Origin of the sequence: Clostridium sp. UBA1056, from assembly GCA_002316385.1 — a bacterium.
Classification (GTDB): Bacteria; Bacillota; Clostridia; order Clostridiales; family Clostridiaceae; genus Clostridium_J.
This window is the reverse complement of sequence record DCDL01000050.1, coordinates 1-87,673: the sequence shown is the minus strand read 5'-3', so window position 1 is coordinate 87,673 and position 87,673 is coordinate 1. Positions and strand designations below refer to the sequence as shown.

Here is an 87,673-nt window from a genome sequence, read left to right as displayed (position 1 = left end):
ATAAGTGCTTCATACCATGAAAAAATTATATTTCATGGTATGAAGCACTTATTTTTTTATTAGGAAATAAAAAAATAAAAATATTATAGTAATAATTATCTCTTAAAGGTAATAACAATTAAGTAAGAAAGGGTGAGTTTCATGATTACTAAAGATGTTTTGGATATATTATCTCCTTCAATTAGAGAAGAAGTTATAAACTATGATGACGGTGGAAAACTACAAGAAATTAGATTAAAGGTGAATAAACCTCTTATATTTATAAGCAATAATAAGGAGATTAAAACAAGGTATATGACAAAACTAGAGGACATAAAGATAATAATTCAGAAAATAAGTAGCTACTCCATATATGCCTTTGAGGAAGAAATTAAACAGGGATATATAACTATTCAAGGTGGTCATAGGGTTGGAATTTGTGGGACTTGTGTTTTAGAAGGAAGTTCACTTAAGACCATAAAACACATATCTTCTATTAATATACGTATTGCTAGAGAAGTAAAAGGATGTAGCCAAGGTGTTCTTCCTTTTATCATCAAAGATAATAGCATATTAAATACTATAATAATATCTCCACCTAAATGTGGTAAAACAACCATACTAAGAGATTTATCAAGAGAGATATCTAATGGAGTATCTATGTATGGATTGAATGGAAAAAATGTAGCTATCATTGATGAAAGAAGTGAAATTGGGGCCTGCTACAGGGGTGTTCCTCAAATGGATGTAGGAATTAGAACAGATATACTAGATAATTGTCCTAAAAGCCAAGGTATAATAATGGCTATTAGAAGCATGGCACCTCATCTTATAGTGTGTGACGAGATAGGAACCTATAAAGATATGGAGAGTATTGTGGCAGCATTAAATTCAGGAGTAAATGTAATAACAACCATCCATGGGTTTAATGAAGAAGATCTCTATAATAGACCAGTATTTAAAGATATTTTAGAAAATAAGGTTTTTCAAAGAGCTGTAATTTTAAGTAATAAGCAAGGAATTGCAACCATAGAATATATATACGATTTTACAAAGGGTGAGAAAGTAAGGGGGTGGTAATTAATGATAAAAGTAATAGGTTTTATTCTCATAGTAGCTTCATCTACTATTTTAGGATTTTCCTATGGCGAAAAATTCAAAAAGCGGGTTAGAGAGTTAAAAGAATTTCAACGAGGATTGTATGTATTAAAGAATGAAATAAACTTTACTCATGCATTACTTCCAGAGGCTCTTAATAAAGTTTATGAGAAGTGTGAAGAGCCAATAGCTGGGATTTTTAAAGACGCATCAGAATTGCTTCTTAATAATGAAGAATATGATGTAAATAGTTGCTTTATTAAAAGTATAGATAAAAGAGTGGACAAATTATCCTTAAATAGAGATGACATAAGTATATTTTTAGATTTCACTAAAAGTTTAGGAGAAATGGATATAGAAGGGCATAATGATATGTTTGCGCTAACTCTAGAAAATTTGGACAAAGCAATTAATAATGCTGAATATAATATTGATAAAAATGTGAAAATGTATAGGTATTTAGGGTTTTCATTTGGTGCTATGATAGGAATTATTTTAATCTAAGGAGGGGTATGGATTTTGTTAGACATAAGTATAATAGTGAAAATAGGTATAGTTGGAATAGTAATGATAATTTTAGATAAGGTTCTAGACAGCGGTGGTAAAAAGGAATATGCAGTTATTAGTAATTTAGCAGGGATATTAATAATACTTATATTAGTAATTAGTTTAGTTTCAAAGTTACTTAATGCTATACAAACTTTATTTTACTTTTAGGAGGAAGCCATGGATATTATAAAAATAGTATCCTTTGCACTAATAACTCTTCTTATTGTGATAATGGTAAAAAAGGAAAGACCAGATATTGCACTTTTAATTAGCTTAATAGCAGGCATAATAGTATTTATGTTTTTAGTTAGTAAGCTAACAATAATAGTAAACTTCCTTCAAACCTTGTCCAATAAAGCTAACATAGACATAGTGTACTTGGATACAGTATTTAAAATTTTAGGTATTGCATATTTATCATCCTTTTGTAGTGAGATATGCAAGGATGCTGGAGAAAGTAGTATTGCATCAAAGGTTGAATTTGCTGGGAAGATATTAATCCTTACCCTTGCAATTCCAATATTAATGGCTGTAATGAAAACAATATTGAAAATAATGTAGGTGTAAATATGAAAAAAAGTATATTTATTTTAATAGTAATGGTCATATTTTTAATTCCTATAAAAGCTTATGGTAATGATGAGGTTAATATAGATGATGAGCAAATGAGCAAAATAAACGGTTTATATGATTATATAAGTAATCTAGATACTGGAAATGAATTACTGAAGGATATGTCTCCTAAGAAGTTTGTACAAAATTATATGAAAGGTGGACAAGATCCCTTAGAAAGAAAAGAAATATTAAAGGTGGCCTTGGGATATTTATTTAAAGAAATAGTAGCATCTTTTAAAATAATAGGACAACTTATCATAGTTGCCATAGTATGTGCGCTATTAAATAATCTTCAAAGTGCATTTAGTAATGAAAAATTGTGTAATGTAGCATATTTTGCTTGCTTTTCAGTGATGATTATATTGATTGCTCGAGGCTTTTATATAGGAGTGGGATTAACACAACAGGTTATAAATAGTATAAGTGACTTCATGGCAGCTTTGATGCCAGTACTCATAATGCTGCTAGCAAGTGTAGGAAGTGTAAGTCAGGCAGTAGTAATGGATCCAATTATTATGGGTATATGTACATTAGGAACTAAGCTCTATTCTTCTATAATAATACCTATAATTTGTATGAGCTTTGTTCTAGATTTCGTAAATAATATATCTAATGAATATAACATTAAAAATTTAACTGGTCTACTTAAAAAATTTGCTCTATGGGTTCAAGGAATTTTTCTTACAATTTTTGTTGGTATTATTACCATAAGAGGAATTGTAGGAAGTAGCTTTGATGTGGTAACTACAAAAACAGCTAAGTTTGCTATGGACAGTTTTATACCTGTAGTAGGTAAAACTCTATCTGATGCATTTGCTACAGTAGCTAGCTACACTTTACTTTTAAAGAATTCCATTAGCCTTTTAGGAGTAGTTGTGCTTATAGCTATAATTTTACTTCCTATAATAAAGATTTTCGTTATGGGATTTATGTATAAACTAACTTCCGCAATATTACAACCAGTAAGTGATAGTAAGGTAACAACTATTATAGATGCAGCAGGTGGATCTCTCATGTTACTTGGTTCTTGTATTATATGTGTCAGTGTAATGTTCTTTATAATGATAGCCATAATAGCTGCTACAGGTAAAGGGTTTATTCTAATGTAAAGTACTAGATTAATTTATGTTAAAAGTAGGTGATGAAATGATTGAAGCTTTAGGAGAATGGATAATAACTATATGTGTAGCTATATTTTTTACTACTGCGGTACAAATGATATTACCAGACAATTCATTAAAAAAGTATTGCAATTTTGTCCTTGGATTAATTGTCTTTGTGGTTATATTAAGTCCTATTGTAAAGATATTTAATAAGGATTTGCAAATAAATAAAATCATTAAGGAATCAGCAGATTTTGTATTCAATGATATGGGTAAAGGGGATTATGAAGAATACAGACAGGCTAATATAAATAATACCTTAGAGAGATTTAAAAAGAATTTAGAAAAGCAATGTATAACTGATTTAGAGAAAAATTTTAAAGAAGATAAGTATAGTGCAAAGGTCAAAGCTTCTTATGATACTGAAAATAGCATTTTTATAATTGAAAGAATTGAGGTAGGAATTAATGATGGCTCAGTAGAAAGGGTTAAAAAGGTACAGATTGGTGATGAGTCAGTTCAAGTGGATAATCAAGATTCTTCTACAGATAAAAAATCAATGGAGATTAGAGACTTTATTAGCTCTAAATATGACATAGATCAGAACAACATATATGTATATAAACTTAATAATAATTAACATGAATTTTAATAGAAGTTTTGGAGGAGATAAAAGTGTTAGATGATCTTAAAAAAGTATTTAATGATATTTTCAAGATAAAAGGAGGTGAAAATAAGGAACAAGAGAAAAGTTCTAAACAATCTATAGGTGAAGGCGAAAAAAAACCTAAAGCAATAAATTCTAATCTATTAACAAACTTGCTGATAGTATTTTTAGTGGGAATTTTATTATTGATAGTAGGTAGTATGTTTACAAAGGATAAGAGCATTAAAGGTAGTGATAGCGGCACTGCTAATGTAGCAGCTATAGGTGAGGAGAAAATGCAAAATAATACAGATACTACAGCTTCTGCTGTAGATAAGGCTTATAAGGAGAAGATGCAAGAAGAACTAATTGGCTTATTAGGGAAAATAGAAGGTGTTGGTAAGGTAGATTCAATGATTTATTTCGAAAGTGGACAAGAAGAAGTACCAGTATTTAATGAAGAAAATTCTAATAGTATTACTAATGAGAAAGACAATGGTGGTGGACAACGAGATATAACCCAAGAAAATGGTGGACGTACAGTAGTTATGGAGAACAAGGAGAATTCACAACAGCCATTTATAACTAAGATTTACAATCCATCTATAACAGGTATATGTGTAGTAGCTGAAGGAGCTGGGGACTTAGTGACAGAATTAAGGATACGTCAAGCTGTAACTAAATTATTTGGTCTTTCAGATGATAAAGTACAGGTATATCCTATGAAAAAGTAGCATATAAATGTGATATAAATAAAAAATTCGGGGGGAACTATAATGAATAAAAAACAAACTATAATTATCTCTTCACTAGTAGTATTAATTTTATTTGCAGGGTATTTAGCAACTCAAGTAAATGGACCACTTTATGTAAGTGACGATAAAGGGAATGATGGAAAGACAGTTAGTACATCAACTAATGCAAATTATTTCACAGAAGCAAGATTGCAACGTGACAATACAGCATCAAAAACTCTTCAGACATTAAAAGCTTTATTAGATGATGAAAGTACTCCACAAGATCAAAAGGCAGAAGCTGCTGATGAATATAAAAACTTAGCACTTCAATCAGATAAAGAAGTTAAAATTGAATTAGCTCTTAAGGCCCAAGGATTTGAAGAAGCTCTTTGCACTTTAGATAAAGAGAAGGCTACAGTGATAGTTAAACATGAAGGCGAGCTTTCAGACCAACAAGTTAGACAAATTAAAGATGTAGTTATGAGTAAAGCTGATATAAAAAATATAGAAATAAAAGTAGCTGAATAGCTAAATATAATTTGTTTTTAAAAACAGTAGAGTTAATATCTGCTGTTTTTAATATATTTATAGGGTAATATTTATAAAAGTGGGCAATATAAAAATAATGAGTATTTTTATTATAAAATTTGTAAAAGAAATTGTTATCTGATATAATATGAATATTATTAGTCACACTGGTAAGGATTAATCACACTGGTAAGGGGGTAGTGAATTATGGAAGAAAATATATTAAGCGAAATTCCTACAGAGGAAGAAGTTGGTATAGTAAGAATATCTGACGAAGTTATTGGTGTAATAGCTAGTCTCGCAGCATCAGAAATAGAAGGTGTTGCAGGAATGAGTGCGGGGTTAGTAGAAGATATAAGTAAGAAAATCACTGGTAAAAAGAATGTATCAAAGGGCGTTAAGGTAACTATGGATAATGGCTCTGCAGTAATAGATTTACATATGGCGGTGGAGTACGGTATAAAAATACCAGATATGTCTTTGAAGGTGCAGAAGAACGTTAAAAACACTGTAGAGACTATGACAGGTTTAAATGTATCATTAGTTAATATTCACGTTCAGAGCATTATATTTCCTAAGATGAACAAAGAAGAGGAAATAGAGTAAAAAAGAGTTCCTAGCTTCAGGTAGAGCCTTTGCTTAATCTGAAGCTTATTGACAGTAGAATTGATTACTTATGACATAGTCATGGGATAATTTTAGACACCCTCTTCACTAGAGGGTGTTTCCATGTGTAAAATTAATTTGTAGAAATAGCATAATATGGAGTTTAATTTCAATTTTAAGAGCATAATATTAATAATAAATAGGAATTTTATACATGGGAAACTCCCATTTCAGTGGGTTTATATAGATAATTTATTTATTAAAAATATACTAAACTCAGGATAAAACTAAATTTATGATAAAAATAATTAACGAGAGATATTTTATGGAGGTATATATGAATAGAAGAAAAAGTAGAGAGATAGCAACTAGGTTATTATTTGAAATGTCAATTAATAAGGAGAGTTATGTTGACATCATTGAAAACTTTCGTGAAAATACAGAAGAAAAAATAGAGGATATAGACTTTGAATATGTAATAAGAGTATTAAAGGGAGTATCCGAAAATGAAGCTTACATTAATGAAACTATTTCTAAGTATCTAATTAAGTGGAAGATAGAAAGATTACCAAAGATGAATTTAGCTATTCTTAAAATGGCAGCTTATGAAATCTTATTTGAAGAAGATATTCCAAACAAAGTTACTATTAATGAAGCTATAGAACTTGCAAAGAAGTATGGAGATGATAATGCGCCATCATTTATTAATGGGGTGTTAAATAATTTAATTAAAAAGTAGGTGTATTTATGGGAACAAAATTAAGTGGAAAAGACTTGGCAGTTCAGCATAAAAGCGAAATTAAAGAATTAATTGCAAGCGAAGTAAAAGAAGGGAAAAGACCTCCAAGGCTAGTATCAATAATAGTTGGTGAAGATGGAGGTTCTGTTTCCTATACTAGAGGACAAAAGAAGGTAAGTGAGGAGCTTGGAATATTATACGAAATAAAAATGTTTTCAGAAAATATTTCAGAGGATAAGCTTATTGATGAAATTAAAAAGTTAAATGAAGACAATTCTGTTGATGGAGTAATGATTCAATTACCACTTCCAAAAGCATTAAATGAGGAAAGAATTTTAGAAATTGTAGATGTAACAAAAGATGTAGATGGACTTACGGATTTTAACCTAGGAAAGATGTATAAAGATAAAAAATCATTTATGCCGTGTACAGCTAGAAGTGTCCTTGAACTCATTAAATCTCAGATAGATATAAAGGGAAAGGAAGCAGTAATAATTGGACGAAGCAATATAGTTGGAAAACCAGCAGCTTTTTTACTTCTTAAAGAAAATGCTACTGTAACCATATGTCATTCAAAGACTGTGGATATAAAAAGTGTTTGTAGAAAAGCAGATATTTTAGTTTCAGCTATAGGAAAGCCAGGCTTTGTAACTAGGGATTTTGTGAAAGAGGGTGCTATAGTTATAGATGTAGGAACTACTATGGTTGAAGGTAAGGTTAAGGGTGATGTAAGCTTCGATGAAGTAATAGAAGTAGCTAGCATGGTAACTCCAGTACCAGGTGGAGTAGGAGCTATGACAACAACAATGCTTATGAAGAACACTTGTGAGGCGTGGCTAAAAAATGTACAGTAAAATTTTAACTGTAACAGCAGTAAATGGTTATATAAAAAAAGTAATAGATAATGACTTTATCCTTAAAAATTCTAATATTAAAGGCGAGTTATCTAATGTGAAAATTCATAGCAGTGGTCATATTTATTTTTCTTTGAAAGATAATTTTACTAAACTTAAATGTGTTATGTTTAAAACAAAAGCAATGGATTTGAGCTTTATACCTAAGGACGGAATGAACGTAGTAGTATCAGGAAATATATCTATATATGAGAAGGAAGGAACCTATCAACTTTACTGTAACACTATGGAAGTAGATGGTGAAGGAGAACTGTTTCCAGCTTTTAATTTACTGAAAGAAAAGTTAGAGAGAGAAGGACTTTTTGATATTAATAGAAAAAAGGAAATCCCAGTAATACCGAGAAGAATAGGGGTAATTACTTCACCAACGGGAGCAGCGGTAAGAGATATAATTAAAGTAGCTACTAGAAGAAACGAAAACATTGATATTTTAATATATCCATCCTTAGTTCAAGGTATTAATGCTAGTAAAGATATTTCTAGAGGTATAAGAGTTCTTAACAATATAGAAGATATAGATGTGATAATCCTAGCTAGAGGTGGTGGCTCTATTGAAGAGCTATGGGCCTTTAATGAAGAAGAGGTAGCTATAGCTATAGCTACCTCTAAAACACCTATTATAACAGGTATAGGACACGAAACAGATTTTACCATAGCAGATTTTACAGCGGATTTAAGAGCAGCTACTCCTTCCCATGCTGCTGAAATTGCAGTATATAGCCTAGAAGGTCTTAAAGATAAGTTAAATGGATTAAGAGATGAATTTATATATGCTATAGATAAAAATATTAGTGAAAGATTTAATAGCCTTCATAGTATGTTTAATAGATTAAGGTTATACAGTCCTGAGAATTACGTGGTAAATCAATATGATAAGTTAGATAATTTAAAAAGTAAGTTAGTGTTTACTATGGAGTTAAAGCTCCAAGAGGAGAGAAGTAGACTAAAGGTTGTAAGCCATAGATTAATTGCAAATAATCCATTAAACATATTAGATAGGGGGTATAGCATTATAAAAAGCCCCCAAAATGAACCTATAGAATATTTAGAGAAGTTGAAGAAACATGAAATTATAGATATTACCATGAAAGATGGGCATGGACTATTTAAAATAGAGCAGGTGGAGGAGTAAAATGGCTAAGAAAAAAGAGACTTATGAAAGCAAAGTGCTTAAGCTAGAAGAAATATTACTTGAAATGGAAAGTAGAGAAGTTACATTGGATGAAGCCATATCAAAATATGAAGAGGGCATGAGACTTTACAGTGATCTATATAAGACTCTTCAAGAAGCAGAAGGAAGAATAAAGATATTGACAGATAAAGGTGAAGAGGATTTTCATCAAGAAAACTAAAATATATTTAGCGAGGGATTAAATATGAATTTAAATATATATAAAGAAAAGATAGAGAAGTGGATGGAAAGCTATTTTGAGACTAAGGATGTTGGTGATAGCTCCATATTAGAGCCTATAATATATAGTTTAAAAATAGGTGGCAAAAGAATAAGGCCTATTCTTATGATTTGCACCTATAACATGTATAGTAAGAATATAGATAAAATCCTTCCCTTTGCTGCAGCTATGGAAATGATACATACTTATTCCTTAATACACGATGATCTTCCGTGTATGGATAATGATGATTTAAGAAGGGGAAAACCTACAAATCATAAGGTATATGGAGAAGCCATGGCTACCTTAGCGGGAGATAGTTTACTTAATGAAGCTATGAATGTGATGTTTTCACAGTGCTTAGATGGAGAAATAAAAAAAATTAGGGCAGCAGCAATAATTTCAAAGTCCTCAGGTATAGATGGGATGATAAAGGGCCAAATTATAGATATAAGAAGTGAAGGGCAAAGCATAGATGAAGCAGCTCTTTTAGATATGCACAAAAATAAAACAGGTCAACTTATAACAGCTTCAATTATGGCAGGAGCTATTGTAGGGGAAGCTTCAGAAAAAGATATAGAAATCCTTAAGTCCTTTGGAGAAAAATTAGGTCTTGCCTTCCAAATTAAAGATGACATTTTAGATGTTGAAGGAGATTTTAAATTACTGGGAAAAACTCAAAGTGATGGAGAAAATAACAAAACAAACTTTATTACTATGTATGGAATTCATAAGTGCAAAGAATTTTGTAATAATTTAACTCAAGAGTGTTATAACCTTTTAAGTAATATTGAAAGAGATACTAAGGAGATAGAATATGTAACAAAGTTTTTATTAGAGAGAGAATATTAAAATGTTAAGCTATTCTAGCGAAAAGTAACTTTATAAAAAAGTAATGTCAATCAATTATAGTTATGCTATAATGAAATCAATGAGGTGATGCAGTATTCTAGTCAGGTAAGTACTTTTGAGAACGGGGCTAAAAATTCGTTGAAGGGCACATCAATGAAGTTCCTTGTGCTAGGAGTAAGGTTGTGGGGCGACCGCAAAGGCATGCGATATCGACCCTGCAATCGTGGAGACCACTGTTTACGCTTTGGGAGAAATACCCACGGTACGGCACTGGATTAAACCTGCATTGTGGACTAAGTGGTAATCTAGCTCTGTAGTTGGAAAAATTACAGATAGAGAATTAAAGGGAAACCGTCAAAATGGCGACATTTTGATTACTCTATGGGAAATCCTGCTAGACCTAAGCCGCAAATTTTACTTAGTATGCTACCACCTTTATAAATTTTTGGAAGGTAGAATTGGAAAGCGATAGTAGTAGGCGTAATAAGAAGGGCAAAAATAAAGACAGTAAGAAAAAATACAAAAGAAGCATTATGAATAGCTAAAATTACAATTTATACTATAATTATTAGTGGAACTGCTTCACTTTTATCAGAATCTACACTTCCAAGGGTTAATGCTTCATTAGCATTTATCATATTAGTGTTGATTATTTTTTTAGGCGTGATTTTTGATATAATAGGTAAAGCAGTTACGGCTGCTAATGAAACTCCATTTCATGCTATGGTTACAAAGAAGATAAAAGAAGCAAAGGTAGCAGTAAAAATGATAGGAAATGCAAGTAAAGTTTCAATAATCTGTAACGATGTCATAGGAGATGTTTGTGGAATTATCAGTGGAGCTGTAGGGGTAGTAATATTAGCAAAAATATTACAACTTTATCCTAATGGAAATGAAATATTAATAGCATCTGGAATTAGTGCAATGATAGCAGGAGCAACTGTTGGGGGAAAAGCAGTGGGTAAGAAATTCGCGATTACAAATAGTAACGATATATTGTATGTGGTTGTGAAAGTAGTATATTTTATAAAACGAGGTTAAAATAGATGTCAAAGTATTTAGATATATATAAAGATTTTAATGAAATAAAGAATATGAAAATGGATGAGCTAGAAGAGTTTGCAGAAGAAATACGTCAATTTCTTATTAGTCAAGTCTCTAAGACTGGAGGCCACTTAGCATCTAATTTAGGTGTAGTTGAATTGACTATGAGTTTATTTAACGTATTTGATTTTAATAAGGATAAGATAATTTGGGATGTAGGGCATCAATGTTATGTTCATAAAATTTTAACAGGACGTAAAGAAAGATTTGATACTCTTAGACAATACAAAGGTCTTAGTGGATTCCCAAAAACGGAAGAAAGTAAGTACGATATGTTTAATACAGGACATAGTAGTACTTCTATTTCAGCAGCTGCAGGTATGGCAAGGGCTAGAGATATAAAAAATGAAAAACATGATGTAATAGCAGTAATTGGTGATGGAGCTCTTACTGGCGGAATGGCTATGGAAGCTTTAAATGATATTGGATATAACAAAACTAAGATGATTGTTATATTAAATGATAATCAAATGTCCATTTCACCTAATGTAGGAGGAATATCTACATATTTAAATGATTTAAGAATGGGCAATACTTATAATAAGGTTAAAAGCGATGTAAATGCTACTCTAGAGAAGATACCTAAGGTAGGAAAAAGCATGATTTATTCTATAAATAAAATGAAGGATTCCGTAAAGCAACTTATGGTTCCTGGAATGCTTTTTGAAAATATGGGATTAAAATATTATGGACCTATAGATGGACATGATATTAGAGAAATGAGCAAGGTCTTTAAAAAAGCTCAGCAAGTGGAAGGTCCAGTAATTATCCATGTAATAACTAAAAAAGGTAAGGGATATGAGTATGCAGAGGAATTCCCAGATAAATTCCATGGAGTAGGACCTTTTAATTATGAAAATGGTGAGCAATCTTCAAAGAGTAGTAAGTCTTATTCAGAAGTATTTGGAGATGCTATGCTAAAACTAGCAGAAAAAAATAAAAAATTAGTAGCTATAACTGCAGCTATGCCTGAGGGAACAGGACTTGAAAGATTTTCCAAGGCGTTTCCTAAGAGATTTTTTGATGTAGGCATTGCAGAACAACATGCAACAACTATGGCAGCAGGAATGGCATCTCAAGGGTTAAGGCCTGTGTTTGCAGTATATTCTACATTCCTTCAAAGAGCTTATGATCAAGTTATCCACGATGTAGCAATACAGAAATTGCCAGTGGTGATTGCTATAGATAGAGCGGGTATTGTAGGGCAAGATGGAGAAACTCATCAAGGTGTTTTTGATTTATCTTATTTAACTCACATACCAGATATGACAGTAATGAGTCCTAAGTGTACTGAGGAGTTAAGATATATGCTACAATTTGCAGTTACACAAAATTATCCTATAGCCATAAGATATCCAAGGGGTGGAGATTTATCTAATATTCAGCTTTCTCCTATGACATTCTTCAGAAAAGGTAAGTGGGAAGTTTTAGGTAATAAATCTGGAAAAGTGGCAATAATAGCAGTAGGTAAGATGGTTCAAAATGTAATTATTGCTAAAGAGTTATTAAAGAAAAAAAATATAGATTGTACTATAGTAAATGGTTGTTTTGTAAAACCAATAGATAAAGAATTGATAAAAGAATTAGTTAAATCTGGTTATGATTTAATTACGGTAGAAGATAATATGATATCTGGAGGCCTTGGAAGTAAGGTACTAGAGTATTTAAATAGTGAAGGATTACTTAAGAATAATATTTTAACACTAGGATTCAAGGATAAGTTTATACAACATGGAGATGTTAATATATTATATAGTCTTAACAAGCTAGATCCAGAAGGGATTTGTAGTAGTATAGAGGAATTTTTAACTAAGGAGTAAAGATGTTACAGGAAAGAATTAGGTTAGATTTATTAGTAGTAAAAAATCAGCTGGCTGTTTCTCGTGAAAAGGCTAGAGAATATATTTTATCTGGGAAAATATATGTCAATGGAAAAGAAGAAAGAAAATGTGGGTTAAAAGTTGAAGAAACTGCTGAAATTGAAATGCGTGGGGAAGTAATTCCCTATGTAAGCAGAGGTGGACTTAAATTAGAAAAGGCTCTTAAAGATTTTAATATAGATCTTAAAGGACTTAAATGTATAGATATAGGGTCATCTACTGGTGGATTTACGGAATGTATGATTAATAGTGGAGCTACTAAAGTCTACGCAATAGATGTAGGAAGAGATCAGTTAGCAGAAAAACTTAAAGAAGATAAAAGAGTTGTGTCTATGGAAGGGACGAATATAAGAAATCTTAATGTTAAGCAAATTGGTGAAGAATGCGATTTCTCATCTATAGATGTATCATTTATATCCTTAGATAAAGTAATACCTCACGTACTTCCATTGTTAAATGAATCAGGAGAAGTGGTAGCACTTATAAAACCACAATTTGAAGCTGGAAGGGGAAAGGTTTCGAAAAAAGGAGTAGTAAAAGATATCAAAATTCATGAGGAGATTATTTTAAATGTAGTAACCTCTTTAAAAGAGAATGACATCAATATATTAAATTTAACTTACTCAGGTATTAAGGGACCTAATGGAAACATAGAATATTTAATTAACTTTACAAAAGATTTTAATAAAATAGGAAACTTTAATAGCAATACTATAGGAAACATTGTGAAAAGTGCTCATGAAAAACTTAATGTGGAGGATATATGAGGAAGATAGGTATTAACATCAATTCATCTAAAGATAATAAGAATTCAATACTAAACTATGTTCATGACTTAATAAAGGAAGAATTTCCTGAAAGTGAGTTATACATATTTAAAGATGCAGAGGGATTGGATCAAGAAGGAAGTAAGGAACTGGATCTGCTTATTACATTAGGTGGAGATGGAACTATCTTAAGAGCAGCTAGAAAAATATACAAACATGGAGTGCCAATCCTTGGAGTTAATATAGGGCATTTAGGGTTTTTATCTAGTGTAGAATTAACAGAGTTTAGCGATGCTATCAAAAAGATTAAAAAAAAAGAATTCCAAATCATGGAGAGGATGATGATAAAGGTAACTATACCAGGGAAGGAAAGTGAAAATGTTCATGTGGCTTTAAATGATATAGTTATAACTAAAGGGATTTTAAGTAGGATGTTAACTTATAATATATTTGTAGATGAAAGCTTTTATAGTAGCTATAAGGCGGATGGATTAATAGTATCTACCCCTACAGGGTCCACAGCTTATTCTTTATCAGCTGGTGGTCCTATAGTTTACCCGACTATGGATCTAATAAGTTTAACTCCTATTTGTCCTATATCAAACGGAGTAAAAACCATTATTTTGGATTCTCACAATAAGATAAAAATAAGATTAAATACTAATGAAGATAACGTATTCTTAACTTGTGATGGTCATTTAGAGTTAGAATCAGATAAGTACAATGAGATGATAATTCAAGCAATTGAAGAAAAGTGTAAAATTGTTCAACTTAAGGATTATGATTATTTTAAAATATTAAGGAACAAAATAATTTCAAGGTCTATGGATTGTGAGGAGAAAATTGATGAAAGAAAATCGCCATAGTATAATATTGGAGATAATAAAAAATGAAGATATTGAAACTCAAGATGATTTAGCAGATAGATTAAGAGCTAGAAATATAAATGTAACCCAAGCGACTGTATCTAGGGATATAAAGGAGTTAAACTTAATAAAGACTTTGTCGCATACAGGAAAATATAAATATGCGCAAGTAAGTACCAACAATAACTCAACTATTAGTGCACTGTCATACATATTTTCTAATACGGCTATATCCGTTGAAAGAGTAGATAAAATTTTAGTAGTAAAGACAATCACAGCATCAGCTGCAGTAGCTGCAGAGGCTATTGATTCATTTAATTTAGAGGGTATAGCTGGAACAATAGCTGGAGATAATACTATATTTATCTTAGTAAGAACAGATGAAAAAGCTGAGGAGCTTAAATTAGAAATAGAAAAATTAATAAAGTAAACGAGGAATGGTATAAATGCTTTTACAACTTAATATTATGAACTTTGCTCTTATAGAAAAATTATCTATAGATTTTTCTACTGGATTTAATGTTTTATCAGGAGAAACAGGAGCAGGGAAATCTATATTAATTGATGCCATAAGCTTTGTTCTTGGAGGTAAATTTAATAAGAACTTAATAAGAGTGGGAGAAGATAAAACTGTTGTGGAAGCAGTTTTTTCCATTGAAAATCAAAGAACTAGGGATATTTTAAAAGAGTTAGATATAAATGATGAAGGAATAGTAATACTAAGTAGAGAAAGTTTTCACTCTGGTAAAACTGTAGCGAAGGTAAATAATAAATCTTTACTTCTTTCTAAGATAAAGCATGTTAGTGAAACTCTAATTGATATCCATGGCCAACATGAAAATCAAAATTTATTAGATAGTTCAAAGCATATAAATTATATAGACTCCTTTGGACAGGATTTATTAGTGGATAAGCTTAAAGAATATGAAAATTATTATCTAAAATATATTGAAGTAGAAGAAAAGATAAATAGACTTCAAGGTAATGATGGAGAGCGAGAAAAAAAGATAGATTTTCTTAAATTCCAAATAGATGAAATTGGCAGTATAAAGCCTAAGATTGGCGAAGATGAAGAATTATCAAAGAAATTTAATATGTTATCAAATGGAGAAAAAATAAAAAAAGCTTTGGAAAAAAGCTATATTCTACTTAAGGAAAATGACGAAAGTAGGATTTCCATTACAGACTCTTTAATTTATGTTATTAGAGAGCTGAAATCCATAGAAGCTCATCATGAAGAAGTTAAACCAATAGTGGATTCTTTAGAGGAATCATATTATTTAATTGAGGATAATACTAGAACCATTAGTAACTTAAAAGATAATGCAGACTATGATATAGGAGAATTGGAATTTATAAATTCTAGAATGTATCAATTATCTGCCTGTAAGAAGAAGTATGGTCCTACTTTAGATGATGTAATAGCTTATAAAAATTCTATAGAAGAACAATATTATGAGCTAATAAATAGTGGAGAAATTATAGAGGCATTATTAGATGAGAAGAAGAAATTGTATGAAAAATTAATAGAAATATCTCAGAATTTACACAATGCAAGATTGAGTATAAGTGAATTGCTAGAGAAAGAAATAAAAAAAGAATTAGACTATGTAGGACTTGAAAAAAGTAACTTTAAAATAGATGTAGCATACACTGATAGTCTTAATTCTAAAGGAAGAGATAAAATACAATTTAATATATCAACAAATCCTGGACAGCCACTACAGCCATTAGAAGAAGTTGTTTCAGGAGGAGAGCTATCAAGAATTATGTTGGCTCTTAAAACTGTTTTTGTAGATAAAGATCAAATACCATCTGTAATATTTGACGAGGTAGACACAGGTATAAGTGGAAGAATAGCACAAAGGGTTGGAGAAAAGATGGTACTTATTTCTGAAAATCACCAGGTATTTTGTATAACTCACTTACCTCAAATTGCAGCTTTAGCAGATGCTAATTATTTAATTGAAAAAAACAGTAATGAGGTAACTACCTTTACAAAGGTTAAGAAACTAAAAGATGACGAGGTAGAGCAGGAAGTAGCTAGAATAATTGGTGGTAGCGAAGTTACAGCTATAACTATTGAAAATGCAAGAGAGATGATTTCAAAAGCGAAAGAGATAAAAGATGAATTAAGAAGCTAAAAAATATCCTTAGATTTTCAAGAAAAAATAAAAAAATAAAAATTTAATTATGAATATATAATATAAAAATGTTCAACACTATAAACTAAGTGTAGCTTTAGTTTATAGTGTTTTATTTTTATGTTCTAAAAAATTCAAGTAAGAAATCTTTTTGGCTTTAAAAGAAAAAGAACTCTAACATAAAAATTTTTCATGGGGGAAAATTAAAGTTAAACATTCTTCACAGGAGGTAAAGCATTATGAAAAAATTTAGTAATATTTTATCCTTAATATTTACTACAATCTTCATATTAATATCTATAAATTGCTATAATTATATAATAAATAGATATTCTGATGAAGCAGTGCCTTCAATAAATAATTATTCAAGTGCTATGGACTATAAGTTGAATTTTTCAGAAGCTACTAGTCTAGAAAAAGTTAATTATGCTAAAACCTCCGATATTATGGTTTATCCAGGAGGAAAACCTTTAGGGATAAAAATTAACACAAAGGGAGCTCTTGTCATTGCTCTATCAGATATTGAAGTAGATGGCAATAAAGTTCAAAGTCCCGCTGCTGTTGCAGGAATAGCTATAGGAGATAGTGTTATAAGGATTAATAATGAAACTATAAAAAGTGCAGAGGATATAGCTACCTACGTAAATAGAAGTAAGGGAGAAAAAATTAAAGTTACAGTAGACAGAAAAGGAGAAGAGATGAATTTTATAGTTAATCCAGTAATTAGTAAAAAGGATGAAAACTATAAAATAGGACTATGGGTTAGAGATTCTGTAGCAGGTGTTGGAACCTTAACTTTTTATCACAAGGAAAGTGGAAAATTTGGAGCATTAGGACATCCTATAACGGACGTAGATACTAATTCTATTATGACTGTTGGAAAAGGTGAAATTGTAAATTCTAATATTGTTTCAGTTCGAAAGGGAGCTAAAGGTAGCCCAGGAGAACTTAGAGGAATTTTCACAGATAGTAATGAAATTTTAGGAAAGATTAATTTAAATACCCCAGTAGGAGTTTTTGGTGAGGGTAACGATAATTTAATATGTAATAATTTCAACAAGCCAATGAAAGTAGGATTTAAAGATGAGGTTAAGATAGGAAAAGCACAAATCCTTACAACTATAGATGGAGAAGAACCTCAATTATTTGATATAGTTATAGAGAAATTATTAAATCAAAATGAACCAGATGGAAAGAGTATGGTAATAAGAGTTGTTGATCCAATATGTCTAGATAAAACTGGTGGCATTATTCAAGGAATGAGTGGTAGCCCTATAATTCAAGATAATAAAATAGTAGGTGCAGTAACTCATGTTCTTGTAAATAAACCGGATACAGGATATGGTATATACATGGATTGGATGATAAATGAAATAGATATTAGAAAATAAATATATTGTGTACTGTGTAATAGGAATAATTAAGTTTAACTAAATTAGTTATTAGTCCTATTAATTAAAATGAATTTTAAATCTTATATGGAAAATATACTTAAAGTGTAATAAACGCATTAGAAAATAAGCTGGAATAGAATAAAGTTATAGGAATAGTGTTAATACATTAATTTATAAAACCTATTATATAAAATTATAATAGGTTATTTTTATTTGACGTAAAATAATGTTATAATAAAATAAAAGAGTGAATTTTAAAAAAAATCATTTTTTTTTAGATAGTAGAAGGAGTTTTAGTACTTTTGTCGAAATTATATATTCATAATATGGAAAATATTACAAGAAGGGGAGTTATAGAATGGAGCAAAGAAGCATTAATGTGCTAATTGCAGATGATAATAAGGAGTTTTGCAATATTTTAAGTGATTATTTTTTAAGTCAAAAAGATATCAACGTAGTTGGTGTAGCAAAGGACGGAATAGAGGTTTTAGAACTTATTGAACGAACCAATCCAGATTTAGTAGTTTTAGATATTATAATGCCACATTTAGATGGATTAGGAGTTCTTGAAAGACTAAATACAATGAATTTAGATCCTATGCCAAGAATAATCATATTATCAGCAGTAGGGCAAGACAAAATAACTCAAAGAGCGATATCTTTAGGAGCAGATTACTATGTAGTCAAACCTTTTGATATGGATGTGCTATCTAATAGAATTAGAGATATGTTCAATAGTTCTATACCAAGTGATGCAGTTAGAAAGACGTCAGTTCCCAATACTAATTCATCTTCATCAATGATGGATGTTAAACCAAAGTCAAATAATGGAGCTATGGATTTAGAATCAGAAATTACAAACATAATTCATGAAATAGGTGTACCTGCACATATTAAAGGATACATGTATTTAAGAGAGGCTATAACTTTAGTTGTAAATGATATCGAATTATTATCAGCAGTAACTAAAGAATTATATCCAGCTATAGCTAAAAAATATAATACTACAGCTAGCAGAGTAGAAAGAGCAATAAGACATGCTATTGAAGTAGCTTGGAGTAGGGGACAAGTTGATACTATTAATAAGTTATTTGGATATACCATTCACAATGAAAAAGGAAAACCAACTAATAGTGAATTCATAGCAATGGTAGCAGATAAATTAAGACTTAAAAATAAAGTGGGCTAGACTAGTGATAGAGCCAAAGTTGAAAAATCCTATACCAACCAACATCAATTATGGGGGTATGAAAAGGGAGTTTTCAAACCAATAAATATACAATATATATCACTTCTAATTCATAGGTTGGCAATTTATGATTAGGAGTGATTTTTTATGCCCAAAATTATTAAAACAAAAACTATTAATAGTATAATTGTAGAATATTTAGAGTATTGCAATTATAAAAATTTGAGATTAAAAACTATAAAATCTTATCATCAAACTTTGATGCTTTTTGCAAAATATCTTGAAGAAGAATTAGAAATAACAGATATAAAAAAAGTTAATAAAAAGATAGTAGAAGATTATTTAGCTTTTACTAAAGATAGAGGAAAGTATAGTTTTGCATCTAGTGAAGCTGGAATACAAAAAGCAAATTTAGATAAAAGACATGATGTAGGTAAAGAAATATCAGATGTTACTATCAATGGATATCTAAGAAATATTAAAGCTTTTTTCACATATGCAGAAGAAAACAATTTAGTAAAAAAGACTAATATTCACTCTATAAAATCTTTAAAAGTAACAAGACGACCAAAGGAACAGTTAACAGATGAAGAGTATAAAAAGTTAATTAAAGTTTTAGATTTATCAAAGTTTCACGAATTTAGAGATTTTACAATTATTAATTTAATTTTTGATACTGGAATGAGATTAGGAGAAACCTTAGAATTAAAACTTGAAAATATAGATTTGTTTAGATGTACAATATTTCTTGATGGAGATATAACCAAAGGCAGAAAAGATAGAGTAGTTTTCTTTAGCTATGAAATGCAGAAGCTATTACAAAGGTGGATTAAGTTTAAAGATGTAATGCAAGAAAGTGATTTATTATTTCCAACTCAAAGAACTAATAGAAAAATAGAACAAGGAAATTTTGAAAGAAACTTTAGGGGGTATTTAGCTAGAGCAAAAATAAATAAAAGCATTACACCACATGGATTAAGAAATAATTTTAGTAGAAGATTTTTACTTAATGGGGGTTCTATTTTTGTTTTATCAAAAATATTAGGTCATAGCAGTGTATCAGTGACAGAAAAGGCATATTTGGATTTACAAGATGAGGATTTAAGAAAAAAATATATGAGTTATTCTCCACTAGAAACCATGAGATAAACATACAATAAAATTAATGAGGAATGGTAACTAATACAAAATAATATAAAGTTGTTATATTATTTTCATTTAAGAGATTTGATATGTTACAATATAAAAAAATATGTATTATAAGTATATAGAGGAATAGTATGAATTTAACTGTAAAAGAAATAAAAGAAATAAAAAAATACCCTAATTCTATTTATGAGGAAATAAAAATAGAATTTCTTTATCACTCTAATAAAATCGAGGGTAGTACATTTACAAGAGAAGAATTAATAAAGTGTTTGAAAGATAGGATAATAGAGGGTATTCATACAATACGTGATGTATTTGAAACAATAAATTCACTAAAGCTATTTGATTTCGTGGTAGATACTCTGGGGGATCAAATTACAAAAACATTAATTTTAGAATTTCATAAGATTTTAAAAAAGAATAGCTTAGATGAAGAACGAGGTTTGGCAGGGTGTTGGAAGAAGATACCTAATATGATAACTGGATCACCTGTAGAGTTATGCAAACCATCTGAAGTTGATATGAAAATAGACGAACTTCTAATTTGGTGGAAATCTGCAGAAAAAAAATATAAAGATATAGTCAAATTCCATTGTGAGTTTGAGAAGATTCACCCATTCCAAGACGGTAACGGCAGAGTTGGAAGGTTCATCATGTTAAAACAGTGCATTGAATCAAATGAGAGCCTTATATCAATAGATGAACAATATAACATTGAATATAAGAAAAGCTTATCTGAGAGCCAAATGGGTGGAAATTATGAGGAGTTAGAAAATATATTAAGAAAATGCCAAAACTTTTTAGAAGAAAAAAATAAATTATTAGTAAATACATTAAAATGTTTGGGAGAGGTATAGGTATGGACTTGTCAGAAAAAATTACTGAACTAGCAAAAGATTTGAGTGAGAAAAGACAAAATGAAGTTATAGACTTTATAGAGTTCTTAAAACAACAACAATTAAAAGAAGATATGGAGATAATGGATAAGATTTTTGAAGAAAATGAAGAGGTTATGGAGAAACTAGCCAAATGAGTGAAGATTATGAAGGACTAGAAAATAGAATAGAACAAGACCACTAGTATTATTACTTGTGGTTTTTTATATCTTAGATACTTATAATTAGCTATCATTTTTTTATAGATAATAGATAGTAAAGGTGGCGGATTGATTCTTTAGGGGTGATAGAATAATTCACTACGGGTAGTGGAGCAGTCGTTGAACATAAAAAACATACTTAGAAGAAACATATTTAAAATAAACATATGTTATTTTATTCTTTATTGTATGGTAGTAGAATAAATCATTACGACTTTTAAAAAACAAACAAATAAAGTATAATATCACTATAGAAATTAATCAGGAGGAAATAGTAATGACTATTACATTTGATTCAAGAATTTTAGATAATGAGAATTTAAAGCCAGTACATATAAATTTATTCTTAAATTTAATCAAAGTTAGTGAGTTTGGAGAAGTTAAAATATCAGTTACTGAGATAATGAAGCTTATAAAGTGTAACAACAGAAAGTATGTTATAGATTACTTAAGAGTTTTAGAGGGAAATGATTTACTTACTAAAAACTCAGTAAATGGTGTAACAAATATTTATACTTTAAATCAAAATTATTATGCCAAATAGGTGGTAGTGAAAATCCATCTATTTTTTTACTCAAACCTATTGCAAAATTGAAATAGGCATGATAATATAAGTTTATAGATTTGATAAATAAAATTAGGAGGAAATAATTCATGTTACCATATATGCTTAATTTTAATTTAAAGAAAGTAGCAGAGCTAAATAAGAAAGGATTATCTAAGTTTGAATCAGAAAAGCTTAATAGAGCACAAAGAGCAGAAAAAACTACTGATGAAGAAATTAAGAAGAAAATAAATAAAGAAAAAATTGATAGATTAATTCTAGATAGTGACGATATTTTAATATTAAGATTTATATACACAATTGGTTATAGTTCAAAAGCAATAAGAGATACTGAAGATAATAATTTCTTTTGGGTCAAATATGATGCTCTATTTGCAGAATATGAAAACTTATTATTAATTGATAAATCAGCATTAAACACAAGGTTAAATAAATATGTGAAGATGAATCTAATAGAAAGAAAATGTGTAAAAAATCAAGATGGTACTTTTAGCTTTTTTAAAATAACTGGATTAACAGAGTTAGTATATATTCCAATAGATAGCCAAGGAAATAAGCCAGTAGATGGACAAGTCCACTTTAGTGAAGTTGTAGAAGAAGTGGAATATGATGTGGAAATAGATGAAGAAAAAGCTGATTATGAGTTAAGAGTTGATTTAATAGAAGAAGTTTTAGACACTAGGGTTAGTTCTGAAATTAAATCTTTATTAGCAAATTTTAAAGATCAATACGAGTTTTTCAAGTATTTTGATACTTACATATTGCCACACAAAGAAGAAGGTAAACTTAATAAATGTACATATATAGCTAAGAATCTAAGGATGTTTTTCAATGGAAAATTAAACTAATCTTATAATATGTTAAGAGCTAAATAAGGGATATTTTTTTACCTACACCTATTCCAAAATTGCAATATGTATGATGATATATAAGAGTATAAAATAGAGAATTAATTTCAAGAAAAATAAGTTCAAAATAAGCCTATCATTTAGGTTTTTAGATTTTAAATCAATAAGATTAGGAGAGATATAAGATATGAGCATTTATATAATTTAGGAATACATAGAAATGCATTGTAAATTTACTGGAGAATTACCTTCATTTGAAGGATTAAATAAATATAAAAAATATTACTGGAGATAGAGGAGAGAATAAAATGAAAAATATAATAGTTGATTTAGGAAACTACAACACTAAGTATTTAGGAGAAAATAAAGGGATGTTCAGCAGTAAAATATCAACTGCATTTAATCCTAATGGTGAAGTATTTGAGAGAGTAGAATTTAATGGAGCTACAACTTACATAACAGTAGGACAACTTGAAAGAGAATACAGTAAGGTTAATAAAAACTATATGCCAATATTGCTTTATGCAATATCTAAGGCTACAAATGATGTTAATATAAACTTATGCTTATTGCTACCAGTAAATCAACTACCCAATAAGGAGAAAATGATAGGTGAGTTAAAGGGTAAGAGCTTCAGTTTTGAGATCAATGGACAAATTAGAAAGGTGTTTATACATAATGTAGCAATACTTCCTGAAGGTTATGTAAGCTATTATTCAATAGATAATCCTGATAATGATGATATTCTTATAATTGATATTGGTTCAAGAACAATAAATTATGCTTCATTTATTGAAGGAAATATTGAGAAGAATTTTACTAATAAGATTGGTACTTTTGATTTTTATTATAAAGTAAAAGAGTTAGAAAACTCAAAGGGAGAAGATTATGTTGAGGAGGATATAGAAAGACTTATTAAGAGAGGTAAAATTCACGTATCACATCAACTATACATAGACTTCCTGAAGGAGGTACTGAACTATACTAAAGGGCAAATAAACATTAAGAACTATACAGTTTACTTTACTGGTGGTGGTGCGAAATTACTTGAGAGTTACATAAAATCAAATACACCTTGTAGGATTCACGAAGATGCAGTTTATAGTAATGTTATTGGAGCTTTTAATCTATGTAAGCAAGTGTGGAGGTAGTTATGAGTAGAAGAGTATATATAACATTAAATGAAAAAAAGGATAAGGATAAGGTAATTTTAGATTACCTATCCAGCTCTTATAGTGAAAGCGATACTATTAAGGATGTTTTGTATCGAATAGCAACTAATAGCTACAATTTGAACCTAAATGATGCAGATAAGGAAGTGGAAATAAATCTAAAAGATAATAAAAGGTGTGAAAAGGAGATAGAAGCACCTGAAATAAAAGTGAGCAAAAAGGTGCAAGAAATACCTATTAGCTCAGACATTGCAAATATGTTTTAGCAAGGTAGAGATAGAGTTCTTTTTTGTTATAGAAATATAATAAATTATCAATACTCTTAAATGAAGGAGGAGGTTTTATGAATGAATGTATTTTGATAACAACTATGGATGGAAATGTTCATAGATTTAATAAGAAATTTATAAAAGATTATGAGTTATTTAAGGATGAAGATTATGTAGAGAAATTAGTATCTAACAGTATTTTAGTCATACATACCAATACTAGAAAAGTAAGTTTTTTAATAGGAACATAATAAAGATAGAGGTAATAGAAGAAGTAGTATAGTAACTATATTACTTCTTTTTTCACTGAATAGAAGCATTAGTTTATTTTAACAAAGTGGAGCTAATACAGTTCTTTATTTATGGAGCTATTTAAATTAAATTGACTTTTGGCACTATAATCAATCTACTCACATTTACATTCCACTATAGAGCTATTTAAATTGCAAGTAATAAGTATAGTATTCTAAGCTATGGATTATTTACATTCCACTATAGAGCTATTTAAATGGATTTCCAATTGGAATGGTAATAGTATTAATAGGTATTTACATTCCACTATAGAGCTATTTAAATTATAGTAGTGAATACGTAAAAGTATTCTCCTTGCCATTTACATTCCACTATAGAGCTATTTAAATCAGTTAATACAATTGCATATGCAACATTATTTCAACAATTTACATTCCACTATAGAGCTATTTAAATGAAATGCTGGAGTAATGTTCCAACAAATCTTCTATATTTACATTCCACTATAGAACTATTTAAATTGGTGCTAGAGATTGGGAGCCTAGCAAGTATCGTAAATTTACATTCCACTATAGAGCTATTTAAATCCGATACACATACACCCTATTGTTTATCAGTATTTAAAAGATAAATATTGTCTATCTTATTTTATTATAGAATTATTAATGATTTTCAAAGACCTTTTAGAATGTAAATTATATCTAAAACATTATAATAAGTAGCTTTGTTGACTTACCTAGTTTTTTACATTATATAGAGTCGACAATTTAAAATGGAACGTTAGGGGCAATTTAAATCCCTAAATTTATAGCTTAGTGAGTGGTAATAGCATACAGTTGGTCTAAACCTTATATGTTTAATCTATTCCCTCACCCTTCGGCTAGGTATTAAAACCCTTTTGAAAAGCAACCGTAAAAATCATTTTATTTCTTAAAATCTGAACTTCTAGCTATATTTAAACTTGCATTATAGTCAGCATTAATATTTAAACCACAATTCTTACAAATGAAAGTAGATTGATTCAATCTATTCTCTTTATCTATATTACCACATTTACTACATTTTTGAGAAGTAAAAGCAGGATTAATATATCTAACTTTAATACCAACTCTTTCAGCTTTATATTCGATCATTTCTTGTAGTTGGTAATAACTCCACATACCTAGAACAGTATTTTCTAAACTAGTACCAGTAATATTTTCTAAATTAATATATTCACATTGATGATCTTTAGCAAATTTAACTATATTGTAAGATAAAAAATGATTATAAGTCTTAGCAAAATTTTTTTCTTTATCTCTTAATTGTTCTCTAGCTTTTAATTTATCTTTTCTGCCTTTGCCACCTTTTGAAGCTTGTAATTGTTTTTGTAATCTTATTCTTCTAGCTTTGAATTGTTTTCTAACCTTTGCAAATTCTTCAAAAGTACCAAAAGATTTTCTGATATAATTTGAATCTGATAATGAACAATACGCTGGAACTGCCATTCCTAAATCAACACCACAAACTCGGTCTTTTATAACTTCAGTTTTTGGGGGATTAGGAATATTTAAAGTGAGATTTAAAATTAATTTATTATTTCTATCAAATGCTAAAGAACTTTGACCAACTTTATACTCTTCAATAATAACTTTATGTAAAGTATGTTGGAGTTCTAGTGCGTTTTTATGCTCACCTAAAATGCATTTAAATTGTATCTTATTAATCCAATTTATTAAAACTTGTATACCATCGTCATCATATTTAAATTTTAAATCTCTTCCTCTAGTCATAAGAGGAAATGTTCTTTTATAGTTAGTAGAACTTCTCTCACCTTTAGCTAGTCCATTTTTTAAGGATGCACTGAAATCTTTTTTTACTTTTTGTGTGATAGAACTTTTACTATCTATACCTTTTCCAAATTCAATATCATTAAAAATATATAGACTATTAGTTATAGTTTTTTGATATTCTTTAAAGCCTTCTGACTTTATATCCATATTATTACTATAATATCCAGTCATAAGATAGCTCATACATCTATTTAAACCTTGATATTGAGAATATTGACTATCTCTAATAAATTTATATTGTTCTTTTCTAAGTGTATCATCATCAGTATTGATGATAAGTTTAATTTTCCTAACTGTATTCATTATATAACAATCCTTTATTTTATAATTAGATGAAGTTATTATAACATAATATGTAATTAAATTCATGTTCGTGATGCTACATTTTATTCTCTTTTTAACTATTTTATAATATAATTATGCTTTTATCTTAGAAGTTAAATATAGGATTGATAAGAAATAAAATAAAAGTATAAATTTATTTAATTTGAAATTATTGCGAACTAATTAAGAAAATTCGTTCTTTGAAAATTGAATAGTATGGTATTTTTAAAATATGTTATAATTAACTCATAATTGCATTATTATATGAGTTAGTAGTTTTTTTAACTAAACGATAAATTACAATGGGGGGAGGTTATAAAGATGTCTAAAAATAGAAAAATTTTGCGTGGTATTATATTGGCTGTATTGTTAATTTGTACAGCGTTTTTAGTATATTCCATTGTAACAAATCCGTTTGGCGAACATGATATAATGTTTGCACTCGCTATTACAGCAGGTTTTATTGCACTAGGAGATGGTAAGATAAAGTTGGAAAAAGATAAATCCAAGTTTATTGAGTAGATTAAATAACTAATTTTAAAACACTACAAAGATAAAATAAATATTAAAATAAAATAAGTGTATAAATATGTTATAATTATTTTAATAATCTCAGTGTTTATGGAATATGAATTGTAAAATAAAATATTAGTGATATAGATAATAAAAGAAATAAATATGTAGGATGATTTAAAATGGAATATAAAAATAATATGAATGTAATTTATCATGGAAGTCATATAGTTAATGAAAAACCTTCAATAATAAAGGATAGATATACAAAGGACTTTGGCTACGGATTCTACTGCACTAGAAATAAAGATGAAGCCATAGCTGAGAGCAAAATATATAAAACACCAGTAGTAAATGTTTATGAGCTTAAGGATATATCAGGTTTAAAAGTAAAAGTATTTGAAGAGTATAATGAAGAGTGGCTTGATTTTGTTGCGGGTTGTAAAAATGGTGGCATACACGATTATGATGTGGTGGAAGGTTTTACCACTAATGATGAGATTTATGAAGATATAGATGCATACTTGAGTGGAAATATTGATAAGGTAGCTTATTTAAAGCTGATAAAAGAAGAATGCAATAAAAGGCAAATAAGTTTTCATAACGCAAGAGCATTATCTAAAGTTGTATTTTTAGGGAGTCACACTTTAAAATAATAAAGTTTAAACAAAGCTACTTACTTATGGAGAATAAAAAAGGAATATTAATATTCCTTTTTTATTCTAATTCATTTTCAGAAACAATATATTCTTTCCAATCATTAAAGCTTAAAAATATAATTATTTTTCCATGCTTTTGTCTTTGGTATTTACCCTGTTTTCTAGTAGGCTTTTCTAAGTAAGACATTCCTTTAGTTCCATCATTAGCTACGGCATAATATATTCCAATAACACTTTTTATCCATTTTAAAACTTCAAAAAAGGACATGTTTTTAAAGAAAGAAGCATCTTTCATACTAAGATGAAAGTTACATTCATTAAAGACATAGTGTTTTAGTGAAAATGCAAAATTCAATTCATCTTCAGTATATGTTGTAATTATAGATTCAATAGAATTAACTAAGTTATCATTAAGCGTGTATTGGTAGAAAATATTATTTAGTAATTTGAGTTTAAGTTCCTTGTTCCCAATAGAAAAATAGTCTTTAATACTTTTTCTAGCAGTACGGACATCACTATATCCATTATTTTTTAATGTGTAAAATTCCATTAAATCTTTTTATGAAAATTCTACGCAATCAATTAAAGTGCCATTGTCATCATATTCTTCAAGTTTTAGTTTGCGGTTGTAAGTAATATCATTGTCTTTAAATTTATTATCAATACCGAACATTAATTGTCTCCTTTGGATAGTTATATATATTGTTTAATATGAAGTTATTTTTTTATAAGCTCCCAACTTCTAATTCCTTTAGAAGTATCAAGTTCATAATTTTCTCTACAATCTTCACAACAAATATATACAGAGTGGTCTCTAAAACCAGGAATATTATCATGTTCTTCTATTATTGTACCTTTTCCACAAGCACATTCATACTCATATCTTTCTGTATCTCCTGAACCAGCTCCATAACCACTATGATTTTCTTCACTAGAATTTATTAATTTAGTTCTCATTATTTACCACCTCAATATGTAATGTTTATATCTAAATTTTAACATATTTTGATAATATATTCTACTTAAATGTTAAGAATTAAGTTAGGGTGGTGTTATAAATAGATATAATATAAATAGAAATTTTATTTTAGTACTTATAGCTTTAGTTGGTTTACTTTAGATGAAAGACGAATTTTATTTATAGAAAATAATAGGATATTATGTTAATATAGTATTATATTAACTAAGAGATAAATAGGAATTTGTAAAGGAGGAAATTTTTATGATTAGATTATTAAAACTATCAGTTAATGAAGATGAAATATTAAGTAGTGAAGATATTTTATCTATTCATTTAGGATATTTTTTGACACATGGGAAAGTAGCTTATTCTACTAATACACCTGTGGCTTATCAGCCTGTGTATGTACTTTTAACATTAGGAAATGTGGATGATATTTGCTATCTATGCCATGTTGCAGATTATGCTTATAAAGAAGATACAATAGGACAGATATTTTTAGAATATTCTCCGGATATATATAAATACGAAAACAGAACGACATGGCTTCTTTTTGACTCTATGCAAAAAATTTCTGTAGATTTTTTGGATGAAATTCTTTCGGATACCACAGTACATGATTTTATTAAAGAAAGAGCTAACAACAAGATAATATATACAAAATGAAGCTATTGTATACTACATAGGGACTAAAAAATATTATACGTGGAGGTAAAATATAATAAATCCTAAAATTCCACTTGCTACCACAATTCCACCTTACCATTAGAAGGAGAAGAGTTTTATGCAATAATTATTCCAGAAGAAATGAATAAAAAAACTTTGTACACTTTGTGGATATTCCGTAAAGGTTGTGGTGTGGCTCTATGGTGTACATCAAATCGAGCTAATCATGATGACACTACGATGACAATTGATAGTGTTAAGGCATTGGACGCAATCGGATACCACGATGATGTTAAAGAAATGCTTATAGAATCTGAGTAACAAATCAATAAATTACAATTTATCGAATAGATTTAAATTAAAATATCGAATTTATTGAGTATTATAAATAATCTAGATATAATCATAGGGTGAATGTATTACTTAGATATAGACAATAATAGAAAAAATAGTATGATTAAGGTGTAAGGTGAGCAAGTGAAAGCTTGGCAAATTATTTTATACTTTTTAAATTAATGAGAGAATTAGTGTTGCAGCACTAGTTCTCTTTTTATATAAGAGTATGATTTTATAAAGAATAATTTAAAAAATAGAATAGCATGAATATTAATCAATTAATTAAGTCAATATAAAGTAAAGTTACTTTTTATGAGTAACTTTAATAAAATCTATTTAAAGGAGTAAAAATGGAAGACAGATTTTTAAATTCAGAAGATATTGATTATATATTAGAACAGTTTTATGAAATACCAATACATCAAATTGCAAATAATTTAGAGTGCTCAATAGCTAAAGTAACAAGAGAACTAAGAAAAAGAGGAAAGATACAAGAGATAATACCTTGCGAATTAAATTATATATTAGACAATAAAGATAAGATACCACTAGAGGAATTAAGGAAAGAACTTGGTTTATCTAATACACAATTTTCGCAAATAAGTTCAAGATATGACATAGGCAAGAAGATAAAGAATGTAAATGAATATACAGAGGAAGAAGTAATCAAACAAACAAGATATTTATTAGAAGAAAAATTAAAGTTAACTATAAATGATAAATTGGTTAGCAAAATTAATGGGGAAACGATTATTGATGCTGGAGGATATCATTTAGTTAATTATGCAAATCATAAGAAAAAAGAACATAAGATATATAAATATTTTTCAAGTGTAGCTTACTTATTTCATTTAGTATATCCTAATAAATTCAGGCCTTATCAATTTATGCACTCAGCAAATACAAAAGATTATTTTACTGTTAAAGTCTATTTAGGTGAATTAATCATAATAATGGAAGATAAGATGAAGTTGAATTTAGAAAATATAGAAGCACTAGCTAATTGCAGTGGATTTTTAAGAAATTCTGATTTGCAGTTTTATGGACTTGGAGCGTACGTATATAAAAGGTTATTTAATAGCAAAAAAGAAATGATTAGACAGTTATTAGTACATTTAGATAAAAATAAGAAAAATACACATCAAAATACACAAAAATTAGCAAAAAGATTATATGAGGAAGGAGTTAATCCTAATAGATGTTATTGCAAAGATTGTAATAATTCTCAAATAGAAATTCATCATATTTATTTTAAGAAATTTGCTGATATTGTTAATTTTGATATAGATTCAGTATTTAATCTAATACCATTATGTACAGAACATCATAGTATGGTAAAAAATATGGATGTAGAATTACTAGATTTAAAAAATAAAGAAAATTGGAAGATGGATGTAATAAATTATTTGAATAACTTAAAAGATAATATTGTTTAATAACTTATTAACAGAAGAAGAAAAAAGGAAACAAGAAGAATCATTAGAGATACTTGGTAAATTAATAGAAGAAGATAAATTAAAGTTTTAGATGTATAAATAAAAAAAATTATATCTAATTGAATGAATATTACAAAGAAATTGTAAGCAGGATAAATTTTCTGCTTATTTTTTTATAATTTTTTTACGTTTTAAGAAACCAATACATATAAGAAAGTGAAAGAAATAATTTGAAAAATTTTTTAATTGTTTGTACCCACAGAAAATATAGAAAGGAGAAAAATTTTATGAATAAAAATGACACTATAAAATTTAGAGTTGATAGTTCTTTGAAGCAATCCTTTAAAGGGATTTGTGAGAAGAAAGGAAAGACAATGAGTGAACTTTTTGAAGAGTTTATGAAGAAAATAATACTAGATGCTTCTAGTAAGTAATTTATAAAAAACATATGAAAAAGTAAAAAGAAAAGAGAGGTACTTTATTATGAAAAAATTAAAGAGATTTATAACAACTGAAGTAAATTTAAAAAGAGATGGACTTGGAAACTATGGTTTTGATACAAAGGAAATAGTAATTAATGAGAACCCAACGTTAATGATGATGTTTAGGGGATTGAATTTAAATATTGATGAAATAGAAAGAATAGATTGGATGATTAAAGTTAAGTTTGAAAATAAAGATGAAGCTTTGAAGCTTAAAGATTTGCCATTAACCATAGGAGATTCAAGATACTACTTTTACTTATCAACTCCTTCAGATATGAAAAATAATAAAGCTATCTATGTTAGAGAAGATGTAGTAGAAATTGTTAAACAATATGAATCAATAGTATCTTGTGGATGGTTAGATTCTTTAGAAGGTAAAACTGGAGTAAATGTTAATAAAGATGTAACTGCAAGATTAAGTTTATTCCTAAGTTCAAGCTATCATACTAACATAAAGCCTAACTATTTAGTTCTACCTGAAGTTAAATATAAGACAATCCAAAGTATAAAGACATTTGAAAATGATAAATTGGTAGTTAAAGAAAATTATGAGCATTATTCAGTATTTGCAGATGGATGTGGTATAGCAAGTCCAGCACTTATGAGAAGAGTATCAAAAGAACTTAAATTAGGTTACGAGCCATGTTTTATAGGGGTTAGGTCTATAAAACTTGCATTAAAAGGCTTATTGGTATCAGTAGATTTTATAAAATACTTCAATGATATGTATAAAGGAGATACAGATACTTTAAGAAAAGTAAATGGACAACTTGAAGCAAAGGATATGTGGGGTAATTGGATTAAGATAGATGAAAATACTATAATACTTAATCCTTCAATGTGTAAGTGGGCAAGTAAGATAAGTTTAGAGAAGTATGAAACTTCTAGACCTGAAGAATTAGCAGATATAATGGATTCTTTATTTATAACTAAAACTTCAAAGAAAGAACCAGCAAAAATTAAAAGAACTTCATATCAGTTACTTTGTCAATTAGGATTAAATGCAGAAGATTATAGTGAGATAACTAAGGATACATATGACTTCTTAAGTGGAGTTTTAAAAGGTGATAGAGATTGTATATATAAGTTCTTAGGAGCAATAAGTGAAGGTGTTGAAGATGAAGAAGAGAGTGATTCAGATAAAGAGTTATCAGATAAATTAAAATACTTATTAACATTGGACTTTGAGCGTTTTTATAAACTTCCTTGGACTAGGAGAACTTTAGATAATATGGTGGAACGTTCAGTAAAAGAGTTATGTTCAGGTAAGTTCTTTGTAAAAGGTGATTTTAAGACTATAGTAAATGCACCATTAGGTATATTAAATTTTGTTATGAATAGAAAAGATGTTAAAGAGCATCCTATTCAAGAAATAAATGATGAATTAAAAGCTAATGAGTTTTGGTGTAATACTGAAGATAAAAAAATTCTAAATTGTAGGTTTCCTCTAAGTTCATTTAATGAATGTGGAATTATGGACTTTGTAGAAAATGATTTATATAAAAAATATTGTGGTCATTGGACTAAAGAACTCTGTGTATTCAATGCTAAGGATATAAGAGCTAAGACAATTAGTGGAGCTGATTATGATACAGATACAATTTTTACAACTACTAAGGATGTATTAATTAATGCAATAATACCTCCAGAAGATGGATTACACTTTATATCAACCAATTTAGATTCAATAGGTGCTAGTACAGAAGCTTATAATTGGAATGTTAGAACAACTGCAAATGTTAAGTACTATGGTAATATTATTGGGGATGTCGCAATAACCAATGCTTGTATATCAAATCAAGCTCAAGATTTAGGGGTTTATGTTGAGGGTAAAAATATAACATATAAAAACTACTTTAAAGATATTATTCCAACTGACGAACAAAAGAAAGAGTTTTGGAGTTGGTTTGGACAACAACAAAGAACAATGAATCTACCAAGAGAAATAGTTAAAGAAGTAATTGCTAATCAATTCTATGAATTAGAAGAAGCTATCTATAGAACAGTAGAGGCATCCCAAATTGCAATAGATGCGCCTAAAACTAGTATATTACCTGATTTAGGTTATATAAAAGCTCTAAAGAAAAGCTATAAAAAACCTTATTACTTTAAGTTTTTACCTGATAAAGAAGTAAATGAATTTACTCTTAATAAAGTAGGGGAATCGGTTTTAGAAAGCTATGCTAAATGGAATGAGTTCAGCAACGATAACTGGAAAGGTATTTTAGCTAGAGTTGAATATTATAAGAATAATACAAGCTGGAAGAATAGCGATATATTTAAAGAATTATTTAAAGTGGCTAATACTTTTGAAGTTAATGAGGAAGAAGTTATAGAAGTTCAAAAGTTAATAGAAGAGAGCTTTAATCATTATTCTTCACAAAGAAAAGAAAGAGATAAAAAATATTTAGTTACTAGATCAGAACAAATAGAAGGTACTGATGAGTGGTATGAAACCAATGAACCATTATTAGATGCTAATGGTAATCAAGTTAGAGAGTTACTTCATAGTGATGAAGTAAGAGCAATAATGACAAAAACAATGTGTTTTAAGGCTGAGAGAGTAGCACTAGAGATTAATGAAAATTATTTAGCAGAAGTAGTATGTGTAGCTTTATTTAGACTTATGGATAGAAAAAATAATAATGGGATTCAACGTTGGATTTTTGATTTTTACTTTAAATATGTAGAAGTAATGTGTAGTATAGAATATTCTGAGTTTGCAGTTTTAGAAAAATTAGATTCAGAAGAGTCAATTTCACTATTATTTGAAAATTGGAAGTTAGCTAAAAGAAAATTGGGGGTTACATCTATAGGAAATAAAGAGTTAGAGAGATTTGAAACTAAGAAAGATATTCAACCTACTAATACTGAATTTAAATTTGGATGTAGTAAAGATATTATTGTTGATATCACTGATTATATTAGTTTAGCCATTGATAATACAAATGGAGATTTATATGTAATTCTTAGTTCAGAAGAAAGAATTGGTAAAGTATATATATCAGGTGCTAACAACGGAGTTAATCTTTATTCATTAGTAGGTGCTAAGTTAATAATTGATCACTATAAAGAAAATGATAGAAGCTATACAATATGGATAAAAGGAATAGAAGTTTAATTTTGATATAACTTCCACAAATAAGTGGAAGTTATATTTAGTATTAATAACCTAAGAAATCTAAATATAAAAAGGAGATAATGATTATGTTAAAAGAAGGAATTATATTATCAACAAAAGAAGTAGTAGAAAAATGGGGGACAGATAAGCAAAAGCAATCTTATGCCAAGAGCGGAAAGTTAGCGAAAAATATTAAAGAAGCTATTTTGAGAGAGGCTAATACCGAATGTGTATTAGAGACTTTTAAAGAGGGAAGGGAAGTAAAATATAAGGTTGTTGAAGTTCTTGATAATAAAATTGAGAAAGTTGATAATAGAGGTGGTAGCAAACCACTATTGAGAGAAGAACTAACTATTCAACTATTAAATGCCTTATATGAAGCTGATTCTAACGTAGTAACTGCTTCATTTGTCACAGTAGCTGAAATGTTAAATATGATAAATGAAGATTGGAAAGTAGGTAGAAATAACATACCTGAAGCTTCAAAATATTTAGAGATTGAAGAATCAATAATGTATGACTTTTTTAGTAGAACAAAGGATGGTTTCAAATATCATATAGAAGCTTCACTAGATTATTTGAAGAAAAAAGCTTTGATAACTTGGGATAAGGATTCTTATAAAATATGTAAATGGGAAACTTCTATTATATGTAATAAATTAGGAGAACCGGTAATAGAGAATGGTAAGATAAAATACAAAATAGTCAAAGTTATTTGTGATGCATCAGAAGGAGAAATAGAGTTTTTATTAGATGTAAGAAATAGAGTGCTAGATAGTAGAACTTATAATCAGTATTTTGCTGAATTTGGAAGAAATAAATTCTATGATGAATGCAATAAAATAATAAGAAAAGAAAGTAATATTTTATATTATATACCCTTATACACAATTAGGCTAACAAGAGCAGGTATAAAAAGAGAAATAGATAGAATTGAGTTAGATTATGCAATAGAGAGTGCTAATACAAAAGCAATTAAAGCTTCGATGAAATATGGAGACACAATAGCAAAAACAGATGAAGGATTTAAAGAGATAGATGAAGTAATAAAGAATAAAACAAACCAATTAACAAGGTGTTTTATTGATAAAGATGGTGTAATAGGCTTAGATAGAATATTAATTGATATAAAAGCTAAAAATGTTGCTTAATTTTGATAGAAAATAGTATACATTTTCATTTCCCTAGATGATATTTAATATTATTATAGAAATGAAAATGTATACTATTATTTAAATATCATTTATAATTTATTTTTTAATAAAAAACGCAAAAGCTTCGACAAATCATACATCGGAGTTAACTCCGATGTATGATTTGAAATGGTGCTTTACTCAGTAAAGTACCATTATATAAAGTGACTATAATATATAAAGTGACTATAATATATAAATGGTAGAGATTTTTTTAAAATATAATTTAAGTTTAAAAAGCAAAATTAGTGATAAGTTATAATGTCGGAGCTTCGCTCCTTTGGCAGTGATAAAGATTCCATATGTTTAGTGGTTTTAAATTAGCTATGATACCAATATAGTGATATATGCTAAAATTCTATTTTAATCTTTTAATGTTTTCAAATTCATAATTTTTATAAATAGAGGGTTTAGAATAGTTATTATTCAGCTCTCTATTTTTTTATTTGAATCAAGTTGTGTTCTATAATTTTTGACATAAATACCTCTGAATGTAATATTATCCTTAATTTTATTAGAAAACACAACCTGATTGAGATATAAAATTCACTCTAGTGATGATGCTAGATATAGTCTTAACGGATTTACCTTTTTGAACTTTTACACTTCATGTGTAATAGTTCTCTTTGTTTTATACATAGAAAGGATTTAGTACAGAAGATGAAAGAAATTAAAAAATTGTTAATGAAATTAATGCTAGATATTTAGAAAGAGAGGGAGCTTAATTATGGTTAGAGTGATTTTAAATAGTAACATTATAAAAAAATCAGATTATATATATGACTTAGATTTAAATACACTTCGAAAGTTTGAAGGAAATTATTTTGCTAAGAATGAAGAAAGACCATTTGAACTTTATAAAGTAAGTGATAAAGTTATTGATCAATTAATATTAGAATTTACTTCATCTGTAAAAGAGAGTATAGATTCAGAAGAATATGATGATGCACGAGAGATTGCAGAAACATTGCAGAATCTTTGTGAACTAAAGGATAGTAATATTGATAAAGTTAAATTGTGGTAAGAGAGTGGTTATTTATTTAGCCACTCTTTTTATATATTACTGCTAATTTTAAAAGATATGTACTTAAAAAGGAATAGGTGTTTAATGGCAAGGATTAGAAGTTGTGCTTATTGTGGTAAGTTACACAGAACAAATGAGATATGTGATAAGAAGCCTAAAAGAAGAGAAACTTATGGTGAATATGTAAAAAAACAAATGAGTTTCTATTCAACTTCAAGATGGCAAAAGCTTAGAGAGTTTGTAAAAAAAGATAATAATTATATGTGCATTATTTGTAGAGAGATAGGAAAAGTTTCTTATGCTGATGCAGTTCATCATATAGTTCCTATTAATGATGAGTGGGATTTAAGATATGAAATTGATAATCTGATTCCAGTTTGTGAATTTCACCATTCAGAAATACATAAAAGAAATATAAATAATAAAGAAAAATTAAAACAATTTACAAATGAATTAAAAAATAAATAGAAGAATCCCCCCCGTAATATTGTTTTATGGATTTAAATAGGCAAGCCACAGAACAAGCCTACTCGTACATAAAAAAATACTTAGAAATAAGGTAAGTGGGGATAAGTATTTGAAAAGGAGGTAATTACAATAGGAAGAAACCCTGTGCCAGTTCAGCTCAAAACTGGTGTAATCACAAAAGATGAAGAGCAAAGAAGAATTGAGCAAGAGAATAAGCTTAAAGGAACTTCAACTATAAAAGAAGAACCTCCAGCTCATTTAGATGCAAGAGGTAGAAAATATTATCGAGCAATAGTAAGAAATATGCCTGATGGAGTTTTATGTGGTACTGATGTATTCACTGTAACAATAGTTGCTGAAGCTTTAGGAAGAATGGAACAATGTTCTGAGATTCTTAATGTTGAAGGAATATTAGTTGAATACACTAATAAATCTGGTGCTACTAATATTGATTCTCATAAAGCAGTAGGTATTTATCAGAAGTATTCTCAGATATTTAATACGTTTGCTTCTAAGCTAGGATTATCACCAGCAGATAGAAGTAAATTAGCATTATTAGCTAATACTGAAGATGATGCTAATGAATTACTTAAGAAAGCATTAAGAGGTGAAGAGATTTAATGAAATTGTTAGATATGGCTATCCAATATGCTAAAGAAGTAATTAGTGGTAAAGAATTTGCTACTGAAGAAGTTAAGACTCAGTGTGAATGGTTTCTAAGAGATTTAGAAAGACAACATCAAGATGATTTTAAATATTTCCTATCTGAGCAACATTTAAAGATAGTAGAAAACTTATTGAAAATCCTGAATTTTGCAACTGGACTAAATGTTATTGGTACTCCAATACTTTATGGTTTGCACAATTTTCAGGTTTTTTTTATAGTTAATATCTTTGGGTGGAGATTTAAAGAAGATGAAAATAGGTTCAAGCATAGAGATATTACTATGTTTATTCCAAGAAAAAATGCGAAAACATTTTTAGCAGGATTGATAATGATAATTTTACTTATGACAGAGGATGATTTCTCAGAGTTCTATTCAATTTGCTTAGATAGAGAATTAGCTTCTGAAGTAAAAAAAGCAATGTCACAAATTATCGCTGCGTCACCAGCGGTAAAGAAATGTTTCAAAGTTCCAAAAAGTTTAAATGGCAAATTAGCTTGCACTCTAACAAATAGTTTCTATCAACCTAGAACTGGAAGTGCAAACAATAATAATGCAATAAGACCTTCAGCTTTTATTGCAGATGAAGTTGGAGCTTTCACTAGTTATGACAATATTAATGCTATGAAATCAGGTCAATTATCAGTTAGAAATCCTTTAAGATTTAAATTAACTACTGCATATGCAGAAGATAAGTCTATCATGCTTCAGGAGTTAGAGTATATGAAGAAAGTTTACAAAGGAATCATTGAAGATGATAGAATGTTTTCTTTACTTTATTATTCTTCAGCAGAACACTTATGGGATGATGAAGGACTTTATATGTCTAATCCATTGAGAATTGAAGCTAATTACAATGAGATTAGAGATAACAGAAAGAAAGCATTATCTAATAAAGGTGAAGAAGCTGAGTTTTTAACTAAACATATGAATCACTTCATGCCTTCAATAATCAGTGAACCATTTGTAGATATGGACAAGGTTAAAGCTTGTGTAGTTACGGAAGAAAGCTTTGATTGGTATGGAAGAGATGTATTTGTTGGTGTTGACTTATCAATGACAACAGATTTAACTTCAGTATCTATGGTTACTTATGATGAAGATACTGGAACTATCTATGCTAAGGTGTGGGCATTTTTACCTAAGAATAAAGTTAGTGAAGCTTCTATAAAACAGAAGGTGAACTACTACAAAGAAATTGAATTAGGAAATTGCTTTGCTTGTGGTGAGGATGTTATTGACTATGGGTTCATTGAAGAGTTCATTATGAAATTAGATAGTAAGTATGGAGTTAACATAATTCAAACTGGATGGGATAGGTTCAATGCTTTAAGCTCAATGGCTAAAATATCAAGAGAAGGTTATGAGTGTGTTGAAGTAGTTCAACATTCGAAGCACTTACATCCAGCAGTTAAATTACTTCAGGAAAGTATTCTTAATGGCAGATTTAAGTTTGAAGAGAACAATCTTTACTTAAGTCAATTTGCTAATGTGAAAGTAACATATGATGATGCAATGAATCTTTGGATTAAAAAGAAACTAGCAACTGGGAAAATTGACTGTATAGTATCAACAATTAATGCTTTATATTTGATGAATATTGCAATTATTGATAGTATTGATGATTTCGTAGTTCAAAGAGCCTAGGAAAGGAGAAAAAATTTTTATGGGGATATTTAGCAGAAGAAGTAAACAAGTTGAATCTAAAGTTATGACTATTGATGATTTGCTATTAACGACAAATGATCAAGATATTGCTATTGATGCAAGAGTTGCATTGGAGATTCCAATGGTTAAAACTTGTGTAGATTTAATTGGAGATAAAATAGCATCTTTACCAATTAAGTTGTACAGAAAAGATAAAAATGGACAAGTTATAGAAGTTAAAGATGATACTAGAATCAAGCTTTTAAACAATGATAATGGTGATACTATTAGTTGTTTTGATATGAAGAAGAATATTATAAAAGATATGATTGTCAGTGGAGAGGGATATATCTATATTGAGAAACTTGGAACTAAAGTTAAGAGCTTAAGATACATAGAAAATTCAGTAGTAACTCCACTTAAAAACCATGATGCTATCTTTAAAGATGTTGCTTTTAATGTAAATGGAAAGCAAATAGAATCTTGGGAAATGTTATCATTACTAAATGACTCAAAAGATGGAGCAACTGGATTTGGAATAATTGATACTAACAAAATATTATTACAATCAGCTTACTATATTATAACGAATCAAAAAACACAAGCTAAAACATCAAATATACCAAAAGGTGTTTTAGAAAGTGCTAAAAAGCTTGGTGAACAAGCTATACAAAGTATTAAGCAAAACTGGAGAGATATTAACAGTAAAGCTTATGGAGAATCAGCTATTATTCTGAATGATGGTGTAACCTATAAGCCTATATCAACATCTAATCAACAAGCTCAAGTTAATGAGAATACTAAACTAATTGATAATGAAATTTGTTCAGTTTTAGGAGTTCCATATGAACTAGCAACTGGTTGTGCTAAAGAGGAGCATGAGAAAATATTAATTAAGAGTAAAATACTTCCTATAATAGATAAAATAGAGAAGATGCTAAATAAAAATCTATTAATGTCTAAAGAAAAGGAACAAGGATATTACTTTGCATTTGATTTAATAGACCTTATGAAAGCTTCAATGAAAGAAAGATATGAAGCTTATTCAGAAGGGATTCAAAAAGGCTTCTTACAAATAAATGAAGTGAGAGCAATTGAGAAATTACCTAAGATAGAAGGCTTAGATGGAATGATTAAACTTAATCTTGCTGATGTACTTTATAACCCTTCAAACGGAAATGTTTATACTCCTAATACTGGTGCAACTCAAAATGTTAAAAACTCAGTTAAGGAAGAAGAAGTTATAGATGAAGCAGTATAAGGAGATGAAGTTTTTAATATGAGATATGAAATAAGAGATAACTCAGTTCATATTGAAGGCTATGTAAATATTACTGAGAGAGATTCAGAAGTTCTTATGGAGAATGGTGAAAGATTTGTTGAACAAACAATGAAAGGTATGTGGAAAAGAGCCTTACATAAAGCTAAATCTATTCCAATGTTACTTAATCATTCTTGGAATAATCAAATAGCTTCTACTGAAGATAATTTAGAGCTTTATGAAGATGAAATAGGATTAAGATTTGCAGTTGATATAACTAGTGAAATTGCTATTGAATCAATAAAAAGGAAAGGTTTATCAGGATGTAGTTTTGGATTTAGAGCTTTAAAAGAGAAGAAAGAACAATCTAATAAGGGTTGTATCAGAAGATTGCTAGAAGATATTGAATTATCAGAGGTTTCTTTGCTGACTACTGATAAAATCCCAGCTTATAGTGGAAGTTTAGCTGAAATTAGAGCTGAAGGTGAAGAAGCTAAAGAGATAAGAATATTTACAATTGAATTAGATTCAGAAGAAGTTTCAGGTATGGTTGAAGAAAAAGTAGAAGATACTAATGAAGTTGATGAAACTATTGATACTGAAGATGATTCAGAAGAATTAAATATAGTTGAAGATGAACTGGATAAGCTAAGAGCTTATATTTTCATCCAAAAGAACAAGTAATTAAGAACTCATAACAAGAAATGTTGTGAGTTCTTTTTATATGCAAAATTTTAGAAATTTACGGAGGTAGCTATGAAAGCACTTATAGAACAAAGAGATTTATTAATCGAAGAGATGGAAGGTTTATTAAACACTGCTGAAACTGAAGTTAGAGCTTTTAATGAACAAGAATCTGCTAGAGTTTCAGAAATAAAAGCTGAGATAGAAGGATTAAACAAGACTATTGAAGCTAAACAAGAATCAAGAAATTTAACAAAAGTTGAGAAAGTTGAGGTAACAAAAGTTATGGAGAAAAGGGAATTTGAAAGAAGAGAATTTGAACAAGTAGTAAGAGGATTATCAGTTGCTGGAAATGCTGGATTAGTTCCAACTACAATCGCACAAGACATAGTTAAAGAAGTGTACAATCAAGCTCCTTTAGCTGAAATGGCTAAAATCTATAATGTTGTTGGAGATCTAACAATTAATATTCAAGATGGTGCATTAACAGTAGGTTTTGTTGATGAATTATCTGCTTCAACAGATACGAATGTAGTATTAAAAACTAAAACTTTAAAATCTAATGGAGTTAGAGTATTAACTAAAATTTCTAACCAATTATTATTAGATTCAAGTGTTGATGTTGTAGATGAAGTAATTGCAATAGTTTCAGCAGAATTAGCTAAGTTTATAAATGATACATTAGTTATGGGTGTTCAAGATAAGGTTGAAGGATTAGCAAACACAACTAACACAGTTGTTATGGCTGGAGCTGAAGTTGCTTTAGTTGACTTAGTAGCTTTAATGAATAAAGTACCAGTTCATAAAGCAGACAAAGGATGCTTTATTTTAGCTCCATCCACATTAACAAAGATTCAATCAGAAGCTTTAGCTAAAGGATTATTATCATTTAGTGGACTAGCTGGTGAACTAGGTATGACTTTATTTGGTAAGAGAGTATTTACGGTTGATGCAATGGAAGGAAAAGAAGTTGCTATATTTGCTAATGTAGCAGAAGGATACGCAGTTAAAATACCACAAAACATCAACATCACTTTAATGAGAGAGGTTTACTTAGCTCAAGGTCAAACTGGAATCCATGCAAGTGCTTACTTTGATGGTGCAATAGTAAATGAACAATTAGTAGGTAAATTAGTTTCTGCCTAAAGAGCTAGAAAATAGTTAATTCATGGGGGGAGGTTATCCCCCATTTTTACCTATAAGAAGGAGGTTTTTATGAACACTTTAATTATTGATGATATTCAGGAACTAAAAGAGTTCTTAAATGTATTCCATGATGATGATGATATTTTAATAAAGACATTTGTTAATTTTGCTAACAATTATATCAAAGACTATACTGGATTAACTTTAGAGCAGATTCAAGAAAAGAGAGAATCTTTTAAAGTAGCTCTATTTCTTATTGTGAGTGATTTATATGACAATAGAGGACAACAGAACTTACAATATAAAGCTAACTTAATTCTAACTAGTATATTAGATATGTATTCAGTTAACTACTTATAGGAGGTACTTACTATGATTTCAATAAGTGCTGGTGAGTTTAGACATAAGATAAAAATACTAAGACCTACTATAGAGAGGGATGAAGATAATATACCAGTGGAGAAGCTTACAGAGATATTTACTACTAAAGCAAAGATTACTAATGTTAGAGGTAATGAGCTTAGAATTGGTGAAGGAACTATCTACAAACAAGAGAAGAGAGTTCATCTTAGGGTAGTAAGAAGTAAACCTATAAAGCAAAATGATGTTGTATTGTTTAATGATCAAAAGTATAACATTACATATGTTAACAATATTGAAGAAATGAATAGATACTATGAATTAAAGATGGAGCTGATGGAATAATGAGCTTAGATTTTAATGGATGGGAAGATATTCAGAGAACAATAGATTCATTAGGTGACGTGGGGAAAAAAATTAGTATTACTGCATTTAAGAACTCACTTAAAGAAGGGTTGAAAATAGTACAATCTAAAGCTCCTAAAGCTAAAGATGGTTCAACTAATGGAGCTGAAAAACTTAAAGTAGGGAAGATTAAGAAATACAAGTCAGGTTCTATATGGGGTGGAATTGGTATTGATAAGACCAATTGGGAAGCTACTAAACATCTTTATTTCCATCACTATGGGTACGAGCACAAAAGTGGTAAAAAAATAACTCCACATACTGGATGGATGGATGAAGCAACTAAAGCATCAGAAGCAGTTGTATTAAGTAGTTTAGAAAAAAATGTCTTAGTAGAATTAGATAAGATATTGAAATAAGGTGATACTTATGGAAGAAAAATTAATAAGAGTTTTAGAAGATACTGGATTGCCAGTATATGCACTAGAGCGACCTGAAACAATAAAGAATTGCATAGTATATAAATATTCAGAAAAAAATGAGTTTTACTCAGATGATGTAGCAGATATTGAAAACTATACAATTTATGTAAATCTATATTGTGAATCAGGGTTAAACAAGAATAAAAATTTAATAAAACAGTTAATGAAAAGTGAAGGTTTTAGATTAGGATATATAGCTCCAGCTTATAGAAGCAAAGAGTTAGGACTTAATCAATTAGCCTTCACTTTTTATTATGTTCAAAATAATAATTAGAAAGAGGTAAAAATTTATGGCTAATAGAATAGTTGGTTTAAAAAATATCCATATTGCAAGATTAAAGGCTGATGGAAGCTATGAAACACCTATCAAGCTAATGGGGGCGAAATTGGTTAAGACTACAAACGAAAATAGTGAAATAGCTTTCTATAGTGATGATATCATGGATTACTATGGAAATGCTTTAACTGCTATGTCGATAGAAATTGAGATGGCATATTTAGAACCGTCTATAGAAGCTTTACTATGTGGTAAAGAAGTAAATTCAGTAGGTGGATTAGTTACTGGATCTTCAGATTCACAAGCTACAATTGCATTTATTTATGAGTTAAGTACTCTTGATAAACCAATAAGAAGATGTTTATATGAAGTAATTTTAAGCAAGAATGAAACAGAAGCTACAACTAAAACAGATTCTGTAGAAGAAAAGACAATTAAATTAGTTGGAAAGGCTAAACCAAGAGCTATAGATGGTAAGTTTGATATAGTAATGGATCAAAATCATATTCCTAGTGGTACTGATACACAATTTGATCAAGCATTTGATAAGTTCTTTACTGGTGTATTATTACCTGATGGAACTTTTTCATCAACACCAACGGTATAAAAAGTAAATAATTAAACCTTAAAAGAACTACTCTTATTGGGTAGTTCTTCATTTTTAAAATAATTAGATAAAGGAGATAAAAAGAGTATGTCAAGTTTTAACTTAAATAAAGTGGTTTTAGAATTAGAAATAGGTGAAGAAGATTACGTAGCAAGCGTGGATATTAGGACAGTTGCACACTATAAAAAAGAAAATAAATCTTCATTCTTACAAGATATTCAAAAAGTTGGAGATATGGATGAAGAAACTATTATAAAGCTATTAGGTTCTATTGTTAGAAAGAGTGAGAAGAGTAATCCAGTAGGAGTTAAATTCTTTGAACAGTATAATCCATTAGCAGTGATTGAAATGTTCACACCAATATTAGTTGAGGTTCTAGGATTAAATATGCCTGAAGCTACAAATGAAACTGAAAAAAAGTAGATAATTCTAGTCAAGAGGATATAGATTTAGATTATCTATTCTACATCTGTACAGTGATATTTAATATGAGTGAGGAACAATTTTATAATTCCAGTCTAAAACATCTTATGAAGCAGATTAATATTCATATGAAAATTAACAATCCTGATGCTAGAAATAGAATTGAAAATAAAGAAACAAATAGGAAGAACAATGCTGAAAATAGCCAAGTTTTTGCAGTTTTAGATTAACTATAAAAAGGGGAGAGGTTTCTATCAATGAAGCTTTTTCCCTTATTTTTTTATTCAAAAGAAAGGAGATAAAAGCAAATGGCAAGTAGAGAGTTAGAAGTAAAAATAGGAATTAATGTTGGATCGGCAGAAAGTCAATTAAAAAGCTTAAATGTTAATATCAAAAATACTAAAAGTGAGTTTGATAAAGCTGGTGCAGGTATTAAAGATTTTGAAAAGACTACTGAAGGAGCTAAGGCTAAAATATCTTCATTAGGCGAACAATTAAAAGATCAATCACAAAAAGTAGAAATACTCAAGAAGCAAATGAAAGAAGCTGAAGAAGTATTAAAAACAAGCAATCAGGCTTATGAAAATCAAAAGCAGAAAGTTGCTAGTTTAGCTTCAGATCTTGAGAAAGCAAAAGCTACTTATGGAGAAAACTCTAAAGAAGTAAAATCTTTATCAAAAGAATTAAAGGAAGCAGAAAAAAGTTTACAAGCTAAAGAAAGAGCAGTAATTTCAGCAGATAATAAATTGGTTAATTTAGGAACTGAGCTTAATAATACTGAAGCTGATATGAGAAAGTTTAAAGCAGAAATAGAAGATACAGAACAATCATTGAAAACTATGAGTTTTGATAAGGTTGGTCAAAAGCTTTCAGATGTAGGAAGTAAAATTAGCTCAGTAGGAGATAAACTCAAAGGTTTTGGTACTAAATTAACTTTAGCAGTAACTGCACCATTATTAGGTGTGGCAAGTGCAGGTGTAGACTCTTTTTCTAACATAGGTGAAAGCCTAAATGTACTTGAATCTATTTATGGTGATGCTACTAAGAAATTAGTTGGCTATAATAATGAATTAGTAAATTCTCATGGTTTAAGTGAGGAAGCTTATTATAAATCAATGAGTTCATTTGGAGCAATGCTTCAGGGAAATACTAAAATTTCAAAAGAAGAATTATCTAAACTAACTGATACATTAGTTAAAAGAAGTTCAGATTTAACTTCATTCTTCAATGCTAATCAAGATAAGGTTCAAGAAGATATTCAAAGTATTTTAAAAGGAAACTATGCAGTTGCAGATAACTATGGTGTTCTAATGAACGTTGGAATATTAGAAGATTATGCTAGTAGCATAGGAAAGGTTTGGAAGGAACTTGACCAAGAAGAGAAGTCTTTAATGGGGGTTCAATACTTCTTAGAGAAAACTAATATTGCTTCAGGAGATTTTGAGAAAACAAATGATGGATGGGCAAATAGTATAAGAAGATTACAAGCAACACTTAAAAACTTATCTAAAATATTTGGTGAAGTATTACTACCTATTTTAGAACCTTTACTTTCTAAATTTACTGACTTTGTGACTAAGTTAGGAAAAATGGATGAAAAGACAAAGAAAACAGTGGTTATGTTTTCAGTAATTGCTATGATAATACCACCTATCATTGTGGTACTAGGAATATTAATTTCTTCAATAGGTTCTATTGTTGGAGCTTTTGGAGCATTATCAACTGCAATTGCAACTGCTGGAGGATTTGGAGCTTTCTTTACTGCTTCAATATTACCAGTTATAGGAGTTATTCTAGGTGTTATAGCAGTAATAATATTATTAGTGGGTGCAGTTAAGTCAAACTTTGAAGGTATTAAAGAAGCGTTTGCTAATCTTAAGCAATCATTCTATGAGAATTTAGATCCTATAAAAGAAGGGTTTGCTTCAATTTGGATGACTATGCAATCAATATATGATACAGTTATTCAGCCTTTGTTTACATCAATAGGAGAACTTATAGAGGTTGTTGTTAACTTTATAGCTCAGTGTATGCCTGGAATTTCAACTGCATTTCAAATAGTATGTGATTTATTAGCTACGATTTGGGATTCAGTAGGGAAACCGATTTTTGGATTCATTGTTGAAGTTGTAGGAATGGTTGTTGATTGGTTCAAGGAATATGCACCACAAATAGCTGAAGTATTCAACTCAGTTATTGATTCAATGAATACTATGTGGCAGAATGTAGGAAAACCATTATGGAATATTATCAAAGTAGTTATAGAAGGAATAATTGATGCTTTAAGACCAATAATATCTTCATTATTAGATACTTGTGGTGTTGTTTTTGAAGGAATTAAAAGTGTATGGGATAATATTTTGAAGCCAGTATGGGATGCTCTATCAGTAGTTATAGGTGGAGTTATAGATAAAGTTCTACCTTATATGGATAGCTTTAAGGAGTCAGTAACATCAGCTATGGAGTTTGTGTTAACTCCGATTCAATGGGTAATTGATAGAATTAAAAGTTTATTTGATTGGCTTGGTAGTGTTGGAGATAAAGTAGGTGGATTTATATCAAAAATTAATCCATTTGAAGGTAAGAGTTTAGACTTAGGAGTTAACTTAGATACTTCAGGAGCACAAGAGTTTACTAATATAGCATTAAGTGGTCAATATTATAATGCTAGAACTCCAAGGGCAGAAGGTGTTAATGATTTTATCAGAGGTGGAAAAGCTACAGTAGAATCTTATAATAGTGAGCTATTAACTTCTATGAATAAGCAAAATAGTATTCTTACTAAGGTGTTAGAAGTTTTATTATCAGAAAGAACTACAGTTGTTGAAAATACCATTAATCTTGATGCTAGAACAATAGCAAAGGGCACTGCAAAATTTATGGAGAAAGAGATTTCTAATTTAAGTAGAAGAAATAATAGATTAGCTGGATTAGCATATTAGAAGTTAAGAGATATATGACTATTGATTTAGTTATATATCCTTTATTTTTTTTATGAATTTAGGCTAAAATAATATTATGAAAATTATGGGAAAGTAAAAAGAGGTGGTGATTTATCAGAAAATGTAGATGAACAATAAAGAAATAGACAAGCTTATTATGTAGTTACGAAGGAGAAGGTACATGAGCAATAAGTATCATTATGAGTTTCAATATAAAACAGATAATAATAGGAATATATTAGAAAAATTGAAAGACAGAACTGATAGTAGTTATATTGCACCATCTGTAAATGTCATTTATATTTATAGTCTAGTTGATTCGAAAATACCATATCCAAATAAAGAGGGTAAAGTATTGTATATTGGAGAAAGTTGTAAACATAAGCAACCTACTGGATTAAGGTTTAGTCAACATATAGCATCAAGTGAATATGGTACAAGGGGAAGAAATATAAATTATACATTACATAAATATTATTGGAATGGGATTAAGCTTTCATTGGATATATATGATGTAGGTGATGTTACAAATGATGAAAGAAAAGCAATAGAAAGAGATTTAATAAATGCTCACATTAAGATTTATGGAGCACCTCCTATTGCACAAGGCACAAGTGGAGTATTGGTAGATAATATTGATAATGTTGATGAAATTAAAGCACAAAGTTATTTTTAGTAGTAAAATATTTTCATAAAAAGAATTGTGAAAGAGAGAAACTTGAGAGTTCTCTCTCTTTTTTGATTTTAGATAAAATATTAAGTTGTAAATTAATATAAAATAAACAAATTCTAAAAATATTAAAACTAAAAGAGAGCGTTTAAATCAAGTAAATACCTAGTGGTTACCTAATTAAAAGTTGAATTTTATTGGTGATTTGATTTGAGCTTTTGATTTACGTGTAGAGGAAGCTAATTCGGATAATACTTAGAAGAAAATTTTTTAGGAGGAACTAGGTTTATGAACATTAAGAATAAGCATGGCTTAGCCAAAAAGACTAAGTTATATGGAAGATGGGTTATGATGAAACAACGTTGTTATAATCCTAATAATAAAGATTATTATAATTATGGTACTAGAGGTATAAAGGTATGTGATGAGTGGAGAAATAACTATTTAAACTTTCATAATTGGGCATATGCTAATGGATATGAGGAAACGTTCAGTATTGATAGAATTGATGTAAATGGTAACTATCAACCTGATAATTGTAGATGGGTAAATAAAAATATACAAGCAAACAACAAAGTTTGTACTATTTATATAGATTATGAAGGTAAGAGTGTCACATTAACTGAATTGAGTAATATTACTGGTATAAAAAGAGAAACATTAGAAATGAGATATATTAGGGGAGATAGGGAAGAACGACTTTATAGACCAGTTAGAAAAAGGGCAAGTTAATTATTGTTAATATTGACAAAATGTAAATAAATCTATATGATTACACCTATAAATATTTTTTACTTAAACCTATCAATTTAGAAGAAAATATATGTTGTTATATTTTAACAAATGAGTGTATTACTAGCTTTAGATAGTATTGCTTTATATGAGTAAACCAACTAATAGTGAATTTATTGCAATGGTAGCAGATAAATTAAGACTTAAAAATAAAGTGGGCTAGAATAGTGATATCAAGTGTTTCATGAAAAAGATAAGCCGACTAATTACTAAACGACACTCATAATTTTACAATTTAATAACAGTTAATCAGATTGTTAAAACACCTTTAATATATTGGTTAGAAATCAATATAATGGAGGTGCTTTTATTTTGCCTAGAATTACGAAGAGAACTAAAGAATTAAATGATATTATATTTGACTACTTAGAATATTGTAATTATAAAAATCTAAGTAACAAAACTATTAAATCCTATTCTCAAACTTTATTGCTATTTGCAAAATACTTGGAAGAGGAGAAGCAGATAACAGACATAAAAAAGGTTGATAAAAATGTAGTTGAAGAATATTTAAAGTTTACAAAAGAAAGAGGAAAATACTCTTATACATCCAGTATAGATACTCTTAATAAAAATTATATGGATATGAGGAGTGATATTAACAAGCCAATATCTAATAGTACCTTGAATAGTTATCTTAGAAATATTAAAGCTTTTTTCACTTACCTTGAGGATAATAATATTGTAAAAAATAGTAATATTCATGAATGTAAGTCTATTAAAGTAGAAAGAAAAGCTAAGGAACAATTAACAGATGCAGAATTTAATAAGCTGATTAAATCTATAGATTGTACAAAATACAGTGAATTTAGGGATTATACAATAGTTAACTTAATATTCGATACTGGAATGAGGTTAAATGAAACATTAAATCTTACAATTGATGATGTCGATATCATGCGAAGAACTATTTTAATTCCTGCTGAGATTAATAAAGGTAAAAAGGATAGAGTTGTTTTTTATTCTGATAAAATGTCAAAGATTTTTCAGCGATGGCTAAAGTTTAAGGACAACTATGTTGAGAATGAATTATTATTTCCCACACAGAGAAGTACAAATTTATCTATATCAAATTTTGAAAGAAATTTTAAAATATATCTAAAAAGAAGTTCTATTAATAAAAATATTACACCGCATGGACTAAGAAATAATTTTGCTAGGAGATGTTTGTTGAGTGGTATGCCATTAGTTATATTGAGTAAAATATTAGGTCATAGTTTTGTAACTATAACAGAGGCGGCTTATTTAGATTTACAAAACGAAGATTTGAGAAGAAAGTATAAAAATTATAGTCCATTAATGAACCTGAAATAAAATAAAGGGCAAGTATTCGCAGTACTCACCCTTTGGAAAATTTAATATTGTTTTATAGAGCCTTGCAACTCTACTCTAGTTACTATAAATTATAATTCAAAAAAATTATAGTTGCAAGAGCTTTATTTCTTATACACTTTTTTAGTGATAAGTTAGTTGCACAAGCTTTGAAACAACTCTAAATAAGTTCATGGGTTAGCTATGCCGATGCAATAAAATAGCCATAATATTATTCGCTTATATGCCCTTCTATGTGTTTAAGTGTAAGGTAGTAATATTATGAGAGGTGAAGGCGACCAATAACCTATAAACAACGGCTTGAAGGAAATCTAGCACTCTAAGGGGTGGGTAAACATTAGTAATAAATAAAACAATATGGATAGATTTATATTGGTAAAACTAATGTGCATTAAGCAGTAACATAGAAGTACTAAGCAAAGTTCTCAATCGTAAACCAAACAAATTAATAGTTATTTTACTTATGTCTATAATTATTTTTTATAGATGTAGGTAAAATAACTATATCACTTCAGTAACTCATCGTTCCCAAACAATGAAGCCTTCGGTGAGTAAAGTCAAGAGTTTTATTTAAACATTATCATAAACATAATAAAAAGAACTTAGTGATTAGTAAAATAATTGCCTTAAGTAAAATTAATATACTTTATATGTTATTATAATAATATAATGTAAGAGGAGTGATGATATGTCATTGTTTAAAAATAAAGAATTAGAACGATTAAAAGAAGAATATGCACGATTAAAGGAAGATAACGAACAGTTAAGGGAAATGTCAGGACTTAATTGTATTGAAAAATTCCAAATACAAAAGACAGATTTAGAAAAAGAGCTAGCTGATATGGAGCAAAACAAACTTAACCTACAAAATGATTTAGAAAATATACAAAAGCAAATAATTATTCTTAATGATGAACTGTTAATGCAAAGTTTTGGTTTGTATGAACCGTTATATGATTTTGCTAATTCAGAACAATATAAAGAAAGACTTAAAAACATAAGAGATTTACAAAAAACTATGATTAGAAATAAAAGTGCTGTTGAGTATTTTGATGGTTGGACGATTGATGGAAGTACAGCCAAAGGTAGAAAAATGACAAATGATAACATTAAACAAATAATCAGAACATTTAATGTAGAATGCGAAAGTGTTGTAGAAAAGGTTAAGTTTAATAATATCGAAAGTATCAAAAAGAGAATAGAAAAATCTTTTGATGATTTAAACAAAATTAACGAAACCAATAGAGTAGAATTAACTCGTGAATTTTTAGATTTAAAAATAGAAGAGCTAAATTTAGCTTATGAATATCAAGTCAAGAAACAAGAAGAAAAAGAAGAGCAAAAACAGCTAAGAGAACGATTAAAAGAAGAGGCTAAACTTCAAAAAGAATTAGAAGAAGCAAAGAAGAATATTACAAAAGATTTAACTCATTTTAATAATGCTTTGAATGATATAACTAAACAATTAAATAACAACAATTTATCAGACGAAGAAAGGAATAATCTATTATTAAAGCAAAATGATATTGAGAGTAAAATAAGTCAATTAAGTGATGAGTTAAAAGATGTAGACTATAGGCAGAGCAATCAAAAGGCGGGTTATATATATGTTATATCTAATATCGGTGCTTTTGGTGAGAATATTTATAAAATAGGTATGACTCGTAGGCTTAATCCCCAGGAAAGAATAGATGAATTAGGAAGTGCTTCTGTACCATTCAATTTTGATGTACATGCCATGATTTTTACAGAAGATGCTCCTGCGTTAGAAAACGCTTTACATAAGGCTTTTGATAGTAAGAAAGTAAACATGATAAATAAAAGAAAGGAATTCTTTAATGTTACTTTAGATGAAATCAAAGAAGTTATAAAATCAAATTACGACAAAACTGTTGAGTTTAAGAATACTGTTGAAGCTGAACAATATAGAGAATCTTTAAAACTAAAATCAAAATAGTTTTTATAAATAAACACAATCTCTAATAGAATCTAGTTCTATGAAAGTAACTGTAGGTTATAAAATATGGGCTAAAATGCCACAGGAAGAGCAAGAAAAGTTCTTTAATGAAATAGGTAGGGATAAGATTAAGAGTCTTACACAAAAGGCTACAGAGGCGTATGTGAGTATATATACTAATATTTTAAACTATGTTAGTATTATATTACAATTACAAATATTAGGGGGAGTTTTATGTGTTCAGCTAGAATGGGTCTAGGTTCCGATTTTACAGCAATTGCAAGAAGAGATAGTGAATTGTTAAATAAGTGCAATGAAGAGTTAAAAAAGTACGATGGAATCAAGTTGACGGAAGAAAATTATCAATATATATCTTATGAAAAGTCTATGATAGAAACAGAGCAAAATAAATATATTTTAAGTATAATAGTATTTTCAGCATTAGCTGTTGAATCATATATATATGATTATGGGGCAAGAAGGTTAGGAGATAATATTATGAAAGACCACTTAGATAAATTGGATATCATTAGTAAGTGGGTGATAATTCCTAAGATGATAACAGGTAAAAGTATTGACAAAAGTGGAGAAGGATATTGTCGATTAAAAGAATTGATTCAATGTAGAAATTCTATAGTACATAATAAGTCAACACCAATAGAGATGAGTAATATTGAAGATTTTTTGGAAAAAGTTGAATCCAAAGATGATAACTTAACAAAGGTAGCAAGTAAATCTATTAAAACATTAGAGATATTAGCAGAAGAGATTGAAAATATTGATTCACAAGAACGTGCCAAATTTAGGTTGTGTTCTATATCTAGTATTAAAGATACATTAAAAGTGTAGTTAATGATTTATATAGTTAAAAGGTCATTGAAAGGGTGAATAGCCCTAAAAGATTATAATTTTTATAATAATAGAAATTTTATTTTAAGTAGGATTACCAAATTAGGTAGTCCTTTTTTATTATTGTAAAATTTTTAACCTTCTGCAAAACCCTATAATAGCACTCTTAAATTCCCATTGAACTCCATTATCTCCATTTTGACTAAATCCGTAGAATATATCAGATAGTTTCCTAAGACCGTATACAAGTTCTTCTTTATCTAAATTATTATATTTAAATTCAAAGTCATAAAATAGTCCATTTAAGTAATCAATAGCTTTGAGTGTATCGTTTCTAGTCCAATCATCATTTTCTTTTTTTAAAAGAAGTTTTAACTTCTCTGTATATTCTTTATTATCATTCATTGTAATACCTCCTAAATAATTATATAAATATATTTATTCTAAGGTCTATATAAATATAACTATAAGAATATGGTTTTAAGATTGAATGTCATGGGAGTTTTTATATTTGCACTCAAAACCACTAGTATTATTTTAAGATGTAGTAAATGGAATCTAATTACAATAAAATTATTCTTATTCATCTATAGTAATCATGTGGAAAAATATTACATCTATGATATAATATAATAAAATGCAAATAAATAGGAGGTAGAGTGATGAAAATAAGATTAATAAGTGATAGAGAGGTTTTATACACAACAGAAAACACAGAGATTTTAAGCATCTTTCCCATTGAACACGCAGAAATACAAATAAGAAGAGGAAATGAGATATTTTTTTATTTATATGAACATAGTACCTATAATATCAAAGAAAATTTTATGGAAGTATATTTAAATTTAATAGATATTGCGGATGTAGATGAAAGTAATGAAGAAAAAGCAGAGGAAATAAAAAGAACTCATATAAACATCAACAACAATTCATCAAATTCTATAAAAGAAACAAGTAATATAAAAACATCATTTACTGCCTCAGAATTAGAAGGATTATTTGATGATTTATTTTAATAAGGGTGTCATAAATTAAATATAGATATAGGATAGTTAGTATTTTATACTATATCCTATATCTTTTTATATTCTTAAATCTAATGTTTTCATAAATATTCTAGGTAGATTATGAACATCTACTTCTCTAACTAATTTCATTATACCTCTCATATCAATCAGCTCTAAATTATCTATTTTAGAGTATACTTCCCATGCATTTTTATGGAATTTACCAGTGCAAACAATAACACCACTATCAGCACCATCAATAGTTATGCTACCAATCAACTTCTGGCATATTTCCCTTCCGACATAGTTGTTTTCAGCAAAATGTTTACATTCAACATAAATCATACTTTCGTTTTTATCATATAAAATAATATCCTTGCCACCATCACAGGTTTCAGGAGTGAGTTCAACAACATATCCCATATTTTTGTATAGTTCAGATATAAAAACTTCAAATTCTCTAGGTGACATCTCTCTAATCATCCGTTCTATTTGTCTATGAGAATAATTGATTTTTCTAAAATGAATTAGGTTGTAGATGTATTTAATATCATAGACAATAACTTTTATAATTGCTTTCAACAAACTTATTGATGCCATTAATATCCACATAAATAAAGTAAATAATATATTGCAAGGATTTAAATAGCTTTTAATTCTTCTTTTCATACTAAAAGGTTTGTATATTTTATATTTACTCATGATGTTCACCTACCTTAATCTTTAGTATAGTAGTTTTTTATAAAATTATTCGTTCCAATATGAACATTTAATAGGCTATTATACAATAAAAAAGGCCATACCCCTTGGTACGGCCTTAGTCTCCATCCACAATTATCATAAATTCAGAAATTGTGCAATCTAAAAAATTACATATCTTTTCCAAGTTTCCTAGGCTTATAGATGAAGTTTCATTATTGCAGATTTTCTTTAAAGCATTGTCAGCTATTTTAGTTTCCTTTGAAAGCTTATATCTACTTACGTTTTTTTCTTCTAGTAATTCTGCTAGTCTAAATTTTATCACTATATACACCTCCTAAATATATTATATCATACTTGTAAATAATATATTTCAAGGTAATGTAAAAAAATAAAAATATTTTCAATATGTTATTTACAAATACACTATCTTGAGATATACTAAAACTATAAGATAAATAACTTAAATAAAACATATGATAATAAATTAAATATCGTTTCAAACGGCCTGTTTTAACACACAAGGGGGATGGTAAAGTGATTGTAAACTTAGAAGAAATGAGACAAGAATATATAATGCTAGAAATGGCATTAAGAAACGAAAGAGAATACGAAGAGTTCTTAAAGAGAAATAACTTGAAAAAGAGTTGGGACACCTGGGACATATTCGCTGAAGAGAAATGGGGATATTAAAAATCAAGTAATGGTGTAAGTTTGCACCACAATTAAAAATAGGGAGGATATAAAAAATGAATAAAAATGTAACTAGAAAAATCAACGAGATTAAGGAAACTGTCAATTGTTTCTTTGCTAATGCAGATGTTGAAGAGAATAACGTAGTGCTAGTTAATAAGAATGATGAAGATAATGTAATAGTATTTGAGCGAGGGTTTAATTACTATTGGAGTAATAATAATGGATTGGCCATACATATAGGTGACATAGAAAATAAAATAGATATACCAGTAAGCAATGTAGAAGAGGATGAATGTGACTTAGATACATTATATTTAGATAATTACATGCTAACAGTTTTATAATTACTTCAAAAAAATAAAAAAGGGGTGTCGACTAATCACCCCTTGACCAAAACTTGTCAAAGGTTGATACTAATAAAAAAGTAGATGCCGAAACATCTACTCTGCCATACAAGCAACATATAATGTCAAATTACATAATAAAGCGAATTTATACTTACATATATACTATCGACATTATAATTAAAAACTACATACTTAAATAAAAATAAAATATAATCAAATTGAAGTTAGAGTGATGACAGTACAAGATGCTTTACATCAATTAAAACTAGAGATATCTGAGAATGAAAATAGAAAGGATTTTAGTTTTAGTAAAAATGCGAAGTGGGCTGAAGAGTTAAAAAAGGAATATAGTAAAATTGCCAGAGAAAGAATGATTAACCCTATGCAAGATTTTGCAGAGGGTAGTATAGGGAATACAAGAGATAAAATAGCCAAAGATTTAGATATTGGTTCAGGAGAAACATATAGAAAAGCACAATACATATATAACAATGCACCAGAAGAATTAATTCAACAACTAGATGATGAGAAATTATCTATTAATAAAGCATACATAACGTTAAAAGAGCAATTAATTGAAGAAAAGAACAAAGCTAAATCACTGGAACAAAAACTTAAGCAAGAGCAGTCCAAGCCACCTAAAGATGACATGATACTAGAAGAACTTTGTAAAATATTAAGTGTTAATAGTAAAATAAAAGGAAATTATATACTAAAGTAGAATAATTAGTAGATAGCTTTAACAGATAAGAAATATATAAATGATATAATTAAATATATTTAGAGAGGTGAATAAGATGAAAGAACATGAGTATAAAGGATTTAAATTTACAACCGATAAAGGGATTAAATGTATTATAGTTGAAAATACCTTTTCATCTGAATATGCAATAATAGATATTAGTGATTATAAAATTTTAGCAAGTGATAAATATGAGAATTTAGAAAAATTAATTCAAATAATTAAGTATGGATTTTAAAATAAATCTTATCTTTATTTATGAAAAGATAATAATAGTGGTTTGATGAATCAAATTAAATTCCAAATTTTAAGTGAAGAAAGTGATGGAATATGTAAATGTTATGAAAAGCAAAAAAAAGAATCTATAACATTTAAACATATGAAAATATATAGATAACGTGTACTAATTATATTAACTTTATATAATATAAAAGTAAATAAGGATGTGTACAAGTATGTACATAAAATAGTATAAGGAGAGATAAGTATGAAGTATGTAAAATTATTAAAAGAAGAATCTAAGGTGGCTTATGTAGATGATTTATCTTATCATGGAGTAGAGAATGCAATTGATTCAATATTTAATATGGGTGGTATAAATACAAGCACCATAGAACCTACATTAAAGCTAGGTCAGTCTGGAGAATATATTTTTGGTGGGAATAAAAAGTCAAAAACAATATTTATAAAAGTAAAAGAAGATATGGAAAATGGTAAATATGTCTTGCTGATGAGAGAAAAATAGTTATAGTAAATTAATCAATTTTAAATTAAATTTAAAAAGAGTAGTTAACATTTATTCCAATTGTATATATTTGTGATATATTATATTGGAATAAATGTTAATATATGATATAATTAAGTATATACATATTAAAAATATAATCATTTGTGGATTATATTTAGGGGTCATTTTATGAGAAAGGCACATTTGTCGTGCCAAATTAATTCCAATAATTTTTTTAATAGTTCTTAGAAAATTTAATATAAGAGTTTTTATTTGTGTATTTTAGATTAACAAAATAATTATACCTAAAACTATGTAAAGTCTTTTTTAAGCCTATTATTACAATGGCTTTATTTGTGTATTATAAAATATTTATATACTACTTATTAACTAAAAGTAACAATTATGAGAGGGAGAAAAATAAGACATAACTAGGGGAATTAAATATGAACATATTAGAGGTATTAGAGATAAATTATATGAAGGAATATAAAATAATGGAAGGTGATTGCTTTGAAAAAGCTAAATAGCCAAAAGATATCTGAACCACCTGAAAATTCAAAAGAGGCAATATATCGAGACGTGTCTATCTCATTACTTATTCCACATATACAAAAAGAAATAAATAATTATTATAAAGATTACTTGACAGAATTGCCAATAGTTTTTCCATATAGTGTAGATATAGTAAGTGCTAAAAGAAAATATGGAAGTGGATATTTAATCGAATTAGAAGTTATAGCACACCCATTTGTTGGGCCAATTAATACTGTTGGTGATGATAGGATGATAATTGAAACTGGAGCATTTGGTTCAGTTGAGATTAAAGAATTTGAACACATTAAGAGTTATCCACTGCCTTGGAACTGGCAACACATAATAAAGAAACCATATTAAATTAGCTTAATTATAGACTACATTGTTTATATGTAGTCTATGTACAAAATAAATAAATACAGTACGTTTGGCTTAGGCTACACGAGATATATCGAAGGAGAGATGTAAATGAATAAACAGGAAAGACAATTATTATTAAAAAAATTAATGGCTAATGAAATTAAAAAAATGAGAAAGGTTATTAAAAAGTATAACCATGAGCCGCTATTATACACACCAGTAGAAATAAGTGAATCTGAGAATTTGGAAGATACTGTAGCAGGCCGTATAACTAAAGATAAGAAAGAATTTGATTTTCGATTGAAGACATAATAACTACTTGTGGTTTGACTGCTAAGAGTGGAAAAGGAAATGTAAATGACCAGTTTAGAAGCATTATAATTGATTTGGTTAATAGAAGTGTCTTAGAAATTAAAAATAGTAAAGATATTACTACTTATAAAATTAATGAGTTAATAAGATGTAATTATAATCCATTTACTGAAACAGAGGATATGAAAAGTTGACTTTCTGTGTATCATGATAATTATTTGAAACTTATTTTTGTTATACATAGATTCAAAAGTTATCTTTTATGTAAATATATTTCACGCTTAATATAAATCATATAAAAATACTGATTCATCTAGGAGGTTCAAACCTATTAGTACCAATGGATTAAGGGGACAAGAATATAAAAACATAAAGACATCTAGAATATCGATTATTCTCAACTAGTAATTAAAAGCTGGAATAAATATAATTATTTTCTGAAAGAATGTTGTTATTTTTATGTATATATTTCAAAATTAATATGAGTGACTCAATAGTTGCTTTTTTAAATTATGTACATTATATTGCAATTCATATTATAATTGGTATATAGATACAGTATAATTTAATATATACTTGTTTTATATAACGAATTATCAACATGTTATACATAGAAAGAAGGTGAGCTTTAGTGGGAGTTTGGTACTTATGATACATTCTCTCACTAAAGATAAAGGATGAATATCGAAATTAGAGAGGTTACATCAGAAAACTTGAAAGAAGTTTTATCTTTGCATGTAAGTGAATCACAAAAATCATATGTGGAGTCTACAAAACAATGTCTGAAAGATGCCATAGAATGTAATTGCTATCGACCAGCAGGGCTTTATAAGGATGGGAGTATAGTTGGGTTTGCAATGTATGGATTTTTTCCTCGGGAGGAAAAAAGTGGTCGCGTATGGTTGGACAGATATTTAATCGATGAGCATTTTCAAGGAAAAGGACTCGGAAATATCATGTTAGAGGCATTAATTACGCACCTTATTAAGATATATAATTGTAATGAAATTTATTTAAGTCTTTACGAAGATAATAAGCGAGCTCTGCATTTATATCAAAAATTTGGCTTTCAATTTAATGGGGAGTTGGACATCAATGGAGAAAAAGTAATGATAAAGGTATTATAGATACTAATTTATTGATATATTTTCAACACTGTTTTAAAACACAGCCTAAATTTATAAGGAGAGATAAGTATGAAACTTTTTGAAAAAACCATCAGCGAAGAATATAAGTTTAAAGGACAAGTAATAAATTTAAAAGTCCAACAAGTGGAGCTACCCAATGGCAAAATTGGTTATAGAGAGCTTGTAGAGCATCCTGGAGCAGTTGCTATAGTGGCTTATCTAGATTCTAATACTGTACTTATGGTAGAACAATTTAGAAAATCTATAGATGAAATAATCTTAGAAATACCAGCTGGGAAAATAGAAAAGGGAGAAGATATCAAACTTTGTGGTATTCGAGAGCTAGAAGAGGAAACTGGATATAAGGCCAAAAATTTCGACTACTTAGGTAAGGTAGTAACTGCTCCTGGATTTACTGATGAATATATATATTTATATAAGGCTACAGAATTATATAAAGGTGAAGTAAATAGAGATGAGGACGAATTTATAAATGTAAAATCATATAATATAGATGATATTAAAAAGATGGTTAAAAGTGGGGAAATTATAGACGGAAAAACTATTGCAGCACTATCATATTTGTAAAGTGAGTAATAGGTAAATTTTAAGTGAATGGAATATTCTCCTTAGTTGAGGCATAGGTATAAACTAGTTATTAAATAAACTAAGGGGGAATATGTATGACATTTAGAAGCTTAATAGATAGTTTTAATAAACATTTTTATGAAAATATTTGGATGTATTTACTAACAATATTATTTATGGCCACTGGAATGATTCTAGGACTTTATTGTGTTAAGTATATGGGAGATGTGGACAAGAATACCTTAATTAACTATATAACTGCTTTTGGTTCATCATCAACCTTAGATGGATTATCTAATAAAGACATATTAATGGGAGCTTTAAAAAATAATTTACCGATTATAATTGGATTTTGGTTTTTGGGGTTAACTGTAGTAGGACTTCCAATAATAATTTTGCTTAATATTTATAAAGGTTTTTCTCTTGGATTTACCTTTAGTTTTTTTATATATGGCTTAAAAGAAAAAGGATTATTACTATCACTTTTAGGGGTTTTACCACAAAATCTTATATATATACCATGTTTAATATTTTTATCCGTACTATCTATTGAATTTTCTATATGTATAGTAAAAGAAAAGTTTACAAAAAAATATTCACCTAGTGGTAATAATTCAGTAAGAAGTTATACAATTATGTTTTTAATTACAACTGGAGTTATGTTTATTGGATTTTTATTTGAGTCTTTTATTACACCTATACTTATTAATTTTGCTTTAAAGGGATTAGGAGCATAAAGTATGAGGGATGACATTAGAAAATTCTTAATTATATATGCAGAGTGCTTCATAATAATATTTGTTATGGGGGGAGTTTTACCTAATATATTAGATCATGTGCTAAATCATTTTTACAATCAGCCTGGGACTTATGAAAATAGTATTTTAGTAGGTGGACAACTGATAAAGCCCTTAGAGATATTATATAATTATATGTATATATTTAATTCTATATTGAGATAAAGGAAGAATAGATATAAAATTTTAACTTACAAATTGACATATTTAAATAATCATGTACTATTAAATTATGTGCCACTGCTAAAATTCATGTAAATTTAGTAGTGATACATAATTTATTTTATTTAGTTATATATTTTTAAGCATCTGTGGTAAAATATAATATATATTAGTGACTAAGAAGAAAGGAAGTATATCATGGATAGAAAAGTAGTTTTAGTTGTGCTAGACAGTGTGGGCATTGGGGAACTTCCAGATGCAGAGCTTTATGGAGACAAGGGTAGTAACACTTTAGATAATATAGCAAAAAATGTTAAAGGTTTTTCGATTCCAAACTTAGAGGCTTTGGGAATAGGCTCAATAGAAGGCGTGGAAAACCTTATCAAATGTGAAAACCCAGAAGGAATATATGGAAGATGTAGTGAGCTTTCAAAAGGAAAGGATACTATTACAGGGCATTGGGAAATGGCAGGAGTAATTTTAGAAACACCTCTTCAAACTTATCCCAATGGTTTTCCAAAAGAAATAATGGATGAATTTGAAGCTAAGATAGGCAGAAAAACTTTAGGAAATGTAGTTGCTTCAGGTACAGCTATTATTGAAGAATTAGGTGAAGAGCATATAAAAACTGGATATCCTATAATTTACACTTCTGCAGATAGCGTATTTCAGATCGCGGCTAATGAAGATATAATACCTTTAGAGGAATTATATAAAATGTGCGAAATTGCAAGAGAAATGTTAGTTGGAGATAAAATGGTAGGCAGAGTAATTGCTAGACCTTTTAAAGGGATGAAAAAAGGAGAATTTGTAAGAACAGCTAATAGACATGATTATGCTCTAGAGCCTTTTAATAAAACTGCTTTAGAGTATGTAAGTGAAGCTGGGCTAACTGTGGCAGCTGTAGGTAAAATTAAAGATATATTTACAGGAAAAGGTGTTACAGAATCCGTATCTATAAAGGACAATATGGATGGAGTGGATAAGACTTTACAGATGATGAAGTCTCATTCTAAAGGATTCATATTTACAAACTTAGTAGATTTTGATATGAAGTTTGGGCATAGAAATGATGTAGAAGGATACGCTAAAGCTCTAGAGGAATTTGATGATAGGCTACCAGAACTTAAAGAAGCTTTAGGAGATAATGATGTACTAATCATTACTGCAGATCATGGGTGTGATCCAACTACTGAAGGTACAGATCACTCAAGAGAATATGTACCTGTGCTTGTATATGGAAAAAATCTTAAAGAAGATATAAATCTAGGTACTAGAAATGGATTCTGCGATATGGGTAAAACTATATTAGATCTACTTGATATTGAAAATGATTTAGTAGGAAAGAGTTTTAAGGATTTAATTATATAGTTAAAAATCTAAATTTCACGAAAAATCTTATATGATTAAAAATATAAGACTAATATGGGGAATAAAATTCTTAATAAACAAATTACAATATATGAATTGCTAAAAGGGAATAATATATTGTAATTTGTTATTAATAATATTAATTTAACTAACTAGTCAAACAAAAAATAAATTAGCAAGCAAATAATATAACTAAATAAAAATTATGAAACACATGAAGTAAAGGAGAAATTTTAATGGATATTAAAGTAATTAGTGAGAGTGTAGATTATATAAAATCTAAGTTAAGTTTTGAACCAGAAGTAGGTATTATATTAGGATCTGGTCTTGGAGATATGGCTGATAAAGTAGAAGATAGAGTAGTAATAAAATATTCAGAAGTGCCTAATCTTCCAGTGTCTACAGTACATGGTCATGCAGGACAATTTGTATGTGGTACTTTAGAAGGTAAAAAAGTTATTATGATGCAAGGTAGGTTCCATTATTATGAAGGCCATCCTATGAGTGTATTGGCACTTCCAATACACATTATGAAATATATAGGGGTTAAATCTTTAATAGTAACTAATGCTTGTGGTGGAGTTAATACTAGCTTTGTGCCAGGAGATTTAATGATGATTACAGATCATATAAATTTTGCAGGTACAAATCCACTTATAGGTAAAAATGAAGAAGAAATAGGACCAAGATTCCCGGATATGTCTACAGCTTATGATAGAGAGTATTTAAAATTAGCTAAAGAAGTGGGAACATCTCTTGATATAGAGTTAAAAGAAGGTGTATACATGATGTTCACAGGTCCAACCTATGAGACACCAGCAGAGGTAAGAATGGCAAGAATATTAGGTGCTGATGCGGTAGGAATGTCAACAGTTCCAGAAGTTACTGCAGCAAATCACTGTGGACTTAGAATACTAGGAATTTCATGTATAACTAACATGGCAGCTGGAATATTAGATCAGCCTTTAAACCATGAAGAAGTAATAGAAACTTCTGCTAAAGTAAAATCAAAATTTGTTTCTTTAGTTAAAGGAATAGTTAGAAAACTATAATAGTTGGCCATTTCATGACTTAAATTAAATATAAAGGTATAAAGCGGGGTATTGTTATGAGAATGTATGATTTAATTCTAAAAAAGAGAAATGGTGGAGAGCTTTCTACAGAAGAGATAAATTACTTTGTAGAGAACTATACAAAGGAAGAGATTCCAGATTATCAAGTATCTGCTCTTTTAATGGCTATATATTTTCAAAAAATGAATAAAAGAGAAACCTCAGATTTAACTATGGCCATGGTACATTCTGGAGATATACTAGACTTAAGTGAAATTAAAGGGGTTAAGGTAGATAAGCACAGTACAGGAGGAGTGGGAGATACTACAACTTTAGTACTTACACCTATGGTAGCAGCCCTTGGAATACCAGTAGCTAAAATGTCAGGTAGGGGATTAGGGCATACGGGTGGAACTATAGATAAGTTAGAGTCATTTAAAGGTTTTTCCGTGGAAATGCCTACAGAAAAATTTATTGATAACGTTAATACCATTAAAATAGCAGTGGGAGGTCAGACTGGAGACTTAGCACCAGCTGATAAAAAGTTATATGCATTAAGAGATGTTACAGCAACAGTTGACAATGTTTCTTTAATTGCATCTAGTATTATGAGTAAAAAAATAGCTTCAGGAGCCGACGCTATAGTTTTAGATGTTAAAGTTGGAGATGGAGCTTTCATGAAAAATACGGAATCTGCTAAAGAATTAGCTACAGAAATGGTTTCTATAGGAAAACATATTGGACGTAATACTATAGCTGTAATTTCTGATATGGATCAACCACTAGGACTTGCAATTGGTAATGTTTTAGAAGTAGAAGAAGCTATAAATACGTTAAAAGGTAATGGTCCTGAGGATTTATTAAATCTTTCTTTAGCGCTAGGAAGTCGTATGGTAATGTTAGCAGGAAAGGCAGACACTGCAGAAGAAGCTGAAGCTATGTTAAAAGAAACTATAACTTCAGGAGTAGCTATAGAAAAGCTTAAGGAATTTGTTAAAGCACAAGGTGGAGATATAGAGTGTATAGATAATACAGACCTATTTCCTAAAGCTAAGTATGTAGTACCAGTAATCGCAGATAATAGTGGTGTAGTTAAAAAAATTCATGCTGAAAATCTAGGAATAGTTGCCATGGAGCTTGGAGCAGGAAGAGCTACTAAGGAAAGTGAAATAGATTTAGCAGTAGGAATAGTTTTAAATAAAAAACGTGGTGATAAAGTAGAGAAAGGTGACACTATAGCTTATGTTCATAGTAATAATGAGGGCCTTATTGAAAAAGCTAAGATAGACATCTTAAAGAACTACGAAATAGTTGAAGGATATAAAAATGACATACCACTAATACATGAAGTAATTAGTTAATATTTATTAAAGGAAGCTGAATCTAAGTAATCTCTAGAATTACTTAGATTCAGCTTATTTTTATTTCTGTAAAGTAATTTCTACAGCTTAAGGATATAAATTCTATTTTAGGGAACTCTAATTAGGAAAGGATTTAGAAAATAAAATTTCTAAATTTCTAGGATAATTTTTTAGATTGAGGTAAAAATAACCTCAAAATAATTGTTTTGGAGGTCGGTTATGAAAAAGAATAAATTTATTTTGACTCTATTATTATCCGTAATACTTTCATTGCAGGCGATAATACTTCCAACAGCTTTTGCTGATGATGAAATAAAAAGTGAGCCTGCAGATAATATAATAGGGTTTGAACCACAAGCAAAATCAGTAATACTATTAGAACCTAATTCAGGAAAAGTCATTTATGAAAAGAATGCAGATCAACAATTTGCACCTGCTTCTGTTACTAAAATAATGACCATGTTACTTGCTATGGAAGCTATAGATGATGGAAGAATAACTCTTAAGGATAAAATAGTTTGTAGCGAAAAAGTTAAATCTATGGGTGGAAGTAGTATGATATTGGATACTGGAGAAGTGAGAACAGTAGAAGAAATTCTAAAGGGTATAGGTATAGCATCAGGAAATGATGCGGCAGTTGCTATGTCAGAGTTCTTAGAGGGCAGTGAAGAAGCTTTTGTAGTAAAGATGAATGAAAGAGCCAAAGAACTTGGCATGACTAATACTCATTTCGAAAATGCCACAGGGCTTAGCGCACCAGGACATTTAAGTACAGCTAAAGATATTTCTATAATGTCCAGAGAACTTCTAAAACATCCAACTATTTTAAATTATTCTTCTATATATATGGAAACTATATCAGAAGGAAGAAAAACACCAATTGAGTTAGTTAACCATAATAAATTAGTGAGATTTTATAAAGGTTGTGATGGACTAAAGACAGGATTTACACAAGAAGCTATGTATTGTATATCTGCTACAGCAACTAGAGATAATGTAAGAATGCTTACAGTAATAATGGGAGCACCTTCTTATAAACAAAGGAATGCAGATGCAAGTAAACTTATGGATTTTGGATTTTCCAAATATCAAAGTAAAATCATATTAGCTAAAGATGAAGATGCACAACAAATACCATTAAACAAAAAAGGTGATTCTTTCTACATAGCAAAGGCAAAGGATGATTTAAAGATAACTATAGAAAAGGGTGCTGAGGAAGAATTAACTAAAAAGATAAGTGTTAATCATGAGCAAAAGAAAATAAATGCAGGTGATATAGTTGGATACTGTGAAGTTTATAATGGAGATGAATTACTAGGAAAAGTAGAATTATATAGTGATAGAGAAGTAAAACAATCACAGTTCTTTAAAAATGTTAAGGATATGTTCTCAAATATTTTTGATCATTCAATATAAAGAATAAAAAATAGAATATCTGTATAAAATATATCTGTAAAAGTAAATTTAAAGTTCAGTTAAATGCTATGGTTATCAGTTATAATATACAACCCCAAATGTATAAGGCTGATATAAAAAATTCCTCTAAAATTTTTAGAGGAATTTTTTGTCTAAAAATAAGTTAAAGTAATTTATATGAATTAATCTGCTACTTAAAAGCACTACGGGTGACACTTTAAATACTCCACATTTTTAAAAGATATGAAGGATGAATACCATTAATCCCTAATGAATAAAGCAACATTTTAAAATGTTAAATATTTAAATAGTTCTCTTTATAACTTTTTAAAATGCTAAAATGACATAAGTATAATTGAATATATTACTTAAAGGAAATATACCTAATTCTTTTTATGAAAATTTTATATGTTCAGTGAGTATAATAAGTTTATATATCAAAATAATAATTGTCATAATTGAAATATGATATTTGTACTATTGTAATTTAAACTAAATTTAGAGTATAATTTAAAATGAGAGTTTTTATGCTAGAATATATATTCTAGCATTTGTCATAGAAATAATTTTGTTGTAAGGAAGGTGAAATTATGGCATTAACAATTAAAACTTCAAATTTTGAGGGCCCCTTTGACCTTTTATTACACTTAATAAAAAAGAATCAAATGGATATATATAATATAAGCATTTTAGATATAACCAATCAATACATAGTATATTTAAATGAAATGAAGGAATTAGATCTAGATATAGCATCAGAATTTATTGTTATGGCTACCACATTGATTGAATTAAAGTCTAAGGTGTTACTTCCTAAAAATAAGGAATTAGAAGTTGAAGAAGTTGATGATGCACAGGAACTTATAGATAAATTAGTCCAATATAAAAAATTCAAAAATGTAGCCGAATTTTTAGGAAGAAGACAAATGAACACAGGAGTTATGTTTACAAAAAGACCTGAAATTATTGAAGATACCAGAGAAAAAAAGCAAGATGCTAAAGAATTACTTAAAGGTATAGCTATGATGGATTTATATAATATGTATATTGAGCTTATGGAGATATACAAAAATAAGATGAATGAGAGCTTTAACATAGAAGAGAGAGTGCAGGTTGAGGTATTTAAAATAGAAGATAAGATGGAGTACTTAAAAGAGATTTTAGTGGAGAGTAAAAATACCACATTTACTAGCATAATAAAAGAAAGTAGAAGTAAAACAGAGATTATTGTAACCTTTTTAGCCTTGCTAGAATTAATAAAGCTAAAGGATGTAAGAGTGGTTCAGCATGGAAACTTTGGTGAAATATATTTAGAAGGTGTGATAAGAGATGAATAAACATGATAATTTCAATCATGAGGACATAGAAGATAATAATGATAGCTTAAATAGAATAAATAAAAAAGATGTAGGTATAGATATTAATCATAGAAATGAAATAGAGAAAGCATCTAAGGAGTTAGAGTACCAATTAGACTATAATATAGGTAAATCTAAATATGAAAGATATTTTTCTATAATAGAATCCTTATTATATGTAACAGGAGACCCGTTAGAAATTGCGACCATAGCTAGTATTTTGGAATGTTCAGTAGAATTTGCTACAGAACTGTTAAAGGTGTTAGAAAAAATATATGAGGGCGATGAATCTCGAGGTGTTAAACTAATATGTATTAATAAATCGTATCAACTTGGTACAAAACCTATAAATAGCGATCATGTTCAAATGCTATTAAAGACAAATGTTAGACAATCATTGTCTAGAGCTGCTCTAGAAACTTTATCTATAATTGCATATAAGCAACCTATAACTAGGATAGAAGTTGAGGATATAAGAGGAGTTAAAAGTGATAGGGCTATTAGTACATTAGTAGAAAAGGGACTTATAAAAGAGTCCGGAAAGAAAAATGTCATAGGTAGACCAAACCTTTATGCCACTACTGATGAGTTCTTAAAACATTTTGATTTCACATCCTTAGGAGAATTACCAGTTTTAGAGGATTTTATGGAAGATAATGAATTGAAGGAAAAAGATATTGAAGAAAATAAAAATTAAATTATAAAAATGTATATTAAATGAGATAAAGGTGTCTTTGAAAAATGAATTAATCTTAAATTCATATTGAGCATGCTCTTATATTATTATCGTTTAGCCGTTTCAGAATATTGATTTACCAAAGCATTTATTCAATGTAAAATCTACAGGTATAAACTCAAACAAGTTGAGTTGCTTCCGATTTTACTATTCATAAATACTAAGTAATAAAATATTTATTGAGTTTCTTCTAATTAAATTAGAAGAAATAAGTTCAAATAACTAAATCCAAGACTTGGTTATTCGAACTTATACATAATGACATTTTCTAGGAATAATATTAAAGTGCAAGCTTAACATTTTATAAAGATTAGTGAACTATTTTGCAAAGGCACCTTTTATTTATAACTAATCACAAGGATCACATGGGTTATAGACTTCTGAAGAATTATCTGTATCATTGTTATTTTTATTAAAAAGTCCAGAAATCATATCTATAGCTTGAGGCATTGCATCAATTAATTTATCGTATGGATTATAGTCGTTTACTGAAAGAAATCTTATAGTATTTTTATGTACTACTAAGAATCCCACTGGTTTTAGAGAGATTCCAGCACCAGATCCTCCAGCAAAGGGATGCCTATTAGACGAATCTAAGTTAGCATCCTTAAATTCACTTCCACCTGAAGCAAACCCAAAAGATACTTTAGAGATTGGAACAATTGTGGTACCGTCAGGTGCACTTACAGGATTACCGATCACTGTATCCACATCAATCATATTTTTAATATTTTCCATAGTTGATTTCATTAAATTTTCTATTGGATGACTATCCATCTAAAATTCCTCCTTAAAATTAACTTTATGAAAGGAAGACTTTTTTCTTCCTTTTTTGTAGTGATAAAAAATTGCAATAACTATACATATAATTTTTGCTATATTTATAAAAATTATACTGGTGCTTTTAAATTTAAAGAAATTTTCATTATATTTAATATCTATATTAGGAACGAAATTTTTAACTTTAAAAAATAAGTTTAAAATTGTTGAAATAAATGCTGTAATTTGATGTAAAAATCCATAAGCAATAGCATTTATAGCGGCATCCTCTATAGCATATTCTATATCTACATTAGTACGTATATTGAATTTTAATTTAGTATTAATAAAAAAATCTATTATTTCCTTGATGTCTTTAATTTTAGGCTTTGAAGTTTCTTCTTCACTAGGAGTTTCTATATAAGCTTTTGGTTTATTTTTTTTCTTAGCCTTAGTCTTTTTACTCTTTGATGGAATTATTACTTTGTTATATATTTTTAAGGTAAAAATTTCATCATCATATATAAGTGTTATTTTTATTGGAATAGGAAATAATAAAACCAGTATAATTATGGCTAAAATCCATAAAAAAAATTTCATTAGTATATTAAACCTCCATAGTTTTATATCTGCAATTCTATCCAGCTATGGTTTATATATTCATAGTTCATGAAATTTTAAAAATTATTTAAGGATAAGTGATAAATTTAAATTGGGAGTGTGAAAAATGAAAATAAGGTTATGGTGTTTTTTATTAGTTTTTTTATTTATTACAGTCAGTATTCCTATAAAGAATGTAGATGCAGCTCCAATTAGAGTAGATGCAGTTTCTGCTATAGCTATAGATTCAGCTACAGGAGCTATTTTATTTGATCAAAATGCTCATAAGGTTATACCTATGGCAAGTACTACAAAAATAATAACTGCACTGGTAGCTTTGGAATATGGAGATATGGATAGAGTGGTGGAAATATCTAAAAATGCTGCATCTATAAGAGGGTCTACAGTAGGGTATAAAGCTGGAGATAAGGTAACTATAAGAGAACTTTTATATGGTCTTATGCTCAAGTCTGGTAATGACTGTGCCATTGCTATTGCAGAAGCAACTAGTGGATCTGTAGAAAAGTTTTGTCAAGTTATGAATGAGTTTGCAATATCTATAGGCCTGGTCGATAGTCACTTTGAATCTCCACATGGTCTAGATAGTAATTCACATTATTCTTCAGCATATGATTTAGCTATTGCAACTAAAAAGGCTAAAGAAATTGATGAATTTAATAAAATTGTGTCTACTAAATTAATATCAGGAGAAGAAGGAGTAGAATTTACAAGGGAATTTAGAAATATAAATAAACTCCTATATCAAGAGGAAAATTGTACTGGAGTTAAGACTGGATACACCGGGCAGGCTGGAAAATGTCTTGTTAGTTCCTTTAAATTAGATAAAAATGAAATAATTGTAGTAACTTTAAATTGTGTTCCAAGGTGGAAAGAGAGTCAAAGAATTTATGAATATGTAAGAGATAATTATGAATATAAGAAGATTATAGAAGCTGGAGAGGTTATAGGGGATATAAATATTAGAGGAAGAGAGAAAGGACTACCATTAGTGGCTGGAGAGGACTTAATTTTCCCTGTTAGAAAGGATGAGAAAATAATTAAGGATATTATCCTACCAAAATATGAGTTAACTACACCAATTAGAGCTACAGACGATGTAGGAATGCTTACTATAACTAATGAGCTAAATTCTAAATATGCAATAACACTTCATCCTAGTGAGGATATTGAGAAAACTGGAATATGGGATCAAATTAAATATATGCTAAATAAGAATAAATAAAAAAGATAAAACTCACTATAAAAACTTGGTAGGTTGTTAAAAAATGCCGTTTTTATAGTGAATTTTCTTATAATTAATAGTGTTATTTACTCAAATCTGCAATAGTAGTATAGAATAAATACTAATTATTGAAATTAGGACCACCTGTAAAATGAGTAGTTTGACCTAATCCAGTGAGGTGTATATTATTGACTCTGCTAATTACACATTGATGATATATAATGAGTTTGGTGTATCTATTTTATAGTAGCTTTTGATTAAAAATATTATCTAAATCTAGCTTACTAACCTTTCTTTTAACCTCTTCTGGATCTAAAATATAAAGTCCAGTATCCTTCATTCTCTTAAAATACTCAGCTCCTGCAAAAGTATATCTATTTCTTCTGCCTTCTGTAGTCTGAACTTTTTCATTGGCATAAGCTATTATATCTCCTATAGCTAAATTTCTTGGAAGAGTTAAAAGTGGCATTCCGAGCTCATTTCTAACAACATTATGTCCTGCGAGAGAACCTGTTGTCATAGCTTCTGTATGGCCTACAAAAAGTCCACTTTTTTCTCCAGCACAGAATAAATTGTCAAGTCCCAATACCTTCATTTGATTGCTTCTTGGAGCTACAGATAGATATCTAATAGAATTACCTTTACCTCCTGCATATGGATCTATAAATTTCGCTTCTTCAAGGCCCTCAATTTTTCTAAGTTTATCTAGTGGATAATAGGATGTCATTAGTTTCGCATGGCCAGTATCTAGAAGTACTATATTCTCCGCGAACTCTTTTAATGCATATTGTTGACACACCTTTTGTTTTAATTTATCAGTATTTATATCTTCATGTGGCACCTTTAATACTACAACCCCTGTTTCATCCAATTGCTTTACTATAACATCTGATAAACTATCCTTTTCTAGCTTACAGGAACCACTAAATGCTCCATAGACATCTTCTTGTCTCTCACCCTTGATATCCTCTATTCCAGCTCTATAGCTAATACTTACCCTTGGACCAAAGGATGGACATCTTAAAACACACATAGAGCAACCATTTCCATATCTTAAGCAATTCCCCATAGGCCCTGTAGATCCAGTAGTTTCTACAAAGGCATCTGCTTCTATATATTCACCACTACTAAGATAAATTCCCTTAATTTTTATTCCTTCCATATTTACATCTACTACACGATTTACAAATCTCATTTTTATTCCCATTTCTTTAATGTGTCTTCTTACTGCTGGCTCTATTTTATTTACATTGTAAAGCCATGCATGCTCATGACCTGGAAAATCTATATTCTTGTGGAGTGTATTAGCATCAGTTATGTTAATTAAGTCACCGGCTCCTAACGCTATAAGTTCTTCTGCTGCGGTATATCTTCCGTTATTTCTCATAATTCCGCCAACATTTCCAAGTCCTAGTAATAAATCTGTTTTTTCGATTATTTCAACTTCGGCTCCAGCCTTACGTGCTGAAATTGCAGCGGCACAACCAGACCAACCTCCGCCTATTATAACTATCTTCAATACAATCTTCTCCCTTCAAATATATATTTAGGACTGGTTTGCATCTTACACAGTCTTCGTAGTTTTTCATCATCATTCATAATAGTGCAGCAACCACAAACTCCTTCTCCGCAACACATTTTTTCGTTATTCGAACATGAAAATTCAATATCATTATTGTAAGCTTCTATAATTTTCATAATTTGATGACTAAGTACATCTGCACTATCACAATGTACTAATGCCACATCACCCTTAGTTAGAATTCCTTCTAAAATCTTTCTGCATTTTCCATCAAGAATTCCACCCATAAGTAATGTATTTGTTTTTATTACTTCCTTAGCATACTTTTTCAATTCCTTTTCTATAAATACTGTGTCTAGAGTTCCTTCATCAAGAATTACTGTAATTGTATTTTCATTATTGTATAGCTTTTCCATAACAGGTACCATAGGTGCTTGACCTATCCCTCTACAAATTAGAACACAGTGTTGTCTTTTCATGTTAGTCACTGAGTTAATTCCTAAAATTCCATTCCAAAATGGACCTTTAATTAAAACATACTCATTCACATTTACATTTTTAAGTATCCTTGTTTTAAGTCCTTTTAATTCAATAGCCAAGGTAATAACATCATTTCCTGTATCACTATCCATAACACAAATAGGTGTATCAAAGTTTTGTTCACAATCCTCTTTTCTAATAAACACAAAGGAACCAGGGCCAACTAGTTCACTAGCTAGTTTTTTAGTAACTTTAACTTTTAGTATCATGAGCTTTTCATTTACTAATTCCTTATCTATAATTTGAAATCTTTGATGCTTCCTTCCTTCCTTTGCTTTAAAATTGTTTTGCATAAATTCCTGATATATACACACTCCATTCCAATTTACACAGTCACAAAAGTCTTTGCCATCTAAGTGAGAACATAAAATACAATTTCCTGATTCAGCTAAATGACATGGACAATACTCACTTCCACAGTCTATACAGTTATACGGTTCGTAGCCCATTACCTCTGCCTCCAAAATTACTATATTATCAGAGTATTTCATAAAAAATTATTTGCTACTATTTACATAAAAAAAACCAAGGTTTTTTATCTTAGTCAAGCTGTTGATATACATAATATGTAAACAGTCTTTTGAAAATTTCGAAAAGAATTTTTCGCCTTTATGTAGAATTATATATGTATCGACTTTATAGATGAGATAGTAATAATTAAGTAAATTTATAAAAATTTAAAATTATAAATGAAAGAGGTATTTTTAATGAAGTAATAGAAGTATAACTAAATAGGTCAAAGGTTTTTTATTTTTAAATATATGATAAAATATATATGGATTTAGGGGGTAGTAGTATGAAATGTAAAATATGTGGAATGAATATCAATGAGAAAAATTATGACTTTAATTCATTTGCTTTTTTAAATAAAAACTCTATAAGTAATATAGTATACTGTCCATTTTGTGGAGTAAGTAGTGTTTATTTAAACAATAGTAATGAGATTATTGAAATAGAAAATAAAAAATTGAATGAGAATACATTAAAGATTTTAGACCGTGCTGTTAAACTTGAGATATTTAATGGAGAATTTTATAAAGAGGCAGCGAAGAAGGCTAAGAAAGAAGAAATCTCTAAGGCTTTTATGGCTTTATCGCAAATAGAAATTTTTCATTCAAAGGTTCATATGAGATTAGGTGGCTTCAGTAGAACCCCTGTTTTAACTAAAATAAATTATGATAAATATGATAGTGATGAGGAACTTTTACAACTAGCAAATGAGAGAGAGAAGCACGCTGTTTACTATTATGAAAAATATAAAAATGAAGTTTGTGATGAAAACTTAAAAAAAGTTTTTGAAGCTTTAATTGAGGTGGAAAAGGATCATATAAATCTTACCTATGAATATAATAAGATTTATTAGTATTTATAGATTCAACTTTAGCTATAGTTAATATAGCAATACTTTAAAGTGGAAAAATAAGAGAAAGGAAATCTGTTTTGGTAGAGAATAATTCAAATTATAATACAAAAAAGTTATTAAGTGATGCTTTAAAAAGGATGATGACAAAGAAGCCTCTAGAGAAGATTACTATTAAAGAAATTGTAGATTTATGTAATTTAAATAGGCGAACTTTTTATTATCACTTTCAAGACATATATCAGTTATTGGAGTGGATTTATAAGGAAGAAGCAGTAAATCAAATAGAAGTGAACAATAGTTATAGTAAATGGCAAGATGGATTAATATATCTATTTAAGTATATTGAAAGGGATAAAGAGGTATCTCTATGTGCTTTTCACTCCTTAGGAAGAGAGTATTTAGAAAAATTCCTATATTCCGTAACCTATAGAGTGACACGAGAAATTGTAGATGAGGTTAGTGAAGATTTAGATGTGAATAGTAGCTACAAAGATTTTGTAGCTTACTATTACACTGTATCCCTTGTTGGTATGGTTATTCATTGGATTCAATCTGGAATGAATGAAGAGCCTGAAACTATAGCAGAGTTCATTAGAATTACAATTCAAGGAACCATGAGAAAAGCATTAGAACGTTTTGAGAACCTAGAAAATTAATAAGGTATTGCACAAATTAAGAAGTCTGTGCATATACATTACACCCTATAAATGTTAAAATTTTATTTTAGATAAAGAAAATATAAAAAATATTGTATAGGAGGATTAGAATATATGCAAGACTATGTTATTATTACAGATTCAACAGCAGATTTACCTCTTGAGATTATAGAAAAGTTGAATATATATGTTATACCTATGAAATTTGATATGGGAGATAAAAATTATACTCATTATCCAGATGAAAGAGAAATTAAAATTCATGATTTTTATGATAGATTAAAAAAAGGAGAGACATCTGTTACAACACAAATAAATTATTTTACATACAAAGAGTATTTCTCCACTTTTTTAAAAGATGGAAAGGATATTTTATATGTAGCCTTTTCTTCAGGACTTAGTGGAACATGTAATAATTCTCAATTAGTAATAAAAGAACTTGAAGAAGAATACCCTGAAAGAAAAATCATATCTATTGATTCTCTTTCTGCATCTATAGGAGAAGGACTTCTAGTGTATAATGCTGCAATGAAAAGACAAGAAGGTATGACTATTGAAGAATTATGTCAATGGATAGAGCAGAATAGAAATTCTATATGTCATTGGTTTACTGTTGAGGATTTACATCATTTAAAGCGAGGTGGGAGGATCTCTTCAGTAGAAGCAATTATTGGGACAACCTTGAAAATAAAGCCAGTATTAAGTGTTGATAATGAAGGAAAACTAATTAATATTTCCAAAGCTAGAGGAGATAAAAAATCATTGGAAGCGATATTAGATAGAATGATAAGAGATGGATCTAATTTACAAGAGCAGACTATTATTATAGGACATGGGGATAGTTTAGAAAGAGCTGAATATTTTGCTAATCTTATTAAAGAAAAAGAACTTGTTAACGACATTATTATAAGTACCATAGGACCTATAATTGGAACTCATACAGGAGAGGGAATGATAGGTCTAGTATTCATGGGAAACAAAAACTTAAAGTAGTAGGTAATTAAAGAATAACATATAAAAGTAGTGTAGGTTAGGATTACCCTAACCTACACTACTTTTATATCTTTATATTATCTATTTCTTCTTTTTTAGATTTTTTAGAAACTCTTCCGTCTATTAATCTAATGCCACTTAAAAACGATTATTGAGTGTTATATTCATATTAAGAAATTTTATTCACTTTGAGCAGGATCTAGAGCAACTCTTAAGATATCACCTAGTACATTGAAACTAAGCACAATTAGAAGTATCATAAGACCAGGGAAAATGGCTAAATAAGTTTTATCTCCAATTCTAGCTTGAGCAGTTTGAAGCATGCTACCTAAAGATGCCATTGGTTGCTGAACCCCTAAACCTAAAAAGCTTAGAGAGGATTCCATAAGTATAGCATCAGCTATATTTATGCTAGCTGCAACAATTACTGTGGAAATTGCATTAGGAATTATGTGTTTTTTTACTATATTCATATTATTACTTCCTAAGGCTTTAGAGCATAATATATAGTCTCTTTCTTTTATAGATAATGTTTCGGAACGAACTATCCTAGCTATACTCATCCATCCAAATATACCTATGATAATTATTATGTTAGCTATACTTGGTCTTAAGTAAGAATTTACTATTAATAGCAGGAAGAATAGAGGAATACTCATTAGCATATCAATTATTCTCATGATAATAGCATCAATTTTACCACCGAGCAATCCACTTATAGCACCTACTAGAGTGCCTATAAATATAGAGACCATCATAGAAAGTATACCAACAATCAAGGAAATTCTTGCACCATATAAAGCTCTAGTAAAGTAATCTCTTCCCAATTCATCTGTACCAAATATATGCTTTAAACTTGGAGAACTAAGTTGATTATTCATATCAATAGTTTCGGGGTTATAGGGAGTTAAAAATGCAAATATAGATATAACAATTATTATAGTCAAGTATATTACAGCGAACATTCCTAGCTTATTTTTTTTAATTTCTCTTTTAAAGTTTTCTTTAAATCTAATACTAAACATTTTCATCACCCCTACGTATTCTAGGGTCTACTATAACATAACTAACATCAGCAATTAGATTTCCTATAACAACCATTATTGAAGTAACTAAAGTCATAGCCATTATAACTGGATAATCTAAGGCCTTTATTGAGTTAATGCCAAGTCTTCCCATGCCAGGCCATCCAAATATAGTTTCAGTGATAAATGCACCAGAAACTAGAGATGGTAAGCTCATTCCAAGAATTGTTATCATTGGAAGAAGAGCATTTTTCATAATATGATTAAATAGAATTCTATTTTTATTTGCACCTTTGGAAATTGCAGTAACAATATAATCTTGCTTTAGTTCTGTTATAGTGCAAGAACGGACATATCTTGTAAGAACAGCTATATTAGAAAAACTAAGTACTATAGTAGGTAATATGCCGTGTTTTATAACATCTAATGTTGAAGTTACACCTATAGTTCTCATACCAACACTAGGAAGCCACTTTAACTTTAAAGAAAATATTGAAAGCAATATCATTGCGAACCAAAAGCTAGGTATAGAAATTGCAATATAGTTTAATATATTTGTAAATCTGTCTAAGAATTTATTTCTATGCATACCGGTATATAATCCTAGGGGAATTGATACTAAAATGGCCAAAAGTAGGGAAGAACCCATAAGTCCAATGGTAGCTAAAAATCTTGAAGAAATTTCACTGGCTACAGCTTGTCTTGAAACCAAGGAGTAACCCAAATCACCACTTAATACATTTTTAAGCCATAAAAAATACCTAGTTAACATAGGTTTATCTAATCCAAGACTTGATCTTATTAAATCTGCCTGCTCCTTTGACATTTTAGGGGTTATATATCCTTGAGCTGGATCTCCTGGAGCCAGGTTCATAAGCAAAAAAGATATAAAGGATATAAATAAAAGCATAGGAATAGCTTGTAAAATTCTCTTTGTAATTTTATTTTTCATAATACTCTCCTTTCTATGTAAGAAGCTCATGTAAAAATGGCTCAAGTACCTGGAAAGGGTAAATGAGCCATAGAAATATATTTTTATTGCTGAATCATATATATTTTTGATAAGTCTTCAAACATATATATAGGCACTAATTTAGCATCTTCAACTCCACCAAATTTAGCATCAACTCCGATTAATGATTTAGAATAATGCAATGGATATACTACAGCATCATCAGCTATGGTCTTTTGAATTTTTTCATATATTTCTTTTCTTTTTGCATCATCTGATTGAGAGGCTCCATCCTTCCACAACTTGTCTAGTTCTTTATTAATATAGCATTGAGCATTAAAGCTACCATTAGACATATAAGCACTAGAATATCCATCTGGATCATTTCCCATAACATATCCATTTATAAGTATATCGTAATCTCTTTCTTGTTCTCCAAGAATTTTTGAGAAGTATACATTGTCATCTATTTGCTGAGCATCTACTTCTATACCGATAGATGTGAGTTGTTGTTTAACAACCATGGCAACTTTACTATCTTTAGGAGTGTATTGGAAATTTAATTTTATATTACCAACACTAGATTTTCCTATAAGTTCTTTGGCTTTCTCTATATTCTGATCATATTTTTCTACATCATCAGTATAGAATTTTGTGTTTGGAGTTAAAATAGAGTAAGCTTTTTCAGTATTTTCTAAATTGGTATAAGATGTTTTTAAAATTTCTTCTTTATTTAGGGCATAGGATATAGCTTGTCTAACCTCTTTTTTACTTAAGTTTTCATTTCTTTCATTAAATATAAGATAATTTAACATTCCTTCATCAAAAGAATGAGTTTTAAATCTGCCATCTGTTGAGAAAGTTTCAAATTTATCTTCAGCTAAGTACGACGCAGAAACTTCTCCATTTTCAAAAGCAATTTTTGAAGTATTATCATCTGGAATTATTCTATAAACTACACTATCTAAGTGAGGTTTTCCTAAATAATAATCATCAAATCTTTCAAGAGTTACCATCTCACCCTTTTGCCATTCTTTAAATTTAAAAGGACCAGAACCTATTGGATTATTGTTTTTATCTGATTCAGCTAAATTACTTTCACCTTCAAAGATATGTTTTGGAATTATTTTAAAATCTCCAATTGATATATAGAATGGTGCAAAGGCACTTGGAAGTTTAAACTCTACAGTTAAGTCGTCTATTTTATTAGCTTGAACTTCTTTTTCATCAATAACAAAGGTTTGTCTAGCATCAATTCCTTGATTTTCATCTTTAGCTACATTTACACTATAAACAACATCATCTGCTGTTATTTTTGTTCCGTCATGCCATGTTAAATTATCTTTTAATTTTAATGTATATGTAAGTTTATCTTCAGAAGCTTCAATACTTTCTGCTAAGTAGTATCTTACTTCACCTTTATCAACTACATATAGTGGATCAAATAAAGCATTGTTTATTGTATAAGTAACTCTGTTTTGTTGAAAAAATGGATTAAGACAGCTTGGATCAGTTCTAGCTGAAAATACCATTGTTCCTCCATCTTTTATTTGTTGTTGAGCAGTTTCATTTGTTTTTGCCTCAGTATCAGTAGAACTATTTTTCGAACTACATCCAATTAATGATAAAGATAGTATTAAAGATAGTCCAACGCTAAGAAATCTAGTCTTTTTCATTGTAATCCCCCTTGTATATTACCAAATTAATTCACATATATGAATCAATTTTAAGTAAGTTATAGTTACGTGAAAAATTTGTAACAATTCCTTATATAGGATAACATAATAAATATTAGTATATGGCTCTTATTATGAATTAAAATAAATAATAATAATCTATTCGAAAACATTATAATTATAAAAAACAACAAAATATTACATAGTGGATTGAAAATTCAACTATTATGTTTTATATAATTATTTTAAATCCATATTTGTGAAATCAAAGGAGAAAATAATTGATTGAAAAGTTATGTGATTATAATTAATTAGGATTTTGCTAAAATAAAATCCTGCTGAGTGTAGCAGGTTATATTTGATTTTTGTATAAACTTTAAATGAGCAAAAATGATTCCATTATTTCACTCTAATTAGGCGTACTTATTGTGGGACAGTTTAAGAACGTTAAAAATAGCATATTTGCTAATACCATTTTTAGCTTGTGTATATACCCAATCAATTAATCTTTGCCTTGATTGTTTATGTGCTATTTGTAAATTTTCTCCTAAGTTACAATAGTTATCTGATACACATGTTAGCACCTGTTATTATAGCTACTTTATTATTGAGTTTTCTATTTCCTAAGTAATAGGGGGGTTCTGAAATTGGTCTAGGAAACATTAGATATTCTAAACCCGGCTGACAATCTTGATGTTGTGGAGGAAAGGTAGCTTTAACTTCCTCACATTTGATGCACTTTTCCATAGGTTTATAAGCTGGATACACTAATAATCACATTCTTAGTGATGTTGTTTTACTGTAACAACAAATATATTCTTAAGTGTAAAATTGTGTTAATGAGTTCTTGTAGAATATAGATTATTGGCATTTGACAATAATTAAAAATAGAAGTAATATAAAATTGGCAAATGCCAATAATAACGAGGAGATGATCTTATGTCAGCATGTGATACATGTCCATCAAAGGGTGGATGTAGCAAAGATAAAGGAAGCTGTGGAATAGAAAATAATCCCTTAAATAAAGTAAAGACAATTATTGGAGTTATGAGTGGAAAAGGTGGAGTTGGTAAATCATCTATGTCTACTTTGATAGCAAGACAATTAAAGGAAAAAGGATATAGTGTAGGAATTTTAGATGCAGATATTACAGGACCAAGTATACCAAGACTTCTTGGATTAACAGGTAAAAAAGCAATGGGAGATGGAAAAAATATATATCCTGTAGAGTCAAAAGAAGGTATAAAGGTAATGTCTTTAAATCTATTAGTTGAAAATGAAGAAGAACCTGTAATTTGGAGGGGTCCTATGATTGGTGGAATGGTTAAGCAGTTTTGGACAGATGTAATCTGGGGAGAGCTAGACTATTTAGTAATTGATATGCCACCAGGAACAGGGGATGTGGCTCTAACAGTAATGCAAAGCATACCAATTAATGGAATAGTTATGGTGTCTGTTCCGCAGGATTTTGTTTCTATGATAGTTGCAAAGGCAGTTAATATGGCAAGAAAATTAAATATAAATGTTTTAGGGATTATTGAAAACATGAGCTATATTAAATGTCCTGATTGTGATAAGAAAATTCAACTATTTAATGGAGAAGATACAGAAAAATTTTTGAAGGATATGAATTTAAGTCTTTTAGGTGAACTTCCTATGATAAGTAGTATTAGTAATTTATCAAAAGGAGAAGAACATCAAGATGAATTTAAAAATATCTTTAATCCAATTGTTGAAAACATAATTGAAAAGCTAAATAAGATTTAGGATAAAATATAATTATATAATTTAAATGGGAGAGGGTATAGTGGCAAGACCAACTAAATTTAGAAAAGTAGATTTTTTTCCTAAAAGTGCTTACTTTGTACCGTTAGGAAAGGAAAAATGTAAGTTGGAAGATGTTGTATTGAAGGTGGAAGAGCTTCAAGCAATGAGACTTAAAGATATAGAAGGCTTGAATCAAGAGGAATGTGCAGAGAAGATGCAGATATCAAGGCAAACCTTTCAAAATATAATAGATAGTGCAAGAAAAAAGGTTGCTATAGCTCTCTCCAATGGAAATGCAATAAGGATAAATGGTGGAGAGTATACTACTGATTTTTGTAAGTTTAAGTGTTCAGGATGTGGTAATACCTACAATATAAAATATGAGCAAGATAGAAATAATTGCCCTAGTTGCGATGATAAAAGAGTGGTATGTAGTAAGAAAGCAGACTTTTGTGAAACTTGGTGTAGAGATAATAATGAAATTTAAGAAACTACCTCAAATTAAATATTTGAGGTAGTTTTTATGCTATGATTTGTGAATACATAGGTTAAGATATATATTTATAATATTGGAGCTGAAGTAAAATATGAGTTGAATTTAAATGAAACAATTTTATATGTAGGTTAAAATAATCTATACTTGTTCATAATAATATATTAGATGCCTTTATAAGGTAAAGATAAAATTAGTGTTAAAAAGTGAAAAGCTTAGTATAAATAAAAAATAGTATTCATATAAATAAAAAAATATAGAATAGAGAGACTATAAATAAGTATATTAGTTTTATTAATATATAAGTTCTAATAAATAAAATTAATTTTAGGAGGAAGATTCATGTTTAATGGTACATTTATTGAATGGATAGGTTATTTAGCATCTATACTAATTGCAATTTCTATGTTTATGAAAGACGTATTTAAACTAAGGTTTATTAATTTAGTGGGATGTATTTTATTTGTAATATATGGACTAATAATAGGAGCATATCCTGTAGCTATAACTAATGGGATAATAGTCTTTGTAAACTTATACTATTTATATAAGCTATTTAAGGAAACAGATAAGAAAAATAAGGCTTAAGTTTTTTTATATTAAAGCTATTTTACAAAAATAAACCTTCATTAAAAAAGAAGACCTACATTTTAAAATTACTGTGGCCTTCTTTTTGTATATGTTAATTTTCTTCTTTAAGTTTTAATTGAGATTTTATAATTATAAATAAGGTTATTATACCTATAGAAAGTAGCATATGTCCTATACCAGCAATTCCAGATATAGAGGCATTAATTGCAGGAGTAGGTTCAATTAACAGGGTTTGGAGTATACCTCTCCACAGAAGCATTGCAGTAGTAATAACTAGTCCAATATTATAAGAATAAAAGAAAAATTTAAATTTCTTATGCTTTGTAATTGAGAAATTGTTATTTAATGAAGCTACTATAAGGAAGAATAACATTCCTAAAGTAAATAAGTGCACATGTAAAAGAGAAAGAGTAGTATTACCTGCAAAATTATTAAATTTAGTAAATTCTCTAAAAAATACTCCAAAAACCATTGCAGCTATGGCATATATAAAAGAAATATTGATCAATTTCTTCATAATAAGTCCTCCTAATTAATATTAATTATTACTTATAAATTGTATCAATTTTATTAACTAATGTCAAATTATAAGACAATAAGTATTTTAGCCATATGGATATAAAATTTAAGCTATGGTAAAACTAAAAATTCAAGTTTACGATAGTATTAAATATAATTGAATTAATTCACATTTAAGGAAGAAGGGGCATTATACGAAAGGACATACAAAATAAAGTTTATTCTTATTCATATGTAGAAAAATGCATTATATAAATTCATATTAAGTTTACATAGAATTAATTTACAGATAATTTGAAGTGTAGTATATTTATCAGAGAGTCTATAAATATTATAGGAGGTATTTCATGTTGAAGGATGAAGAAAATATAAAAAACGATGATAACAATATAGAACAGGAAATTACAACAGAAGAAACTATAGTAGAGGATAAAGAGGAAGTAGAAGAAGCTTTAGAAGAATCTGTGGAAGAAGAAGTAAAAGATTTACCAGTAGAAACTGAAGAAATCAAGGATAAACACGTTGGATTTCTGGCAAAATTAGGAGCTAGTATAATTGATCAATGTGTAAGTTTAATAATTAGTTTTGTACTACTTTATTTATTTAATGTAATATTAATTCCTTTTGGATATAAGGTTGGAGATAAAATATTAACATTTTTAGTTATATATGCAATCGTAAATATTTTATATGGTATTATAATAGAAGCTACTAAATTAAAGAAAACCGTAGGAAAATCAGTTCTAAAGTTATAGAAATGAGGAATGGCTGTGGCTCTTGACTAAAACTAGTCAAGAGCCACAGCCATTTTGGTTTTGAATAGTAAAAATCTTAGCGGAAATATGAGAAATTTTTATACTAAGTGATTTAATTTCATTAGATAGAATAATATAGATTAAGCTATAGAATATTTATTTCCTATAGCTTTCTTTATTTTAAAGAATCTAGAATAGTATCAATATGAAAGTTACATTATATTGAAGTAAATGTTATAATTAGTAGAATAAAACTTTAAAATAGTATAAATATTATAATCTATATTAAATAAATTCATTAATATTCATTAGAATAATTTAGGATTGTAAGCAAATTTAATGTAGAAACTTTAGTAAAACTTATATATATGGAGGTATATTATGAAAACGATAATAGCTATTGGTGGAGGAGAACTAAAAAAACTATCCTTGGTGATGAACCTTTTAGCTTGGAGGATGTAATATAAATGAATAATAATATGGCTACAAAGGATAAAAAGATTACTATCTTAGCAACTACAGATGTGCATGGTAATATTTTAGGACATAATTATGAGAATGGTGAGTCTTTAAGTGATAGTGGCATGAATCATCTTTATTCATATATAAGCAAAGTAAGAAAAGAAAACCCCAATACTTTGTTAATAGATAATGGAGATATAATTCAAGGAAATATTTTAACAGATGAAATCTATAATAATAAGATAAAGGAAGAACATCCTATAATTTCAGCTATGAATTACATGAAATATGATGCTATGACATTAGGAAATCATGAGTTCAACTTTGGTATTGATTTAATAAAATCTCTTGAAAACCAAAGTATGTTTCCCTTTATTTCTGCTAATGTAAAATATAAAGTAAATGGGAAAGATTTTGTAGATTCCTATAGGATTTTAAATTGTGGGGGAGTTAAAGTTGGAATTATAGGATTAACTACTCCTAATGTACCAAGATGGGCAGGAGATTTAGTGAAGGAATTAAAGTTCTATGATCTTGGTGAAGTTGCCTATAGATATGTAAATGAAATTAAAAATAAAGTAGATGTAATAGTGGTAATGGCGCATGCGAGTATGATTGCAGAACATGATAAGAAAAGTCAAAGTGATGCAGCTGAGAAAATATTAAAGTTATGTCCAGAAATAGACATATTAGTAGTAGGACACTTTCATATAACAGTAAAAGATAAAATAGGAAAAACTCTTATTGGAGGTGCCACAGATAATGGACGAGAAATAATGCACTTTGACTTAATTTTAGATAGTAATAATCAGATTATAGATAGACAACTAAAAGTTGTACCTATGAAGGAGTATCAGTCTAGTGATGATTTAAGGAAGCTACCTGTTGTCAATAAAGCACATAAAGAAACCATAGATTTTACTACAAAAGTAATAGGTAAGGCCACTGAAAATTTTCAACCAAAGAATGAAATAAACTTTATACCTGAAGGAAAGCTTAGAGATACTCCACTTATAGAATTAATAAATAAGGTTCAGCTTATAAATTCAGGTGCAGATGTCACATCAACCTCTTTAATTAGAGATTATAGTGACCTAAAAAAGGGACCTATAACCTATGGAAATATTTTTAGTATATACAAATTTACAACCTATCTTTATGTGGTGGAGGTTACAGGAAAAGAATTAAAGGATTATATGGAATGGGCTGCTTCAGCCTATAATCAGTGGAAATTAGGGGATATTTCCATAAGCTTTACTATGGATATTCCAGGATATCAACATGAATTTTTTGCTGGAGTAGATTATAAGGTTGACCTCTCAAAGCTAGTAGGACAGCGTGTTGTAGACTTACGATTTAAAGATGAGTTAGTAAAAGAAGATCAGATATTAAAACTAGCCCTTAGTGATTATTGTTACTTTGCAAATTTAAAGGGAAGAAAGTTAGCTAAAAATGATTATATATGGAAATCATCAAATACAATTAGGGATATGATAGTAGGGTATATAAAAAATAAAGGTATTATATCTCCAGAGGTAGATAATAATTGGCAAATAACAGGAGTTAATTTGGAGTCACCTTATAAAGAAGAAGTAATAAAATTAGTTAATGAAGGTATTATTGAATTACCATATAATAAATCATTAAATATATACGAGCTCAAAGAATTAGGACTAATAAATAAAGAATAGAAAAAAATGTATTGACTATATAGAATTGATATGGTAAATTATACTTATAATTTTAAATTTAGGAAGGAGACAATGAGATGTTGATTAGAATCAATTGTTAATTAGATTTTCAAGAAAAGAGAATATTTAATTTAAAGAAGGATTTATTTGCGTTGATAATCTATAGTACTTCTATAGGATTTTTTGTGATGCTTCTTTTTAAAACAATTGAAATGAAATCAATCTTATTGAGCTATTTCTAAATTTTACTTAATTATTATGTGAGACTTAACTTAAGATATAAATATTAAAAAGGTAAAACTTTTAATAGGACTATTCTTAAAGGAGAGGTCATAGTTACCTTTGTTCTAAAATGTTATGAAAAATTCATTGACCTAAAAAGGTAGCACAAGTTTATAATAATGCAATTTAATATATATTTTATGGATTTGTAGAGGAACCTATAAATTGATTAAGTATGAAGGATACTTAATTGTTTACTGTACTTCTCTGTTCATGAGATGTATGTTAATATAAAACTTTTCTCATATATACTGAGGAAGTAGGTGATATTTATTAAATCAAAGATTTAGAATATTGCCTAAGTAAAATAAAGTGTTAGGTTTAGCTATAAGAAAGATATTCTTTCTTATAGCTTTTTTCTTTGCTCAAAAATACAAGGTATTCTAAAGAACAGTAGTTTAAAAAAGATAGTTCTAAGAATTTTATCCGATGACTACCCGTTCTAATACTCACATCGCACTCTGTGAAAGCGATTCGCAC

The 87,673-nt window shown here is 28.7% G+C and carries 99 protein-coding genes and 1 CRISPR repeat array; of the genes, 85 read left to right on the top strand and 14 right to left on the bottom strand.

Translation table 11 applies throughout. The features are described from left to right. The first annotated feature begins 141 nt into the window (after positions 1 to 141). The 30 genes from spoIIIAA (at position 142) to B3W71_RS12150 (ending at position 24,451) form a co-directional block, all read left to right on the top strand. Positions 142 to 1,059: a stage III sporulation protein AA gene (gene spoIIIAA / locus B3W71_RS12295; protein WP_346889223.1), complete on the top strand. Its 918-nt coding sequence runs from the start codon at positions 142 to 144 to the stop codon at positions 1,057 to 1,059. Positions 1,060 to 1,062: 3 nt separating this feature from the next. Next, on the top strand, positions 1,063 to 1,581 hold the full coding sequence (gene spoIIIAB, locus B3W71_RS12290) for a stage III sporulation protein SpoIIIAB (protein ID WP_346889222.1): 519 nt from the start codon (positions 1,063 to 1,065) through the stop codon (positions 1,579 to 1,581). 15 nt (positions 1,582 to 1,596) lie between these two features. Beyond that, the gene (gene spoIIIAC / locus B3W71_RS12285; protein ID WP_346889221.1) at positions 1,597 to 1,794 is read left to right on the top strand and encodes a stage III sporulation protein AC; all 198 of its coding nucleotides are present in this window, start codon (positions 1,597 to 1,599) and stop codon (positions 1,792 to 1,794) included. A 9-nt stretch (positions 1,795 to 1,803) separates the two neighbouring features. Next, complete coding sequence (gene spoIIIAD, locus B3W71_RS12280) at positions 1,804 to 2,187, top strand: stage III sporulation protein AD (protein ID WP_346889220.1); 384 nt, start codon at positions 1,804 to 1,806, stop codon at positions 2,185 to 2,187. 8 nt (positions 2,188 to 2,195) lie between these two features. Beyond that, positions 2,196 to 3,350: a stage III sporulation protein AE gene (gene spoIIIAE / locus B3W71_RS12275; RefSeq protein ID WP_346889219.1), complete on the top strand. Its 1,155-nt coding sequence runs from the start codon at positions 2,196 to 2,198 to the stop codon at positions 3,348 to 3,350. A 37-nt stretch (positions 3,351 to 3,387) separates the two neighbouring features. Further along, positions 3,388 to 3,984: a stage III sporulation protein AF gene (spoIIIAF, locus tag B3W71_RS12270; protein ID WP_346889218.1), complete on the top strand. Its 597-nt coding sequence runs from the start codon at positions 3,388 to 3,390 to the stop codon at positions 3,982 to 3,984. A gap of 35 nt (positions 3,985 to 4,019) precedes the next feature. Then, entirely contained in the window at positions 4,020 to 4,724 is a 705-nt protein-coding gene (spoIIIAG, locus tag B3W71_RS12265; RefSeq protein ID WP_346889217.1) for a stage III sporulation protein AG, read from the top strand. Between the two features lie 42 nt (positions 4,725 to 4,766). Further along, positions 4,767 to 5,255 carry a SpoIIIAH-like family protein gene (locus B3W71_RS12260; RefSeq protein ID WP_346889216.1) on the top strand — a complete coding sequence of 163 codons (489 nt, stop codon included), beginning with the start codon at positions 4,767 to 4,769 and terminating at the stop codon, positions 5,253 to 5,255. Positions 5,256 to 5,462: 207 nt separating this feature from the next. After that, positions 5,463 to 5,861, top strand: a complete 399-nt coding sequence (locus B3W71_RS12255; protein ID WP_346889215.1) for an Asp23/Gls24 family envelope stress response protein — start codon at positions 5,463 to 5,465, stop codon at positions 5,859 to 5,861. Positions 5,862 to 6,198: 337 nt separating this feature from the next. Next, positions 6,199 to 6,600, top strand: a complete 402-nt coding sequence (nusB, locus tag B3W71_RS12250) for a transcription antitermination factor NusB (RefSeq protein WP_346889214.1) — start codon at positions 6,199 to 6,201, stop codon at positions 6,598 to 6,600. 8 nt (positions 6,601 to 6,608) lie between these two features. Continuing rightward, positions 6,609 to 7,454 (top strand): bifunctional 5,10-methylenetetrahydrofolate dehydrogenase/5,10-methenyltetrahydrofolate cyclohydrolase, encoded by an 846-nt coding sequence (locus tag B3W71_RS12245; protein WP_346889213.1) that lies wholly within the window; start codon positions 6,609 to 6,611, stop codon positions 7,452 to 7,454. Then, a complete protein-coding gene (xseA, locus tag B3W71_RS12240) occupies positions 7,444 to 8,646 on the top strand; it encodes an exodeoxyribonuclease VII large subunit (RefSeq protein ID WP_346889212.1) in 1,203 nt (400 codons plus the stop codon). Before B3W71_RS12245 ends, xseA begins: the two co-directional genes overlap by 11 nt. Before the next feature lies 1 nt (position 8,647). Next, positions 8,648 to 8,866 carry an exodeoxyribonuclease VII small subunit gene (gene xseB, locus B3W71_RS12235; RefSeq protein ID WP_346889211.1) on the top strand — a complete coding sequence of 73 codons (219 nt, stop codon included), beginning with the start codon at positions 8,648 to 8,650 and terminating at the stop codon, positions 8,864 to 8,866. 24 nt (positions 8,867 to 8,890) lie between these two features. Next, positions 8,891 to 9,757 (top strand): polyprenyl synthetase family protein, encoded by an 867-nt coding sequence (locus B3W71_RS12230; protein ID WP_346889210.1) that lies wholly within the window; start codon positions 8,891 to 8,893, stop codon positions 9,755 to 9,757. 642 nt (positions 9,758 to 10,399) lie between these two features. Next, positions 10,400 to 10,798, top strand: coding sequence for a hypothetical protein (locus B3W71_RS12225; protein WP_346889209.1), 399 nt, complete (start codon positions 10,400 to 10,402; stop codon positions 10,796 to 10,798). A 5-nt stretch (positions 10,799 to 10,803) separates the two neighbouring features. After that, positions 10,804 to 12,681, top strand: a complete 1,878-nt coding sequence (gene dxs, locus B3W71_RS12220; protein WP_346889208.1) for a 1-deoxy-D-xylulose-5-phosphate synthase — start codon at positions 10,804 to 10,806, stop codon at positions 12,679 to 12,681. A gap of 2 nt (positions 12,682 to 12,683) precedes the next feature. Continuing rightward, on the top strand, positions 12,684 to 13,508 hold the full coding sequence (locus B3W71_RS12215) for a TlyA family RNA methyltransferase (protein ID WP_346889207.1): 825 nt from the start codon (positions 12,684 to 12,686) through the stop codon (positions 13,506 to 13,508). Next, entirely contained in the window at positions 13,505 to 14,374 is an 870-nt protein-coding gene (locus B3W71_RS12210; protein ID WP_346889206.1) for an NAD(+)/NADH kinase, read from the top strand. The genes B3W71_RS12215 and B3W71_RS12210 overlap by 4 nt, the downstream gene beginning before the upstream one ends. Beyond that, positions 14,355 to 14,804, top strand: coding sequence for an arginine repressor (locus tag B3W71_RS12205; protein ID WP_346889205.1), 450 nt, complete (start codon positions 14,355 to 14,357; stop codon positions 14,802 to 14,804). The genes B3W71_RS12210 and B3W71_RS12205 overlap by 20 nt, the downstream gene beginning before the upstream one ends. Positions 14,805 to 14,820: 16 nt before the next feature. Further along, positions 14,821 to 16,518 carry a DNA repair protein RecN gene (gene recN, locus B3W71_RS12200; RefSeq protein WP_346889204.1) on the top strand — a complete coding sequence of 566 codons (1,698 nt, stop codon included), beginning with the start codon at positions 14,821 to 14,823 and terminating at the stop codon, positions 16,516 to 16,518. A gap of 236 nt (positions 16,519 to 16,754) precedes the next feature. Next, a complete protein-coding gene (gene spoIVB / locus B3W71_RS12195) occupies positions 16,755 to 17,909 on the top strand; it encodes a SpoIVB peptidase (RefSeq protein ID WP_346889224.1) in 1,155 nt (384 codons plus the stop codon). Between the two features lie 361 nt (positions 17,910 to 18,270). Beyond that, positions 18,271 to 19,101: a sporulation transcription factor Spo0A gene (gene spo0A / locus B3W71_RS12190; RefSeq protein WP_346889203.1), complete on the top strand. Its 831-nt coding sequence runs from the start codon at positions 18,271 to 18,273 to the stop codon at positions 19,099 to 19,101. 147 nt (positions 19,102 to 19,248) lie between these two features. Further along, positions 19,249 to 20,250 (top strand): tyrosine-type recombinase/integrase, encoded by a 1,002-nt coding sequence (locus tag B3W71_RS12185; protein ID WP_346889202.1) that lies wholly within the window; start codon positions 19,249 to 19,251, stop codon positions 20,248 to 20,250. 131 nt (positions 20,251 to 20,381) lie between these two features. Continuing rightward, positions 20,382 to 21,107: a Fic family protein gene (locus B3W71_RS12180; protein ID WP_346889201.1), complete on the top strand. Its 726-nt coding sequence runs from the start codon at positions 20,382 to 20,384 to the stop codon at positions 21,105 to 21,107. A 2-nt stretch (positions 21,108 to 21,109) separates the two neighbouring features. Then, positions 21,110 to 21,283, top strand: coding sequence for a DUF2281 domain-containing protein (locus tag B3W71_RS12175; protein WP_346889200.1), 174 nt, complete (start codon positions 21,110 to 21,112; stop codon positions 21,281 to 21,283). A 340-nt stretch (positions 21,284 to 21,623) separates the two neighbouring features. Further along, positions 21,624 to 21,890, top strand: coding sequence for a hypothetical protein (locus B3W71_RS12170; RefSeq protein ID WP_346889199.1), 267 nt, complete (start codon positions 21,624 to 21,626; stop codon positions 21,888 to 21,890). A 110-nt stretch (positions 21,891 to 22,000) separates the two neighbouring features. Continuing rightward, entirely contained in the window at positions 22,001 to 22,759 is a 759-nt protein-coding gene (locus B3W71_RS12165; protein ID WP_346889198.1) for a hypothetical protein, read from the top strand. Positions 22,760 to 23,067: 308 nt separating this feature from the next. Next, positions 23,068 to 23,910 (top strand): ParM/StbA family protein, encoded by an 843-nt coding sequence (locus B3W71_RS12160; RefSeq protein WP_346889197.1) that lies wholly within the window; start codon positions 23,068 to 23,070, stop codon positions 23,908 to 23,910. A gap of 2 nt (positions 23,911 to 23,912) precedes the next feature. After that, positions 23,913 to 24,197 carry a hypothetical protein gene (locus B3W71_RS12155; protein WP_346889196.1) on the top strand — a complete coding sequence of 95 codons (285 nt, stop codon included), beginning with the start codon at positions 23,913 to 23,915 and terminating at the stop codon, positions 24,195 to 24,197. Positions 24,198 to 24,274: 77 nt separating this feature from the next. After that, positions 24,275 to 24,451 (top strand): hypothetical protein, encoded by a 177-nt coding sequence (locus B3W71_RS12150; protein WP_346889195.1) that lies wholly within the window; start codon positions 24,275 to 24,277, stop codon positions 24,449 to 24,451. A gap of 163 nt (positions 24,452 to 24,614) precedes the next feature. Continuing rightward, positions 24,615 to 25,039: a CRISPR direct-repeat array (repeat unit 30 nt; unit sequence ATTTACATTCCACTATAGAGCTATTTAAAT). A gap of 336 nt (positions 25,040 to 25,375) precedes the next feature. Here B3W71_RS12150 and B3W71_RS12145 read toward each other — a convergent pair. Then, positions 25,376 to 26,587 (bottom strand): transposase, encoded by a 1,212-nt coding sequence (locus B3W71_RS12145; protein ID WP_346889194.1) that lies wholly within the window; start codon positions 26,585 to 26,587, stop codon positions 25,376 to 25,378. 342 nt (positions 26,588 to 26,929) lie between these two features. Between B3W71_RS12145 and B3W71_RS12140 the strand changes: the two genes are divergently transcribed. Further along, positions 26,930 to 27,130, top strand: a complete 201-nt coding sequence (locus B3W71_RS12140) for a hypothetical protein (protein ID WP_346889193.1) — start codon at positions 26,930 to 26,932, stop codon at positions 27,128 to 27,130. A 173-nt stretch (positions 27,131 to 27,303) separates the two neighbouring features. Next, positions 27,304 to 27,777 (top strand): DUF3990 domain-containing protein, encoded by a 474-nt coding sequence (locus tag B3W71_RS12135; protein WP_346889192.1) that lies wholly within the window; start codon positions 27,304 to 27,306, stop codon positions 27,775 to 27,777. Between the two features lie 61 nt (positions 27,778 to 27,838). Here the strand turns inward: B3W71_RS12135 and B3W71_RS12130 are convergent, their stop codons facing one another. Continuing rightward, entirely contained in the window at positions 27,839 to 28,330 is a 492-nt protein-coding gene (locus tag B3W71_RS12130; protein WP_346889191.1) for a hypothetical protein, read from the bottom strand. A gap of 167 nt (positions 28,331 to 28,497) precedes the next feature. Next, positions 28,498 to 28,737: a hypothetical protein gene (locus B3W71_RS12125; RefSeq protein ID WP_346889190.1), complete on the bottom strand. Its 240-nt coding sequence runs from the start codon at positions 28,735 to 28,737 to the stop codon at positions 28,498 to 28,500. A 265-nt stretch (positions 28,738 to 29,002) separates the two neighbouring features. On the opposite strand from B3W71_RS12125, the gene B3W71_RS12120 reads away from it, so the two are divergent. The 26 genes from B3W71_RS12120 to B3W71_RS11995 all read left to right on the top strand — a co-directional run bounded on the left by B3W71_RS12120 (position 29,003) and on the right by B3W71_RS11995 (position 53,909). Next, on the top strand, positions 29,003 to 29,407 hold the full coding sequence (locus B3W71_RS12120) for a hypothetical protein (protein ID WP_346889189.1): 405 nt from the start codon (positions 29,003 to 29,005) through the stop codon (positions 29,405 to 29,407). 192 nt (positions 29,408 to 29,599) lie between these two features. Continuing rightward, positions 29,600 to 29,728 (top strand): hypothetical protein, encoded by a 129-nt coding sequence (locus tag B3W71_RS12115; RefSeq protein WP_346889188.1) that lies wholly within the window; start codon positions 29,600 to 29,602, stop codon positions 29,726 to 29,728. Between the two features lie 365 nt (positions 29,729 to 30,093). Next, positions 30,094 to 31,179 carry a hypothetical protein gene (locus tag B3W71_RS12110; protein WP_346889187.1) on the top strand — a complete coding sequence of 362 codons (1,086 nt, stop codon included), beginning with the start codon at positions 30,094 to 30,096 and terminating at the stop codon, positions 31,177 to 31,179. Positions 31,180 to 31,466: 287 nt separating this feature from the next. Continuing rightward, positions 31,467 to 31,613, top strand: a complete 147-nt coding sequence (locus B3W71_RS12105) for a type II toxin-antitoxin system RelB/DinJ family antitoxin (RefSeq protein WP_346889186.1) — start codon at positions 31,467 to 31,469, stop codon at positions 31,611 to 31,613. A gap of 49 nt (positions 31,614 to 31,662) precedes the next feature. Beyond that, the gene (locus tag B3W71_RS12100) at positions 31,663 to 34,785 is read left to right on the top strand and encodes an RNA dependent RNA polymerase (RefSeq protein WP_346889185.1); all 3,123 of its coding nucleotides are present in this window, start codon (positions 31,663 to 31,665) and stop codon (positions 34,783 to 34,785) included. Between the two features lie 86 nt (positions 34,786 to 34,871). Beyond that, a complete protein-coding gene (locus B3W71_RS12095; protein ID WP_346889184.1) occupies positions 34,872 to 35,936 on the top strand; it encodes a hypothetical protein in 1,065 nt (354 codons plus the stop codon). A 769-nt stretch (positions 35,937 to 36,705) separates the two neighbouring features. Next, positions 36,706 to 37,002, top strand: a complete 297-nt coding sequence (locus B3W71_RS12090; protein ID WP_346889183.1) for a hypothetical protein — start codon at positions 36,706 to 36,708, stop codon at positions 37,000 to 37,002. An 84-nt stretch (positions 37,003 to 37,086) separates the two neighbouring features. Beyond that, positions 37,087 to 37,470 carry an HNH endonuclease signature motif containing protein gene (locus tag B3W71_RS12085; RefSeq protein ID WP_346889182.1) on the top strand — a complete coding sequence of 128 codons (384 nt, stop codon included), beginning with the start codon at positions 37,087 to 37,089 and terminating at the stop codon, positions 37,468 to 37,470. Between the two features lie 144 nt (positions 37,471 to 37,614). Then, positions 37,615 to 38,091 (top strand): phage terminase small subunit P27 family, encoded by a 477-nt coding sequence (locus B3W71_RS12080; RefSeq protein ID WP_346889181.1) that lies wholly within the window; start codon positions 37,615 to 37,617, stop codon positions 38,089 to 38,091. Beyond that, entirely contained in the window at positions 38,091 to 39,782 is a 1,692-nt protein-coding gene (locus B3W71_RS12075) for a terminase large subunit (RefSeq protein ID WP_346889180.1), read from the top strand. Before B3W71_RS12080 ends, B3W71_RS12075 begins: the two co-directional genes overlap by 1 nt. 19 nt (positions 39,783 to 39,801) lie before the next feature. Next, entirely contained in the window at positions 39,802 to 41,043 is a 1,242-nt protein-coding gene (locus B3W71_RS12070; RefSeq protein WP_346889179.1) for a phage portal protein, read from the top strand. Between the two features lie 18 nt (positions 41,044 to 41,061). Further along, positions 41,062 to 41,727, top strand: coding sequence for an HK97 family phage prohead protease (locus B3W71_RS12065; RefSeq protein WP_346889178.1), 666 nt, complete (start codon positions 41,062 to 41,064; stop codon positions 41,725 to 41,727). Between the two features lie 72 nt (positions 41,728 to 41,799). Beyond that, on the top strand, positions 41,800 to 42,873 hold the full coding sequence (locus tag B3W71_RS12060; protein WP_346889177.1) for a phage major capsid protein: 1,074 nt from the start codon (positions 41,800 to 41,802) through the stop codon (positions 42,871 to 42,873). Positions 42,874 to 42,942: 69 nt separating this feature from the next. Continuing rightward, positions 42,943 to 43,233, top strand: a complete 291-nt coding sequence (locus B3W71_RS12055) for a head-tail connector protein (RefSeq protein ID WP_346889176.1) — start codon at positions 42,943 to 42,945, stop codon at positions 43,231 to 43,233. A 12-nt stretch (positions 43,234 to 43,245) separates the two neighbouring features. Next, complete coding sequence (locus tag B3W71_RS12050; RefSeq protein WP_346889175.1) at positions 43,246 to 43,578, top strand: phage head closure protein; 333 nt, start codon at positions 43,246 to 43,248, stop codon at positions 43,576 to 43,578. Next, the gene (locus B3W71_RS12045) at positions 43,578 to 43,997 is read left to right on the top strand and encodes a hypothetical protein (protein WP_346889174.1); all 420 of its coding nucleotides are present in this window, start codon (positions 43,578 to 43,580) and stop codon (positions 43,995 to 43,997) included. Before B3W71_RS12050 ends, B3W71_RS12045 begins: the two co-directional genes overlap by 1 nt. A 10-nt stretch (positions 43,998 to 44,007) precedes the next feature. Next, positions 44,008 to 44,334: a hypothetical protein gene (locus B3W71_RS12040; RefSeq protein WP_346889173.1), complete on the top strand. Its 327-nt coding sequence runs from the start codon at positions 44,008 to 44,010 to the stop codon at positions 44,332 to 44,334. A gap of 16 nt (positions 44,335 to 44,350) precedes the next feature. Continuing rightward, positions 44,351 to 44,944 (top strand): major tail protein, encoded by a 594-nt coding sequence (locus tag B3W71_RS12035; protein WP_346889172.1) that lies wholly within the window; start codon positions 44,351 to 44,353, stop codon positions 44,942 to 44,944. An 87-nt stretch (positions 44,945 to 45,031) separates the two neighbouring features. Then, positions 45,032 to 45,367 carry a hypothetical protein gene (locus B3W71_RS12030; RefSeq protein WP_346889171.1) on the top strand — a complete coding sequence of 112 codons (336 nt, stop codon included), beginning with the start codon at positions 45,032 to 45,034 and terminating at the stop codon, positions 45,365 to 45,367. Between the two features lie 308 nt (positions 45,368 to 45,675). Next, positions 45,676 to 48,309: a hypothetical protein gene (locus B3W71_RS12025; RefSeq protein WP_346889170.1), complete on the top strand. Its 2,634-nt coding sequence runs from the start codon at positions 45,676 to 45,678 to the stop codon at positions 48,307 to 48,309. A 181-nt stretch (positions 48,310 to 48,490) separates the two neighbouring features. Beyond that, positions 48,491 to 48,985 carry a hypothetical protein gene (locus B3W71_RS12020; RefSeq protein ID WP_346889169.1) on the top strand — a complete coding sequence of 165 codons (495 nt, stop codon included), beginning with the start codon at positions 48,491 to 48,493 and terminating at the stop codon, positions 48,983 to 48,985. A 282-nt stretch (positions 48,986 to 49,267) separates the two neighbouring features. Beyond that, positions 49,268 to 49,711, top strand: a complete 444-nt coding sequence (locus B3W71_RS12015; RefSeq protein ID WP_346889168.1) for a hypothetical protein — start codon at positions 49,268 to 49,270, stop codon at positions 49,709 to 49,711. Positions 49,712 to 50,083: 372 nt separating this feature from the next. Beyond that, on the top strand, positions 50,084 to 51,085 hold the full coding sequence (locus B3W71_RS12010) for a tyrosine-type recombinase/integrase (protein WP_346889167.1): 1,002 nt from the start codon (positions 50,084 to 50,086) through the stop codon (positions 51,083 to 51,085). Positions 51,086 to 51,791: 706 nt separating this feature from the next. Then, positions 51,792 to 53,060 (top strand): DUF4041 domain-containing protein, encoded by a 1,269-nt coding sequence (locus tag B3W71_RS12005; protein ID WP_346889166.1) that lies wholly within the window; start codon positions 51,792 to 51,794, stop codon positions 53,058 to 53,060. Between the two features lie 40 nt (positions 53,061 to 53,100). After that, positions 53,101 to 53,319: a hypothetical protein gene (locus tag B3W71_RS12000; protein ID WP_346889165.1), complete on the top strand. Its 219-nt coding sequence runs from the start codon at positions 53,101 to 53,103 to the stop codon at positions 53,317 to 53,319. Beyond that, complete coding sequence (locus tag B3W71_RS11995; protein WP_346889164.1) at positions 53,295 to 53,909, top strand: hypothetical protein; 615 nt, start codon at positions 53,295 to 53,297, stop codon at positions 53,907 to 53,909. Before B3W71_RS12000 ends, B3W71_RS11995 begins: the two co-directional genes overlap by 25 nt. Positions 53,910 to 54,029: 120 nt before the next feature. On the opposite strand, the gene B3W71_RS11990 is transcribed toward B3W71_RS11995, so the two are convergent. Continuing rightward, on the bottom strand, positions 54,030 to 54,314 hold the full coding sequence (locus tag B3W71_RS11990; RefSeq protein WP_346889163.1) for a hypothetical protein: 285 nt from the start codon (positions 54,312 to 54,314) through the stop codon (positions 54,030 to 54,032). A gap of 257 nt (positions 54,315 to 54,571) precedes the next feature. On the opposite strand from B3W71_RS11990, the gene B3W71_RS11985 reads away from it, so the two are divergent. Beyond that, positions 54,572 to 54,925: a hypothetical protein gene (locus B3W71_RS11985; protein ID WP_346889162.1), complete on the top strand. Its 354-nt coding sequence runs from the start codon at positions 54,572 to 54,574 to the stop codon at positions 54,923 to 54,925. A gap of 66 nt (positions 54,926 to 54,991) precedes the next feature. Here B3W71_RS11985 and B3W71_RS11980 read toward each other — a convergent pair whose 3' ends face one another. Together B3W71_RS11980 and B3W71_RS11975 are read right to left on the bottom strand one after the other, a co-directional pair. Next, positions 54,992 to 55,618 carry a restriction endonuclease gene (locus tag B3W71_RS11980; RefSeq protein ID WP_346889161.1) on the bottom strand — a complete coding sequence of 209 codons (627 nt, stop codon included), beginning with the start codon at positions 55,616 to 55,618 and terminating at the stop codon, positions 54,992 to 54,994. 115 nt (positions 55,619 to 55,733) lie between these two features. Then, positions 55,734 to 55,940, bottom strand: coding sequence for a helix-turn-helix transcriptional regulator (locus B3W71_RS11975; RefSeq protein ID WP_346889160.1), 207 nt, complete (start codon positions 55,938 to 55,940; stop codon positions 55,734 to 55,736). Between the two features lie 212 nt (positions 55,941 to 56,152). Here B3W71_RS11975 and B3W71_RS11970 point away from each other — a divergent pair, with 212 nt between their 5' ends. From B3W71_RS11970 to scpB, 17 genes are all read left to right on the top strand, one after another. Further along, positions 56,153 to 56,308 carry a hypothetical protein gene (locus B3W71_RS11970; protein WP_346889159.1) on the top strand — a complete coding sequence of 52 codons (156 nt, stop codon included), beginning with the start codon at positions 56,153 to 56,155 and terminating at the stop codon, positions 56,306 to 56,308. Positions 56,309 to 56,364: 56 nt separating this feature from the next. Continuing rightward, on the top strand, positions 56,365 to 56,655 hold the full coding sequence (locus B3W71_RS11965) for a hypothetical protein (protein ID WP_346889158.1): 291 nt from the start codon (positions 56,365 to 56,367) through the stop codon (positions 56,653 to 56,655). A gap of 235 nt (positions 56,656 to 56,890) precedes the next feature. Next, positions 56,891 to 57,379: a hypothetical protein gene (locus B3W71_RS11960; RefSeq protein ID WP_346889157.1), complete on the top strand. Its 489-nt coding sequence runs from the start codon at positions 56,891 to 56,893 to the stop codon at positions 57,377 to 57,379. A gap of 76 nt (positions 57,380 to 57,455) precedes the next feature. Continuing rightward, the gene (locus B3W71_RS11955) at positions 57,456 to 57,638 is read left to right on the top strand and encodes a hypothetical protein (protein WP_346889156.1); all 183 of its coding nucleotides are present in this window, start codon (positions 57,456 to 57,458) and stop codon (positions 57,636 to 57,638) included. Positions 57,639 to 57,887: 249 nt separating this feature from the next. Further along, positions 57,888 to 58,145, top strand: coding sequence for a hypothetical protein (locus B3W71_RS11950; RefSeq protein ID WP_346889155.1), 258 nt, complete (start codon positions 57,888 to 57,890; stop codon positions 58,143 to 58,145). Positions 58,146 to 58,640: 495 nt separating this feature from the next. After that, on the top strand, positions 58,641 to 59,024 hold the full coding sequence (locus tag B3W71_RS11945; protein WP_346889154.1) for a DUF3888 domain-containing protein: 384 nt from the start codon (positions 58,641 to 58,643) through the stop codon (positions 59,022 to 59,024). 108 nt (positions 59,025 to 59,132) lie between these two features. Next, positions 59,133 to 59,336 carry a hypothetical protein gene (locus tag B3W71_RS11940; protein WP_346889153.1) on the top strand — a complete coding sequence of 68 codons (204 nt, stop codon included), beginning with the start codon at positions 59,133 to 59,135 and terminating at the stop codon, positions 59,334 to 59,336. Between the two features lie 677 nt (positions 59,337 to 60,013). Then, positions 60,014 to 60,463 carry a GNAT family N-acetyltransferase gene (locus tag B3W71_RS11935; RefSeq protein ID WP_346889152.1) on the top strand — a complete coding sequence of 150 codons (450 nt, stop codon included), beginning with the start codon at positions 60,014 to 60,016 and terminating at the stop codon, positions 60,461 to 60,463. Positions 60,464 to 60,532: 69 nt separating this feature from the next. Beyond that, the gene (locus B3W71_RS11930; protein WP_346889151.1) at positions 60,533 to 61,051 is read left to right on the top strand and encodes an NUDIX hydrolase; all 519 of its coding nucleotides are present in this window, start codon (positions 60,533 to 60,535) and stop codon (positions 61,049 to 61,051) included. A gap of 95 nt (positions 61,052 to 61,146) precedes the next feature. Further along, positions 61,147 to 61,788: a stage II sporulation protein M gene (gene spoIIM / locus B3W71_RS11925; RefSeq protein ID WP_346889150.1), complete on the top strand. Its 642-nt coding sequence runs from the start codon at positions 61,147 to 61,149 to the stop codon at positions 61,786 to 61,788. 3 nt (positions 61,789 to 61,791) lie between these two features. After that, on the top strand, positions 61,792 to 62,013 hold the full coding sequence (locus B3W71_RS11920) for a hypothetical protein (protein WP_346889149.1): 222 nt from the start codon (positions 61,792 to 61,794) through the stop codon (positions 62,011 to 62,013). 195 nt (positions 62,014 to 62,208) lie between these two features. Beyond that, complete coding sequence (locus tag B3W71_RS11915; RefSeq protein ID WP_346889148.1) at positions 62,209 to 63,381, top strand: phosphopentomutase; 1,173 nt, start codon at positions 62,209 to 62,211, stop codon at positions 63,379 to 63,381. Between the two features lie 236 nt (positions 63,382 to 63,617). Further along, a complete protein-coding gene (locus B3W71_RS11910; RefSeq protein ID WP_346889147.1) occupies positions 63,618 to 64,433 on the top strand; it encodes a purine-nucleoside phosphorylase in 816 nt (271 codons plus the stop codon). A gap of 56 nt (positions 64,434 to 64,489) precedes the next feature. Then, a complete protein-coding gene (locus B3W71_RS11905; protein ID WP_346889146.1) occupies positions 64,490 to 65,794 on the top strand; it encodes a pyrimidine-nucleoside phosphorylase in 1,305 nt (434 codons plus the stop codon). A gap of 219 nt (positions 65,795 to 66,013) precedes the next feature. Then, complete coding sequence (locus B3W71_RS11900) at positions 66,014 to 67,210, top strand: D-alanyl-D-alanine carboxypeptidase family protein (RefSeq protein ID WP_346889145.1); 1,197 nt, start codon at positions 66,014 to 66,016, stop codon at positions 67,208 to 67,210. Between the two features lie 590 nt (positions 67,211 to 67,800). After that, on the top strand, positions 67,801 to 68,547 hold the full coding sequence (locus B3W71_RS11895) for a segregation/condensation protein A (protein ID WP_346889144.1): 747 nt from the start codon (positions 67,801 to 67,803) through the stop codon (positions 68,545 to 68,547). Then, on the top strand, positions 68,540 to 69,265 hold the full coding sequence (gene scpB, locus B3W71_RS11890; protein ID WP_346889143.1) for an SMC-Scp complex subunit ScpB: 726 nt from the start codon (positions 68,540 to 68,542) through the stop codon (positions 69,263 to 69,265). Before B3W71_RS11895 ends, scpB begins: the two co-directional genes overlap by 8 nt. Before the next feature lie 387 nt (positions 69,266 to 69,652). Here scpB and ytfJ read toward each other — a convergent pair whose 3' ends face one another. Both ytfJ and B3W71_RS11880 read right to left on the bottom strand, forming a co-directional pair. Next, a complete protein-coding gene (gene ytfJ, locus B3W71_RS11885) occupies positions 69,653 to 70,081 on the bottom strand; it encodes a GerW family sporulation protein (RefSeq protein WP_346889142.1) in 429 nt (142 codons plus the stop codon). Continuing rightward, positions 70,082 to 70,663 (bottom strand): DUF2953 domain-containing protein, encoded by a 582-nt coding sequence (locus B3W71_RS11880; RefSeq protein WP_346889141.1) that lies wholly within the window; start codon positions 70,661 to 70,663, stop codon positions 70,082 to 70,084. It lies immediately after the preceding gene. Between the two features lie 127 nt (positions 70,664 to 70,790). On the opposite strand from B3W71_RS11880, the gene B3W71_RS11875 reads away from it, so the two are divergent. Then, complete coding sequence (locus B3W71_RS11875) at positions 70,791 to 71,906, top strand: D-alanyl-D-alanine carboxypeptidase family protein (RefSeq protein WP_346889140.1); 1,116 nt, start codon at positions 70,791 to 70,793, stop codon at positions 71,904 to 71,906. A 241-nt stretch (positions 71,907 to 72,147) separates the two neighbouring features. Here B3W71_RS11875 and B3W71_RS11870 read toward each other — a convergent pair whose 3' ends face one another. Both B3W71_RS11870 and B3W71_RS11865 read right to left on the bottom strand, forming a co-directional pair. Next, positions 72,148 to 73,425 (bottom strand): FAD-dependent oxidoreductase, encoded by a 1,278-nt coding sequence (locus B3W71_RS11870; RefSeq protein WP_346889139.1) that lies wholly within the window; start codon positions 73,423 to 73,425, stop codon positions 72,148 to 72,150. Beyond that, on the bottom strand, positions 73,422 to 74,417 hold the full coding sequence (locus B3W71_RS11865) for a sulfide/dihydroorotate dehydrogenase-like FAD/NAD-binding protein (protein ID WP_346889138.1): 996 nt from the start codon (positions 74,415 to 74,417) through the stop codon (positions 73,422 to 73,424). The genes B3W71_RS11870 and B3W71_RS11865 overlap by 4 nt, the downstream gene beginning before the upstream one ends. Before the next feature lie 347 nt (positions 74,418 to 74,764). Here B3W71_RS11865 and B3W71_RS11860 point away from each other — a divergent pair, with 347 nt between their 5' ends. The 3 genes from B3W71_RS11860 (at position 74,765) to B3W71_RS11850 (ending at position 76,980) form a co-directional block, all read left to right on the top strand. Next, on the top strand, positions 74,765 to 75,331 hold the full coding sequence (locus tag B3W71_RS11860) for a ferritin family protein (RefSeq protein ID WP_346889137.1): 567 nt from the start codon (positions 74,765 to 74,767) through the stop codon (positions 75,329 to 75,331). Positions 75,332 to 75,408: 77 nt separating this feature from the next. Then, positions 75,409 to 75,987 carry a TetR/AcrR family transcriptional regulator gene (locus B3W71_RS11855; RefSeq protein ID WP_346889136.1) on the top strand — a complete coding sequence of 193 codons (579 nt, stop codon included), beginning with the start codon at positions 75,409 to 75,411 and terminating at the stop codon, positions 75,985 to 75,987. A gap of 114 nt (positions 75,988 to 76,101) precedes the next feature. After that, positions 76,102 to 76,980, top strand: a complete 879-nt coding sequence (locus tag B3W71_RS11850) for a DegV family protein (RefSeq protein WP_346889135.1) — start codon at positions 76,102 to 76,104, stop codon at positions 76,978 to 76,980. A gap of 179 nt (positions 76,981 to 77,159) precedes the next feature. Here B3W71_RS11850 and B3W71_RS11845 read toward each other — a convergent pair whose 3' ends face one another. From B3W71_RS11845 to B3W71_RS11835, 3 genes are all read right to left on the bottom strand, one after another. Then, positions 77,160 to 78,005: an ABC transporter permease gene (locus tag B3W71_RS11845; RefSeq protein ID WP_346889134.1), complete on the bottom strand. Its 846-nt coding sequence runs from the start codon at positions 78,003 to 78,005 to the stop codon at positions 77,160 to 77,162. Then, complete coding sequence (locus tag B3W71_RS11840; RefSeq protein WP_346889133.1) at positions 77,998 to 78,957, bottom strand: ABC transporter permease; 960 nt, start codon at positions 78,955 to 78,957, stop codon at positions 77,998 to 78,000. Before B3W71_RS11840 ends, B3W71_RS11845 begins: the two co-directional genes overlap by 8 nt. Positions 78,958 to 79,040: 83 nt before the next feature. Next, positions 79,041 to 80,633, bottom strand: a complete 1,593-nt coding sequence (locus B3W71_RS11835) for an ABC transporter substrate-binding protein (RefSeq protein WP_346889132.1) — start codon at positions 80,631 to 80,633, stop codon at positions 79,041 to 79,043. A 939-nt stretch (positions 80,634 to 81,572) separates the two neighbouring features. Between B3W71_RS11835 and B3W71_RS11825 the strand changes: the two genes are divergently transcribed. From B3W71_RS11825 to B3W71_RS11815, 3 genes are all read left to right on the top strand, one after another. Beyond that, a complete protein-coding gene (locus B3W71_RS11825; RefSeq protein ID WP_346889131.1) occupies positions 81,573 to 82,400 on the top strand; it encodes an Mrp/NBP35 family ATP-binding protein in 828 nt (275 codons plus the stop codon). 40 nt (positions 82,401 to 82,440) lie between these two features. Further along, positions 82,441 to 82,887 (top strand): DUF134 domain-containing protein, encoded by a 447-nt coding sequence (locus tag B3W71_RS11820; RefSeq protein WP_346889130.1) that lies wholly within the window; start codon positions 82,441 to 82,443, stop codon positions 82,885 to 82,887. Between the two features lie 348 nt (positions 82,888 to 83,235). Then, positions 83,236 to 83,481: a YgjV family protein gene (locus B3W71_RS11815; RefSeq protein ID WP_346889129.1), complete on the top strand. Its 246-nt coding sequence runs from the start codon at positions 83,236 to 83,238 to the stop codon at positions 83,479 to 83,481. A 94-nt stretch (positions 83,482 to 83,575) separates the two neighbouring features. Here B3W71_RS11815 and B3W71_RS11810 read toward each other — a convergent pair whose 3' ends face one another. After that, entirely contained in the window at positions 83,576 to 84,001 is a 426-nt protein-coding gene (locus tag B3W71_RS11810) for a DUF2871 domain-containing protein (RefSeq protein WP_346889128.1), read from the bottom strand. A gap of 349 nt (positions 84,002 to 84,350) precedes the next feature. Between B3W71_RS11810 and B3W71_RS11805 the strand changes: the two genes are divergently transcribed. Together B3W71_RS11805 and B3W71_RS11800 are read left to right on the top strand one after the other, a co-directional pair. Beyond that, complete coding sequence (locus B3W71_RS11805) at positions 84,351 to 84,758, top strand: RDD family protein (protein WP_346889127.1); 408 nt, start codon at positions 84,351 to 84,353, stop codon at positions 84,756 to 84,758. Between the two features lie 467 nt (positions 84,759 to 85,225). Next, positions 85,226 to 86,911 carry a bifunctional metallophosphatase/5'-nucleotidase gene (locus B3W71_RS11800; RefSeq protein ID WP_346889126.1) on the top strand — a complete coding sequence of 562 codons (1,686 nt, stop codon included), beginning with the start codon at positions 85,226 to 85,228 and terminating at the stop codon, positions 86,909 to 86,911. Positions 86,912 to 87,673 lie beyond the last annotated feature (762 nt).

Coding starts and splice junctions, on each gene's coding strand:
- B3W71_RS12185 (WP_346889202.1), top strand. CDS start 19,249: ATGCCCAAAATTATTAAAACAAAAACTATTAATAGTATAATTGTAGAA.
- B3W71_RS11825 (WP_346889131.1), top strand. CDS start 81,573: ATGTCAGCATGTGATACATGTCCATCAAAGGGTGGATGTAGCAAAGAT.
- B3W71_RS11905 (WP_346889146.1), top strand. CDS start 64,490: ATGAGAATGTATGATTTAATTCTAAAAAAGAGAAATGGTGGAGAGCTT.
- B3W71_RS12210 (WP_346889206.1), top strand. CDS start 13,505: ATGAGGAAGATAGGTATTAACATCAATTCATCTAAAGATAATAAGAAT.
- spoIIIAF (WP_346889218.1), top strand. CDS start 3,388: ATGATTGAAGCTTTAGGAGAATGGATAATAACTATATGTGTAGCTATA.
- spoIIM (WP_346889150.1), top strand. CDS start 61,147: ATGACATTTAGAAGCTTAATAGATAGTTTTAATAAACATTTTTATGAA.
- B3W71_RS12100 (WP_346889185.1), top strand. CDS start 31,663: ATGAAAAAATTAAAGAGATTTATAACAACTGAAGTAAATTTAAAAAGA.
- B3W71_RS11930 (WP_346889151.1), top strand. CDS start 60,533: ATGAAACTTTTTGAAAAAACCATCAGCGAAGAATATAAGTTTAAAGGA.
- B3W71_RS12035 (WP_346889172.1), top strand. CDS start 44,351: ATGGCTAATAGAATAGTTGGTTTAAAAAATATCCATATTGCAAGATTA.
- B3W71_RS12065 (WP_346889178.1), top strand. CDS start 41,062: ATGAGATATGAAATAAGAGATAACTCAGTTCATATTGAAGGCTATGTA.
- B3W71_RS12095 (WP_346889184.1), top strand. CDS start 34,872: ATGTTAAAAGAAGGAATTATATTATCAACAAAAGAAGTAGTAGAAAAA.
- B3W71_RS11845 (WP_346889134.1), bottom strand. CDS start 78,005: ATGTTTAGTATTAGATTTAAAGAAAACTTTAAAAGAGAAATTAAAAAA.
- spoIIIAE (WP_346889219.1), top strand. CDS start 2,196: ATGAAAAAAAGTATATTTATTTTAATAGTAATGGTCATATTTTTAATT.
- B3W71_RS11835 (WP_346889132.1), bottom strand. CDS start 80,633: ATGAAAAAGACTAGATTTCTTAGCGTTGGACTATCTTTAATACTATCT.
- B3W71_RS12140 (WP_346889193.1), top strand. CDS start 26,930: ATGTCTAAAAATAGAAAAATTTTGCGTGGTATTATATTGGCTGTATTG.
- B3W71_RS11860 (WP_346889137.1), top strand. CDS start 74,765: ATGAAATGTAAAATATGTGGAATGAATATCAATGAGAAAAATTATGAC.
- spo0A (WP_346889203.1), top strand. CDS start 18,271: ATGGAGCAAAGAAGCATTAATGTGCTAATTGCAGATGATAATAAGGAG.
- B3W71_RS11955 (WP_346889156.1), top strand. CDS start 57,456: ATGAAAGAACATGAGTATAAAGGATTTAAATTTACAACCGATAAAGGG.
- B3W71_RS12060 (WP_346889177.1), top strand. CDS start 41,800: ATGAAAGCACTTATAGAACAAAGAGATTTATTAATCGAAGAGATGGAA.
- B3W71_RS12175 (WP_346889200.1), top strand. CDS start 21,110: ATGGACTTGTCAGAAAAAATTACTGAACTAGCAAAAGATTTGAGTGAG.
- B3W71_RS12110 (WP_346889187.1), top strand. CDS start 30,094: ATGGAAGACAGATTTTTAAATTCAGAAGATATTGATTATATATTAGAA.
- B3W71_RS12055 (WP_346889176.1), top strand. CDS start 42,943: ATGAACACTTTAATTATTGATGATATTCAGGAACTAAAAGAGTTCTTA.
- B3W71_RS12130 (WP_346889191.1), bottom strand. CDS start 28,330: ATGGAATTTTACACATTAAAAAATAATGGATATAGTGATGTCCGTACT.
- recN (WP_346889204.1), top strand. CDS start 14,821: ATGCTTTTACAACTTAATATTATGAACTTTGCTCTTATAGAAAAATTA.
- B3W71_RS12020 (WP_346889169.1), top strand. CDS start 48,491: ATGAGCAATAAGTATCATTATGAGTTTCAATATAAAACAGATAATAAT.
- B3W71_RS12150 (WP_346889195.1), top strand. CDS start 24,275: ATGAATGAATGTATTTTGATAACAACTATGGATGGAAATGTTCATAGA.
- nusB (WP_346889214.1), top strand. CDS start 6,199: ATGAATAGAAGAAAAAGTAGAGAGATAGCAACTAGGTTATTATTTGAA.
- B3W71_RS12215 (WP_346889207.1), top strand. CDS start 12,684: ATGTTACAGGAAAGAATTAGGTTAGATTTATTAGTAGTAAAAAATCAG.
- B3W71_RS11875 (WP_346889140.1), top strand. CDS start 70,791: ATGAAAATAAGGTTATGGTGTTTTTTATTAGTTTTTTTATTTATTACA.
- B3W71_RS12165 (WP_346889198.1), top strand. CDS start 22,001: ATGTTACCATATATGCTTAATTTTAATTTAAAGAAAGTAGCAGAGCTA.
- B3W71_RS12125 (WP_346889190.1), bottom strand. CDS start 28,737: ATGAGAACTAAATTAATAAATTCTAGTGAAGAAAATCATAGTGGTTAT.
- B3W71_RS11915 (WP_346889148.1), top strand. CDS start 62,209: ATGGATAGAAAAGTAGTTTTAGTTGTGCTAGACAGTGTGGGCATTGGG.
- B3W71_RS11960 (WP_346889157.1), top strand. CDS start 56,891: ATGACAGTACAAGATGCTTTACATCAATTAAAACTAGAGATATCTGAG.
- B3W71_RS11965 (WP_346889158.1), top strand. CDS start 56,365: ATGAATAAAAATGTAACTAGAAAAATCAACGAGATTAAGGAAACTGTC.
- B3W71_RS12090 (WP_346889183.1), top strand. CDS start 36,706: ATGGTTAGAGTGATTTTAAATAGTAACATTATAAAAAAATCAGATTAT.
- B3W71_RS12120 (WP_346889189.1), top strand. CDS start 29,003: ATGATTAGATTATTAAAACTATCAGTTAATGAAGATGAAATATTAAGT.
- B3W71_RS12050 (WP_346889175.1), top strand. CDS start 43,246: ATGATTTCAATAAGTGCTGGTGAGTTTAGACATAAGATAAAAATACTA.
- B3W71_RS11805 (WP_346889127.1), top strand. CDS start 84,351: ATGTTGAAGGATGAAGAAAATATAAAAAACGATGATAACAATATAGAA.
- spoIIIAB (WP_346889222.1), top strand. CDS start 1,063: ATGATAAAAGTAATAGGTTTTATTCTCATAGTAGCTTCATCTACTATT.
- B3W71_RS12180 (WP_346889201.1), top strand. CDS start 20,382: ATGAATTTAACTGTAAAAGAAATAAAAGAAATAAAAAAATACCCTAAT.
- B3W71_RS12230 (WP_346889210.1), top strand. CDS start 8,891: ATGAATTTAAATATATATAAAGAAAAGATAGAGAAGTGGATGGAAAGC.
- B3W71_RS12005 (WP_346889166.1), top strand. CDS start 51,792: ATGTCATTGTTTAAAAATAAAGAATTAGAACGATTAAAAGAAGAATAT.
- B3W71_RS12245 (WP_346889213.1), top strand. CDS start 6,609: ATGGGAACAAAATTAAGTGGAAAAGACTTGGCAGTTCAGCATAAAAGC.
- spoIIIAD (WP_346889220.1), top strand. CDS start 1,804: ATGGATATTATAAAAATAGTATCCTTTGCACTAATAACTCTTCTTATT.
- B3W71_RS11815 (WP_346889129.1), top strand. CDS start 83,236: ATGTTTAATGGTACATTTATTGAATGGATAGGTTATTTAGCATCTATA.
- spoIIIAA (WP_346889223.1), top strand. CDS start 142: ATGATTACTAAAGATGTTTTGGATATATTATCTCCTTCAATTAGAGAA.
- B3W71_RS11900 (WP_346889145.1), top strand. CDS start 66,014: ATGAAAAAGAATAAATTTATTTTGACTCTATTATTATCCGTAATACTT.
- B3W71_RS11800 (WP_346889126.1), top strand. CDS start 85,226: ATGAATAATAATATGGCTACAAAGGATAAAAAGATTACTATCTTAGCA.
- B3W71_RS12170 (WP_346889199.1), top strand. CDS start 21,624: ATGACTATTACATTTGATTCAAGAATTTTAGATAATGAGAATTTAAAG.
- B3W71_RS12155 (WP_346889196.1), top strand. CDS start 23,913: ATGAGTAGAAGAGTATATATAACATTAAATGAAAAAAAGGATAAGGAT.
- B3W71_RS12205 (WP_346889205.1), top strand. CDS start 14,355: ATGAAAGAAAATCGCCATAGTATAATATTGGAGATAATAAAAAATGAA.
- B3W71_RS11990 (WP_346889163.1), bottom strand. CDS start 54,314: ATGAATGATAATAAAGAATATACAGAGAAGTTAAAACTTCTTTTAAAA.
- B3W71_RS12105 (WP_346889186.1), top strand. CDS start 31,467: ATGAATAAAAATGACACTATAAAATTTAGAGTTGATAGTTCTTTGAAG.
- B3W71_RS11985 (WP_346889162.1), top strand. CDS start 54,572: ATGAAAATAAGATTAATAAGTGATAGAGAGGTTTTATACACAACAGAA.
- B3W71_RS12145 (WP_346889194.1), bottom strand. CDS start 26,587: ATGAATACAGTTAGGAAAATTAAACTTATCATCAATACTGATGATGAT.
- B3W71_RS11840 (WP_346889133.1), bottom strand. CDS start 78,957: ATGAAAAATAAAATTACAAAGAGAATTTTACAAGCTATTCCTATGCTT.
- B3W71_RS12255 (WP_346889215.1), top strand. CDS start 5,463: ATGGAAGAAAATATATTAAGCGAAATTCCTACAGAGGAAGAAGTTGGT.
- B3W71_RS11895 (WP_346889144.1), top strand. CDS start 67,801: ATGGCATTAACAATTAAAACTTCAAATTTTGAGGGCCCCTTTGACCTT.
- B3W71_RS11920 (WP_346889149.1), top strand. CDS start 61,792: ATGAGGGATGACATTAGAAAATTCTTAATTATATATGCAGAGTGCTTC.
- B3W71_RS12075 (WP_346889180.1), top strand. CDS start 38,091: ATGAAATTGTTAGATATGGCTATCCAATATGCTAAAGAAGTAATTAGT.
- B3W71_RS12000 (WP_346889165.1), top strand. CDS start 53,101: ATGAAAGTAACTGTAGGTTATAAAATATGGGCTAAAATGCCACAGGAA.
- B3W71_RS12135 (WP_346889192.1), top strand. CDS start 27,304: ATGGAATATAAAAATAATATGAATGTAATTTATCATGGAAGTCATATA.
- B3W71_RS11980 (WP_346889161.1), bottom strand. CDS start 55,618: ATGAGTAAATATAAAATATACAAACCTTTTAGTATGAAAAGAAGAATT.
- xseA (WP_346889212.1), top strand. CDS start 7,444: ATGTACAGTAAAATTTTAACTGTAACAGCAGTAAATGGTTATATAAAA.
- B3W71_RS12085 (WP_346889182.1), top strand. CDS start 37,087: ATGGCAAGGATTAGAAGTTGTGCTTATTGTGGTAAGTTACACAGAACA.
- B3W71_RS11950 (WP_346889155.1), top strand. CDS start 57,888: ATGAAGTATGTAAAATTATTAAAAGAAGAATCTAAGGTGGCTTATGTA.
- B3W71_RS11940 (WP_346889153.1), top strand. CDS start 59,133: ATGAATAAACAGGAAAGACAATTATTATTAAAAAAATTAATGGCTAAT.
- B3W71_RS11850 (WP_346889135.1), top strand. CDS start 76,102: ATGCAAGACTATGTTATTATTACAGATTCAACAGCAGATTTACCTCTT.
- B3W71_RS11865 (WP_346889138.1), bottom strand. CDS start 74,417: ATGGGCTACGAACCGTATAACTGTATAGACTGTGGAAGTGAGTATTGT.
- B3W71_RS12015 (WP_346889168.1), top strand. CDS start 49,268: ATGAACATTAAGAATAAGCATGGCTTAGCCAAAAAGACTAAGTTATAT.
- B3W71_RS11910 (WP_346889147.1), top strand. CDS start 63,618: ATGGATATTAAAGTAATTAGTGAGAGTGTAGATTATATAAAATCTAAG.
- B3W71_RS11995 (WP_346889164.1), top strand. CDS start 53,295: ATGTGTTCAGCTAGAATGGGTCTAGGTTCCGATTTTACAGCAATTGCA.
- B3W71_RS11935 (WP_346889152.1), top strand. CDS start 60,014: ATGAATATCGAAATTAGAGAGGTTACATCAGAAAACTTGAAAGAAGTT.
- B3W71_RS12040 (WP_346889173.1), top strand. CDS start 44,008: ATGGAAGAAAAATTAATAAGAGTTTTAGAAGATACTGGATTGCCAGTA.
- xseB (WP_346889211.1), top strand. CDS start 8,648: ATGGCTAAGAAAAAAGAGACTTATGAAAGCAAAGTGCTTAAGCTAGAA.
- dxs (WP_346889208.1), top strand. CDS start 10,804: ATGTCAAAGTATTTAGATATATATAAAGATTTTAATGAAATAAAGAAT.
- scpB (WP_346889143.1), top strand. CDS start 68,540: ATGAATAAACATGATAATTTCAATCATGAGGACATAGAAGATAATAAT.
- B3W71_RS12260 (WP_346889216.1), top strand. CDS start 4,767: ATGAATAAAAAACAAACTATAATTATCTCTTCACTAGTAGTATTAATT.
- ytfJ (WP_346889142.1), bottom strand. CDS start 70,081: ATGGATAGTCATCCAATAGAAAATTTAATGAAATCAACTATGGAAAAT.
- B3W71_RS12160 (WP_346889197.1), top strand. CDS start 23,068: ATGAAAAATATAATAGTTGATTTAGGAAACTACAACACTAAGTATTTA.
- B3W71_RS11810 (WP_346889128.1), bottom strand. CDS start 84,001: ATGAAGAAATTGATCAATATTTCTTTTATATATGCCATAGCTGCAATG.
- B3W71_RS12070 (WP_346889179.1), top strand. CDS start 39,802: ATGGGGATATTTAGCAGAAGAAGTAAACAAGTTGAATCTAAAGTTATG.
- B3W71_RS11880 (WP_346889141.1), bottom strand. CDS start 70,663: ATGAAATTTTTTTTATGGATTTTAGCCATAATTATACTGGTTTTATTA.
- B3W71_RS12045 (WP_346889174.1), top strand. CDS start 43,578: ATGAGCTTAGATTTTAATGGATGGGAAGATATTCAGAGAACAATAGAT.
- B3W71_RS12030 (WP_346889171.1), top strand. CDS start 45,032: ATGTCAAGTTTTAACTTAAATAAAGTGGTTTTAGAATTAGAAATAGGT.
- B3W71_RS12025 (WP_346889170.1), top strand. CDS start 45,676: ATGGCAAGTAGAGAGTTAGAAGTAAAAATAGGAATTAATGTTGGATCG.